Here is a 110,786-nt window from a genome sequence, read left to right as displayed (position 1 = left end):
TCGGTCAGCGCGTTCGACTCCCACGGCGTGGAGCAGTGGCGCTGGCGCAACCAGCACCCGATGGCCGCCTCGGTCCTGGCCACCGCCGGTGACCTCGTGTTCGCCGGCACCCCCACCGGTGAATTCCTCGCGCTGCACGCCCGCACCGGCGAGGAGCTGTGGAAGTTCCAGTGCGGCAGCGGCCACCACGGCAGCCCCATGACCTACAGCGTGGACGGCAAGCAGTACATCGCCGTACCCGTCGGCTGGGGCGGCTGGCTGGAAGGCATCATCCCCGGCATGCTCGGCGCAGGCCACGGCAGCGCACTGATCGTCTTCGCCCTACCAGACTGACCGGAGGGCAGGAGTGACGACCGCACCGCGACCGGCGGTGCGGTGGGGTGAAGCAGGAAACCTCCGGTCGGGGGCGCGCGCACGACGCCCGCACACCCCGACCGGAGGTCTTCTTCCTCACCCGCGCCTAGTTCATCAGGTGAGAAGCGGGCTGGCGGGCGGAACACTGAGTCCGTCCGCCGAAACCCGTTGGTACATCGCGGGAACACCGTTGATCGGGCAGGTCCGGGCACCGCGTCCCGGACGGAGTCGGACGAGCGAGTGGCTTCCGGAACACTGCAACGGGAGGATGCCTTGGGTGAGACGAGACGTGTTGTCGGGATCAAAGGGGACCGGCAGGTCCTGTTCGACATCGCCGAGGTGATCGTGGCCGAATCCGTCGGGAGGGCCGTCTGGCTGAGAACCGATCTCGGACGTTTCCGGTGCGCGACGGACGGCATCGACAACATCGACGACAAGTACGCGGCCTGCGGATTCGTGCGAGTTCACCGGAGCTACCTGGTGAACCTCAACCGCGTCCGCGAAGTGACGCGCAAGGACGGTGGCGAACTCGAACTCACCGTCGAGAACTACGGATGGGTCGTGCCGGTCTCGCGCCGGCGCGCGAAGTTCGTCACCGAAGCCCTCGGACTCTAGGAGCTGTTAGGAATTTCGTTTCTTGGCGGTGCCAGCGGCAGAAACCCCTGAAAGGGGAAAGCGCAGCGGCTCCGTCGCGTTCTCCAACAGCACCTAGTCCCAGGGGAACTCGATCCCTCATCGCTGCACCCGTTCTGCGGCCACGGCTATCTGCGTCCACAGTGGTTGCTGCGGAGCGGGTGCACTCACCTGCGCACTGCGCGCAAAAGCGTTGAAAACGAGCCGTTTTTGTCGACGGGTGAAGAATACGCGTACCAGCTGGATCATGCAATGGAATCGATCTGATCGCGCCGTCCGGAAGGTGTTGACAACCGTTCGTGCCGCGCGGACGCCGCTTCGTGCTCGGTGCGTTGACCGGGACTTCGGGGCCGTGCAGCCTTGCGATTCGGGCACATCTCACGACGGCACCGGATGCCGGTCGACACGGTTTTTCGCGCGATGCGCTAGGAGGCGAAGCGGAACATGGCTACCTTGAACGAGATCGCTCGCAGGATGGTCTCCGATAGGCGAGGAGTGCTCGCCGCGGACGAGAGCATCGCCACGATGTCCTCCCGGCTGGAGGGCGTCGGTGTGGCTCCGACCGACGAGAACCGCCGGACCTACCGCGAACTGATCGTCACCACCCCCGATCTGGCCGATTCGATCAGCGGGATCATCCTGGCCGACGACACCCTGCGGCAGAAGCTGTCGGACGGGAGCACCTTCCCCGCGGCTCTCGCGAACATGGGCATCCTGGCCGGAATCAAGGTCGACACCGGGGCCAAGCCGCTCGCCGGGGCCGACGGCGAGAAGGTCACCGAAGGACTCGACGGCCTGCGCGACCGGGTCGCCGAATACGTGGGCCTCGGAGCGACCTTCGCCAAGTGGCGCGCGGTGATCACCATCGGCGACGGACGTCCTTCCGAGCGCTTGATCCGCGCGAACGTGCACGGGCTCGCGCGCTACGCCGGGCTCTGCCAGGAAGGGGGACTGGTGCCGATCGTGGAGCCGGAGGTGCTGATGGACGGCGACCACACCCTCGCCCGGTGCCAGCAGGTGACGCGGGTGGTGCTCCGGGCGCTGTTCGACGAGCTCGCCCTGATGCAGGTGCGGCTCGACGGCATGGTCCTCAAGCCCAACATGGTCGTCGCGGGCAAGGACTGCCCGAAGCAGCCCGGCGTCGAGGAGGTCGCGCAGACCACAGTGGACACGCTGCGCGATGTCGTCCCGCCGGAGGTGCCGGGGATCGCGTTCCTCTCCGGCGGGCAGAGCCCGGAGCTGGCGACCCGCCACCTCGGCGCCATGCAGAACTGCGGTCCGCTGCCCTGGGAGCTGACCTACTCGTTCGGGCGCGCGCTGGTCGCCCCCGCGCTGGAGGCCTGGCGCGGTGACGCGAGCCGGTGGCAGGCCGCGCAGCGGGCGCTGTCGGTGCGAGCCGTCGCGAACGCCGCGGCCCGCTGACCCGCCCGAGGGCCGGCCCGGCGAAATCCGGGCCGGTCGGCGGCCATCGCCTGCGACGTCGCGATGGTGGAGTGCGCCGGGTCACATTTCCTTGAAGCAGAGGTGTTCGCTGGAACACGATCCTCTCGTAACAATCAGGAACCCTGATGAACCGGGAGGAAGGGTCTTCGCCGGTCGGTGGACCGGCGGTTCGGCAGAGGTGGGCCGACGTCGAGGTGTTCGCCGAGACGCAGCGGGTCACCGTCCGGTCCGAAGCCGCCCACCACCCGATCTGATTCCAGCGAGGAGCACCATGTCTTCTGAAACACCTTGGGGGAACACCGTTCTCGTCGAGTTCGACGAGGGTGTCGCGTGGGTGACGCTCAACCGCCCCGAGAAGCGCAACGCGATGAACCCGACGCTCAACGACGAGATGGTCCGCACCCTCGACGCCCTCGAAGGCGACCCGCGCTGCGAGGTCCTGGTCCTCACCGGCGCTGGTGATTCCTGGTCGGCGGGCATGGACCTCAAGGAGTACTTCCGCGAGGTCGACGAGTCCGGTGACCCGGGGTTGCAGATCCGGGTGCGCCGGGCGAGCGCGGAGTGGCAGTGGAAGCGGCTGGCCAACTGGTCCAAGCCGACCATCGCGATGATCAACGGCTGGTGCTTCGGTGGTGCCTTCACCCCGCTGGTGGCCTGCGACCTCGCCATCTCCGACGAGCAGGCCCAGTACGGCCTCTCGGAGATCAACTGGGGGATCCCGCCCGGCGGCGTGGTCACCCGGGCGCTGGCCGCGACCGTCAGCCAGCGCGACGCGCTGTACTTCATCATGACCGGCGAGACCTTCGACGGCCGCCGCGCCGCCGAGATGCGCCTGGTCAACGAGGCGGTTCCGGCCGACCGGCTGCGCGAGCGCACCCGCGAGCTCGCGCTCAAGCTCGCCTCGATGAACCCGGTGGTGCTGCGCACGGCCAAGGTCGGCTACAAGGTCTCGCGCGACATGCCGTGGGAGCACGCCGAGGACTACCTCTACGCCAAGCTGGAGCAGTCCCAGTTCCTCGACGAGGCCAACGGCCGGGCGAAGGGGATGACCCAGTTCCTCGACGAGAAGTCCTACCGCCCAGGACTTTCCGCCTACTCCGACGACTGAGCTGCCCGCGGGAGGCTGCGCGATGCGTGACGAGGGACTGGGGTCCTGGCCGGTGCGGCGAGCCCGGATGACCCCGCACCGGGTGGCCCTGATCCACGGCGAGCGCCAGGACACCCACGCCGAGCTGGCACGCCGCACCGCCGCGCTGGCGCGAGGTCTGCGCGACCTCGGCGTGCGGCGCGGTGACCGGGTCGGCTACCTCGGCCCGAACCACCCCGCCCACCTGGAGACGCTGTTCGCCACGGCTTCCCTCGGGGCGGTGTTCGTCCCGGTCAACACCAGGCTGGCGGTGCCCGAGCTCGCGCACGTGCTGACCGACGCGGGGGTGTCGGTGCTGGTCCACGCCGCGTCGGCGGGGGCGTCCGTCGACGCGGCGGCGACACCGGTGCTGCGGGAACGCCTCGTGATCGACGAAGACTCCTACGAGAGGCTGACGGGTGGCGGGGGCGAGCCCCTCGACGAACCCGTCGCCCTCGACGACCCGTGCCTGATCATGTACACCTCGGGCAGCACCGGGCGTCCGAAGGGCGCCGTGCTCAGCCACGGGAACCTGACCTGGAACTGCGTCAACGTGCTGGTCGAATCCGACCTGTCCGGCTCCGAGGTCGCCCTCGTGGCCGCGCCGCTGTTCCACACCGCGGCGCTCGGGATGACCTGCCTGCCAACGCTGCTCAAGGGCGGCACCGCAGTGCTCATGAGCTCGTTCGATCCGGCCGAGGCGCTGGAGTTGATCGCGCGGCACCGGGTCTCGCTGCTGTTCGGCGTGCCCGCGATGTACGACGCGATCAGCGCCCGGCCGGAGTGGGTGAGCGCGGACCTCTCCAGCGTGCGCACCCTGCTGTGCGGCGGATCGCCGGTTCCGGACGCCACGATCCGCCGCTACCTGGACCGCGGCCTGGCGTTCGTCCAGGGCTACGGGATGACCGAGACCTCGCCGGGCGCCCTTGTCCTCGATCCCGGGGCAGCGCGCGAGAAGGCGGGTTCGGCGGGCGTGCCGTCGTTCTTCACCGACGTCCGCGTCGTCGACCGCGCCGGTCAGCCGGTCGCGGCGGGCGAGCCGGGGGAGGTCGTGGTGCGCGGCCCGAACGTCATGCTCGGCTACTGGAACCGGCCCGAGGCCACCGAGGAGGCGCTGGCGGACGGCTGGATGCACTCCGGCGACGTGGCCACCGTCGACGACGAGGGCTACTTCACCGTCGTCGACCGGATCCGCGACATGATCATCTCGGGCGGGGAGAACATCTACCCGGCCGAGGTGGAGGCCGCGCTCCACGAGCACCCGGCGGTCGAGCTGTGCACCGTCGTCGGCGTGCCCGACCCGAAGTGGGGCGAAGTCCCACGGGCCGTGGTGGTGCTGCGGGCGGGAGCGCAGGCCACCGGCGAGGAGATCCACGAGCACCTGCGGGGCCACCTCGCCGGCTACAAGGTGCCCAAGCAGGTGGAGTTCTGGGACGACCTGCCGCGCACGGGTTCCGGGAAGATCCAGAAGGCCGAGGTGCGGGCGCGGTTGGCATGACACCCGAGCGAGACACCGCGAAGGTGCGCGATGATGTGTCGGTGACCAGCCACGACAACGCCGAACCGCGCACCCTCTACCTCGTCAAGCGCCTGGAGCTGGCGATCCGGGCGCGGATGGACGAGGCGCTGCGCCCGCACGGTCTGACCACCTTGCAGTTCACGGCGCTGACCGCGCTGCGGCAGCGCGACGGCCTCAGCTCCGCCCAGCTCGCCCGCCGCTCGTTCGTCACACCGCAGACCATGAACGAGATGGTGCGCTGGCTGGAGGATCGCGGGCACATCGAGCGTCACCGCGACCCCGACAACCGGCGGGTGCTGCTGATCTCCCTCACCGAATCCGGTCGCGAGGTCCTGCAGCGCTGCGACTCCCTGATCGAGGCGATCGAGGACGAGGTGCTCGGCGCGATCCCCGAAGCCCACCAAAGCTCGTTCCGGCAGAGCCTCATCGCCGGCTACACGGCGCTGAGCGGTCACGAGGAGACCACCTGAGCCGGTGGGTCAGTACCGCCTGTCGATGACCGAGTTGTTGGAGGCGTACCAGCGGATGAAGCCGTGCTGGAAGTTGTTCTGCCTGCCCCCGGAGACCGAGAACTCGCCGCTCGTCGGGTAACCGAGGTACGAACGCTCCCAGCCCAGCGCCACCCACCGCTCGCGGATCCGGCCGTACACCTCGTGCGCACCGGTCGGCGGTGACCAGTAGATCGAGGCGGCCTTGCTGAAGTGGTTGTAGCGCCCCACCCGGTCCGGCGTGATCGATTCGTCCGTGGTGGGGTAGCCGGCAGGCCCCGTCTCCCAGCCGATCCGGCTCCACTTGTCGCGGATAGCGCCCCAGATCCCGTGCGCTCCCGTCTGCGGCGTCCAGTAGATCGAGGACGCCTTGCTGAAGTGGTTGTAGCGGCCGATCCGGTCGGGCGTGGTGGTCTCGTCGGTGGTGGGGTAACCGAGCGGGCCGGCTTCCCAGCCGAGCCTGCTCCACTGCTCGCGGATCGCACCCCACACCGAGTGCGACCCGGTCTGCGGCGACCAGTAGATCGACGCGCCCAGCGCGAAGTGGTTGTAGCGGCCGACCTGGTCCGGCGTGGCCGTCTCGTCGGTGGTCGGTGCCCCGAACGCGGCGTGCCCGCCGCGTTCCAGGTACTTGGCGAGGTTGCCGCCGTGCACCTCGTGCACCCCGGTTCCCGCGCTCCAGTACAGCCTGCCGTTCTGGTAGGTCCGGTAGTGCACCGGGCCTTCGGTGATCTCCGGTCCCGTCGGCGCGCCCAGCAGCGTGCGCAGCCCGGGATCGGAGTCGTACCGCTGGTCGATCGCGGACCGGTACTCGGCGTTGAAGGTCTCGTCGGCAGGCCCCATCGTGATGAGCCGGGACCGCGCGGTCGGCCCGTCGGTCCACCTCGTGAAGGCCGACCCGCCATCGGTGGCCGTCTCAGCGGCCAGCACGTCGAGCTTGGCGCCCTCGGTGACCATCGCTGAGCTGGCCCCGCCTTCGGTGGGGATCTGCAGCACCGCCGGGATGTTGCTGGTCAGGGTCAGCAGGTGTTCGCGGGGCAGCGCGGTGTAGGTCTTCGACGCCGACACGCCCTCGGAATCGGTCGCGGTGGCGGTGAACGTCATCCGCGCGTCCGGGTGCGCGGTGAACGCGGTGTCGAAGAGCGGGCCCTGCGCGCCGGGCCCCGGATGATCGTGGCAGGTCGTCTCCTCGGCGCAGTGCACGACCGAACTCGTCCACGTCACCTCCAGCGGGCCGTTCTCGGCATCGGTGGCGTCGGCCGAGAGGTTGATCGGATCGTCCACCGCGAAGTCCGCTTGCGCGGGCGGCGTCAGCGTCAGCTCCGGCGAGTGGTTGGAGGGGGCCACCACGATGTCGACCTGGTCGGAGGCGTCCAGCGGGTCCCGCACCGTCAGCTTCGCGGTGAACCGGTCGGTTCCCGGCGCGTAGGTGTGCGTGGCGCGCACCCCGGTCGCGGTGGTGCCGTCGCCGAAGTCCCACTCGTAGCGCAGGGCGTCACCGTCGAAGTCCATCGAGCCCGAACCGTCGAAGGTGACCGTGCGGGTGGCCGGATCGGTCGTGGTGGTGGCGGCCGCGACCGGCGGGTTGTTGGCCGCGGAGTAGCTGAGCCTGCGCAGCGATCCGCTGTAGATGTCGGCGTAGACGACGTCGCCGTTGGGCGCCGTCTCGAACTTCACCGGACCGCCGATGTCGGTTCCCAGCGGCGGGCTCTGCGGTCGCTGCACCAGCGCGCCCTGGGCGTCGAGCCGCAGCGTCCAGAGCTTGCGCTGGCTGTAGTCGCCGAAGAAGTACGCGCCCCGGTAGGACTCCGGGTAGCTCTCGCCCTGGTAGATGATGCCGCCGGTGACGCTGTTGCCCTCGTCCACGCCGCTGCCGTGGTGGTACTCCCACACCGGGGGAGTGTTGGCGACGTTGGCGCACTCCGGCCGGTCGGCGTACCCGGGAGCCGGGTGGGTGCCCTCCCAGCACGGCCACTTGTAGTTCTGGCCGGGACGCACGAAGTCGACCTCCTCCCACGTCCCGTAGCCGACGTCGCCGACGATCGGCGTCCCGGTGGACGGGTCGATCGAGAGCCGGAAGGGGCTGCGGAAACCGCTGGCGTAGACGCGACTTCGCCACGACGACGGGTTCGACGAATCGTAGAAGGGGTTGCTCGCCACGCCGCTGCCGTCCGGCGTGATGTGCACGATCTTGCCCGCCGGGGAGTCCAGGTTGAAGGTCTGGAACGCGGCGGGGTCGGTGAACCGGTAGCTCGCCAGGTCACCGATGGACACCCACAGCGTGCCGTCCGGCGCGGCGACGATCCCGGTGACGGCGTGCACGTCGGAGAAGCTCTTGGTCTCGAAGATCACCTGCTCGTCGACGATCCTGGTCGGTTCCGGGCTTCCTTCCACCGTCCAGCGGGAGAGCCGCAGGAGGTAGCCGTCGGCGGCGTCCGGCACGGCGCGGGCGAGGTAGATCTGCCGGGACGTCTCGTAGTCGTGCGCTGCCGCGACGCCGACCAGCCCGAGGTCCTGCGCGGTGTCCACCGGCAGCGTCGCCAGCGTGTTGACCTTCCCGCCGGTGGACACCCAGGCGACCTTGCCCTGCTTGCCGGTGCTGAGCGCGCTGTTGTCCGGCAGGTAGGTGAAGTCGGTCAGGTCGAACGCGGCTTGCCCGCTCGGCTGGTCGCGGAACACGAATCCCGGCGGCAGCACGGGAGCGGCGGCGGCCTCGGGAGGCGCTGTCGCCGTCATCAGCCCGGCGGCCATCGCGAGCACGCAGAGCACAGCGCTCGCGGCCGATCGAGTTCCGTTGATCATGAACGCCCACCCCAGTACGAATACCCACCCCAGCACGGCAGAGAAAACCGCCTCACCATCGCCCCGCTCACGCGGTCGAACCAGGGACCATGGACCCTGGACCCGCGGGAGGTGTCGTCACGGCGCGTTGCGAAACCACTGTTCGCTGTGAGGACCAGCACGTCAACAGGGGTTGGAGCGGGCGTTGATCTCCCGGAGATCGTAGGCTGGTCGGTCTGCTGCGCGTGCGTCATCCGGAGTACGCGCTCTGACGACAGGAGACAGACGCCGTGGGTTCAGGTCCTGTTCGCAGTTGCCCAGCCGTGCCGCCGGTCGAACGGCGGTCTCGGTGACGCTGACGACGGCGCGCGAATCCCTCGGCGACATCCCCGGCTCCTCCGCCAGTGCCGTGTACTGGTCGGGCTTCGCGCCTGACCAGCGCACCCTGGTCGACGTCCTCGCCGCCACCGCCGCGCGGTACCCCGACGCGCCCGCGATCGACGACGGCACGACCGCGCTGACCTACCGCCGCCTGACCGGCCAGGTCGACGCCGTGCGCCGACGCCTCGCGGAATCAGGCATCGGCGCAGGTGACCGGGTCGGGATCCGCATCGCGTCGGGAGCCGCGGAGCTCTACGTCTCGATCCTGGGCGTGCTCGCCGCCGGGGCCGCCTACGTGCCCGTCGACGCCGACGACCCCGAAGACCGGGTCGAGCTGGTCTTCACCGAAGCCGACGTGTCCGCGGTGCTGAGCACCGGTGGCGAGCTGCTGCTGCGCCGCACGCCCGGCGGCAAGACCGGCGACCCAACCCCGTCCGACGACGCGTGGATCATCTTCACCTCCGGCTCGACCGGCAAGCCCAAGGGCGTCGCGGTCAGCCACGCCTCCGCGGCCGCGTTCGTCGACGCCGAGGCCTGCCTGTTCCTCACCGAGGAACCCATCGGCCCCGGCGACCGGGTGCTGGCGGGGCTGTCGGTGGCCTTCGACGCCTCGTGCGAGGAGATGTGGCTGGCGTGGCGGCACGGCGGATGCCTGGTGCCCGCGCCGCGCGCCCTCGTGCGCACCGGCGTCGACCTCGGCCCCTGGCTGGTCGCGCAGCGCATCACCGTCGTGTCCACCGTGCCCACCCTGGCCGCGCTGTGGCCGGTCGAGGCGCTGGAGGAGATCCGGCTGCTCATCCTCGGCGGCGAGGCGTGCTCGCAGGAGCTCGCCGAACGGCTCGACGTCGAGGGCCGCGAGGTCTGGAACACCTACGGGCCCACCGAGGCGACCGTGGTGGCCTCGGCGGCCAGGCTCAGCGGCGACGACGAGGTCCGGATCGGACTGCCGCTGGCCGGCTGGAACCTCGCGGTCGTCGACGACGCGGGCGGCCCGGTCGCGATGGGCGACACCGGTGAGCTCGTGATCGGCGGCGCGGGCCTCGCCCGCTACCTCGACGCCGACAAGGACGCCGAGAAGTTCGCGCCGCTGCCGTCGCTGGGCTGGTCGCGCGCCTACCGCAGCGGCGACGTGGTGCGGGCCGAACCCGAGGGCCTGGTGTTCGTGGGCCGCGCCGACGAGCAGGTCAAGCTGGGCGGCCGCCGCATCGAGCTCGGCGAGGTCGACGCGGCGCTGGCCGCGCTGCCCGACGTGGCAGGAGCCGCGGCGGCCGTGCAGACCACCGCGGCGGGGAACCAGGTGCTGGTCGGCTACGTCGTGCCGAGCACCGAGAACTTCGACCACGACAGCTCCGTGCGGCAGCTGCAGGAACGCCTGCCCGCCGCGCTGGTGCCGCTGCTGGCGATCATCGACGACCTGCCCACCCGCACCTCCGGCAAGGTCGACCGCGCGGCCCTTCCCTGGCCGCTGCCCACCGCAGGCCCCGGGGAGACCTCGGAACTGTCGGGCACCGAGTCGTGGCTCGCGGAGGGCTGGGCGGAAATCCTCGGCGTCGAGGTCTCCGACCCGGGCGCGGACTTCTTCGCGCACGGCGGTGGCAGCCTCACCGCCGCCCAGCTCATCGCCCGCATCCGGCTGCGCCATCCCCAGGTCTCCGTCGCCGACATCTACCAGGAGCCCACGCTCGGCGGACTCGCCGCGCACCTCGACGCGCTCGACGCCGACACCGGCAACTCCCAGCGCGAGGTCGCGCCGACGCCGCGCCGGACCGGCCTGCTGCAACTGCTCATCATGATCCCGATGCTCTCGCTGGTGGGACTGCGGTGGCTGACCGCGCTCGCGGCGATCGGCAACGTGCTGACCTGGGCCGGCTCGGTGGACTTCCTGCCGACGGTGCCCTGGTGGGGGATCGCGGTGGCCTGGCTGGTGCTGTTCACGCCGCCCGGTCGCATCACCCTCTCCGCGCTCGGGGCCCGCTTCCTGCTCGACGGCGTGCGGCCGGGTACCTACCCGCGCGGCGGGAGCGTCCACTTGAGACTGTGGGCCGCCCAGCAGCTCGCCGAGTTCTCCGGCGCCACGGGCGTTTCCGGTGCGTCCTGGACGTCGTTCTACGCGCGGGCGCTGGGCGCCCAGGTCGCCGACGACGTCGACCTGCACTCGCCGCCGCCGATCACCGGCATGCTCAAGATCGGCAGGGGAGCGGCCGTCGAACCCGAGGTGGACCTCTCCGGTCACTGGGTCGACGGCGACCGGGTGCACATCGGCAAGATCCGAATCGGTGCGGGCGCGCGCGTCGGCGCGCGCAGCACGCTGCTGCCCGGTGCCCGCATCGGCAAGCGCGCCGAGATCGCCGCGGGCTCCACGGTGCACGGCTCGGTTCCGGCGGGGCAGCGGTGGTCGGGTTCACCGGCGAGCAAGGTGAGCAAGTCCGCGTTGACCTGGCCGTCCAGCCGCCCGCCGCGCTCGCGCCGCTGGGTCGCGATGTACGGGTTGGCCTCGATGCTGCTCGGGCTGGTCCCGGCGGTGGCCGCGGTGCCCGGCGTCCTGCTGTTCGCCGGCGCGATCTCCGGCTCGCCCGACCTGGGCTCGGCGCTGCTGCGCAGCGCGCCCGTGGTGCCGTTGGCGAGCGCGACCTACTTCCTCGGCTACGCGCTGCTGGTGGTGATCCTCGTCCGCGCGCTGAGCATCGGCATGCACGAGGGGTTCCACCCGGTCCACGGCCGCGTGGCCTGGCAGGTGTGGGCCACCGAGCGGCTGATGGACATGGCGCGCGTCGGACTGTTCCCGCTGTACGCGAGCCTGATCACCCCGGTGTGGCTGCGGCTGCTGGGCGCCAAGGTCGGCCGCGACGTGGAAGCCTCCACCGTGCTCGCGCTGCCGAAGATGACCAACGTCGCCGACGGCGCGTTCCTCGCCGACGACACGATGGTCGCCACCTACGACCTCGGTGGCGGTTGGCTGCACGTGGCTCCGGCGCGCATCGGAAAGCAGGCCTTCCTGGGCAACTCGGGGATGACCGCGGCGGGCCGCCGGGTGCCCAAGCGCGGTCTGGTCGGCGTGCTGTCGTCGACTCCGCGCAAGGCCAAGAAGGGCTCGTCGTACCTGGGAATGCCGCCGATGCCGTTGCGCAGGTCGGTCGATCGGGGCGACCGCAGCCGCACCTTCGCGCCGCCGCTGCGGCTCAAGCTCGCCCGCGCCTCCGTCGAGCTGTTCCGGTTCGTGCCGGTGGTGCTCAGCATCGGGTTGTCGGTGCTGGTGCTGGCGGCGCTGGCGCAGCTGCACGCCGTCGTGGGACTGCTGGGCGCGGCGCTGCTGGCCGGGCCGGTGATGCTGGGCGCCGGACTGCTGGCCTGCGCAGTGGCCACCGCGGTGAAGTGGCTGCTCGTCGGCCGCTACCGGACCGGTGAACGCCCGCTGTGGTGCTCGTTCGTGTGGCGCACCGAACTGGCGGACATGTTCGTCGAGGTGCTGGCGGTGCCGTGGCTGATCGGTTCGGCCACCGGAACGCCGCTGCTGACGATGTGGCAGCGGAGCATGGGCGCGAAGATCGGGCGTGGCGTGTGGCTGGAGACCTACTGGCTGCCCGAAGCGGACCTGGTGCGGCTCGGGGCGGGCGCGACCGTCAACCGCGGCTGCGTGGTGCAGACGCACCTGTTCCACGACAGGGTCATGCGGCTCGACGAGGTGCGGTTGGATCCCGGCGCTACCCTGGGGCCGCACGGAATCGTGCTGCCCGGCGCGAGCATCGGCGCCGACACCACCATCGGACCGGGCTCGCTGGTCACTCGCGGCGACGAGGTGCCGGCGGGCACTCGCTGGCTCGGGAACCCGATCACGAACTGGCAGAGGGGACGCAACCGGTGAGTTCTGGGCCGAGCACGAGCGCACCGTCACCGGGTGCGGACCGGTCGGCCGACGCCTACCTGCCGGAGCACGGCAACGGCGGTTACCGGGTCGAGCACTACGACCTCGACCTGGACTACCAGGTGGGGCCCAACCGGCTCAGCGGTACCGCGCGGATCTCGGCCACCTCGACCCAGGCGCTGTCGCGGTTCAGCCTCGACCTCGCCGACCTGCGGGTCCGGCGGGTCCTCGTGAACGGCAAGCCCGCGAAGTTCACCCACAGCGGCGGGAAGCTGCGCATCAGGCCGCAGCGCCCCATCGACGAGAACGCCGAATTCCGTGTGGAAGTCCGGTATTCGGGCACGCCGCACCCGATCGCGGGCCGCTGGGGCGAGATCGGCTGGGAGGAGCTCACCGAGGGCTCGATGGTCGCCGCGCAGCCCATCGGGGCACCGTCGTGGTTCCCCTGCAACGACCACCCGTCCGACAAGGCCGCGTACCGGGTCTCCTTCACCGCGGCCTCGCCGTTCTCCGTGCAGGTGACGGGGAACCTAGTGTCGCAGCAGCGGCGCGGGAGCACCACGACCCACGTCTTCGAGCGGCCGGAACCGACCTCGACCTACCTGATGAGCGTCCAGGTCGGCCCCTACACAGACGTGGAGCTGGCCGAGGGTGAAGTCCCGCAGCGGGCGGCGATCCCCGCGCGGCTGAAGGAGGACTTCGCGGTCGACTTCGGCAGGCACGGTCGGATCATGGACTGCTTCCGCGAGCTGTTCGGCCCCTACCCGTTCGGTGAGTACGTCGTGGTGGTCACCGACGACGAGCTCGAAGACCCCGTCGAAGCGCAGGGCATGTCGATCTTCGGTGCCAACCACGTCGACGGGCAGCGCACCCACGAACGGCTCGTGGCGCACGAGCTCGCCCACCAGTGGTTCGGCAACAGCGTCACGATCGCCGACTGGCGGCACATCTGGCTCAACGAGGGCTTCGCGACCTACGCCGAATGGCTGTGGTCGGAACGCTCGGGCGGGCCGTCGGCGCAGCAGCACGCCGCGGACTGGCACGCCCAGGTCGCCGCGGATCTCCGCATCGCCGACCCGGGCGTGTCCAGCATGTTCGACCCGCAGGTCTACAAGCGCGGGGCCCTGACCTTGCACGCGCTCCGGCACGAGATCGGCGACGAGCCGTTCTTCGCGCTGCTGCGGCGCTGGGCGGCCGAGCGCCGGCACGGCACCGCGACCACCGAGGACTTCACGTCCCTGGCCGCCGAACACGCGAACCGCTGCCTGGAGCCGCTCTTCACCGCGTGGCTGGACCAGCCGGAACTACCGGCGCTGCCCCGCTGAGAGCCGTCACCTGGTGGCGAGTGCCGGGGCTTCGGTGAACAGCTGCGGCGCGATCACCACGCCCTGCGCGAAGTTCTCGTCGACCTGGGCCTTCTCGGTCGGGTTGGGCAGGTTGTTCTGGCAGTCGGTCCCGGCGCTGGCACCCGACATCAGGTCTTCGCAGACGCCGGTGCGGTCGTCGGGGAGCCCGAGGATGTGGCCGATCTCGTGGGTGGCGATGCGCGGGATGTGGTGTCCCTCGTTGACGGCTTCGCGCCCCATCCACACCGTGCCCACGCCGAGCGATTCGGTCTGGGCGCGCGGCCAGCCGTCGTCGGCGAGGACGGTCAGGTCGGCCTGGCCGTCGGTGGCCTTCTCCAGCTTGACGTTGGCGACCTGGCCGTTCCAGGTCTCGGCCGCCTCGTCGATGGCCGCCTGGAACTCCTCGGCCTGGCTGGCGTCGTAGGTGACGATGCGGGGCTCGGCGGCGGCGCCGGGGACCGCACCGGCCAGCGGCGCGCCTGCCACCAGCAGAAACGCCGTCGCGGCGCCGGCGATCGCGGTCGTCATCGAGAACCTGGACATGTCGACTCCTCCTGTGGGCGGTCGTTCACGTGGAAACGATCAACACGACCGGAGGCTAGGCAGGAGTCCGGGACCGATACGGACAGTGGCGGATAACCGCCATCACGTCACCAGGTGTGAATCCATCGCGGCAGCAACGAGTGGGGGAGCACGACCTCTCCCGTGGCGCACCCGTGCCGGTCGAGCAGCCAACCCATCCGCTTGCGGGTGCGCAGCGTGAGAACGGATTCCGACAGCCGCAGCGACGGCAGCTTCTCGTTGACCAGCCGCTCGATGCGCATGAGGTCGCCCGCCGACCTCGCCCACAGCAGGAACATCAGGTTCGACTGGCCGGCGGTGGACACCAGCAGCCGGAGCTCGGGCAGCGTCGACAGCGAGCGGACCGCGCGGTCCAGCTCGGTCATCGGCACCTGCGCGAACCACGTGCACACGATCGGCCAGCGGGTGCGCAGCCCCGCGACCTCGCACCGGAATGCCAGGGCATCGGTGGCCAGCAGGCGGGCGACCTGCCTGCGCACCGTCGCCGGGTCGCGGCCGAGCGCGCGGGCGATCTCGGCGGCGTTCTGCCTGCCGTCGTGCGCCAGGCGCTGCACCACCGGCCAGTAGGAGTCCGGGATGCGGCCAGGGGCCGGGCTCCTGGCGTGCCGGGCGGCCTCGCGCAGCGCGGCCTGCTGCTCGGGGTCGAGGGCGTCGAGCCGCCAGTCCGCGCCCTGCCGGTGCACTTTCGTGGCCACGTGCGTGTTCACCGCCCGCACTCCCGGGGTGGTGGGCAGGTCGTCGAGGGTGAACGCGGCCAGCGAGTCGTAGTCCGGGACGATCACCGTCAGCACCAGGTCGCGGCCGTCCGCGGTCTCCTCCACCGAGGCCGCTCGCGGATCGCGGGCGATCCGTTCGATGGCCTCCGTCCGCCGGGACGGCTCCACCCGCACGTCGACGAAGGCCACCACGTCGCGCGACTGCTCGCCGGAGTGCACCGTCAGCCACGCCAGACCCGCCGCCCGCAACCGCGCCCAGCGGGCGGCCAGCGCGGTCGGGGACGAGCCGAGCACACGGGCGGCTTCCGCCCAGCTGACCCGCGGCGCGATCTGCAGCGCGTGGATCAACGCCAGGTCCTCTTCCGCCAGTTCCGGCACGCTGGAATTCACGAATCACCTCGTCGGGAAGTTCGTCGTGCACGAATCCTGCGATTCTCCACGTCGGGACGAGTCGACATCGCACACTGACGCGCCCTGGAGTCGTTATGAAGCAGGTCACTTCCGGAGGTAGCAGTTGAGTGTGCACGAGGACGCGCTGGCGATGCGCGACGATCTGATCGCGCTGCGTCACGAGTTCCACCGCGAACCCGAGGTGGGGCTGCGGTTGCCCCGCACCCAGGAACGCGTGCTGGCGGCCCTGGAGGGCCTGCCGCTGGAGATCACCACCGGGCGGGACGTCAGCTCGGTGACCGCGGTGCTGCGCGGTGGTGGGGGTGGATCGACCGTGCTGCTGCGCGGTGACATGGACGGGCTGCCGGTGCGGGAGCGCACCGGGCTCGACTTCGCCTCGCAGACCGGTGACACCATGCACGCCTGCGGTCACGACCTGCACACCACGATGCTCATCGGCGCGGCCCGCCTGCTGTGCGCGCACCGCGACCGGCTGGGCGGGGACGTGGTGCTGATGTTCCAGCCGGGGGAGGAGGGCTACGACGGCGCGCGGATCATGGTCGAGGAGGGCGTGCTGGAGGCGTCCGGCCGCCGCGTGGACGCGGCCTACGGGCTGCACGTGTTCTCCTCGGACGCGCCGCAGGGCCGCTTCGTCACCAGGCCCGGCACGATGCTCTCGGCCTCGGACGAGCTGCACGTGTCGGTGCACGGATCCGGCGGGCACGGCTCCGCCCCGCACCGCACGCAGGACCCGGTCGCCGCGATCAGCGAGATGATCACCTCGCTGCAGACGATGGTGACCCGCCAGTTCGACATGTTCGACCCGGTGGTGCTCAGCGTTGGCACGCTGCGCGCGGGCAACGCCGTCAACGTCATCCCGGAGTCGGCGACCTTCGGCGCGACCGTGCGCACGTTCTCGCCGGAGTCGCGCGAGCGGATGCGGGAGCGTTCGGAGGCGGTGCTGCGCGCGGTGGCCGCCGCGCACCGGGTGGACGTCGAGATCGAGTACCGGCAGGGCTACCCGCCTACCCGGACCGACGTCGAGGAGACCGCGTTCGTCGACCGCACCATCCACGAGCTCTTCGGCGCCGAGCGGCACCAGACCCTGCCCAACCCGCTGTCGGGATCGGAGGACTTCTCGCGGGTGCTCGACGAGGTGCCCGGCGGGTTCGTCGGCCTCGGCGCGGTTCCCGACGGCATCGACCCCGACACCGCCGACTACAACCACTCACCGACCGCGCTGTTCGACGACGCGGTGCTCGCCGACGGCGCCACCCTCTACGCAGAACTCGCCCTGACCAGAACCCACGTGGAGAACTGATCATGACCGCATCCGTGCCAGCGCCGGTGCGCCGCAAGGCGGTGCTCGCGGCCTCCATCGGCAACTTCATCGAATGGTTCGAGTTCGGGCTCTACGGGTTCTTCGCCGCGGCGATCGCGGCGAACTTCTTCCCAGGCAGCCACAGCCTGATCTCCACCTTCGCCGCCTTCGGCGTGTCGTTCGTGCTGCGCCCGCTGGGCGCGCTGATCTTCGGCCACTTCGGCGACCGGATGGGCAGGCGCACCACGCTGTCGATCTCCATCATCGGGATGTCGGCGGCCACCTTCATCATCGGACTGCTGCCCAACTACGACGGCATCGGTCTGGCCGCGCCGATCCTGCTGGTGGCCGCCCGCGTCGTGCAGGGCTTCTCGGCCGGTGGCGAGTTCGGTGGCGCCACCGCGTTCATGGTCGAGTACGCGCCGTCGCACCGGCGCACGTTCTACGGCAGCTGGCAGATGTTCACCCAGTTCGCGGCAACGCTGGTGGCCACCGTGATCGGCGCGTTGCTGTCGATGGCGCTCACGCCCGAGGCGCTGACCGACTGGGGCTGGCGGGTGCCGTTCCTGGTGACGCTGCCGCTCGGCGCCATCGGCCTGTACCTGCGGCTGCGCCTGGACGAGACGCCGGAGTTCCAGGCCTCGTCCCCCGAGGACAGCAGCGCCCCGCTGATGATCACGCTGCGGGAGCACTGGCCGAACGTGCTCAAGGTGATCGGCCTGATCATCTCCGGCACCACCTGCACCTACATGGTCCAAGCGTTCTGGCCCGCGTTCCTGGTGAAGAACCTGAACGTCCCGCAGGCCGACATGTTCATCGCGATGATGGTGGGCATCTCCGCGCTGCTGCTGACCTGCCCGGCGTGGGCGCTGCTGGCCGACCGGATCGGGCGGCGCAAGCCGTTCCTGATCGCCACCCCGCTGGCGCTGATGGTGCTGGCCGTGCCGATGTACCAGCTCATCCTGTCCGGGTCGTTCTCCCTGATCGTCCTCGCCTACGTGCTGCTGGGACTGCTGATGGCGCCGAGCCTGTCGGCGATCTCCACGGCGATCGCCGAGGCGTTCCCGACCAAGGTCCGCTACAGCGGCCTGTCGCTGGCCTACAGCGCGGCGGTGTCGATCTTCGGCGGTTCGACGCCCCTGATCCTGTCGGCGCTGGTGGAGTCCACCGGGAACCCGATGTCACCGGCCTACTACCTGATCGCGGTGGCGGCGGTGTCGGTGCTGGCGGCGATCGCGCTGACCGACACCGCGACCAAGCCCGCCGCCGAGGTCGCCGAGGAGGTGCCGGTCCGATGACGCCGGGGTGCGGCTCGGAAACCGTGCTCTCCGAGCCGCACCCGCGCCGGCCGAAGTCCCCTCCCGCGGTCCGGCGCGGACGCTTGGCGGGGACGGGGCCCTGGATGGACGATCGAGGGCATGGCTGGTGAATTCAGACGGGACATGCACTACATCGCCACGCGGATCACCGCCGACGGGCGAGACGGTTACCCGGTCGAACCCGGTCGGTACCGCCTGGTGGTGGCCAGGGCATGTCCCTGGGCGAACCGGGCGGTCATCGTGCGGCGGCTGCTCGGCCTGGAACCGGTGCTGTCGATGGGCATCGCCGGGCCCACCCACGACGAGCGCAGCTGGCAGTTCGACCTCGACCCGGGCGGCCGGGACCCGGTCCTGGGCATCGAGCGGCTGCGGGAGGCGTTCCTGGCCCGCGACCCGGACTACGCGAAGGGCATCACGGTGCCCGCGATCGTCGACATCCCCACCGGCCAGGTGGTCACCAACGACTTCCCGCGGATCACCCTCGACTTCTCCACCGAGTGGCGCGAGCACCACCGGCTCGGAGCGCCCGAGCTGTACCCGCCGGACCTGCGCGCCGAGATCGACGACGTCGGCGACCTGGTGTTCAAGGTCAACAACGGGGTCTACAAGACCGGGTTCGCCCAGAGCCAGGAAGCGCACGACAAGGCCTTCCACGAGCTGTTCGAGGCGATGGACCTGCTCGCCGAGCGGCTTTCCGGGCAGCGCTACCTGGTCGGCGACACGATCACCGAGGCCGACGTGCACCTGTTCCCGACCCTGGTGCGCTTCGACGCCGTCTACCACGGGCACTTCAAGTGCAACCGGCACAAGATCACCGAGATGCCGGTGCTGCGGGACTACACGCGAGACCTGTTCCAGACACCGGGTTTCGGCGACACGATCCACTTCCCGCAGATCAAGGAGCACTACTACGTGGTGCACCGCAACGTGAACCCGACCGGCATCATCCCCGCCGGCCCCGACCTCACCGGCCTCCTGCGACCCCACGGACGCGAGAAGCTCGGCGGCCGCCCCTTCGGCAACGGCACCCCGCCGGGCCCACCCCCGCAGGAAGAGCGGGTCCCCAGCATCGCGTGACGGTCGCACCGCTCCCGCGATCCGCGGGCACGTGCGTCACGGGAGCGCGGAGCTCTCGTCCCTCCACACGCGGTTTCGACCACCCCGATTACGGCGGTTTTCCGGCTCCGGATTGCGGCAGTTTTCGGGTGTCCGATTACGGCGGTTTTCCGGCATCGGATTACGGCGGTTTTCCGGTGTGCGATTACGGCGGTTTTTCGGGGTTCGGGAACTGTTTCGTCGTTCTGCGGGACCGCGTTCGCCTCGGCGGGTGCTCGGCACCGAGTGAGGCGTTCGCCGTTCGGGACCGCTGCGAATCCCTCCGTGCCGGATCGGGATCCGTTCGTTCCCATCGCATCACCCCGGAGGCGACGGGTGGTCGCGGGCTGCCGCTCGGGAGGCCGGTCTTCCTGAAAACCCAAGCGCGGAGGCGGTTCTTGGACGCCTCCGCGCTGGATGCGTTCTCAGGAACGCAGTTCGGGGAACTGGTCGTCGCGCCATTCGTCGCGCGGGCCCGAGCCCTCCTCGCGGGCGCGCAGCTCGACGCGGCGGATCTTGCCGGAGATCGTCTTGGGCAGCTCGAAGAACTCCAGCCGACGAACTCGCAGGTAGGGCGCGAGGTGCTCGCGCGCGTACTTCAGGATCTCGAACGCGGTGCTCTTGTCCGGTTCGTACCCGGGAGCCAGCGCGACGTAGGCCTTGGGCACGGCGAGCCGCACCGGGTCGGGCGCGGGAACCACGGCGGCTTCCGCGACCGCGGGGTGCTCGATCAGGACCGATTCGAGCTCGAACGGGCTGATCTTGTAGTCGCTGGCCTTGAAGACGTCGTCGGTGCGCCCGACGTAGGTGATGTAGCCGTCGGCGTCGATCGTCGCCACGTCACCGGTGTGGTAGTAGCCGCCGCCCATCGCGGTGTCGTTGCGCTCGGCGTCGTCGCGGTAGCCGGTCATCAGCGGCAGCGGGTGCTGCGCGAGGTCGAGGCAGATCTCGCCCTCACCGGTGCCGTCGACCGGCCGCCCCGTCGCCGGGTCGACCAGCACCACCGGGACGCCGGGCAGCGCCCGGCCCATCGAGCCGGGGCGGATCTGCGACCCGGGCGTGTTGGCCACCTGCGCGGTGGTCTCGGTCTGCCCGAAGCCGTCGCGCAGCGTCAGGTCCCACGCGCGCTGGACCTGGTCGATGACCTCGGGGTTGAGCGGTTCGCCCGCGCCGATCACCTCGCGCAGCGACTCCGGGCGCTCGCCGAGCTCGGAGTTGATGAGCATCCGCCACACGGTCGGCGGCGCGCAGAACGTCGAGACGTCCAAGCTCCGCAACCGGTCGAGCAGCATCGCGGGGTCGAACCGGCCGTAGTTGCACACCAGGATGGTGGCCTCGGCGATCCAGGGCGCGAAGAACGACGACCACGCGTGCTTGGCCCAGCCGGGCGAGGAGATGTTGAGGTGCATGTCGCCGGGCCGCAGACCGAGGAAGTACATGGTGGTCAGGTGTCCGACGGGGTAGGAGATCTGGGTGTGCTCGACGAGCTTCGGTCGCGAGGTCGTGCCCGAGGTGAAGTAGTAGAGCAGCGGATCGCCGGGCGCGGTTCCGGGGTGGGGCAGCGGCGTGGCGGGCAACGTTCCCGCTTCGCGCAGGTCCGCCCACCCGTCGGCCGCGCCGACGCTGATCCGCCCGTAGTCACCGGGCACGTCGGTGAACTTGCCGGTGTCGGCGGCGTTGGCGATGACGTGCTCGGCCCCGCTGCGGGCGATCCGGTCGATCAGCTCGGCAGGACCGACGGCCGTGGTGGTCGGCACGATCACCGCGCCCAGCTTCATGATCGCCAGCATCGATTCCCACAGCTCGACCTGGTTGCCGAGCATGAGCACGACCGGGTCACCCCGGCGCACGCCCTGGTCGGACAACCAGCCGGCGAGGCGGTCGGAGGCCGCGGCCATCTCGTCGAAGCTGCGCCGCAGCTCGGACCCGTCCTCCTCGACGATCACCAGAGCCGGGCGGTCGTTGCCGCGCGCGATCGCGTCGAACCAGTCGGTCGCCCAGTTGAACCGCTCGCCCAGCTCGGGCCAGCGGAACTCGGTGACGGCGCGCGCGTGCTCGCCGCGCAGCGCCAAGAGCTGGTCACGGCTTTCTCGGTAGGCGCCGGTGACGTCCATGTGCCGCTTCCCCTTCGATCTGACGACGCTGTCGGGACGAGGGTGCACCGATCACCGGCGAATCGCATACCCACTCCCGGGGGTAGCGCCGAGAGGCGGGTGCGGGGTATCCACCGAGTTGACGTGGTGAGGGAGCGCACATGGACGAAGACGTCAGGGCTGCCGGTTGGATCGACCGGCTCCTCCCGGAACGGCTGAACTGGCTTTCCCGGTCGACGGGCATTCCCGTGGTGTTCGGCGGCAGCACGTCGACGACCCCGCAGCGACTGGTGATCGGCCGGATCAAGGGCACGTTCGGGTCGGGGCTGCGCGGGTTGGAGGTGCGTCCGGGCAGCGGTCTCGGCGGCAGGGTGCTGCGCGACCGCGCAGCGCACCGCGTCGACGACTACGCCCGCACCTCCGACATCACCCACGAGTACGACCCGATCGTCGTCAGGCAGGAACGCCTCACCTCGGTGTTCGCGCTGCCCATCACGGTCGGCGACGCGGTGTGCGGCGTCCTCTACGGCGCGGCCCGCGATCACCGCCCGGTGGGTGACCGCGCGCTGCGCACAGCGGAGGTCGTCACCGCGCAGCTGTCCAGGGACGTCGAAGACCGGCTGCGCCCGGACCCGGAGCTCCGCGAACCCGATCCCCTGGCGGAACTCGCCGCGGTCATCGAGGAGACCGGCGATGAGGCCATGCGCGCCCGCCTGCGCCGGATCCACCACCAGCTCAGCGGAAGCGCACCACCGGCCACGACGAGCGACGTGACCCTCGCGCCCCGCGAGATCGAAGCGCTCCGCCTCGTCGAGATCGGAGCGTCCAACGTGGAGATCGCGGCCCGGATGGGCCTGAGCCCCCAGACCGTCAAGACCTACCTCCGCAACGCCACCCGCAAGCTCGCGGTCCGCAACCGCACAGCAGCGGTCCACGAAGCCCGCCTCGCGGGGCTGTTGTAGAGCACCCCGCGTCAGCCCCCGTGGGAGTCGTCGGCCATGGGGACTTCGAGGACGAAGAACTGGAACGTGGGTGTTGTGGCGAGGCGGTGGAACTCGGCGGGGAAGAGGTCGCGGGCGGCTGGATCGGGTTGCGGTTCCCTGATGGTGGTGAGGCGGAATCCGGCCGCGGTGAAGGCGTCGATCATCGCGTGCAGCGGCCTGCGCCAGAACGTCATCGGGACGGTCTTCCCACCGAACTCCCAGTCGAAGCTGTAGCTCGTGGTCGCGAAGTAGTCGGGCCTGGGGTCGTGGATCGAGTACGCGACGAAGGGGTGGTCCACCGAGGCGATCAGCCAGCCACCGGGTTTGAGGACCCGCCGGAACTCGGCGAGCGCGGGTCCCCAGTCCTCGAGGTAGTGCAGCACGAGTGACGCGACCACCACGTCGAAGGCGGTGTCTGCGAGTGGCAAGGGCTCCCGCAGGTCGGCCAGGTGCAGGGCCGCTTCGTCACCGAGCTTCCGCCTCGCCAGGGCCAGCATCCCGGCGCTGGAGTCGACGCCGGTGACGAAAGCACCTCGCTCGCGCAGCGCGGCGGACAGGGCGCCCGCACCGCATCCCGCGTCGAGGACCTGGTGCCCGGTCACGTCCCCTGCGAGGGCGAGCATCGCCGGGCGCTCGTAATGGGCGTTGACGAGGTTGTTCTCGTTCGCCGCCGAGTACGCCTCGGCGAAGCTGTCGTAGTCGTTCACCTGTCCCCGGTCTGCGGGCGGGGTCTCCTCGGGAACACCGGGTTCGCGGTACATCACCGCAGATTAGCGGCCCCCGACGATGCCGGGCGCCACTTCGTCGAGGGCGATGAGCCGCTCCGCCCTCGAGCGTCGAGGGCGGAGCGGTGGGGTCGGGTCAGTGGATGGTGATGAGGCCGAGGGCGAAGCCCGCGGTGATGACCACCGCGCAGACCAGCAGTGCCCACTTGATCGCGAAGCGGTGGTGGTCGCCGAGGTCGACCTTGGCCAGTCCGATGAGGACGTACATCGCCGGGACCAGCGGGCTGAGCATGTGGATGGGCTGGCCGAGCAGCGATGCCCGCGCGATCTCCATCGCGCTGATCCCGTGCTGGGCGCCGGCTTCGGCGAGGATCGGCATGACGCCGAAGTAGAAGGCGTCGTTGCTCATGAAGAACGTGAACGGCACGCTCAGCACCGCGACGATGATGCTGAAGAACGGGAACAGGGCGTCGGGCAGCGCGGTGAGCAGGTACTGCGCCATCTGCTCGATCATGCCCGTGCCGGAGAGGACCCCGGTGAACACCGCCGCGGCGAACACCATGGCGACCACGGCGACGACGCTGTCGGCGTGCGAGGCGATGCGGTCGCGCTGCTGCTCCAGCCGCGGGTAGTTGACGAGCAGCGCCAGCGCGCAGCCGATCATGAACAGCACCGAGATCGGCAGCACACCGATGATCAGGGCGGTCAGCAGCGCGATCGTCAGACCGGCGTTGAACCAGTACAGCTTCGGGCGCAGCGATGCGCGGTCCGGGGCGAGCACGTCGAAGTCCGCCGAGCCGCCGTCGAAGGACGCCGCGTCACCCGACCCGCCTGCCGGGGGACCACCCGCGCCGACCAGCACCGGCGCGGAGGTGCGCAGCCTGGCGCGCTCCCGCAGGCCCAGGGCGTAGGCGAGGACGAAGACGGTGACCAGTCCGGCGGCCAGCGCCGGGATCATCGGCACGAACAGCTCCTGCGGGTCCAGGCGCAGCGCGCTCGCAGCGCGAGCGGCGGGACCGCCCCACGGCACGACGTTGAGGATCGCGTTGGTCAAGCAGGCCAGGCCCGTCATCAGCACCGGGCTGACGCCCAGCCTGCGGTAGATCGGCAGCAGCGCCGAGACCGTGATCATGAACGTCGTCGTGCCGTCGCCGTCCAACGACACCAGCGCCACCAGGGCGACCGTGCCCATGATCAGGCGCAGCGGGTCGTTGCGGGTCAGCCGGACCACGCCGCGCGCGATCGGGTCGAACAACCCGGCGTCGATCATGATCCCGAAGTAGAGGATCGCGAACAGCAGCATCGCCGCCGTCGGGGCGACCGACTTGATGCCGTCGGTGATCATGTCGCCGAGGTCCGGGGCGAAGCCGCCGATCACGGCGAAGAGTATCGGGACCGCGATCAGCGAGACCATCGGTGAGAGCCGCTTGCTCATCACCAAGTAGAGGAAAACCGTCACCATGCCCAAGCCGAGTAGCGCGATCAACGCGTCCTCCTCCCCGCGGACCTCCGGTGGTCCCACTTGCAGCGCCGTTGCGTTCCGGGGAACCGTAGGTGAGCTACGTCGCCCTGACGAGATTTGTCGATGTTGTCCGCATATCCCGCGTTGAGAACGTTCTGCGCGTTTTGCTCACGACGTATCGTCGGGACATGCCCCACCGCCCGATGCGGTTCGCGCGACAAGCACTGCTCATGCAGATCGGTCTGATCACCCTGGTCACCACGATCGGGTTCTTCCTCGTCGCGTCGCTGCTCGACCGCCACCTCGTCGACCAGTACGGTCAGCGCGCCCTCACCGCGGCCCAGGTGCTGGCCACCGACACAGACCTGGCGGGCGCGGTGGCGCGCGGCGACCAGCCCGAGGTGCGCGCGCAGGCCGACCGGGCGCGGGCGGCGTCCGGGGCGCTGTTCGTGGTCGTCACCGATCGCCACGGGATCCGGATGTCGCACCCCAACCCCGACGAGATCGGCGAGCCGGTCAGCACCGATCCGCGCCAGGTCCTCGCCGGCCACGAGATCGTGAACGTGCAGCGCGGCACCCTCGGGCTCTCCGCGCGCGGCAAGGTCCCGCTGCGCGCCCCCGACGGCAGCGTCATCGGCCAGGTCAGCGTCGGGTTCGACGCCGAGGACATCAACACCGCGCTGCTGCGGCTGATCGGCACCACCGCGGCGTTCACCGGCGGCGCCCTGCTGATCGGCATCGTCGGTGCCGCGTGGCTGACCCGCCTGCTCAAAAGGCGCACCCTCGGGCTCGAACCGGAGGAGCTCGCCGAGCTCGTCCGGCAGCGCGAAGCCGTGCTCTACGGGATCGGGGAGGGCGTGCTCGCCGTCGACGCCACCGGCGACGTCTCGGTCCGCAACAGCGAGGCCGAGAAGCTGCTCGGCGTGCCCCTCCAGGTCGGCACACCGACGACCGCATTGGACATCCCAGCGCGACTGAGGGACCTGCTGCTCAGCGGTCGCGAGGCCGACAACCTGATCGCGCTGTCCGGCGACCGGGTCCTGGTGGCCAACCACCGGCCCGTGCAGCGCGGAGGCGTCGAGCTCGGCAGCGTGCTCACCTTGCGCGACCGCACCGACCTCGAATCGCTGAACCGCGAGCTCGACAACGTGCGGAGCACGACCAACACGCTTCGCGCGCAGCGCCACGAGTTCACCAACCGCCTGCACACGCTGTCCGGGCTGCTGCAGACCGGACGGCAGGAGGAAGCCGTCGAGTACGTGCAGGCGCTCACCCACGGGCAGGTCACCGGCCTGGGGCCGGCCGCCGACGCGGTGCGCGACCCCTACCTGGTGTCGTTCCTGTCGGCGAAGAAGTCGGTGGCGCTGGAGAAGGGCGTCGAGCTGGAACTGGCCGAGACGAGCTGGGTCCCCTCGCCGCTGCGCGCGCCGGTGGAGGTGATGACCGTGGTCGGGAACCTGGTCGACAACGCCATCGACGCCGCGCGGGTGGGTGCCGCCCGCCCACGCGTGGAGGTGGACCTGCTGGCCGACGGCACCACCCTGCACGTGTCCGTTGTGGACAGCGGTGATGGAGTTCCGGAGGGGTTGCGCGAGGAGATCTTCGTCGAAGGCGTCTCCTCGAAGCAGTCCGGTGGCAACGGGATCGGGCTCGCGCTGTGCAGGCAGGCGGCGCGCAGCCTCGGCGGCGACGTGCGCGTGGCAGGCCCCGGCGAGGAGTCCGGCGCGCTGTTCGTGGCGGAGCTGCCGGGCGCGCTCGAAGACGGTTCCCCGGTGAGCGAGGAGGCGAAGTCGTGATCGGCGTGGTCGTGGTGGACGACGATTTCCGGGTGGCGCAGGTGCACGCCGAGTTCACCGATCGGGTCTCCGGGTTCCGCGTGCTGGGCATCGCCCACACGGCGGCGCGGGCGCGCGAGCTGATCGACGAGCAGAGCCCGGACCTGGTGCTGCTCGACAACTACCTGCCCGACCACGACGGGATCGCGCTGCTCGCCGAACTCGAGACCGACGCCATCATGCTCACCGCCGCCACCGATCCGGCGACCGTGCGCGCGGCCTTCGCCGCCGGAGCGCTGAACTACCTCGTCAAGCCGTTCACGGCCGAGCAGCTCGCCGACCGGCTCAACGCCTTCGCCCGCTACCACGCGCGGCTGCCGGTGACCGGTGGCGCCATCGACCAGGAGGAGATCGATCGCGCCCTCAAACTGTTGCGCGAGGGCGACCGCCCGGCGGCGCCGAAGGGCCGCTCGTCGCTGACCACGCAACTCGTGCTCGACGCGCTGCGCAACGACGGGCGGGCCCGCTCCGCCGCCGAGATCGCCGACGAACTGGGCATTTCCCGCGCGACAGCGCAGCGCTACCTGGCCTCCCTCACCCAGGAGGGCCAAGCGATCATGACCCTGCGCTACGGCGCGAGCGGCCGCCCGGAGCACCAGTACGAACCAATTCCTGGTGCCCGGTAGGGCTGTTCTGCTCGGCGGTGCGGGTGGCCCGCACCGCCGAGCAGCGCCCCCGCCGTTGGACCTGGCGCGTCACGAGGAGGTGTCGCCCGCTCGGCCGGGTTCCGGCGCGCTCGTGCGGGCCGCGACGACCTGGCCGATGAAAAGGTCGTACACCACGGCCCCGACCACGGCTCCGATGAGGGGGCCGACGATCGGGATCCAGAAGTAGAAGCTGAACCACTCGTAGGTCCCAGGCAGGGCGATCTCACCCCAGCCGGTGAGGAACGTCCACAATCGCGGGCCGAAGTCCCGCGCCGGGTTGATCGCGTAGCCCGCGTTGGGGCCGAACGTCAACCCGATGACGGTCACCACCATGCCGATCAGGAAGGGCCCGAGGTTGGCTGCCGGAGCGCTGTTGCGCGCATCGATCAACGCGAAGATGAGCAGGACCAGAACAGCCGTTCCCACGATCTGGTCCAGCAGCGGGCCCCACCACGAGCCGCCGAAGTACTCGGCCGGGAACGTCGCGAAGATCGCGTAGGTGTCCAGTGATTCGGAGCGCGGCACACCGGCTTTCGCGTTGAACGCGTCGATCGCCCAGCTGTACACCGAGTACACCACCGCAGCGGCGGCGAAGGCGCCCACGAGCTGGGCCAGCATGTAGGGCACGACCTTCACCCAGGGGAAGGCCCGCCGCACCGCGAACGCCAGCGTCACCGCCGGGTTGATGTGCGCGCCGGAAACCCCGCCTGCGACGTACACCCCGAACACCACGGCGAATCCCCAGCCGAAGGCGATGATCAGCCAGTTCGCGGCGCCGAAGGGATCAGATTGCCGTCCGGACCCCGGTAGTCCGGCAACGGCGACTGCGACGGACGCGCAGCCCAGCAGGATCAGCACGAAGGTTCCCAGGAACTCCGCCAGCAGTTCGCCGGTGAGTCCCTTGCCGTAACCCGGGCGGCGTTGTGTCTGCTCAGCCATCGGTTCTCCATCACGCGGGCGACGCGCGAGCGAACACCATCGGCGTCGCAACTTTGCCCGTCGGGACGGACCTCATCAAGGAGCGTAGGACTCATGCCTGCCGAACGCATCCCGTCGTCGTGGAGGAATTCGTCGTACAAGCGTTCAGCGACAGCGCGATTCCCGGATCCACAGTGGAAGAGCGGCCACGTGTCCGACGACGGAGTCCCCGATCGAAGACCCGGTCGGTCACCGGGTGTGTTGGGTCGCCTGGTGCAGGCGGTGCCGGTGAGGACGGAGAAGCCGCCGGAGTCCCCGCGGAAAACCGATGCTCACCAGTCGTGGACCGTGCCGTCCTGGAGGCGGTTGGTCGGCAGGTAAGCCGGTTCGTACGGGTACTTCTCGGCCAGCTGCTCGTCGAAGTTGATGCCGAGACCGGGTTCCTGGCTCGGGCGCAGGCCGCCGTCGGCGAACTCGACGGTCGGGCCGAACACCTCGTCGGTCCGCTCGTCGTGGAGCATGTACTCCTGGATCCCGAAGTTGTGCAACGCGATTCCCAGGTGCACGGCCGCCGACATGCCGACCGGCGAGACGTCGGTCGGACCGTGCATCCCGGACTTGATCTGGTACATCGCGGCGTAGTCCATGATCCGCCGCACGCCGGTGATGCCGCCTGCGTGGGTGACGGGGGAGCGGACGTAGTCGATGAGCTGCTCGCTGATGAGCGTCTGGTAGTCCCAGATCGTGTTGAACACCTCGCCGATCGCCAGCGGCGTGGTCGTGCGGCTGCGGACCAGCCGCAGCGCCTCCTGGTTCTCGGCCGGCGTCACGTCCTCCAGCCAGAACAGGTCGTACGGTTCGAGCGACCGCCCCAGCCGCGCGGCCTGGATGGGGGTGAGCCTGTGGTGCGCGTCGTGCAGCAGCGCCAGGTCGGGACCGAACTCGTTGCGCACCGCTTCGAAGACGCTCGGCACGTGACGCAGGTAGGCGCGGGTGTCCCAGGTCTCCTCGGCGGGCCGGGCCGACCTGCGCGCGGGCTCGTAGTCGTAGCGCCCTCCTCCGTCACCCGCCGCCGAGCTCGACGCCACCCCGTACACCGAAGGCAGCCCGGGAACGCCGGTCTGCACCCGCACCGCGGTGAAACCGAGGTCGAGGTGCGCCCGGATCGAGTCGAAGAGCTCGGGCAGCTCCCGTCCGCTGGCGTGGCCGTAGACCTGGCAGCGTTCGCGGCTCTCGCCGCCGAGCAGCTGGTACAGCGGCATGCCCGCGGCCTTGGCCTTGATGTCCCACAACGCCGTGTCGACCGCGGCGATGGCCGCCATCGTCACCGGGCCCCGGCGCCAGTAGCCGCCCCGGTACAGGTACTGCCAGGTGTCCTCGATGCGGTGGGCGTCGCGGCCGATCAGCAGCGGCGCGACGTGGTCCCGGAGGTAGGAGGCCACCGCCAGCTCCCGGCCGTTGAGCGTGGCATCGCCGAAACCGGTCACCCCGTCGGACGTCGTGATCTTCAAGGTGACGAAGTTTCGTCCGGGGCTGGTGACGATGACGTCGGCGCGGTCGATGCGCACAGCGGACTCCTCTTGGGGAACGGGACTTCGAGCGTGGACTGGTTCCCCAAGCTAAGGAGGCCCGGCTACCATGACAACTTGTTGCCGACAGTTGTCAGCCGGATCGCGGAGGTCGAGTGAAGCAGGCACGACCGACGATCTACGACGTGGCGCGCGAGTGCGGTCTCGCCGCGTCCACCGTCTCCCGGACCTTCAGCAACCCCGCACGGGTCAGCCCCGCCACGCGGGAGCTCGTCCAGGCCGCCGCCGACGCGATCGGCTACGAGCCGCGCCCGCTTGCCAGGGCGGAGGCGCCGGGACGCATCCGGGTGCTGACGCTGGTGGTCACCGACATCTCCAACCCGTACTACGCGACCGTGATCAAGGCGGCCCAGAGCCGGGCGATCGAGCGCAACTTCACGCTCGCGCTGACCGACAGCGACGAGTCGGCGCGGCTGGAGGCCAACAACCTGCGCCAGCTGCTGGCCACCACCAGCGGCGGAATCCTGGCCACCTCCCGGCTCTCCGACGAGGCCGTGCGGCAGATCGCCGACTACCGGCCGCTGGTGATGGTCAACCGCCAGGTCGAGGGCGTGCCGAGCCTGGTCGTGGACACGGCGGCCGGGATGCGCAAGGCCGTGCGCCACCTCGCCGTGCTCGGCCACCGCCGGCTCGCCTACCTGTCGGGGCCGCGCAACTCCTGGATCAACGGGCAGCGCTGGCAGGCGGTGCGCGACGAGGCGTCGCAGCTGGGCATCGAGGTGTCGTTCCTCGGCCCGTTCGTGCCCAACCGCAAGGGCGGCGAGGACGCCGCGGACGCGCTGGTGCTGGGGAAGGTGACGGCTGCGATCGGCTACAACGACCTCATCGCGATCGGCGCGCTGCAACGCCTGCGGGCCACCGGCGTCCGGGTGCCCGACGACCTGTCGCTGATCGGCTGCGACGACATCTTCGGCGCCGACCTCACGGTTCCCGGGCTGACGACCATCGCGGGTCCCGCCGACAAGCTCGGCTCCTTCGCGGTGGACGTGCTGCACGCGCGCCTGTCCGGACACGGCGACGGGCCCGGCTCGCTCACGCTCGACTCGCACATGGTCATCCGAGGATCCACGGGCCCGGCCGGGCGATAGGTTGGCAACTGCTGGCAACCGGTTGTCAGCGGGCCCGCCCGGAGCTGAAGCTCCGCTCATGGACGGTGTCACAGCATCAACCACGGCCCGCACGCCGCTGCGCCCGCACCCCGACCGCCTGCTCCCGGTGGACCCGGCGCAGCGGGCGATCGCCCGCCGGCTGTACGACAGCGTGCGGGACCTCCCGCTGATCAGCCCCCACGGCCACGTCGACCCCGCGCTGCTCGCCGCCGACGAGCCCTTCACCGATCCGGCGTCGCTGCTGGTGACACCGGATCACTACGTGACCCGCCTGCTGCACGCCCACGGCAAGTCGCTCAACGAGCTCGGCCTCGGCGATGGTGACGGGGCGCCCGCCGCGAAACCCCGCGAGGTCTGGCGGGCGTTCTGCTCGCACTGGCACCACTTCCTGGGAACGGCCTCGCGGCAGTGGATCGAAGCGGAACTGCACGACGTGCTCGGCGTGCGGACCCAGCCGTCCGAGGGCACCGCCGACGAGCTCTACGACGAGCTCGTCGACAAGCTCGCGCAACCGGAGCTGCGGCCGCGCGCGCTGTTCGAGTCCTTCAACATCGAGGTCCTGGCCACCACCGACGACCCGGCCGACGACCTGCGCCACCACCAGGCCCTGGCGGCCGATCCGGACTGGTCCGGCCGAGTCGTGCCGACCTTCCGCCCGGACCGCTACCTCGACGCCGCGGACCAGGACTGGCAGCGGTCGCTCGACCAGCTCGCGCAGGCCGGCGGCATCGACACCGACAGCTACCAGGGCCTGGTCCGGGCGCTGGAAGCGCGGCGCGACCACTTCCGCGTCCACGGCGCGACGGCCACCGACCACGGCGCCCCGAGCCCCGAGATGGCCTTCCTCCCCGCCGACGAGGCATCCCGGCTCTTCGACTCCGTCCGCCGCGGAACCGCCACGCCCGAGGACGCGCGGCTGCTGTCCCGGCAGCTGCTGGGGGAGTGCGCCCGGATGTCCAGTGAGGACGGTCTGGTGATGGCGCTGCACACCGGGAGCTGCCGCAACCACCACTCGCCGACGTTCTCGCGCTACGGCGCCGACACCGGTCACGACATCCCCGTGCGCGCGGAGTTCACCCGGGCGCTGCGGCCGATGCTGGAGCGCTTCGGCACGCACCCCCGCTTCCAGTCCGTGGTGTTCACCCTCGACGAGACGGTGTTCTCCCGGGAACTGGCGCCGCTGGCCGGCTTCTACCCGACGTTGTACCTGGGCGCTCCGTGGTGGTTCCTCGACGCGCCGCGCGCGATGCGCAGGTTCCGCGACGCGGTGACCGAGACCGCGGGATTCCACCGGACCGCGGGATTCGTCGACGACACGCGGGGTTTCTGCTCCATCCCGGCCCGCCACGACACCGCTCGGCGGGTCGACGCCGGTCATCTGGCGAGCCTGGTCGCCGAGCACGTCATGAGCGAGGAGGACGCGGCGGCCGTGCTGCACGACCTCAACGACGCCCTGCCGCGCAAGGCGTTCCGGCTGTGACCGCCGCGATCACGCGGGCCGCGGCGAAGCTCGCGCCCGCCGCGCCCGTGCGCGCCGTGCACCTGGGGCTGGGAAGCTTCCACCGCTCCCACCAGGCGTGGTACACCGCCGCCGCGCCGGACTGGGGGATCGCCGCCTACACGTTCCGCAACACCGAGCTGCCGCGCGCCCTGACCGCGCAGGAGGGCGTCTACACGCTGCGCGTGCCGGGCGGGACGGACGCGGTCGAGGCGATCGGCGCCATCAGCCGAGCGCACGCGGGAGCGGAGGTGGAGCCGTGGTTGCGCGACCTGGCCTCGCCCGAGGTCGAGGTGCTCACGCTGACCGTCACCGAGGCGGCCTACGCGCCACCGGAACCGGGACGCGACTCCGCTGCGGCCCGGCTGCTCGCCGGACTGCGCGGGCGGTACCGGGCCAACGGCGCGCCCATCACGCTGGTCCCCTGCGACAACCTCCCGGCCAACGGCGCGGTGCTGCGCTCGGTGATCCGCGCGGCGGTGGGCGACGACTCCCGGTTCGCCGGGTGGACCGAGGACCACGTCCGCATCGTCAGCACGGTCGTCGACCGGATCACGCCCGCACCGGTCAGCGGCGACGCGGAGGCCGCCGCGCGCCTGAGCGGGCTCCGCGACGAGGCGCCCGCGGTGGCCGAACCGTTCACCGAATGGCTGCTGTGCGGGAGCTTCGCCGCCGGACGCCCGCAGTGGGAACGGCGCGGAGCGCGGTTCGTCGACGACGTCGATGTCTACGCCGACCGGAAGCTGTGGTTCCTCAACGGCGCGCACACCCTGCTCGCCTACACCGGGCTGGCGCGCGGCCACCGCACCATCCGCGACGCCGTCAACGACGGTCGCCTCGCCGCGCTCGTGCAGGAGTGGTGGGACACCGCGGCCCGGCACATCGCCGTGGACCCGGCCGAGATCGCCGAATACCGGCGAAATCTGCTCATCCGCTTCGCCGCGCGGGGCATCCAGCACGAACTGGCCCAGATCGCCCGCGACGGATCGCAGAAGATCCCGGCCCGGCTGCTGCCGGTGCTCCGCGCCGAACGAGCCGCAGGGCGGCTGCCCGGACCGGTGGTGTTCGGGCTCGCCGCGTGGTTGCGTCACCTGCGGACCGGGCAGGCCCGCGATCCGCGCGCCGCGGAGCTGGCCGAGGCCGTGCGGTCGACCGATGCCGTCCGCCGGTCACTGCTCGCCCTGGACCCGGAGATCGCTGCGGACGACGAGCTGGTCTCCGCCGTCAGGAGCGAAGTGCGGTCCTCAGCGGGCCGCGGGTCGGTGCTGTCGACTCGCCGCTGACACCCGGGCCTGCTCCGCGCAGGCCCGGCCCTGACCCCGCGCCGGTGCGGCCTCATCACGGCTGCTCCGGGCGCGGAACCCGAAGAAGAAGGGAGCAACGATGCTTCGTCCTCTCACCAACGCCTTCCGCGACCGCCGCGCGCTCGATGGGTTGTGGCGCTTCGCGGTCGACGCCGAGGGGGTCGGGCGCGACCAGCAGTGGTGGTGCGGCGCGCTGCCCGGGAAAGCGGAGATGCCGGTTCCGGCCAGCTACAACGACGTCCCCGCCGACGCGGCGGTGCGCGACCACGTCGGCGAGGTCTGGTACCAGACCTCCGCGCACGTGCCCGCGACCTGGACCGGGCAGCGGATCGTGCTGCGCTTCGACGCCGCGGCGCACCGCGCCACGGTGTGGGTCGACGACCAGCAGGTCGTCTCGCACGTGGGCGGCTACACCCCGTTCGAAGCCGACGTCACGGATCTGGTGCGGCTGGGCGAGCCCAACCGCGTCACCGTCGTCGTCGACAACCGGCTGGACTGGGACTCCATCCCGCCCGGCTACGTCGAGGACACCCCCGACGGTCCGAGGCAGCGCTACCACCACGACTTCTTCAACTACGCCGGCCTGCACCGCACGGTGTCGCTGTACACGACCCCGGCCGCGCACATCACCGACGTGACGGTGACGACCGACCTCGACGGATCCGCCGGAACCGTCGACTACGCGGTGCGCGCCTCGGAGGGCGAGCGGGCGCGCGTCGCGCTGCACGACGCGGCGGGAACCGAGGTCGCGCGGGCCGAGGGCCTGTCAGGACGACTGCGGGTCGAGGACGTCCACCCGTGGCGGCCCGGCGAGGGCTACCTGCACGAGCTGCGCGTGGAGCTGCTCGGGGCCGCTGGGGAGGTCGTCGACCGGTACTCGCTGAACGTGGGCGTGCGCACCGTCGCCATCGACGGGACGGACTTCCTGATCAACGGAGAACCGTTCTACTTCACCGGTTTCGGCATGCACGAGGACCACGTGGTGCGGGGCAAGGGCCACGACGACGCGTCGATGGTGCACGACTTCGCCCTGCTGGAGTGGATCGGCGCGAACTCCTTGCGCACCTCGCACTACCCCTACGCGGAGGAGGTGCTCGACTACGCCGACCGGCACGGCGTCGTGGTGATCGACGAGACCGCGGCGGTGGGCCTCAACCTCGGCATCGGCGGCGGCATCCTCTCCTCCAGCATGCAGGAGACCTACTCGGACGAGACGGTCAGCGCCCGCACCCAGGAGGCGCACCGGCAGGCCATCCGCGAGCTGGTGGAACGGGACAAGAACCATCCCAGCGTCGTGCTGTGGAGCATCGCCAACGAACCGGAGTCGCACACCGACGCGGCGCGCGACTACTTCGAGCCGCTGTTCGCCGAAGCGCGCGCTCTCGACCCCTCCCGGCCGGTCGGTTTCGTCAACGTCATGTTCGCCCCTGCGGGGAAGTGCCAGGTCGCCGAGTTCTCCGACGTGGTGATGATCAACCGCTACTACGGCTGGTACGTCCAGGCCGGGGACCTCGCCGCCGCGGAGCGCGCGCTGGAGGCCGAGCTCAACGAGTGGGCCCGGTGCGAGGGCAAACCGATCATCATGACCGAGTACGGCGCGGACGCCCAGGCGGGCCTGCACTCCGCGGTGTCCCAGCCGTGGACCGAGGAGTACCAGGTCGAGCTGCTGGAGATGTACCACCGCGTGTTCGACCGGGTCGAAGCCGTTGTCGGAGAACAGGTCTGGAACTTCGCCGACTTCGCGACGAGCGCCGGCTTCGCGCGCGTGGACGGCAACAAGAAGGGCGTGTTCACCCGTGACCGACGCCCGAAGGCCGCCGCGTTCTCGCTGAAGCGCCGCTGGCACGCGGGCGAGTGACGGGGGAGGTGGTCTGATGAAGCTCCGAGCGCCCCAGCTCCTCGGCTACGCCGCCGGCGATGCCGCCAACAACCTGGCCTTCTCGATGGCCTCGATGTTCCTGCTGCTCTACTACACCGACGTGGCCGGAATCCCCGCCGCCGCAGCGGGAACCCTCTTCCTCATCGTGCGGGTGTGGGACGGCGTCGCCGATCTCGTGGCGGGCCGCCTGGTGGACAGGACGTCGAGCCGGTGGGGGAAGTTCCGCCCCTGGCTGCTGTTCGGGTCGCTTCCGCTGCTGCTGCTGAGCGTGGCCACGTTCTCGGTCCCGGACGGCAGCCTGACGGCGAAGCTGATCTACGCCTACCTCACCTACGCAGCGGTCGGAACGGTCTACAGCCTGGTCAACATCCCCTACGGGTCGCTGGCGGCGGCGATGACGCAAGAGCCGGTGGAGCGCGCGAAGCTCGCCAGCGCGCGGTCCATGGGTTCGGCGGCGACGATGCTCCTGCTGAGCCTCGTGGTCGCACCGCAGATCAAGAACGCGGAGAACCTGCAGGCGTCGTTGCAGCTGACCACGCTGGTGTTCGTGGTAGTCGGCTCGGCGCTGTACCTGTTCACCTTCTTCACCGCTCGCGAAACCGTCCAGCGCGACGAGCGAACCGTGGGGTTGAGGACGAGTCTGCGCACGTTGCGGCAGAACACACCGCTGCAACTGCTGTGCGCCAGCTCGTTGTTCTTCCTGACCGCGATGTTCTCGATCCAGACCATCGGCGTCTACTACGCGCGGGACGTCCTGGGCGACGCCAACTTCTACATCGTGCTCACGGCGCTGCAGACCGGACTGATGTTCCTGATCGCGCCGGTGGTCCCCTTCGTGGTGCGCACGGTCGGCAAGCGGGCGGGCTACGTGGCGGGTGGTGCGGTCACGGCCGTCGGATCTGCGGTGGCGATGTTCGCTCCCTCCTCGACGCCCCACCTCGCCTTCGGCGCGTTCGCGCTCATCGGGATCGGGCTGGGCCTGGTGAACACGCTGATGTGGTCGTTGGAGGCCGACACGGTCGAGTACGGCGAGTGGCGAACGGGGGCGCGCACGGAAGGCACCACCTACGCGGTGTTCTCGTTCGTCCGCAAGGTCGGCCAGGCGCTCGGCGGTGCCGCGGCGGCCTACACCATCGGGCTCGCCGGGTACGTCGGCGGCGCGGAGGTGCAGAGCGCCACCGCGCTCTGGGGAATCCGCGCCGCTGCGGGCATCGTCCCGATCGGTTGCGCGGCGGTCGGCATCGCGATCATGGCCTTCTACCCGCTCACCGAGAAGCGCTTCCGGGACGTGACCGCCGAGGTCGCCGAGCGTCGCGAGGGGGCGAAGGCGCACAGCCCCGCCTGACCCCGGTTCCGGCGAGGCCGCTTCCCCGGGGAGGAGCGGCCTCGCCGGAAACGTGCTGAGGCCGCGGAGACGACCGCTCACCGCGGGATCGGGCCCGCTTCGATGAGCTGGGCCAGGTCGAGGCCGGGGACGGCCTTGGAGAACAGCCAGCCCTGGTAGGCGTCGACCTCCATAGACCGCAGGATCTCGAACTGCTCGCGGGTTTCGACGCCTTCGGCCACCGTGACGCAGTCCAGCGCCGCCGCGAGGTCGGTGATCGTGCTGACCAGCATCCGGTCGACGCGGCTGGTGGTGATGTCCTGCACGAACGTCCGGTCGATCTTGATGGCCTGCGCCGGGAAGTCCCGGACGCGCGTGAGCGAGGAGTACCCGGTGCCGAAGTCGTCGATGGAGAAGCGCACGCCGAGGGTCCGGAGGTCGTTCATGCTGTCGTGCATCCGGGACGGCACGTCGACGATCGCGGTCTCGACCAGCTCGATGATGATGCGGTCCCACGCGATGCCCGTCTCGGAGACGAGCCGTTCCAGCAGCTGGTTGAAGGCCGGGTCGCCGGGCATCAGCTCGGCGACGTTCACCGCCACCGACACCGGCTTGCCGCCCGGCGGGACCGGCCAGGCCGCCGCGTCGCGCAGCGCCCTGCCCAGCACCCACGCGTCGAGGTCGGCCAGCATCCCCGCCCGCTCGGCGACCGGCAGGATGGTTCCCGGTGACAGCAGCCCGCGTTCGGGGTGCTCCCAGCGCAGCAGGGACTCGCAGGTGCGGATCGTGCCGTCGGCCGCCACCACCGGCTGGTAGTGCAGCGTCAGCGCGTCGTCGTCGATCGCGTCGCGGAGCTCGATCTCCAGCTGCTGGTGAACCGTGGTGTCGTCGCGGGTCAGCCTCGCGTAGCCGCGCAGGTCACCGTCCGGCGACCACAGCGCGGTGGTCACCACGTTCGCCCAGAACCAGCGGCCGTCCTCGCGCACGCGCCAGCCCTCGTCGACGTGGGAGCCCTGCTCGCGCGCCTGTTCGAGCAGCTTCTCGGGATGGCCGTCGGCGATCTGCTCGGGCGTGTAGAACTCCGCCACGCCGCCGGTCCGCTCGGCCGCGGCGGCGCCCAGGATCCGCTCGGCGCCGTGGTTCCAGCTGGTGACGGTTCCCGACGCGTCCAGCGTGCACACGGCGTAGTCGTCCGGCGACTGTCCGAATGGGCCGACGAATGCGCTCACGTCGGCCACGCGGTGACCTTCGGTCATGTGCATGCATCTCCACTCGGCAAGGGGGCGGGGGTGCGCCCCTCATGGGTCTCGGCGGCGGGGTTCCCGCCCCTGAGCGTTCGGTGGTGCGATGCCCCGCCGCGCCGCTGCGTCACGGCCCTGTGCCCGGGCTCTCAGATCATCAGCGCAGGTCTGAGCCCCAGGAGCGGGTGTTCGAAGCGTGCCTCGAACACCCGCTCCTCACCGCTCGGGCGCCGAGTTGAACCGCGGTGCTTCCTTGCCGAGGAAGGCGCGCACGCCTTCTGCCGCGTCGGGCGAGGCGAACGCCTGCTCGGACAGCGGCAAGGTCGACCGGATCGCCTCCCGATCGCCGTCCCGGCCGTTGTGCACCGCCTGCTTGACCAGCGCGAGCGCTGTGGCGGGGAGCTCGGTGAGGCGCGATGCCAGCTCGCGGGCGGTGGTGAGCGCCTCGCCGCGGGGGACGACGCGATTGACCAGGCCCCAGGACAGCGCCGTCTCCACCGGCAGCGGGTCGCCGAAGAACATCATCTCCACGGCGCGCGCCTCACCCAGCCGGCGCGTGACGCGAACGGGTCCGCCGGAAGCGGGGATCACGCCGAGCTTGATCTCGGGCAGCGCGACGTCGGTCCCGGCTTCGGCGATGATCAGGTCGCAGCACACCGCCAGCTCCAACCCGCCGCCGTAGGCCAGCCCGTTGAGCGCGGCGATGGTGGGCTTCGGGAACTCGTCGACGAGGCCGAACGTCTCGTTCTCGAACGACAGCTTCCGGTCCACCACGTCACCCTCGGCGATCAGCGACGGGAACTCCTTGATGTCCGAGCCCGCGCAGAAGGCCCTGTCACCAGCACCGGTCAGCACCAGCACGCGCGTCCCCGGGTCGTCGGCGAGCCGGCGCAGCACGGCGTTGAGCTGCCGGGTGAGTTCGAGCGTGGTGACGTTCATCGGCGGATCGTTCAACGTCACCACGGCGACGTGGTCCTCGACGGAGCAGGTCACGAGGTCGGTGCTCATCGGAGCGGAATCCTTCCCACGGGAGGTGGCGGAGCGGGCCCGCCCACTCTAGGGAAGCGAACGCCTCGGCTCGCATCCTCGCGGTGCCGCGGAGCGGTGCGCGGGTCCCCGGTGATCGTCGCAGTTCGGGGACATGCATCCTGGTGTTCGAGAAGAGCAGGCGCGGCAGTGGCGCCTGGTTACCGCAGGAGGACCGAGTGAGCACCGACAACGAGCGCCCGGAGATCGACCTCTCGCGCGACCCCAACCCCGGCGTCCCCGACCACGCCGCTCCCGAAGGGTCGGGACTCGACCCGCTCATCGACCTCTCCCGTGACCCGAACCCGGGCAAGGCGGACCACGCCAAGCCCGACGACGAGTGACCATCCACTGAGGACGTGGTTCCGGGAGGCCCTGGAGCCTCCCGGAACCGTTCGCTTCACGAGCCGATTCCCGCGACGCGACTCGGGTTGATCCACCCCTGACGTGAAGGGTTTTACGACGTCGTCGCGCCCTGAAGCGATACCCGTGACACGGCCGTGTGAATTGCACAGCGTACGAGCACGGACGGGTGATCTCCGGTGGCTGTGCGCGACAGGTGTAGTTAGAACGTTCGGCAGCCGATCATTTCACTCTTCAGGAGACCTAGGGAGTGTTTCGTGCCGAAGTCAAGACACCGGGCGCCCACCGCCTGTTTGCGCCAGTGGATCGTCTGGGGAGTGGCAGCGTTGCTGGTCGCCGCCGCGTTCGCCTTCATCTCACCGCTCGGCGGCGGAACTCTTCCCGTCGTGTGGACCTTCCTGCTCGTCCTGCTGTGCTTCGCGACCGGTTCGCTGGCCAACGCGATGTTCCTGTCCCGGCCGCTGCGGCAGGGAGCGCACATGGTCTTCCCCGCGGTCCGCGAGCCCGAGGCGATCGAGCAGGCTCCGGCCGAGCCCATGAAATCCCTGCCCGCCTCGATCGGCCCCCGCGCCCCGAGGTCCGAGGACGACGAGGCTCCCGCGTTCGCGGCCTTCAGCGAGACCGACGGCACTCTTGAGGTCACGGTGCTGATCTCCGGCAACGACGGGTCCGAGCAGACGGGCGGCGACCTCGCCGGTGCCGGTCTCGCCGACCTCAGCGAGGAGTACGTCGTCGAAGGCATCCCGGTCCAGAAGACCAGCGAGGACATCGTCGAGCCGGAAACCCCTGCCGAGGAGGAAGGTTCGGACCCCTACCCGGGCGCCGTGAAGGCGAAGCCGAACGGCAAGTCCCCGCGCAGCGGCTACCGGATCAAGGGCAACACCCGGTCCAAGCGCTACCACACGATGCAGTCCCCCTACTACGAGCGCACCAAGGCCAGCGTCTGGTTCCGCTCCGCAGCAGACGCCGAACGAGCCGGCTTCTCGGCCTGGAACGCGAGAACGAAGAACTCCCTCTGAAACACCGGGCGTGCAAAGGGAACCCATCGGTGGACGGAGGCGTTGCACCCGCATCGGGCGGCTCCCGTGGAGGACGCTCAGTGCTGGATCAGGCCGCCGACCGGAACGGGAGCGACATGGCCGGTTGCCGGAACGGTCTGCGCGAGAGCGAGTCCGACGTCGACCAGCGATGATCGGCGCAGGTGGGCGACGTCGGGAATCGGTGCTCGGCGGTCTCGCCGTTCGGCTCGGGCCGGAGTTCGCCGCCGGTGATGCGGACCCGGTAGAAGACACCGACGTTCTGGTGCGGGATCGGGCCGGGCGAGCGGCGCTCGGCCACGGGGACGATCCTCGAGTCCACCCCCAGCAGGCGCTCGACCACCGCGTCGCAGCCGGTTTCCTCGGCGACCTCCCGGATCACCGCGTCGAACGGATCCTCCCCGTGCTCGACCCGGCCTCCCGGAAGAGTCCAGTCGGCCTCGTGATCCGGTGACGCGCAGCGGGCGAGCAGCACCCGTGGCCCCTCGATGCACACCGCGTACGCCGCCAGCCGAAGACTCATCCCGGCACCGTATTCTCACGCCGCCAGGAGGCCGACTCCCAGGGTGACCACGCCTGCGCCGAGGGAGAGCGCGCCCAGCCAGACCAACCAGATCAGCCTGTTCGGTTGCGTCACCTCGCCGCGCCCCATCGACGAGAAGAAGAACCCGGCGGAGATGAGCGCGGCCGACGCGGGAACTCCGATCCGGGCAACCCACCCCCACGCGCCCTGCAAGCCGGCCAGATCGGTGAGCACCAGCGTCACCAGGCTCAACGTGACGAGCGCGCCGGCGTGTGCGTGACCGGCGCGCGCGAAACTCTTCTGGAACGCGGTCATCGGTACCTTGCCGCGGACCACCTGGGTCATGAACCACCCGCCGAACTCGATCCCCACGATTGTCAGCAGCACGGATCCGGCGATGTATCGCGACGCGTCAGTGAGTTCCAGACCTTGCACAACCGCTCCTCAGTGTTGGTGACAGCGTTGCGCGGCTGGGGGCCGCCCTCGCGCCGTCGTCTGGATGCCAGAGTTGTGTAACAGCATTATGTAACAACGTTTCGTCTGTCTGGTCAACGGGCGAAGGGGTTTCGGAACACGTGGGATTCGAATGAGGACACTGTTTCGGAACGGCGTTTTGGTAAGGTTCTGCTGATGGGACGGAAGAAGGTGCACGACGAGACGCTTCGCCTGCGGTTGCTCGATCGCGCAGGTGAGCTCTTGGCCGAAGGCGGGAGCGACGCCCTCAGCCTGCGTGATCTCGCCAGGTCCGCTGGTACCTCGACCAGTGCGGTGTACTCGCTGTTCGGTGGGAAGCCCGATCTGCTGCGCGCGCTGTACATCGAGGGGTTCCACCGCTTGAGCCGGCGACTGCGATCGGTCGATCCGGACCCCGACCCCGTCGAGGATCTGGTGCGGCTGGCGCACGCGTACCGCTCCAGCGCGCTAGCGGACCCGAACTACTACCGGGCCATCTTCGGTCGTGGTCACGATGATCAGGACGAGGAGCTCGCCACCGCGGGCGCCGGCGCCTTCGGGCCGCTGCTGGAGGCCGTGCAGCGCGGTATCAGGGCGGGCAAGCTCGTCGACGAGGATCCCGCCGCGGTCGCCTCGGCGTTGTGGGCACTGGTGCACGGCCTCGTCACCCTGGAGCTGAGCGACTTGCTCCGGCATGGGTCGGAAGGCTTCGATTACGCCGCACGAGCGGCACTGCGCGGATGGCGGACGGAAACCGCCACGCGGTGAGCTGAGACGGGTTGCGCTTCGCGTGCTGCGAACCGCCGACGAATCGCCAACAGCGGATTCGGTTTTCGCCAGGCACGGGTCGTCGAGTTCAGTCGTGGTCTGCGGTGCCTGTGAGGTGGTGGTCGGCGGCTTCCACGGCTTCGGCGAGCAGGCGGCGCACGTGTCCGCCCCTTGCTGCGTAGACCGCTCGGCGTCCGTCTCGCCTGAGGGAGACGAGGCCGGCGAGGCGCAGCTTCGCCAGGTGCTGCGAGACGGCGGGGCGGGCGGCGCCGATCTTGCTCGCCAGGCTGGTCACGTCGTGTTCGGCTCCGCACAGCAGCCACAGCACCCGCACGCGGGTCGGGTCGGACAACATCCTGAACGCCGTCGCGGCGGCCTCGACGTGGTCCGGATCGGGAAGTTCCCGCCACATCTCGGCAGCGGATTCCTCGCGTGCGTACATGAGCACGCATGCTGCCGCATGTCGGGTGGGCGGGGCAATTCGCGTGCCCTGCACCTGCGATCGCCGCGGAGCTCCTACCCCAGGGCGGCGGTTGTTCGGTGGTGGCGGAGGGCGTCGTGCTCGGCGTCGCCGTGCTGTCCGTGCGGGTGGGCGTGGATGAGCGCCCGCGACAGCCGGGGCAGCGCGTGGAGCAGGCGGTGCTCGGCGTCGTGGGCGATGGCGTGGGCCTGGGTCAGCGTGAGGTCGTGATCCACGTCGAGCTCGGCTTCGGCGGTGAGGGAGTGACCGACCCATCGCATGCGGACCCCGGTGACCGCCCGCACGCCGTCGGTGGCGGCGAGGGTCGACTCGGCCCGGTCGATGAGCTGCGGATCGATCGCGTCGAGGAGCCGGGCGAAGACCTCCTTGGCCGCGCCCCACAGGACGGACGTGATCGCCACCGTGATCGCCAGGCCGACCAGCGGATCGGCCCACTGCCAGCCCAGCCACGCGCCACCGGCGGACAGGAGGACGGCCAGGCTCGTGAACCCGTCGGTGCGCGCGTGCAGCCCGTCGGCGACCAGGGCGGCGGAGCCGATCCTGCGGCCCACGGTGATCCGGTAGCGGGCCACGATCTCGTTGCCGGCGAATCCGATCAGACCGGCCGCCGCGACCCAGCCGATGTTGCTCATCTCCCGGGGCTCGATCAAGCGGTGGACCGCCTCCCAGCCCGCGTACGCCGCCGAAGCCGCCATGATCACCAGGATGATGAGGCCTGCGACGTCCTCGGCGCGCCCGAGCCCGTAGGTGAACCGACGAGTCGCCGCCCGGCGTCCCAGCACGAACGCGACCGCCAGCGGGACCGCGGTCAGCGCATCCGCGAAGTTGTGCAGGGTGTCGCCCAGCAGCGCGACCGACCCGGTGAAGCTGAGGACGACCACCTGGAAGACGGCGGTGATCATCAAACCCGCGAAGGAGATCCACAGCGCCCGCATGCCCTGCCTGCTGGCCTCGAGGGTGTTGTCGACGATCTCGGTGCTGTCGTGGCTGTGCGGCGTGACCGCGTGCTTGAGCTGCGCCCACAGCCGCGACCCGCGCGTTCCCCCGTGCCCATGTCCGTGTCCGTGGCCGTGCCCGTGGTCGTGGTCGTGCCCGTGGTCGTGCGCGGGGGAGGGCTGACTCATCGCGACTCCTGCCTCGTGGTCGGTCGCTCCCACGATATGTGCTCACTTGCGCACGCGACAACGTTGCAGCTGCGCATCCGAGGCAACTGGGAACCAGGAGATGGCCGGATCGGGCTCCCAGCCCATGCGGCGCGCGGCGCACGAAAGTATCAGTGCGGGGCTGTTTATCTGCCTAGTTCGCCTCGTCGTGCCGACGTAGTTTGTGGACATCAGGCACCTCTGACGTGTGATTCTCCCTCGTCAGGTGCTGCCCAATCGGTGTCCACAAAGGAGTGACTCCCGCATGTTCGGCATGCCGCGGCGCCTGCTGTTCGGCTACCTCGCCCTCGCCGTGTTCATGACCGGTGATGGTTTCGAGCTCACGTTCTTGTCCCGCTTCCTCGTCGAGAGCGGTTTCTCGCCCACCCAGGCCGGGCTCGTCTTCACCGTGTACGGGCTGGTGGTCGCCTTCTCGGCGTGGACCACCGGCGTGCTGGCCGAGGTCGTCGGCGCCCGGCGCCTGATGGTGCTCGGCGGCGTCCTGTGGATGGTCCTACACGTCCTGTTCCTGACGGTGGGACTGCGCAGCGTGGTCGGCACGATCCTGATCTACAGCCTGCGCGGGGTGGCCTACCCGCTGTTCATGTACTCGTTCGTGGTGCTCATCGCGCAGTCGGTCCACCCCAGTCGCCTGGCCTCGGCGATGGGCTGGTTCTGGGCTTCGTTCTCGCTGGGCCTCGGCGTCATGGGCGCCTACGTGCCCAGCCTGCTGGTCCCCGTGATCGGCGAGTACGCCACGCTGTGGGCGTCGCTGATCTTCGTCGCGGCCGGAACGGCCCTGTGCGCCTTCCTCGTTCCGGGTGCCCCGCCGGAGGCCGACCGCTCGCGGGAGCTCGCCCGCGAGGGCAGGGCTCGGGAGCTGCTGCGCGGGGTGACGATCCTGGTCGAGAACCGGCAGATCGCGCTGTCCGTGGTCATCCGGGTGCTGTGCAACCTGACGCTCTACGCGTTCCCGATGATGATGCCGCTCTACCTGACCACCGACGACGTCGGCGGCGATGCGTGGTTCTCCCTGCCCGAGTGGATGACCCTGTGGGCGATCACGAACGCCATCACCATCGGATCCAACATCATGTGGGGCCGGCTCGGGGACCGCTACGGCTGGATGCGCCAGATGCGCTGGTACGGCTTCGGCGGCATGGCGATCGCGACGCTGGCCTTCGCCTACTTCCCGGTGTGGTTCGGACCGAGCTTCCCGCTGATGATCGTCCCCGCCGTGCTCTTCGCGCTGTCGGTCACCGCCTTCGTGCCGATGGGCGCGATCTTCCCGGCGCTCGCACCGGAGCACCGCGGGGCGGCGATCTCGGCCCACAACCTCGCCTCCGGGCTGACCACCTTCGCGGGTCCTGGCATCGCCACCGCGCTGCTGCCGGTGATCGGACCGATCGGCGTGTGCTGGGCCTTCGCGGGCCTGATGGTGCTGGGCACGATCACCACCTTCTTCATCCACCCGCCCCAGCCGGGCATCACCACCGAGGCCGGTCGGGTGCTCCCGCGCCGCGAGCGCCTGACCAACGCCGCCTGAGAGGACCTGCGACGATGAACCCCACGACCGCTCCCAGCCCGCAGGAGAAGACGATGGACGCCGTCGTCCTCGAACGCCCGCACGAGATCCAGATCCGCCCGGTCCCCGGCCCGGGCCGGGTCGGCCCCGGCGAAGTGCGCATCGGCGTGCACACCGTCGGCATCTGCGGCAGCGACGTCCACTACTACACCCACGGGCGGATCGGGCCCTACGTCGTCGAGGCGCCCATGGTGCTCGGTCACGAAGCCTCCGGCACCGTCCTGGAGGTCGGCGAGGGCGTCACCCACCTGGCCGTCGGCGACCGGGTGTGCATGGAACCGGGCATCCCCGACCCGCGTTCCCGCGCTTCGCGCCTGGGCATGTACAACGTCGACCCCGACGTGCGGTTCTGGGCCACCCCGCCGGTGCACGGCTGCCTGCGACCGGAGGTCGTCCATCCGGCCGACTTCACCTACAAGCTGCCCGACCGGCTGTCCCTGGAGGAAGGCGCGCTCATCGAGCCCTTCGCGGTGGCCGTCCACGCGGTGACCAAGGCGGGGATCTCACCCGGTGACGTGGTCGCCGTCGCGGGAGCCGGGACGATCGGGGTGCTCACCGCGATCGCGGCCGCGGCCAGCGGTGCGTCCCGCGTGCACATCTCCGACGTCGCGCCGGAGAAGTTGGCCAAGATCGAGGCGTACCCGACCATCCACCCCGTCGACGCCACCCGGCAGGACCTGGCCGACGTGGTGCGGGAGGCCACCGACGGCTGGGGCGCGGACGTGGTGTTCGAGGCCAGCGGCCACCCGAGGGCCTTCGGCTCGCTGTGGGAGACCCCCGCACCGGGCGGGACGATCGTGCTGGTGGGCATCCCCGTGGATCCGGTGCCCCTGGACGTCGCCGCCGCGCAAGCCCGAGAACTGCGCATCGAGACGGTGTTCCGCTACGCCAACGCCTACGCGCGAGCCATCGAACTGGCGGCTTCGCCGTCGGTGGACCTGGGCGATCTGATCAGCGCCACCTACCCGGTGGAGGAGGCCGTCGCCGCCTTCGAGCGCGGCGCCGAGGCGCGACCGGGCGACACCAAGATCCAGATCCGAGTGGCGGGAGCCTGACGGTGGGTGCCGCCGCGCGGAGCAGCACGGGCGAAACCGCTTCGCCCGTGCGGGAACTCGTGGTCCCGGACCCGTCGAGCTCCGTGCGGTGGCACCAGCACGACTGGCCGCACCCGCTGGCCCGCTGGCACCACCACCCCGAGGTGGAGGTCCACCTCGTCCGCGAGTCCTCCGGGACGATGATGATCGGTGACCACGTGGGTCCGTTCGGGCCCGGGAACCTGTGCCTCATCGGCTCCTTCCTGCCGCACAACTGGATCTCCCACCTCGAGGACGACGAACCGGTGCGCAACCGCGACGTGGTCCTGCAGCTCGACCAGGACCGGTTCTTCGCCGCTGCCGAGAAGCTGCCGGAGCTGGAGTCCCTGCGCCCGTTGCTGGACGATGCGGCTCGCGGCATCGAGTTCGGCGGCCGCTCGGCGGAGGACGGCGCGGCGGCCTTGGAGGCCGTGCAGGGCACCTTCGGCCTGCGGCGCCTGGCCGCGGTCACCGAGCTGCTGAGCGTGCTCGCCGAGTCGCCCGAGTCCGACCGCCACTACCTCGACAGCCACGGCGGCTCCTACCGCCTGGACGTCGAGGAGACCGAGCTGTTCAACCGGGCGCTGAACTACATCACCGACCACCTCGCGGACCGGATGCTGCTGCGGGACGTGGCCGACGAGGTGGCCTTGAGCCGGGACGCCTTCTCCCGGCTGTTCTCCAAGGCCACCGGCGTGGGCTTCAGCCGCACCGTGAGCCGCATGCGCGTCACGGAGGCGTCCCGCCTGCTGCGCACCACCCGGCTGCCCGTCGCGGAGATCTGCTACCGGGTGGGGTTCACCAACCTGTCGAACTTCAACCGCCAGTTCCGCGCCGCCACCGGCACGACCCCGTCCTGCTACCGCAGGCTCAACCAGCACTGACCGAGCGGACTTCGGGTGCCGGGGTCAGCTCTGGTCGGTGGAGAAGCAGCCTCCCCAGCCGTCCCGGTAGAAACCGCGGATGTGCCTCTCGACGTGCTCCTGCGCCGCGGCGCTGTCGCCGGCTTCCAGCGCTTCGCAGATCGAGCGGTGATCGTTCTTGAGTCCCTCGGCGATCGGGGCCCACGCGTCGCCCAGCTCCTGGAAGGCGTTCAGCAGCGGCCGGCGCATGGATTCGCGGATCGCGATCGTCATGTCGGCGACGAGGCGGTTGCCGCCCGCTTCGGCGATCGCGACGTGGAAATCGGCGTCCAGCTCGTTGAAGCGCTCGCGGTCGCAGTCCGGGTCGTCCATGGCCGCGAGCAGCTCGCGCATCTCCTCCAGGTCGGCCGGAGTGGCTTTCTCCGCGGCGTGCCGGGCGCTCTCGCGTTCCAACATGACCCGCGCGTCCACGACGTGCTGGATGGGGAAGTTGGCCAGCGCCACGTGCAGGCGCAGCAGCCGGTTCAGGGCGCTGCTGGGGGTGGCGGCGACGGTCGTTCCCGCGTCGGGGCCGGTGCCGACCGCCATGCGCAGCACGCCCTGCGCCTCCAGCGCGCGGAACGCTTCGCGGACCGCACCCCGGCTCACGCCGAGCATCTGAGCCAGGTCGCGTTCGGCGGGCAGCCGATCGCCCACCTTCAGCTGGCCGGTCACGATCTGCTCTTCGACCCGCTCGATCACGAGCTCGTAGGTTCGTGCGCGCGCCACCGGGCGCCACGATCCGCCAGCGTTCGGATCGTCGTCGCTCTCGATCCCGGCCATCGGTGCCCCCGAAACCTTTACATCCCCTTCTGGGGCTCTTAGGGTACAGCCACCTTATGGTCCGACCACATAAAGGTCGACATTGGCGGTCTTGACTCAGAGAGGTGTCGCGCCTGTGTACCAACCGGATCCAGCGCCGATCGGCGGAAGCCTGGTGCTCTCGGCCGTGCTCGCGGCCCTGCCCCTCGTCACCGTGTTCGTGCTGCTCGGCGCATTCCGCGTGAAGGCCCACTGGGCGGCCCTGTCCGGGCTCGCGGCGGCTCTGGCGGTGGCCGTGGCCGCCTACGGGATGCCGATCGGCATGGCGTTGTCCTCGGCCGGGCAAGGCATCGCGTTCGGCCTGCTGCCGATCATGTGGATCGTCTTCACCGCGATCTGGCTCTACCAGCTCACGGTGACCAGCGGGCGCTTCGAGGACCTGCGGACGTGCTTCGGCATGATCTCCCCCGATCCGCGGATCCAAGCCGTGGTCATCGCGTTCTGCTTCGGCGGCCTGCTCGAAGCGCTCGCCGGGTTCGGCGCGCCCGTGGCGATCACCGGCATGATGCTGGTCGCGATCGGCTTCCCACCGCTGCGCGCCGCGGTCACGGTCCTGCTCGCCAACACCGCGCCGGTCGCCTTCGGCGCCCTGGCCACCCCGATCATCACCGCCGGTGAGCTGACCGGGATCCCCTACGAGCACATCGGCGCCGTGGTCGGACGGCAGACCCCGGTGCTGGCGCTGGCCGTCCCGTTCCTGCTCGTCCTCATCGTCGACGGACGTCGCGGACTGCGGGAGACCTGGCAGGCAGCGGCCGCGACCGGCGTCGGATTCGCGGTCGCCCAGTTCGTCTGCGCGAACTACATCTCGGTGCAGCTGACCGACATCGTGTCCTCCCTCGTGGGCGCGGTGGCGCTGGTGGTCCTCCTCCGCTTCTGGCAGCCGCGCGGCGGCGAAGCGGCGCACCAGCGCCTCGGCCGCCCGGCACCGGCCGACGGCCCCAGCGATGGAGCCGCCGCCACGCGGACGATCGTGGGGGAGCGGCAGCGGCTCAGCGCAGGCCGGACCGCGATGGCCCTGCTGCCCTACGTCCTCGTCGTGGTCGTGTTCTCGGTGGTCAAGCTGTGGGAGCCGCTGGGCGACGCCCTGGACGCCACGACCGTGAAGATCCCGTGGCCCGGATTGCACGGCGCGCTGCTGACGGCGTCCGGAGAACCCTCCAGCACAACCGTTTTCAGCCTGAGCTGGCTGTCCTCTCCCGGAAGCCTGCTCCTGCTCTGCGGATTCGGCGTCGTGGCCGCCTACCGGATCCCGTTGCGCGCCGCGCTCTCCGACCTGGTCAGCACCGCGAGGTCGCTGCGGTGGTCGGCGCTCGCGGTCGTCTGCGTGCTCGCCCTGGCCTACGTCATGAACCAGTCCGGGCAGACCACGACGATCGGTACCGCCATCGCCGCCGCGGGCGCGGCGTTCGTCTTCCTGTCGCCGGTGCTGGGCTGGATCGGCGTCGCGGTGACGGGATCGGACACCAGCGCGAACGCCCTGTTCGCCGGGTTGCAGCAGGTGGCCGCGCAGAAGGTGGGCGTCGACCCGGCACTGCTGGTGGCCGCCAACACCTCCGGCGGCGTGATGGGCAAGATGGTCAGCCCGCAGAACCTGAGCATCGCGGCCAGCGCGGTCGGCCTGGTCAACCAGGAGGCGACGCTGCTGCGGGTGACGCTGAAGTGGAGCCTGGGACTGCTGCTGGCGCTCTGCGTCCTCGTCTTCCTGCAGGCCACCGTCCTCGCCTGGATGTTGCCGCAGTAGCGGACCCGGGCACCCACCGAACGAACGAGAGAGGAAAACCCGTGAGCGAGCGGCAGATCCCCCGCTGGTCAGAGCTGAAACCCCTCCTGCGGCCACGGCCCGTCGAGCTCGACGGCACCCGGCGCAGGCTCTCCCGGGCGCACACCATCGCCGATCTCCGGCAGCTGGCGCGTCGTCGCACGCCGAAGGCGCCGTTCGACTACACCGACGGCGCCGCCGAGGAGGAGATCAGCCTGCGGCGGGCGCGCCAGGCGTTCCGCCAGGTCGAGTTCCACCCCGCCGTGCTCCGCGACGTCTCGGCGGTGGACCCGTCCGCGGAGGTCCTCGGCGCGCGCTCGGCGTTGCCGTTCGCGTTCGCCCCGACCGGGTTCACGCGGATGATGCAGCACGAGGGCGAGCGGGCGGTGGCCCGCGTCGCCGAACGGGCCGGCATCCCGTTCTCGCTGTCGACCATGGGCACGACGTCGATCGAGGACGTCGCCCGCTCCGCGCCGAACGCGCGCAAGTGGTTCCAGCTCTACCTCTGGAAGGACCGCGAAGCCAGCGAGGACCTCGTCAACCGCGCGCTGGAGAGCGGTTACGACACGCTGATCCTCACGGTCGACACCCCGGTCGCGGGCGCCCGGCACCGGGACGCGCGGAACGGGTTGACGATCCCGCCGGCGCTGTCCGCGCGCACCTTCGTCGACGGCGTGCTGCACCCGGCCTGGAGCTTCAACCTGCTCACGACCGAACCGCTGTCGTTCGCCTCGCTGTCCTCCTGGGACGGCACCGTCGCCGAGCTGATCAACACCATGTTCGACCCCACGGTGACCTTCGCCGACCTGGAGTGGCTGCGGGAGCTCTGGCCGCACAAGCTCGTGGTCAAGGGCGTGCAGAGCACGACCGACGCCCGCGACGTCGTCGCCGCCGGTGCGGACGCGGTGGTGCTGTCCAACCACGGCGGTCGCCAGCTGGACCGCGCGCCCACCCCGTTGAAGCTGCTGCCGCGGGTGGTCGACGAACTCCAGGGCCGAGCCGAAATCCTGCTGGACACCGGCATCCTCAGCGGTGCCGACATCATCGCGGCCGTCGCCAACGGCGCGAACGGATGCCTGATCGGCAGGGCCTTCCTGTACGGCTTGATGGCCGGCGGCGAACGCGGGGTCGATCGGGCGGTGGAGATCCTGAGCGCCGAGATCACCCGAACCATGCAGTTGCTCGGCGTCAGCCGGCTCACCGACCTGACACCGGAGCACGTGACCCTGCCCGGATGACACTGGTGGCCTGAGCGCCGAGCACGCCCCTCGGTGCTCAGGCCCGGAGCCGGCGCTAGGAGCTTAAGAAGGCGGCGGAGCCGCTGTTTCAAGTGTGGGACTCAGCCGGCACCGCCGCGGGTTCTGCCACAAGCACCGCCAAGCAACGCGATTCCTCAACAGCTCCTAGTGTCCTGCCGGACGATCTCGCGCTCGACGTGGTCGTGCAGCACCTTCCGCATCCGCTCCACGGAACGGCCGGGCCTGGCGGTGAGGACCTGGATGCCCAAGCCGTCGATCAGCGCGGTCAGCGGCACGGTGAGGTCCTCGGGATCGGTGTCGGCGATGAACACGCCCTGCTGCTGGCCTTCCCGGATGGTGCGGGCGATCGTGTCGTGCCAGCGGGTGTAGGAATCCGAGTGCAGCACGCCCATCTCCGGGTTGCGCGCGCTCTCGTTCCACACCTGCAACCAGATCGACCACTCCAGCCGCAGCAGGCCGGGTTTGGGCAGCTGGAGCTCGACGAGCCGCAGCAGGCGTTCGTGCGCGTCGTCGATGCTGTGCAGTTCGGCGACCTGCCGGTCGAACGCCTGCCGCACCGAATGCCGCAGCGCTTCGGTGAGGAGGTCGTCCCTGCCGGGGAAGTGGTAGTGGATGGTCGCCGCGCTGACCCCGCACGCCTTCGCGACGTCGGAGATCCGCACCGCGTGGTAGCCGTGCTCGGCGATCAGGTGCCAGGCGGCGTCGAGGATCTGCTGATGGCGCCCGGCCTCCCGCGCGTCGGCGGTGCGGGCCAGGACGGCCGAGCGCTGCGGCGCGGCGGCAACCGTGTCGGCCTCGTCGCTGCCGTTGATCAGCCAGTTCACCGTGACGTTGCCGACCTCGGCGATGCGGGTGAGCTCGGCGGGGGTGAAGCGCCTGGTGCCGGCCAGCGACTTCGACAGCTTGGTGGCGTCCAGCCCGATCTGCTCGGCGAACGCGCGCTGGCTGCCCGGGTGCGCGCGCAGCACGTCCTTCACCCGGTCGCGCAGCGACGACTCCTTCTCCTCCACGACCCCGAACACTAACAGGCATTGCGACAATCGCAACGCGCGAGCTCATCGCAACGCTGCGAGCAGCTGGTAGCAGCGTTGCACACCTCCAAAAAATGCCGGTTGCGCTGTGGTTAAGGTGACCGGCACTTGACGGGACGAACAAAAGGGCTCAATGTTTACGCCGTTGCGCAACTGACTCATCAGTCGAATCGCAACGCCGATCCGCTCGGCGAGCGCCAGCTGCCCGGCGTGGAACACACGCATCGGCCACGGCTCGCTCCCGGCGGGCGTCCCGCGAGACACGGCACGACGAGGCGCGGTACGGCAAGCCCGGCCGGCAGGCGTCGGCCACGAGATGTGGAGGTGCTTCCGTCATCCCTGCGACAGGCGGAAAAGTTCGGATCGACAGACGGATCTTCTGGTTCTCGGTGCTGCTGGTGGCCGCGATCTGCGTCCCGGTCATGATCGCCCCGGAACGTGGTCAACAGGCTCTCGACAGCGCGCTCGGTCTGCTGACCGGGAAGTTCGGGTGGCTCTATCTCTGGTTCGCCGCCGCGGTCGCGGGCTTCCTCGGATGGCTGGCGTTCAGCCGCTACGGCCGGGTGAAGTTCGGCGGTCGCGACGACAGGCCAGAGTTCTCCACCTACAGCTGGCTGGCCATGATCTTCACCTCGGGCATCGGCGGTGGGATCATCTACTGGGGTGTCATCGAGTGGTCGTACTACTACGTCGAGCCACCGATGGGCATCCAGCCCCGCAGCACCGAGGCGGCCGACTGGGCCGCCACCTACCCGCTGTTCCACTGGGGATTCACCGCGTGGGGCCTGTTCTGCTTACCCGCCCTGGCGCTCGCCTACGTCTACCACGTGCGCAAGCAGCGGACCCTGCGGCTCAGCGACGCGTGCCGCGGAGTGATCGGGGACCGGGCCGACGGCTGGCTCGGTCGGATCATCGACGTGCTGTTCATCTTCGGCCTGATCGGAGCCGCGGGCACCTCGCTGGGGCTGGAGGTCCCGCTGGTGTCCGAGGGCATCGCCTCGATGACCCCGCTGGAGAAGGGCACGCCCCTGGACATCGGGATCGTCGTGGTCTGGACGGCGCTGTTCGGCGTGAGCGTGTTCCTGGGAATGCAGAAGGGGCTCAAGCGCCTCGCCGACATCAACGTGTGGCTGGCGCTCGGACTCGGACTGTTCATCCTGGTGCTGGGCCCGACGGTGTTCCTGATCGACACCTTCACCCAGAGCTTCGGCATCCTGCTGCAGAACTTCGTGGAGATGAGCTTCTACACCGACCCGGTGGGCGGTTCCGGGTTCGAGGAGACCTGGACCATCTTCTACTGGGGCTGGTGGATCGCCTACGCGCCATTCGTCGGCCTGTTCACCGCCAAGATCTCCAAGGGCCGCACGGTCCGCGGGCTGATCGGCGCGATGTGCCTCGCGGGCAGCGCCGGGTGCTGGCTGGCGTTCATGCTGCTGGGCAACACCTCGCTGTACTTCGAGCTCAACAAGATCGTGCCGGTGGCCGACATCGTGCAGCAGCAGGGCGACACGGCGGGCATCATCGCCACCCTGGCGCACCTGCCGCTCGGTTCGTTCGCGGTGGTGGCCTTCCTGCTGCTGATGGTGGTCTTCCTGGCCACGACGCTGGACTCCTCGGCCTACACCATGGCCGCGGTGGCGTCCAAGGACCTGCCGCAGGACGTGGAACCGGCGAGGTGGCACCGCGTCTTCTGGGCGATCGTGCTGGCGGGGGTGTCGATCGTGCTGATGTACACCGGAGGGCTCGAAGCCCTGCAGACCTTGTCCATCATCACCGCGTTCCCGCTGATCTTCGTGCTGGTGCTCGTCGCGGTGTCGCTGATCAGATGGCTGCGAGCCGACTTCGGCGAGCACGGGGCCGCTCCTTCGCTCGTGGCCGCGCCCGCCGAGCGCGAAGATCCGGAGAAGGACCCGGTAGCGGCGGCGAACTGACCACCCGGATCGGGACCGTCCTAATGAGCGACGGTCCCGATCCGCATCAGCCGGATCTGCGCTGGGCTCACCGGCTCCCGTCCTGGGCGAGGGCGGTCCCCGGCTCGCCGTCGGGGGCGGGGCTCGCCTCCCGGATCGGCTCTGGTGCTTCCGCTGAGCGCTCGGAGGAGGTGGGGTCGGCGAGGACCTGCCTGGCGCGGTTGATGTCGAGGTTCCGGTCCCACTTGGCGATCACCAGGGTGGCGACGGCGTTGCCGTAGAAGTTGACCAGGGCGCGGCATTCGGACATGAACTTGTCGATGCCGAAGATCAGCATGATGCCCGCTGCGGGCACGGTCCCGACGGTCGACAGCGTCGCGGTCAGGGCGATGAACCCGCCGCCCGCAACGCCTGCGGCGCCCTTGGAGGTGAGCAGCATGACCGCGAGCAGCCCGAGTTGCTGGGTGATGCTCAACGGGGTGTTGGTGGCCTGCGCGATGTAGAGGGTCGCCAGCGACAGGTAGATCGCGGCGCCGTCGAGGTTGAAGCTGTAGCCGGTCGGGACGACGAGGCCGACGGTGGTGCGGTCGGCGCCCATGAACGTCATCTTGCGCATCAGGCCCGGCAGGGCGGGTTCGGCGGTGGAGGTGCCCAGCACCAGGAAGAACTCGTCCTTGAGGTAGCGGAAGAGCTGGAAGATGTTGAGCCGGACGTAGGCGGCGAGGAACCCGCCGAGGACGACCACCACGAACAGGATCGAGGTGGTGTAGAACAGGGCGATCAGCGATCCGAGGCTGGTCAGCGTGGACAGTCCGAACTTGCCGATGGCGTAGGCCATCGCGCCGAAGGCGCCGAGCGGGGCGGCCTTCATCACGAAGCTCAGGACCTTGAACACGATGTCGGTGAGCCGCTTGACGCCGAGGATGACCGGTTCGCCGATCGGGCCGACCGCCTTGATCGCGATGCCGAAGAGCACCGCCAGGAAGATGATCTGCAGGATGTCGCCTTCGACGAAGGCGCCGAAGAAGCTGTCCGGGACGATGTGGGTGAGGAACTCCCACCAGTGCTGCGACTCGCCGGATTCGATGTACTCCTGGGCTTTGCCGCTGGTCTGGATCGTCGACGGGTCGGCGTTGACGCCTTCGCCGAGGCGGACGACGTTGATCGCGACCAACCCGAAGACCATCGCGATGATCGTGCCGACCTGGAAGTACGTCAGGGCTTTGAGACCGGTCAGACCGACCTTCTTCAGGTCGGCGACGCTCGCGATGCCGCCGATGATCGTGAGGAAGACGATCGGGCCGATCAGCATCTTCATGGCGTCGATGAAGGTCGTCCCGATGGGCTCCATCGCCTCACCGAGGTCGGGCCACCGCCAGCCGACGACGATGCCGATGACGATGGCGAGCAGGACCTGGACGTAGAGCTGCCGGTACCAGGGCTTGGCCCTCGGCTTCCCGTCGTCCGGAACCGGGTGCTGTGCGGTCTGCGTCATTGCGTCTCCTGCACGTCGATCGTCGAGGCCGGGGCCCTGCGGGTCGGACCGGGCCGGTGTGGCGGAGATTCGGCTCGGAGCCTCCTCGCCCAGGAAGGTGGCCATGACATTGACCGGATTCGCGGTGCGCCGTCCAACAGGGACTCGCTACCCGACGGATAGGTTTGACGAATGAATGCCCATTAAGCTGGGGCGATCGAAGGTCGCCGGCTCCCGAGGAAGTTTCGGATGGACGCACGTCAGCTCGAGTACTTCATGGCCATCGTCGACAACGACGGCTTCGGCCGTGCGGCGCAGAAGCTGCACATCGCGCAGCCGTCGCTGTCGCAAGCGGTCGCGGGCCTGGAACGCGAGCTCGGGGTGCGGCTGTTCCACCGGATCGGACGCGGCGCGGTGCTCAGCGATGCGGGCAAGGAGCTGATCGGACCGGCGCGCCAGGTCCTGCGCGACCTGCGCACGGCCAGAGCGACGATGGACTCGCTGAAGGGCGTGCAGCGCGGCCGCGTCGAGCTGGTGACGATGCCGTCACCCGGCATCGAGCCGCTCAGCACGCTGACCCGCCTGTTCACCCAGCAGCACCCGGGCGTGATCGTCGCAGCGGACGCCGCCTTCACACCGGAAGAAGTCGTGCAGAAGGTCCGGGACGGAGCCTGCGAACTCGGCCTGGTCGGAGCTCCCGGCAGCGTGCTGGCCCCGGGCGTCGACGTGCTGCCGCTGGAATCCCAGAACTTCGTCGTGGTCGGCGCGGACGACGCGGGCTTCCCGGACGAGGACCCCGTACCGCGAGCAGCGCTGGCGGGCGCGCGGCTGATCGCCTCGCCACCCGGCAGCCAGATGCGTCGCATCGTGGACGAGATGCTCGCCTCCGGTGAGGACCTGGAGATCGTGGCCGAGGTCGCGCACCGCACCTCCATCCTGCCGCTGGTGCTGCAGGGTGTCGGGCTCGCCGTGCTGCCCTCGGCCTGGGCACCCCTGGCCCGCCGGGCCGGGGCCCGCGTCGCGCGCATCGACCCACCGTCCCAGCTGCACGTCTCGCTGATCAGCCGGTCCGCACCGCTGACACCGGCCGCTCAGGCGTTCCTGACCGTGGCCCGCTCCCACACGCCGGTCGGCTACCTGGAGCAGACGACATAGCCAGCACCTATCAACCGGATCGGCAGCGCGTGTTGGACGTCCGGCGCCCGCCGGTCTTCACTCGGAGGCAAGACGAGTCGAACGCAGCAGGGAGTCACCCGATGTCAGCACAGCGCACGTTCACCATCGCCGCCATCCCCGCAGACGGTGTGGGAACCGAGGTGGTCGCCGCCGGCCGGGCCGTGCTCGACGCGCTGGCCGCGGCGTCCGGTGGCCGCTTCGCCTTCGACTGGACCGAGTTCCCCTGGGGCTGCGGGTACTACGAGAAGACCGGTCGCATGATGGACGAGGACGGCCTGGAAGCGCTCCAGGACTTCGACGCGCTGTACTTCGGTGCCGTCGGCTGGCCGTCGGTGCCCGACCACATCAGCCTGTGGGGCCTGCGGCTGCGGATCTGCCAGAGCTTCGACCAGTGGGCGAACGTCCGGCCGGTGCACTTCCACCCCGGCATCACCTCGCCGCTGCGCAAGGCCGACGACACCCCGCTGGACTGGGTCGTGGTCCGGGAGAACAGCGAAGGCGAGTACGCCGGTCTCGGTGGCCGCAACCTCGCGGGTCGCGGACCCGGCAACGAGGTGGCGTTGCAGACCGCGCTGTTCACCGAGAAGGGCTGCGAGCGCATCATGCGGTTCGCCTTCGACCTCGCGCGGGGGCGCGAGCGCAAGAAGGTGTCGTCGGTGACCAAGAGCAACGCCCAGCAGTACGGCATGGTGCTCTGGGACGAGGTGTTCGAGCGCGTGGCCGCCGACTACCCGGACGTGGAGACCGAGAGCGTGCTCGTCGACGCGATGTCGGCGAAGTTCGTCCTGCACCCCGAGGACCTGTCGGTGGTGGTGGCCTCCAACCTCAACGCCGACATCCTCTCCGACCTCGGCTCCGCCCTGGCCGGCAGTCTCGGGCTCGCCGCCAGCGCGAACCTCAACCCCGACCGCCGGTTCCCGTCGATGTTCGAGCCCGTCCACGGCTCCGCCCCCGACATCGCCGGTCAGGGACTGGCCAACCCGATCGGCGCGATCGGCAGCGCCGCGCTCATGCTGGACCACTTCGGCCTGACCGACGAGGCCACCCGCGTCCGCGAGGCCATCGAGGCCACCACCGCTTCGGGCCTGCTCACCCCCGACGTCGGCGGAACCGCCAAGACCGACGAGATCGTCGAAGCGATCCTCACCCACCTCTCCTGATTCGATGCCGCTGACACCCACCCCGAGATCGCGGAACGGGGTGGGCGGCCGGCGTTGCGAGCGCGCGCTCGATCAGCGGGTGTGTTGTGGACGTGCGGTGCGAGTGACTTATGGCCCTGGAGGTTCGGTCGGTTCGTGCGGAGCATCGGGCGGTGTTGAGCCCTGGACACGTGGCGCAGGTGTGCCGCGTCGTTCCACACCCGAGGAAGGAACTGCATGGGCACCATCACCACCAACGACGGCACCGAGATCTTCTTCAAGGACTGGGGTTCGGGCACGCCGATCGTGTTCAGCCACGGCTGGCCGCTCTCGGCCGACGACTGGGACGCCCAGATGCTGTACTTCCTGGAGCGCGGATATCGGGTGATCGCCCACGACCGGCGCGGGCACGGACGCTCCAGCCAGACCGGCGACGGCCACGACATGGACCACTACGCCGACGATCTCGCCGCGGTGACAGCCCATCTCGACTTGACCGGCGCGGTTCACGTGGGCCATTCGACCGGCGGCGGTGAAGTGATCCGGTACCTGGCCAGGCACGGCGAGGCGCGGGTGTCCAAGGCCGCCATCATCAACGCCGTTCCGCCGTTGATGGTCGCCACCGAAGCCAACCCCGGCGGTCTGCCCCGGCGAGTGTTCGACGACCTGCAGGCGCAGCTGGCGGCCAACCGCTCGCAGTTCTACCGCGACCTCCCGTCGGGTCCCTTCTACGGATTCAACCGGCCGGGCGTGGAACCAGCGGAAGCCCTCATCCAGAACTGGTGGCGGCAAGGCATGATGGGCGGCGCGAAGGCGCACTACGACGGCATCGTCGCCTTCTCCCAGACCGACTTCACCGATGATCTGACGAAGATCACCGTTCCGGTGCTGGTGATGCACACCGATGCCGATCAGATCGTGCCGTACGAGAACTCCGGGCCCCTGTCGGCGAAGCTGCTGAAGAACGCGACGCTGAAGACCTACCGAGGTCTGCCGCACGGCATGCCCACCACGCACGCGGAGACGATCAACGCCGACCTGCTGGAGTTCCTGACCGAGCGATCCTGAAACGGCTTGTCACCAGACGGTGTAGCCGCCGTCCACGACGAGATCGGTTCCGGTGCAGTAGCTGCTGGCGTCGGAGGCGAGGAAGACCACGGCCGGGGCGATCTCGCGGGGTTCGGCGACGCGGTTCATCGGGGTGCCGTCGATCCAGGCCCGACGCCACTCCTCGTTGCTCAGACCGCGTTTGGTCAGCTCGGTGCCCACGTAGCCGGGGGAGACGGAGTTGACCCGCACCCCGCGAGCAGCCCATTCCCCGGCCAAGGACTTGGTGAGGTGGATGACGCCCGCCTTCGCGGCGTTGTAGGCGGACTGGGGCTGCGGGCGGTTGGAGATGTGGCCGCTCATGCTGCCGGTGTTGATGATGCTCCCGGAGCCCTGCGCGAGCATCCGCTTTCCCGCGGCCCGGCAGCTGTAAAACACGCCGTCGAGGTTCACCGACATCACGCGGCGCCAGTCCGCGGGGTCGAGGTCTTCGCTGGGGTGGTTGTGCACGATGCCGGCGTTGTTCACCGCGACGTCGACGGAACCGCCCGCGGTCACCACGTGCTCGAACGCCGCCTCGACGCTGTCGGGATCGGTGACGTCCGCGGCCACGAACTCGACGCCGTGGCGCTCGGCCGATGCTCGACCGCTGTCGGGGTTGACGTCGCAGATGAACACCCGGGCACCGGCGTCGCGGAGGCCGAGCACGATGGCCTCGCCGATGCCCTGCGCGCCGCCGGTGACGATCGCGTTCCTGCCGTTGAGCGCGAACAGGTCGGTCATGTTCCCTCCCGGGAGTGGGTGGACGTTGACATCGCCGATCTCGTGCGGACCAGTGGGAAGCCGGTGATCACACAACCTCGGCGTTCGCCTGGTAGACGGGCTTGAGCCCGTCGTAGAGCCGGCGGTGGGCGGGGAAGATCCGGTCGTACTCCTGCGCAGGCCCCGGTTGGGGGACGAAGGTGCGCTCCACGCTCACCCCGGCCAGCGCCTGGTCGAAATCGCTCCACTGACCGGCACCGACTCCCGCTGCCAGCGCGGCACCGTAGGCGCCTCCTTCCGAGGATCCGGTCACCACGGCGATGTCCCGGTCGAGCACGTCGGCGAGCATCTGCAGCCACAACGGCTCGCTGGTCGCACCGCCGGAGGCGATGACGCGCTCGCAGCCGAGCCCGGCGTCGCGGCACACCTCCAGGATCTCCCGGAGGTTGAGCAGCACCCCTTCCATCACGCTGCGCGCCAGGTGGCCGACGTGGTGGATCGGCGTCAGCCCCACCCAGCTGCCGGTCGCCTCCGGGGCGACGTGCGGGGACCGCTCACCGAGCAGGTAGGGCAGGAAGCGGAGGCCGTCGGAACCGGGATCGACGGCCTTGGCGAGGCTGATGAGCCGGTCGAAGGAGATCGGAGTGGTGGTGGCGGGCGCGAGCGCGTCGCGCAACCACTGGAAGGCCCCACCGGCGCTGAGCGAAACACCCATGCAGTGCCAGCGTCCCGGCGCGTTGCCGCAGGACACCTGGACCCGGCCCCCGGGGTTGTCGGGGCAGGAGGACGCGCCGCCGGCGACGATTCCGGCGGTACCGATGGTGAACCCCACTGGGCCGGCGTCGACGAGGCCCATCGCGGTCGTCTGGATGACCGCGTCTCCGCCGCCGCCGAAGACCGGGGTGCCGGTGGGGACGTTCCACCGCTCGGCCAGTTCGGGTCGGACCTGCCCGGTCTGGTCGGTGGACTCGACGACGTCGGGCAGCAGCGAGCGGTCGATGTCGAGCAGCTGGAGCAGTTCGTCGGACCAGGCGCGGCGCGCCACGTCGAACAGGCCGGTGCCCGAGGCGTCGGAGACGTCGGTGGCGCACGTCCCGGTCATGCGCAGCCGGAGGTAGTCCTTGGGGTTGAGGACGCGTGCCGTGCGCGCGAAGAGCTCCGGCTCGTTCTCCCGGAACCAGACGATCTTGCCTCCGGTGAAACCGGGCAGCATCCGGTTCCTGGTCATCCGCAGGAGCTCGTCGAGCCCGCCTGCCCGTTCGGTGATCCAGTCGCACTGCGGTGCGGCCCGCTGGTCGTTCCACAGGATCGCGTGCCGCAGCGGTTCGCCCGCGGCGTCGAGGGCGGTGAGCCCGTGCATCTGGCCGCACAGGCCGATTCCCGACACCTCCCGCCCGCCCTCGGGCAGCAACGCGGTCAGCGCCGTGATCGCATCATCGGTGGCGCGCCACCACTCCGCCGGGTCCTGCTCGGCCCATCCCTGCCGGAGGTTGATCATGGCGTAGTCGCGGCTCTGCTTGGCGATCACTTCGCCGTCGCCGTTGACGGCGATGACCTTGCAGGTGGAGGTGCCGAGATCGATGCCGATGATCATGGTGCTACGTCCTTCCGCGCCTCATCGCGCGCCGTGGCGAAGCCGAATGTGCTTGAGCTGCAGATAGGATTCGAGGCCCTCGTGGCCGTGCTCGGAACCGAAACCGCTTTCCCGCCGGCCGCCGTAGGGCGCGTTCATGATTCCGGCGTCGACGTTGTTGACCGCCACGTTCCCGAAGTCGAGTTCGCGGGCAAGCGCGAACGTTTCGCGGGTGTCGTCGGTGTAGGCGTAGGCCGCCAGCCCGCCGGGTGCGGCGTTGGCCCGGTCGATGACGTCGTCGAGATCGGAAAACCTCGAGACTCCGACGAGCGGGCCGAAGGTCTCCTCGTGCATCACCAGCGCCTCGTCCGGTGCGTCGGCGACGACCGTGGGACGCAGGAACAGGCCGGGTTTGAGCTCCGCGACGGGCCCGCCGCCGGCGACGACCGAGGCGCCGCGCTCGCGAGCGTCCTCGATGTGGTCGAGGGTGCGGCGGTAGGTCTCCTCCATCGTCATCGAACCGACGTCCGCGGACGGAACCTCCATCCCGTCGGCCACTTCCAGCGCGTCGGCGGTGGCCGCCAGACCGGCCAGGAACTCGTCGTGGACGCCGTCCTGCACGTAGATCCGGTTGATCGCGATGCAGATCTGCCCGGCGTTGCGGAACGAACGGCGGGCGGCGCCGGTGATCGCGGCGCCGATGTCCGCCCGCTCGGTGACGATCATCGGGCAGCTGCCGCCGAGTTCGAGGGACAGAGCGGTGATCCCGTTGACCGAGCGGAAGATCGACTGGCCGGTGCGCATCGACCCGGTGAAGGCGATCTTGCGGATCGCCGGGTGCTCGACCAGGGCCTGCCCGGTTCCGCCGTCGCCGTAGACGAAATTGACCACGCCGCTGGGGAAAACGGCCGCGATGCACTCGGAGAGGACCTGCGCGCAGCCCGGGGTGTGCTCGGAGGGCTTGATGACGATGGTGCAGCCGGCCGCGGTCGCCCCCGCGAGCTTCCAACCGATCAGCTCGATCGGGTAGTTCCACGGGACGATGCCGGCGACCGGGCCGATGGGCTCCTTCTCGACGATGCTGGTGAAACCGGCGGCGTCGTTGGGGATGGTGCGCCCGAAAACCCGCTGCGCCTCTTCGGCGTAGTAGTGCAGCGCGGTGATGAACTTCCGGACTTCGCCACGTGCCTCGTCCAGCGGCTTTCCCTGTTCCCGCGTGATGGCCGCAGCCATGTCGTCCACGCGGTGCGCGCATTCCGCGGCGAGCTCGTGCAGGTACCGGGCGCGGTCGACCGGGAGGGTCCTGCGCCAAGTCCGGAAGGCGGTCGCGGCCGAGGTGACCGCTGCGTCGACGTCCGCAGGTGACGAACGAGGGGCGATCGCGGCCGGTTCGCCCGTCGCGGGGTTGTTCCGCTCGATCAGGCCCTCGGAGGTGTCGTGCCAGGTGCCGGTGTGGAAGTTCCGGCAGGTGATCACTTTCTGAGACATCCGGTTCTGCTTTCGTGGCGCTGACGCGAGATCCGGCGATCAGTGCCGTTGATGTTCAGCGGACGGGTTGCATCTCGGAGGCGAAGAACGCGGCGTGGCCGACCTGCGGGCTCGATACCGGTGAACAGGTGTTGTTCGTTGACTTCGTATGATGATCGGACGATAGTTCTCGCATGGCTTCGTCGCAACCCCCGATCCCAGCAGCGGTCAGCGCTGAGACCCGAGGAGCACCGCCGGAAAGGCCACCGCGCCTGCCCGACGTGGTGGCCGAACGCCTGCAGAAAGACCTGCTGGCGCAGGGATTGCGCCCGGGGGACCGGTTGCCCACCGAACCTCAGCTCGTCGAGCGCTACGGCGTCAGCCGGACGGTGATCCGGGAAGCGGGCCGCATCCTCGAACAACGCGGGCTGGTCGACATCCGTCCCGGCCGCGGGATGACGGTGTCCAAACCGGACGGTTCCGCCATCGTCCGGCACTACTCGCTGATGCTGGGGATGAACGCGACGACGTTCCAGCAGCTGATGGAGACCCGGCTGATCATCGAGGTCGAGGTGACCGCGCTGGCGGCGGCGCGCCGCACGGAGGAGGACCTGGACGAGCTGCGCGCGTCGGTGGGACGCGTGGAACGACACATGAGCGATTACCAGGTCTGCCTCGAGGAGGACGTGCGGTTCCACGAGATCGTCACCCGGGCCGGTGGGAACCCGTTCTTCTCCTGGTTCATGGACCCGGTGAACACCTGCCTGCGCGAGTCGTACAAGGACGCCGGGTCCTACCTCGCGAGCCTGCCGCAGACCCTGGCCGAGCACGGCGCGATCCTGGAGGCGATCGCAGCAGCCGATTCGGACGCGGCGCGCGAGGCCGCGCGTGCGCACCTGAACCGGGTCGCCTCTCAGCAGGACGAACTGGTTCCCGGGCGAGAACCGCGCTGACGACTCGCGGTCGGACTTGACCTCCAGCGCGCTCGAAGTTCGACACTCGACCGGTCCCGGCACCGCCCGATCGTCCAGCTCCGACCGATCGGCGATGCCGGGGTCTTCGCCGCGACCTGCCCCGGGGCACCGACGTCCTGGGGCAGGTCAACGCTGGAGATGCCGTCGGAAGGAAGGCCGATCGCAAACGTGGTGCTGGGGCGTGCGCGCAGTTGCTCAGCGCTCGCCCTGTCCCTTGGTGCGGGACTGATGGCCTTCCCCTACTCCTGGTTCCTCGACAGCGGCCGCACCGGGCTTATCCGAGCCGGGTTGATCATCGGCACCGGGTTCGCCGCGACCCTGATCTTCGCCGTTCGGCAGGTTAAAGAAAACCCCGAACACGAGCACGAGCACGACGAAGGAGACCGTCCGATGACCATCGACATCAGCGACACCGGCCAGGTCCGCACCATCTCCATCAACCGCCCGGCCAAGGCCAACGCCTTGCTGGCGACCGACGTCCCGGCGCTGGAGCGAGCGGTCGTCGAGGCTTCCGAGGACTGCCGCGTGCTCGTCTTCACGGGCACCGGCGGGCGGAACTTCTCGGCCGGAATGGATCTGGGCACCTTCCAGGGCGTTTCCGAGACCGAGGCGCGCGGCGTCATCGCCGGCATCGGCTCGATGATGCGCGCCGTCCGCCACGCACCGCAGATCTCCATCGTGGCGCTCGAAGGGGCCTGCATCGGAGCCGCCTTCGAACTGGCCCTCGCCGCCGACCTGCGGGTCGCCCACGCGGAGGCGCTGGTCGGGCTCCCGGAGGTCAAGCTCGGCATCCCGTCCGTCGTCGACGCCGCGCTGCTGCACCACTACGTCGGGCTCTCCACCGCCAAGGAGATGCTGCTGACGGGCGAGCCGCGGGCGGTGGGGGAGCTGGCGCACACCGGTTTGATCAACAAGACCGTCCCGCGGGAGAGCGTCGTGGCGGTGGCCGAGGAATGGGCGCACGAGCTGGCGGCCCTCCCGGCTCTGGCCATCCGCGAGCAGCGAGCGCTCATCGACGAGTGGCTCAACGTCTCCCTGCAGAGCGCGGTGGACCAGTCGATCAAGACCTTCGGCCGGATGTTCCGCTCCAGCGAGACCTCCGAGAACGTCATGCGCTACGCGGCGGGCAGGAACTGAACGCGCACGTCTGGTGCCACTCGCCCGGCACCAGACGTGCGGAACCGCAACACCGGTAACTCCGGTGCTCAGCAGCCCTGACCGGACGTGTGTTCGGTGATGTGGAACACAGTGAATCCGGGACGAAATGCCTGCTCGCCGGGTCCTCGCTGGTCTGCATGCTCGTAGTGGTTCCCGCGGAGGGACCGTTTACTAGAGCCGTTTCCACTGGTTGCGAGAGGGAAAGCTGATGGGTCAGATCGCAGAGGTCGCCGGACTGTTCGACCAGCGCACGGTGAACGATGTGCCGAAGCAGGAGCTTCCCGTCACCGGGCGGTTGGCCGAGCTGATCCCATCGCCGCGCGAGTCGGAGCAGAACATGCGGTTGGTGGTCGACCGAGGAGCCGACGAGGGAGCGGAGTTCGTGATTTCCGCACCGCTGACCGTGATCGGGCGGCACCGCGACTGCGACATCGTGATCGAGGACGTGACGGTGTCCCGGTACCACGCGGAGTTGGAGATCGAGGACGGCCGGTGCTTCCTCTTCGACGGCGGCTCCCTCAACGGGACCTACGTCAACAGGCGGCCCGTGGAGCGCATCGAGCTGGCTGATTCCGACGAGATCTGGATCGGCAAGGCGCGGTTCACCTTCCGCGTCGGCGCAGCGGCCGACGGCCGCAGTACCGCACAGCGGTGAGAACGGGCGCGCGTCCAGGCGGCGAGACCGCCGGGCGCGCGCCTCGCCGCACCCCCTGCGGCGCTTCGACTTCCCGCGCCGACGATCGGCTGCGGGCTTCCGGCGCGGGCAGAATGAGGAGGCGTTCGACTCGATCCTGCTGATTCCAGGACGTTTCGCGGCGTCAGAGCCCGACGAACATGTCCTGGTGCAGGGTTGCCACGTGCCGCTCGGCGACCTCGCCGGCGGAGGCGGCGTCGCGGTTGCGCAGGGCTGCGACGAGTTCGACGTGGTCGCGGTTGGACTCGCGCAGGTGCTGCATGGGGTAGGGCAGGTAGTAGCGGTAGAGCTCGCGGAGCAGCCGCGCGTACTCCTGCTGGGCCGAGCCGATCCCGGTCGCGGCGGCGACGGCGAGGTGGAATGTCTCGTCGAGCTTGTGGAAGTCGGCCCAGTCGGCGGCGTTGTCCATCCGCTCGGTGAGCTCGTGCAGGTGCTCGATCTGGCCCGGGGTGGCGTTGCGCGTCGCCAGGTGCGCGATACCGCATTCGAGGACCAGGCGGTGGTCGATGAGGTCGTGCACCTCCGCGCTCGCCGCGCGGTAGATCTCGGTCTCGCGGACCGTGCTGCGTGCGGGGGAGTCGACGACCCGTGTCCCGCCACCACGTCCGCGGCGGCGTTGCAGGATGCCTTCTTCGCACAGGGCGACCAGCGCGCGCCGCACGGTGATCTCGGATACCTCCAGGGCAGCGGCGAGCTGGGCGTTGCCCGGTAGCCACTCGCCCGGTTTGAGCAGCCCGAGGTCGACCGCGAGGGAGATCCGGGCGCGAACGGTGTCCATGGCCGAGAGCCTGCGGATGCCGGAGAGCGCGGACGCGGACAGGGGTGCTGCTGGTCGTTCCTCGTGCGCGTCGGCGTCGGCCCTGGTCATGGTGTCCACGGTAACGAGTGGCCCGATATCTGTTCAAGATGACCACTCTTGTTTAACTGCTCATCTTGCTCTATTTTGTTTCCATCGCTGGGTGATACCCGTACTGACCTGCGAAGGAAGAAGGCGAGCGAGATGTCCCGACTGCTGCCGCTGGCGCTGGCACAGATGTCGCCGCAAGCAGCGACGGCACCCGTGTCGGAGTTCGCCGGTGACGTCGAGCGACTGCTCGCCCGACACCCGCGGACGCGTCTGGTGGTGTACCCGGAGCTGCACCTGTGCGGCGTCGAAGGCACCGGTCCGGAGCGCGACGCGCGCTTGCGGGAGGCGGCCGAGCCGCTGGACGGTCCCCGCTCCCGGCAGCTGGGTGAGCTGGCAGGGGACCTGGGGATCTGGCTGGTGCCGGGCAGCGTGTGCGAGCGCGGGGAGAACGGCGAGCTGTTCAACACCGCCCTGTGCTACTCGCCGGCGGGGGAGCTGCACGCCTTCTACCGCAAGGTCTTCCCGTGGCGGCCGTACGAACCGTACGACCCCGGTGGCCGATTCGTCGTCGCCGACGTGCCCGGGTCGGGTCGGCTGGGGTTCTCGATCTGCTACGACTCCTGGTTCCCCGAGGTCGCCCGCCACCTGGCGTGGATGGGTGCCGAGGTGATCATCAACCCGGTGCAGACCACTACGAACGATCGCGAGCAGGAGATCGTTCTGGCACGGGCGCACGCGATCGCGAACCAGGTCTTCGTCGCCAGCGTCAACGCCGCCGGCCCGGTGGGTGTCGGCGGCAGTCTGATCGTCGACCCGGAAGGCCGCGTGCGGAAGCACGCGGCCGGGGGCGAAGCCCAGGTGCTGACCGACGTCCTCGACCTCGGCGAAGTCGCGCGGGTGCGCGAATCCGGCACCGCAGGTCTCAACCGCGTGTGGTCGCAGTTCACCGCCCACGACGCCCCCGTCGAGCTACCGCTCTACCAGGGGCGCATCGAACCAGCCAAGTGGCACCCGGAGACCCCGGACGCCGGCATCCGCATCCCCGGCCCCGAAGCGGCCGGCTGACCGCCGCAACGTCGCGGCGAGCACCGAGGAGCTCTTCATGCCCGAAGCAAGACCGTCGCTGCAGCGGACCCTCACGGTCAGATCCGTCGTCCTGTTCGGACTGGCCTACATGACGCCGCTGATCGCGCTGGGCACCTTCGGCGTCGTCGCCGAGGAAACCCGAGGGGCGGTCCCCACCGCCTACCTGGTGGCGATGGCCGCGATGCTGTTCACCGCCTACAGCTACGGGAAGATGGCCGCCGCCCATCCGGTCGCCGGCTCGGCCTACACCTACGTGCGGCGGGCGCTGGACTCGCGCGTGGGATTCCTCGTCGGCTGGGCGGTGCTGCTCGACTACTTCTTCCTGCCGATGGTGATCTGGCTGCTCGGCGGCACCTACCTGCAAGCCCAGTTCCCCGCGGTGCCCTTCTGGGTCTGGATCGTCTCGTTCATCGCGGCCACGACCTGCTTGAACGTGCTGGGGATCGCAGTCGCGGAGAAGGCGAACTTCCTGCTCATGGCCTTCCAGTTCTTGGTGATCGGGATCTTCGTCGTGCTCTGCCTGCGGCACGTCCTCGACGCCCGCGGTGCTGCGGGGTTGCTCGACACCTCGCCGTTCGTCAACCCCGCCACCACTGCCGCGGGCGTTTCCGCCGGAGCCGCGCTGGCCGCGTACTCCTTCCTCGGATTCGACGCCGTCACGACCCTGACCGAAGAATCCGTGAACCCGCGCAAGACGATTCCGCGCGCCATCCTGCTCATCGCGCTCATCGGAGGCGGCGTCTTCGTCCTCGTGACCGCCGCCGCTCAGCTCGTGCACCCCGGTAGCACCTTCGCGGACTCCGACTCGGCCGTGTTCGAGATCGCCGCGGTCATCGCTGGAGACCTCGGCACAGCACTGCTGCTGGCCGGGCTCGTCATCGCGCAGTTCGCCTCCGGCCTCGCAGCGCAGGCCAGCGCCGCTCGCCTGCTCTTCGCGATGGGCCGCGACACCGTCCTGCCCCGGAAGTTCTTCGGCGCCTTGCACTCGCGATTCCGCACTCCGGTGGCCAACATCGTCCTCACCGGTTGCGTCGGCCTCGTCGCCCTGGTGCTCGACGTCTCCACCTCGACCTCGTTCGTCAACTTCGGCGCCTTCACGGCCTTCACCGCGGTCAACATCAGCGTGATCGCCCTGTACATCCGCAACCGCGAGGAAGGCCGGAAACCGGCGTGGTGGTCCCTCGCCATTCCCGCGGCCGGAACCCTCATCGACCTCTGGCTGCTGATCAACCTGGAGCCCACGGCCCTGGTCCTCGGCGGCATCTGGCTGGCCGCAGGCATCGTCTACCTGGCCTGCCGCACCCGCCTGTTCCGCACCCCACCACCGGAGATGACCCCAGAACACGACGAGGAAGCCCTAGTCCCCACGCGCACGTAGGAAGCGGAAACCCGAACGGGGCGCCAGGCCCCGGGCCTGGCGCCCCGTCGACCAGGCGCCCACAAGCACTGAAACCCCACCAACCAACCAGAACGCCCGAGGCCCAACAGTTCCCGATTACCCCGGTATTCAGGTGCCTGATTACTGCAGTTTTCCGTCCGCCGCCCACGGCGGTGGTCGGGGGCCCGTGGGGTGTGGGTGCTTGGTACGGGGTTTGGTTTGTTTTCGGGGGAGGGGTTGTGGCCGCTATCTCGCGCTTTTCGCCTGTTTGGCTTCTCAGAGTCGTGCTGCGTTGAGTGAGGTGCTCAGCCGTTGGGCGGCTGCGCGCACGGCTTCGGCTCGGACGTCGCCGTCGGTGCCGGTGAAGTCCTCGCTGTGCCCGCCGAGGCTGATCGTGCCGACCAGGGAATCGCGCGAGCCGAGGATCGGGGCGGCGACGGCCGAGACCCCGTGCAGGTAGTCGTTGCGGCTGCGCGAAACCCCCTCGGCGCGCACCTGATCCAGATGGGCGGCGAATTCGCCCGGGTCGGAGTGGGTCATCTCGGTGAACGCGGGCAGCGGGTCTCGCAGGATCCGGCGTCGAAGCTCGGAGTCGAACGCGACCATCGCCACGGGCGCTGCCGCGGCGTGGTACGGAAGGACCGACCCGATCGAGACAGCGGCCAGGACCATCGGTTTGCCGCCCTCGACCCTGTCGATGCACACGGCTCCGGCGGCGGAGGGGACCATCAGGAACGCCGTGTCGCCGAAACCGGAAGCCAGTGCTTCGAGTTCTGGCCGGGCTTCGGTCCGCAGGTCGAACCCGGCGAGCGCGGCCGCGCCGATGGTGAACATCGGCATCCGGACCCGGTAGGCGCCGCTGTGATCCCTGTGCACCCAGCCGGCCTCGACGAGGGTGCTCATCAGCCGGTGGACGGTCGGTTTGTTGAACCCGCTGGTCGCCGTGAGTTCCGCGAGCGTGATCACGGGCCGTTCCGCGCTGAACTGCCCGAGCAGCTGACAGGCGCGCAGCACCGATCCGACGGTTTCCCGCCCGGAGCTGTCTTCGACAGCTTCTCGTGCCACCGCCACCTCCCCTTTCGTGTTTCGGGACAGCGCCAGGCTAACGGCCCGCTGACCGGAGCCGCTTGACATGGTCGTGTCCCTCGCGCACAGTTTCGGAACGCGTATCGCATCACGATACACAAGGGAGCTGTCAGTGGATCTGCGCGAGATGATCAGCGAAAGACTCGTCTACGCACCCGGCGTGTGGGATGGGCTGACCGCACGGCTGGCCGAGCAGGCGGGCTTCCCCGCGCTGTGCGCGTCCGGGTTCGCGGTTTCGGCGGCGTTGGGCTATCCGGATGCCGAGCTCTACACGATGTCGGAGAACCTGCAGGCGGTCCGGACGATCCGCGAGGCGAGCCGCCTGCCCGTCATCGCCGACATCGACACGGGCTACGGCAACGCCGTCAACGCCGCGCGAACAGCGCGCCGGTTCGCCGACGCCGGGGTCGCCGCGGTGTTCATGGAGGACCAGCGCTCGCCCAAGCGTTGCCCACTGATCCCCGGGGCCGAGCTCGAACTGCTCGACCTGGCGGAGGCCACGGGCAAGATCCGCGCTGTCCGCGACGCCGCGCAGGAGAGCGGGATGCTCGTGATCGCCCGAACCGATGCCAAGGGAGACGACGCGCTTCGCCGAGCCGAGGCCTACGTCGAGGCCGGAGCGGACCTGGTCATGCCGGTCACCAAGACCTTCACGACCGTCGAGGAGTGGCGGCGCTGCCACGAGATCACCGGAGCCCCGCTCATGGCGACCCTGACGGCCTCGGCCTGGACCGAACGGGAGTTCACCCCCGAGGTGATGGAGCAGATCGGCGTTCGCATCGCGCTGCTGCCCACTCAGGTGCTGATGGCGGTGACCGGCGCCGCGCAGGAGTGCCTGAACCGGCTCGCCGCGGGGGAACCGCCGGCCCAGGTCGGCGCGGGAGCCACGCCGCACCACGAATTCGTCGAGCTCATCGGCATGCCCGAGATCGAGCGGCAGCAGCACGCGTACCTGCCCACCACCGAGACGGTCTGAGGGAGGCGCTGTGGCGAGCACGATCACCGAGAAGATCCTGGCCAGAGCCGCGGGCGTCGACGTGGTCAAGGCGGGCGACAACCTACCCGTGCGCCCGGACTACATGATCGCCTACGACTTCCCCGGCTACACCGATGTGATGTTCCGGCAGATGCACGACGACTTCGGCATCCGCGCGCTGGCGGAGCCGGAGCGCTACGTGGTCTTCATCGACCACATGCTGACCAAGGGCACCGAGAAGGAGCAGGAGGTTCACCAGGTCACCCGCGACTGGTGCGCGTTCTACGGCATCGAGCTGCACGAGGCCCGCGGCATCGGCCACCAGGTGATGGCCGAGCTCGGCTACGCCCTGCCCGGCAACTTCCTGATCCACTTCGACGGCCACATCTCCGGAGCGGGCGCCTTCGGCGCACTGGGCTGGGGCGTGCCCGGGACCTGCTGGAGGCCTGGGTCTCCGGGCAGATCTACCTCGACGTCCCCCGGACCACGAGGTTCGAGCTGACCGGTGAGTTCGCCCCGGGCGTCGACAGCCGGGACCTGGTGCACCACATCATCGGCGAGTTCGGGGCCGACGGGTGCGCGCACCAGGTGATGGAGTTCGCCGGCCCCGGCGCGCGGGCGATGTCGATCGACCGCAGGCAGGGCCTGTGCGGAATGGCGATGTTCACCGGAGCGGTGTCGGCGGTGTTCGAGCCCGACGATGCCGCGCTCGCCTACGCGCGGCGGGTCGCCGCAACGGATTTCACGCCCCAGCTGCCGGATCCGGGTGCCGACTACGCCGCGGTGCACACCATCGACCTGTCCGCGCTGAGCCCGCAGGTCGTGCTGCCCGGATCAGCTCGCTCGGCCAACACCCGTGAGGTCGTCGAGTTGAACGGAACGCCGGTCACCAAGGCGTTCATCGGTTCCTGCGCCAGCGGGCGGATCGAGGACATCCGGGCCGCCGCTCTCATCCTCGACGGGAGGAAGGTCGCCCCGGGGGTCGAGCTCAACGTGGTCCCGACCTCGGACGCGGTGCACCGGCAGGCGGAGGACGAAGGGCTGCTCGACGTGCTGCGCGCGGCCGGCGCGCACATCGCCCGCTCCAGCTGCGACTTCTGCTTCGGCTACCAGAAACCGCTGCAACCGGACGAGAACTGCATCTCCACCGGCGTCCTCAACATCTCCGGCCGCATGGGCAGCACCGACGCGAACATCTACATGGGATCGGCGTACACCGTTGCGGCCAGCGCGGTGACCGGCACGATCGCCTCGGCCGGGGAGGTGACGCGATCATGAGCGCCGCCCGCGACTACCCGCCGCCACCGGACCTCATCCGCGGGCACGTGGCCTGGGTCTTCGGCGACGACTTCGACATCGACCTGGTGATCGGAGTCGAGAACATCAAGTCCTACGACGCGGATTTCCTGCGCGGCAAGGTCATGCAGGCCTACGACCCCACCTTCGCCGACCGCGTTCGGCCCGGCGACGTCATCGTCGGCGGCCGCAACTTCGGCTACGGCCACCCGCACTACCCGCCGATGGTGGCCCTCCGCGATCTGGGCATCGCCGCGGTGCTGGCCGAGTCCTTCTCCCCGGGGTTCTGGCGGGGGGAGACCCACAACGGCATGCCGCTGCTGACGGTGCCCGGCATCAGCGCCGCGGTCACCACCGGCGACGCCGTCCAGGTCGACTGGCGAGCGGCCGTGGTCGGCCTCGGCGACGGCACCGAGTTGCGCGGCGATCCGCCCAGCACCCGCGTGCGCCGCGTGATCGAAGCCGGCGGCTCGCTCAAGCTCCTGCTGGCCGAGCACGCCCGCAAACCCAGCCACCAGCACTGAATTCGCCCCACGTCCCCCCGACCCGGTCAACGACGATCAGGAGTCAGCACCATGTCTGAGACGGCCCCACCAGCCGCCGCCGTGCCCGCCACCACCGGAGCCTCGCCGGCGATGGCCCGACGCGCCGCTGCGGCGGGAGGTGTCGGCACGCTGATCGAGTACTACGACTTCAGCGTCTACGCCTTCCTCGCGGTCACCATCGGTCCCCTGTTCTTCCCCAGCGGCCAGCCGGCCGTATCACTGCTGCTCACGCTGGCGGTCTTCGGATCGGCCTACGTCATGAGACCCGTCGGAGGCTGGTTCTTCGGTCGGCTCGGCGACCGTCGCGGTCGTCGGCAGGCGCTCGTCGTGACGGTCGTGGCGATGGGAATCTGCTGCGGCTTGCTCGGTCTCCTGCCGACCTATTCCGCGGTCGGCGTCCTCGCCCCGGTGCTGCTGGTGCTGATCCGCCTGGCGCAGGGCTTCTCGGCCGGCGGCGAGATCGGCGGCGCGGCGACCTACGTCGCCGAGTCGGCGCCGGTCAAGCGCCGCGGGCTCTACGGCTCGGTCACGGCGCTCGGCTCGACCCTCGGGTTCGCGGTGTCCGCAGCCGTCGTCGGCTTGGTCAGCACCTTGACCACGGCTGAGCAGATGACGGCGTGGGGTTGGCGGATTCCGTTCCTGGTCTCCATCCCGCTGGCGATTCTCTGCTTGTGGGTGCGGGTCCGGTTGGAGGACACCGCCGAGTTCGCGGAGATGGCCGACAAGCGAGAGGTGGTGCGCAGTCCGCTGCTGCAGGTCGTCAAGCAGCACCCGGCCTCCATCCTGCGGGTCATCGGCATCGCGATCGCCATGAACGGCAGCGGCTACATCGGGCTGACCTACTTCAACGTCTACCTGATCAACGACCTCGGCTTCGACAAGCAATCCGTGTACTGGACCTCGGCCATCGGGATCGGGCTCGCCTGCGTCACCTACCCGATCGCGGGTGCGCTCTCGGACCGGTTCGGACGGCGGCCCGTGCTGATCACCGCCTACGTCGGGTACCTGGTCATCGCGTGGCCGTCCTTCGCGATCCTCGGCGCGACGTCGAGCATCCTCGTCGTCGGGCTCGTCTACGTCGTCTACATGTCGTTCAACGGGTTCGCGCAGGTCCCGGCCTTCCCCCAGTTCACCGAGCTGTTCCCGCGGCAGGTGCGGTACACCGGCGTGGCCCTCGGCTTCAACCTCGGCACGATCATCGCCGGCGGCACCGCTCCCTACATCGCCGCCCAGCTGGTGCAGAGCACGGGAAACCCGATGGCGCCCGCCTTCTGGGTCATGGGGGTGGCGGTCGTCGGTCTGATCACCGTGCTGACCCTGCGCGAGACCGGCAGGGATCGCTTGCCCGTCTGACCGTCCCCGTTCGAACGCACCGCAGGAGGTCGACCATGCCCGATTCGCGCTGCTCCGCACCGGTCGGCGACAGCTCCGAGTCGCCGAGATGACCGGCACCAGGGAGGTCGACTTCCTCTGCGTCGGCGGCGGGCTCGGTGGTCTCGCCGCCGCGCTGCGGGCCGCCGACCTCGGCAGCGAGGTCCTCGTGGCCGAGCGATCCGACGTGGTCGGCGGCGTCGCGGCGTACAGCGGCGGGTTCGTCTGGGTGGGCGGGGACCCGCTGGCGTCGGAACCGCGCGACACCCTGGACACCGTCGAGTCCTATTTGGACCACGTCCAGGGTGAACGACCGGTGGAGCGGGCCGCTCGGCGCGCGTACCTGCACGACGCGCGGGAGGCGACCACGTGGTTCGCCGCGGCCGGCGTTCCGCTCCGGGTGATTCCGGGCGCCGCGGACCTCTACCACCCGGCGCCCGGCTCGACGGCCGAAGGGCGGCTGCTCGAATGCGTCGTCGACGGCCGCGACCTGGGCGCGTGGCGCCCGCACCTGCGGCAGGGGCCCTACTACGAGATCGGTGTGAGCCGGACCGAGACGTATTCGGCTGCGCGGGAGGAGCCGAACGGCGACCGCCTGACGCACGGCATGGGCCTCGTCGGCGCCTTCGCGAGGGAGGCGCTCGTGCGTCGCGGCGTGGAGTGCCTGCTCGAGTCCAGGGTGCGCGAGCTCCTGGTCGAGGGCTCAGACGTCGTCGGCGCGGTGCTGGACGGGCCGACAGGCCGCACCCGGGTCAGGACCCGCCGCGGGGTGTTGATCGCCGCGGGCGGTTACGGCGGTTCACCGCACGCGGCGGAGCTGGAGGAGGTGCCCGCACTCGTCGAGAGCGCCCCGCCCGTCGTCGACGGCGACTCGATCGCGCTCGCGGAGCGAGCCGGTGCGGGCCTGGTTCGCGGCGCCGACCCGTTCTTCAGCGTCGGGTACGGATTCCCGGGGGAGGTCCACCCCGGGACGGACGTTCCCCTCGTGCGGCCGCTGCTGGCGCATCTCGGACTTCCGCATTCCATGATCGTCAACCGCGACGGGCGCCGGTTCGGCGACGAGAGCTACTACGGCGCGTTGATCAGCGCCCTGCGCCGCTTCGACCCCCGCCTGCGCCGGTGGTCGAACGTTCCGTGCTGGTTCGTCGTCGACGACGAGTTCCGCGCGCGCTACCGCCTGGGGCCGTACTCGGCGGGGGAGCGCTGGCCCGACTCGATCCTCCGGGCGGACAGCATCACCGAGTTGGCCGCGGCGGCGGGCATCGACCCCGAAGGCCTGCGCCGCACCGTCGCCGAGTTCAACAGCGCGGCGGACCGCGGCGAGGACCCCGAGTTCGGGCGGGGGACCCGGCCGTTCGTGCGACGGACCTACGGCGACGCCGAGCACGGGCCGAACCCGTGCCTCGGCGCCGTGCGAACCCCGCCGTTCTACGCCCTCGACCTGTCCCTGGTCGGGTTCGGCATGGGCACTCTCGGACTGTGGATCGACCGGGACGCCCGCGTGCTCCGGCGTGACGGATCCCCGGTCGGTGGCCTCTACGCGACGGGCAACGCCGCCGCGACCCGCGAGCTGCGCGGGTACGTGACGGGTCTCGCCAATGCCCGCAATTACACCTACGCCTACCGAGCGGCCGGACACGCATGCGGTCGCACCTGAAAACCCACCTCGGAGGAAGCGCGATGCTCGCGGAGCCGGTCTGTGCTCGCCGGTCGTCCGTGAGCGGATCCGCAGGCCGGACGCCTGAGAGCGCGGTGGCGCCCCTACAGTTGATGGATGACGTACGGACTCTTCGGCAAGTTCTCGGCCCAGCCTGGGAAGCGCGATGATCTGGTTGGCCACCTGCTGCAGGCGGCCGAGCTGCTCGAGCGCAACCCGGAGTGCCTCCAGTACATCGTCAGCACCTCGGACGAGCCGGAGGCGGTGTGGGTTTCGGAGGTCTGGACGGAGAAGTCCGCCCACGATGCGTCGCTTGAGCCCGAGGACATCCGGGCGATCATCCAGGAGGCGCGACCGTTGATCGCAGGGATGTCTGATCAGACCGAGCTGGCGGTCCAAGGGGGTAAGGGCCTGCGTGGCTGAACGCCGTCGGGCTGGCGGGTGCGTCAGGCGGGGTTGACGCGTAGCGAGGTCGCGCGGGAGATGAGCTCGTGGAGGAGTTCGTCGATGAGCGCGGGGTGTTCGAGCGGCACCATGTGGCCCGCGTTGGGGATCATCGCGAGCCGGGCGCCCGGTACTTCTCGGGCGATCGCGGTGCTGTGCTCCGCCGGGATGGTCACGTCGTGCTCGGCCCCGACCACGAGCGTGGCCACGTTGCCCAGCACGGGCAGTGCCGCGCGCTTGTCGAGCGTCAGGAAGTGGGGGATGAGCGCGACCAGCGCGTGGACGGGGTTCGACCGGGTCAGCTGGAGGACGAAGTCGACCACCGAGGGCGGTACCCGGGAGGCGAAGGAGAACCCTCGCGCCACCGCGAGGGCAGCGCTCCTGAGGGCCCGGCAGGAGACCGAGGTGAGCCGCAGCCGGTCGATGACGGCCAGCACGATGTTGGCCGCCTCGGGTGGCAGCACCGCCCGCCCGTTGACCGGCGCTGCCGCGGTCGTCACCAACCCGACCCCGACCACGCGGTCGCCGAAGAGCTCGGGGCGCTGCTCGGCGAGCGCCAGGACCGCCATGCCGCCCATCGAGTGCCCGACCAGCACGACCGGCCCCTCCGGAACGGCCTGGTCGAGCACCGCGGCCAAGTCGTCGCCGAGTTGGTCGAGGTTGAGTCCGCCCAGCTCGCCCACCGCGGACCGGCCGTGGCCCCGGTGGTCGTAGGAGACCACTCGGGCGTTGCGGCCGAGCGAAGTGCGCTGGAAGTGCCAGAAGTTGTTGTCCGCCAGGTATCCGTGGCAGAGCACCACGGTCACCGGCGCACCCGGATCGCCGTCGACGTCGACGTGCAGCGGGACCCCGTCGGGGGCCGTCACGGGGACGGCACCGGCGGGCGAAGCCGCCACGTCGACGTCGGCGAGGGCCTCTCGCGCGTCCGCGGCCGGGGCCGGCGCGGAAGCGCCTCCGGTGGTCCGGAGGGCGAGGCCGGACAGCGAACCGCGCACGCGTCGCAGCGTCATCCGGATCCGCGCGCCGACCGGCGCCTGCGCGGCCCAGGGCGGGCTGATCACCACTGGCGCACGCTCGCCGAGTCGGGGGCGGCGGCGTGCAGCTCGTCCGATCCGCGGGTGGTGCTGCCAACGCGGCAGGTCAGGTTGACGTCGAATGCGGGCCAGGGGGAGGGGTGGCCCCCGTTGTGGAGTTCGCTCACGTGTGCCTTCCGTGTCGGGGGCAGATCCGGCCACAACCGCCGCGCAGGGCGACTGCCGACTGGACGATGCGCCGTGACCAAACCGTGATTCTCTTCCCTCGAATGTAACCAACAGTGATGGCGAGTTCAAAAACTTCTCGCTCGTTGGAATTAACACCCTCTTCAGTTTCGGAGCCGAGTGACTCCGCTGAGTGACGAAAGCCCTGTTGTTGGTACACGCGATGAGGTCAGTGCGGAGTGAAACCAATCCGGTCTGGACCACCCCGGCCTGTCGGAACGGCGTGAGGCTGCCGGTCGGTCGGCCCCCGGATGGAGCGCCGGCCTAGGCGCCGGCTCGGGGCGGCACCGGAATCTCGAAGTGGATGGTCGGGCTGTACCGGCTGTCGCCCTGCGCGTCGTGGACCTCCTTGGCCACGCTGCGCCAGAAAAAGCAGTTCCCGGCCTGGACGAATTGTCCGAGGCCGGGAACTACGTGAACCGGGGTCAGCCGAGCGCTATGATCGCGGGCACGGTCAGCACGGCCGCGTAGTAGCCCATGAACTGCACGCCCGAGTGCACCCCGAACATCCGGTTCATCAGGCCGCCGATGAGGCCGACCGTCAGCGTCACCAGCACGGCGAGCAGTCCGCCCTCGTAGAGGCAGATCACCAGGATCAGACCTGCGAACGCCCCGATGATCGCCTCGTGCGAGACGTTCTTCAGCACCCACGAGGCCGCCCGGTGGGCGTTGGTCATCGCGAACGGGTAGGCGATCAGGCAGGCGATCGTCACCGCCAGCAGGCCGAAGACCAGGAACTCCCAGGTTGCGAGCAGGTCGTGCAGGTTGTGGGTCTGCCCCGTCCCGGTGTCGACGGTGTAGACGGGCGGTGCGTTGAACAGCGGGGCCGCCGGGCCCGCTGCCATCGGCGAGAGCGGCAGGCCGAGCGCGATCAGCGGGATCATCGTCTCGGCGATGTAGGTCGACTCCGTGGTGCCGTTCCGCACCGCCATCTTCGTGGTGAGCTTGTGGTAACCGTTCTTGATCCGGGCACCGACCACCTCACCCATGAGCACCGTCATCGCCACCGGCGAGAAGACGAAGGTCGCGCTCGAGATGACCGCGGCCCCGGAGGTGTAGGCCGTTTGCTTGCGGTCGAGCACCTTCAACGGGTTCGGCATCCGACCGCTCCACGTCCGCACGTCCGGTGCCAGCGCGAACTCGGTCGGCCCGTCCCGGTGCAGGGCCTTGCGGCCGGTGGGGGAGAGCGCCAGGAACAGGTCCGCCACCAGCGGACCGGTCGCGATGCCGAGGAAGAAGCTGATGCTGAGCGAGTGACCGAGCTGGGTGGTCACGAACTGGTTGATCCCGACGATCAGCAGCACGAACGGGAACAGCGCACCCACCGCCGCCCAGCGCCCCTTCGAGGTGAGCGCGATCAGGATCGCGGCACCGGCGAAGATCCAGGGCGCGAGCTCGCCGATCTCGTCGGCGACCGGGGAGAGGATCCAGGCGAAGAGCACCGCCAGCGGCACGGAGATGAACGCAGCGATCACGCCGCCCGAGATGGCCTTGCGCAGCGCGATGTGCGGCACCCCGAGCTCGCGGAGCTGCTGCGCGTCGCCCAGCAGCGGCACGGTCATCGTGTCGCCGGGGATGCCGAGCAGCGTCGTGGGGATGGCGTGGGTGATGTGCTTGGCGACCACCGCGGCCAGGAAGAAGCTGAACACCCCGGCCGGCGGGACCCCGAGCAGCACCACCAGCAGCGTCAGCGGTGCCACCACCGCGGTTTCGTCCGTGCCCGACACCAGGCCGATGGCGGCGAAGACGATCGCACCGACGAGGCCCATGCTCAGGGCCCACAGGAACGCTTCGATCACGGGTGGACCTCCTGTCTCCGCTGGGCTTCCTCGTGGGCCTCGACGAGCACGTCGTACAAGCCGAGCAGGCGCAGCTCCTCCCGCACCTCGGCGGAGAGCTCGGCGGGGTCGGTCCACTCGCCTCCGTCGGCGGCGATGATCTCGAGCGCCTCGCGCCTGCTCTCGGTGATCGTCGAGTTCTCCCGGACGATCCGCTTCGGCTTGAACAACCGGGCCGCGATCACCGCGGCGACGAGGCAGGCCACCAGGCCGAGCAGCAGCGCGTAGGACTCCGCCAGGGTTGTGTCGGCCACGGTCGAGGTGAAGAAGGCCCTGCCGAGCAGGAAGGTCGGGGCCGCGATCCCGGCGCCCAGCGCGATGGACATGCCCATGTGCCTGGTGTCGACGGTGTCACCCCAGACCTCGATGAGTCGTGACATCAGTGTTGCTCCGTTCGATCAAAGTGGCTGAGCGCGTTGGCGACTCGCGAGGCGACGGGCTTGCCGAGATGCCCGGCGAGCCACGTGCTGGTCGCGGTCAGCGCCTCCAGGTCGACACCGGTCTCCACGCCCAGCCCGGTGAGCATCCAGACGAGGTCCTCGGTGGCCAGGTTTCCCGTGGCGCTAAGCGCGAACGGGCAACCGCCGACCCCACCGGCCGACGCGTCGAACTCGGTGACGCCTTCGAGCAGCGCCGCGTACACGTTGGCCAGCGCCTGCTCGTACGTGTCGTGGGCGTGCAACGCGATCCGCTCCAGCTCGATGCCGGCGTCGACGAGCGCCCGGATGACGGACCGCACGTGCCCGGGGGTGGCCACGCCGATGGTGTCGCCGAGCGAGATCGACGACACGCCGGTCTCCATCAGCGCGACGGAGGCCGACACGACTTCGGCGACCGGGACCGGCCCCTCCCACGGGTCGCCGAAGACCATCGAGAGGTAGCCGCGCACAGCGACTCCGGCGGCGAGGGCCTCACGGGTCACCGCCGCTTGGGCGGCGGCCACCTCGTCCCGCGCGGCGCCCATGTTGGCCCGGGAGAACGACTCGGTGACGCTGGCGAAGACCGCGATCTCCCGGACCCCGGCGGCCAGCGCGTCGTCGAGACCGCGGGCGTTGGGCACCAGAACCGGGTGCCGGACACCGGAGTCGAGGTCCACGCGCTCCACAAGCTCTCGGGCGTCGGCGAGCTGCGGGATCCGCCTGGGCGAGACGAAGCTGGTGAGTTCGACGCTCGTCAACCCGGCGGCCACGAGCCTGCGCACGAGCTCCGCCTTCACCTCCACGGGCACGACCGCCTTCTCGGCCTGCAGCCCGTCCCTCGGACCGACCTCGTAGATCCGCGCTCGGGACGGGAGAGCGGGATCGGCGACGGCGGTCGGCAGTCCCAGTGCGCGGGGCGACGTCATCGTCCGCTCCGCAGCTCGGCGAGCACGGCCTCGGCCTGGGCGTGCCCGAAGTTCCGCTTCTCGATCAGCTGGGCGACCACCAGGGCGATCTCGTCGGGACCCGCACCGGCCGCGATGGCGATGTTCTTGGCGTGCAGGGACATGTGGCCGCGCTGGACGCCTTCGCTGGCGAGCACCCGCAGCGCCGCGATGTTCTGGGCCAGTCCGACGGCGGTGATCAGCTCAGCGAGCTCGGCGGCCGAGGACACCCCGGTGAGAGCGATCGCGGCGCGGGCGCCGGGATGGGTCTTCGTGGCGCCGCCGACGAGACCGACGGGCATCGGCAGTTCCAGCGTGGCGACGAGGTTGCCGTCGGCGTTCTTCTCGAAGGTCGACAGCGAGGTGTAGCGGCCCTCGGCTCCGACCGCGTGGGAGTGGGCGCCGGCCTCGACGGCGCGGGTGTCGTTGCCGGTGGCCAGCACGACCGCGGAGATGCCGTTCATGATGCCCTTGTTGTGGGTCGCGGCGCGGTACGGATCGCCCGCGGCGAGCTTGTAGGCGTGCACCACGTCGTCGACGACCAGCGGACCGCCGAGCGCCTCGGCGTCGAGGACGGCGCGCGCTCGGGCCAGCCGCATGTCGGCCTTGTTGGTGAGGATCCGGAGGACGACCCGCCCGCGGGCGACCTCGGCGACCCGGTCGGCGACCGCCTCGGCCATGGTGTTGACCGCGTTGGCCCCCATCGCGTCGCGGACGTCGACGACCAGGTGGGCGACGACGTACGTCTCGTCCTCGAACGTCACCGTGCGCACCACGAGGTCGCGCACTCCACCGCCCACCTCCGCGAGCTTCGGGTCCTGGGCGGCGGCGAGCTCCATCAGCTCGGTGCGGGCCTCGAGCAGGCGCAGCCGAGCGGCGTGCGGGTCGACGAGGTCGACGAGCTGGATCTGGGCCTGCATGATCGAACCCGTGCTGGAGGTGTGGAAACCCCCGAGGGTGCGCGCGATCCGGGCGCCGTTGCTGGCGGCCGCGATCACGGAGGCCTCCTCGGTGACCATGGGCACGAGCACGTCCTCGCCGTTCACGGTGAAGTTGGTGGCCACGCCGATGGGCAGCGCGAAGGTGCCGAGCACGTTCTCGCTCAGGTGGCTCGCGGCCTCGACGTCGAAGCCGTCCGGGTCGAACGCCGCGAGATCGGCGATGTCGATCCCCGCCGACTCGACGACGCTCTTGCGCCGCTCGCCGATGCTCAGGTTGCGGAAGCCCGGAATTCTGCTGACCACGAGTAGTTCCTCCTTGAACCGGTGACGAAACAAGGGAACCCCAGTGGTGACCGGGCGCACATGTCCGAACTGGCCAGGATGACGCGGTTCACATGTCGGTTTCGGACATGCGATGCAGCTGCACGGCGATGCCGAGCCGGAACTGCTGCTCCGGCCGTCGCCACTCCGGGCCGAGCAGCTCGGTGATCCGCTCCAGTCGCTGCTTGACCGTGTTGGCGTGCACGAAGAGGATTTCCGCGGACCGGGCGATGCTCGCGTTCTGCGCCAAGTAGGCGTCCAGGGTCGCGACCAGGTCGCTCCGGTGGTCGGCGTCCCATTCGAGCAGCGGCGCGAGCAGCCCTCGGGCGAAGGAGCGGGCACGGTGCCCGTTGGCTCCGAAAAGAGCGAGGTACGGCGCGTAATCGCGCGCCACGACGCCCGCATCGGCCACCCCGACGCCGGGCAGCATCCTGGACAGCGCCGTGACGTCGACGACCTCGCCGGGGATCTGCTCCGCGGGATGTGTTCCGCCGACGATCACGAGGCCCCGGTCCCCGGCCTCGGCGAGCCTGCCGTGCACGCGACCCGCGAGGTCGTGCGGATCCAGCTCCCCCGGCACCAGGGCGATGACGCCGGCGTCGTGCTGGGCGACCAACCAGCGCGGGTCCCGCCCGGTCAGGGTCCGAGCGAGGCTCCACCGCTGCTGTTCCCAACCGACCGCGAGCACCGGTGTCCAGAGCCCGGCCAGGTCGACTCCGCGTTGCTGGGCACGTCGTCGCAGCGAGGTCCAGTCGTCGCGTCCCGAGACCAGGTCGGCGACGAGTTCGCCGCGGACCCGCTCCTCGGCATCGGCGACGGCGTCGTTCTGCATGGTGACCAGCGCGTGGCTCTGGGCACCGCGTTCGATGGTCCGCCGCTGCACCTCGTCGAGAGGGTCACCGCCGACGAGCAGCACGCCGAGCATCGTGCGACCGGCCATCGCCGCGACCAGTCCCAGGACCTCGCCGTCACCGACGTCGACCCAGCGGGCGGTCCCCCGACCGACCTCCACGGCCGCCAGCACCCCGGGCGAGAGCCGACCACCGGTCCACCAGGCGGCGGCTTCCTCGTCGCTGGTGGCCAGGGCACCCAGATCCCGGTCGGCGACCGCCACCGGTCGCTCCAACGCGTCGGCCAGAACGCGCGCGATCGCGTCCGACCCCTCGCCCGCGAGCACCAAGCGCGTCAACTGCTCGTGCAAGCTGGCCGAGGCTTCCATCGCCGCGGCCCGGCGCTCGGCCTCGGCGCTGGCCGCTTCCGCCCGGGAAGCGGCTTCGCGCTCGGCCGCCAGCAGCCGTGCGGTCTGCAGGATCACCGCGCCCTGGTTGGCGAACGCGGTGAGCAACGCGATCTGCTCGGTGCCGAACCCGTGCGTGGAGCGATCAGCCGCGAAGAGCACCCCGAGCACCCGCTCGGAGGCGATCAGCGGTACCCCGAGGATCGAACGCATCCGCTCGGCCTGGACCGCCGCGGTCACCTCGCTGTCGTGCGGGAAGGAGCCGACGTCGTACGCCGCGGTCCACTGCGCCGCGCGAGTCCGCACCACCTGGCTGGCGAGGCCGACCCCGGCCGGCACCCGCAGTTCCCGCATGTTGGCCGACAACGCCCCCCTGTTCGCCCGGACGAACAGCTCGTCGGTCTCCTCGTCGTACTCCGAGAGGTAGGTGAGGTCGGTGCCCATCAACTCGTGAGCGCGGTCCACGAGCTTCTGCAGCAGGGGTTGCAGGTCGCGCACCTCGGCGAGCTCCCGCAGGCTCGACATCAACACCGACAGCTCCCGGTCCCTCGCCCTGAGGCGATCCAGCCGAGCTCGGGCGTCCACCAGGACGCTGGTGGTCTCCGCATCGAGACCCTGCGCCGCGCTCCGGAGCTCGCCCTCGGTCACCGGGTGGTCGGCGATGATCATCTCGGTCAACGCCCGCAGGTCGGTGCTCACACGACCACCCGGATCCAGGCGAAACCACAGCCGAATTGCATGGTGGAAAGGCTAGCCCTGCGGGGCGAGATCGGTGCGGTCGCGGCAACGTGAAGACCATCCGACGCGACTGCGTGCCCAAACCGGCCCGCATCGGCAAGAGCGCGCTGCGCGGCCCCGTCGCCGGGGTGACCCACGGGACCGCGCAACGCCGTTCGGTCAGGCGTTGTCGTCGCTGGTGTTGATCTCACCGTTGACACCGCGCGGGAAGAACCCGCCGGAGGTGGCCTGCTGGTTGGTCAGGTACACCACGTTGAGGACCTGACCCGCACTCCGGCTGTAGATCACGCCGAATTCGTCGGTGGGCACGATGTTGGCGTCCCCGTCGCCGTTGACGATGCCCTGGTCCACATCGCTGGTGCCGTCGAGGCTGTCCCGGGCGTCGGAAAGCTTGACGGTGGCTTCCTTGAGGTCGCGTCCGATCAGGCCGGTGCCGAGCAGCCCGGTTTCCTTCTCGAACAGGGCGGTGCGGATGTTCGCGGCGTGGTACGCCTCGGCGGCCAAGATGCCCGCAGCGGCTTCCAGGTAGGTCGTGTTCTGGATCAAGGGCGCGGCGCCCTTGTAAGCGGTGACGCCGACGTCTTCGAACAGGAACGCCGCCAGCAGGAAGTTCTCCTCGCTGGCGTAGGGATCGAAGGTGTCACCGGGCTTGACGAGCCCGGCTGCCTGCGCGGCGGCGGTGAAGCTGTCCTGCAGGTCGATCTCGGGCTGGCCGACCGCAGCCGATCCCAGCGCGGTGCGCAGGAACTCGACGTGCTGTCGTTCGTCGGAGGCGATCTCCTGCGCGTATTGGCGGACCTTCTTGCTGCCGAAGCGCACCGCGCGGCCGCCGCGGACCGGTCCGGGGTTGCCGGTGCCCTTGGTCAACGAATCCGGCAGACCGCGGCCGTGAACGGCGTAGGAGTAGAACTGGGCCTCGAGGTATTCCAGGTTGAGCGCGAAGTTGAGCACGGCACCGTCGCTGGGCGCCCCTGACTCCTCCGCCGTCGCGACGCCCGTTGCCGCCGCGGGGAGGGCGGTGGCGCCGAGCACGCCAAGACCACCGATTCCCGCGCTGCGCAGGAATCGGCGACGGTCGGTCGAGGTGTTCGTGCTGTGGTTGATGATCCTGGTGACGTAGCTCTTTCCGAACATGCAGTTCCTCCTGGTGCCACGGGATGCGTTCGGGGCTTCTCGACCCACGTGGTGATCCACGCCGATCCGCAGAGGGTTCGTAGCGGAGGACCGCGAGGATTGCTCGGCGCTCAGCGGCGGCACCGGTTCGAGCCGCAGCGGCGTGGTTCTCGTCAGGAGTCGTCGGCGAGGTCGCGGCGGAGGTGGATCAATGCGTCGCGCAGTCGCGTTTTCACCGTCGCCCACGGCACGCCCAGCAGCTCCGCCGCCTCGCTGGAGGTGTGGCCGCGGTAGTAGACGAGTTCGATCGCCTGCTGCTGCAGTTCGCTCAGGGCGTCGAGGTGCAGGCGGACCTGCTGGTGCTCCCAGGCGGCGTGGAACTCCTCCACCACGTTGTCGTAGGGCCTGCCGAAAACCTCGTTGAGGTAGCGGGCTTCGCGCCGCCTGGCGGCTTCGGTGGAACGGACCCGGTCGATGGCACGGCGCCTGGCCAGCGTCAGCACCCAGGTCAGGACGCTGCCCCGCTCAGGCCGGTACCGGGTGGCGGTGCGCCAGACCTCGATGAACACCTCCTGCGCGACCTCTTCGGCCTGCGCCGGATCTTGGACCGTCCACTCGATCACCCCGACCACGTAGTCCCAGAGCAGCCGGTGCAGCTGCGTCATGGCATCGGCGTCACCAGCAGCGATCTTGTCGAAGAGGACGGTGCTGTCGACTCGGCACGACCACGAGGACATCGCTCGTCGATCGCCACGCCGGTTCGGCGGGTCCGCTGATGGCGTCACCGCCGACATCGCGGCCAGCCCCCGAAGAGAGCTGACCGCGTGGAGTCGCACCAGTCCGTCCTGTGGCTCATGACCGGTTTTCGTCGCCGAGTCCCTCGTGGACTGGTCTCCGCCACAACATTTTCGTCCGCGGTGGACGGTCGTCATCCGGCTGGACGGGTTCTCGCCGAGAAGAGAAACCGGTGGGAGGTTCTGCGGTCGGGCGCAGAACCTCCCACCGGGGAACTCCTCAACCGAGGAGGGAGGGGTGGATCAGAAGTCCAGGCCTCCGGCCAGGTCGCCGGCCGTGCCCTCGACCGGGCTCTCGGCGCCGGTCACCGGCGCCATCAGCGAGCCCTGCGGGGCCAGCTCGGTCATGCCCTCGACCGGCAGCGCGTTGGTGACGCCGCCGACCTCGGGCATCACGCCGCCGAGGTCCTGCAGGCCACCGGTGATGTCGCCGGCTCCGGCGATGTCGCCGAGACCGCCCATGACGTCGCCACCTTCGACACCGCCCACGGTGTCGGTCACGCCACCGACGACGTCGGTCACGCCGTTGCCGACCACGTTGCCCGCGTTGACGTCACCGTTGTTGGTGATGCCCGAGATGTCGCCGGCGTTGATGTCGCCGACCAGGCCGTCGAGCTGGAACTCGTTGCCCGCACCGACCGGGTTGTTCGAGCCGGTGGTGTCCTCGGAGGTCTCGGTGGTGTTGGTGGTTTCCTCCGTGTTGCCGTCCTCGGACGAGCGCATCATCTGGTCGACGTCGCCCAGGGAGGAGAAGATGTCGGGGGTAGGCATGCTTTCGTGCTCCATCTCGTTGTCACCGTCCACGAAGGACGGCAGGGGGTAGGTCAGCGCCACGTGCTGGTTGCCGCCGAGACGTGCCAAGCCCGACTGCGCGGCCCGGACGAACTCCTCGACGATCTCGACCGGTGCGTGGTCGAGCACCAGTGACGCGGCCTGCACCACTTCGGTGTTGCTCATCTCCCCGAGGTCGGCCTGCTCCAACGAGCCGCGCGGATCGGCCTCGAAGGCCGATCGCGCTCCCGGGTCGGTGACGAGGCGGGACAAGAACTCATACATCGTGAGCATGGGTGTTCCCTTCCCGACCCAGCAGGCGCGGATTCCCGGAGAGACGGAGGGGAGACATCTCGACGCTGCTCGACGAATCCCCGCTGAAAACTCACGCACCGAGCTTCAGCGGCGTGCATCCCGCACATCCGAACCCGCGCTGCGATGTCGTCGTGATGTCCCCTCCGCCTCGAAAACACTAGATCGAAGGGCTCCGCGCACAAAGGGAAAACAGCCCCCTAATCTGTGAACTTCTATTAGGGGAACCGTGTGGGGTTGTCGTTTTCAGCGCAGTAACAGCAGGTCAAACGCATGCGGTCGCGATTTTTGCGTACTGGGGAAGCTGAGATCGGTGATTCACGACACGACCATGAGTGGAAGCTCGAATTGAGCTTGATAACAACCTGAAGAAAAATGCCGAACCGACCAATCCGCATTCGGTTCCGCTACGAAATAATGGGCCCCGAGTTGGGATGGTCGGCGATTGAGTCCGCGCACGAAACGAGAAATCGTCCGGGTGGCGACCATCCCCGTCGATCACCTGTCCTGTCTACCGGCTGGTAACAATGTCCGGCTTCTTCGCCGAACGGGACTCCTGCCGGAGAGGCCGCCGGGGGTCTGCCCGTGCACGGCTCGTCGATTCAGCGAGACCTCGCCCGACTGGTGGGGCGTCGGCTGATTTCCTCGGGGCGTGGCCGCTGTCTCGGCCCCTCGTCGAGGCAGCGGCCACGCCCACGCCCCCGATTTCTGAGAAGCACAGCGCCATGCTTCAGTTCCCTGATCCTGGCATATACCGCCCATCGGGTGACGCTCGTCACACCGGAGTGGTCCGAAGGGGCCGTCGGGTTCAGGGTGCCGCGGGGCGAGGAGGACGAAAAGCCCCGAATGCGAGGGCTACTCGCCTCGGCGTCGCCGCGTTCGGCGCACAGCGGAGGCTCCCGATGTCAGGACGGCTGGCAGTGGGGGCACCAGACAGTGCTGCGTCCTCCGACCTTGTTCCGCCGCAGAGGTGTCGAGCACCGCGGGCACCGGCCGCCGGGCTCATCCCGGTGTCCGGTCAGCCAGGATGGCCGGTCTGGGACGTGCCCGACGCGGGAGGAGCTGCGCAGCACCGAGCCCAGCCGTGCGTGCAGCCTCGCCCACTGCGCGGTGTCCAATTCGGCGGTGCTCGCGGTCGGAGCCAGCCGCGCGCGCCACAGGATCTCGTCGACGCAGAGGTTACCCAGGCCCGCCACGACCGTCTGGTCCATCAGCGCGGGCTTGATCCGGCGCGCGGTGCGCGTCAACTGCGAGCGAAGGTCGCGGCGGCCCACACCGGCGGCGTCGGGACCCAGGTCGCCGAGCAGTTCGGCCAACTCGGACCGCTCGGTCGCGAGCCACAGCCCGGTGAGCTTGCGCATGTCCCGGTACCGCAGCGAACCTTCCCGGAACTCGAAGACGACGCGGTCGTGCCGGTGGTCGGCTTCCTCGCCCGGGGTCCAGACGAAAGCGCCGGTCATGCCGAAGTGCGCCAGCAGCTGCGGGTAACCGGAACGGTTGCGGGTCGGAACGCGAAGCCACTTGCCGCACCTGCTCGGCTCCGCGAACACCTGGCCCTCCAGGGCACGTGCGAAGTCGGTCGGCGAGGTGTGCACGACGCCCGTGTCGAGCACGCGCACCGACCGCGCTCTCAAGCCCGTGACGTGGTCGGCGACCACGCGGCGAAATCCTTCGACGTCCGGAAGTTCTGGCATGTCGTGCACCTACGGGTGGTCGTCGCCTGGCGTGTGCGGATCCGTCCCCAGCCCGCAGGTGGCCAAGCGCTCGACGAGGGTGTCATCCTCGGGGTCGAGGGGCATCGGCTGCTCGAAGTGGCCGGTGCGGTCTCCGGTTGCCAGCACGCCCAACCAGCCCGCGGCTTCGTCCGGATCGGGGAGCAGCGCAGCGGCATCGGCCTCCTGCCCGACGCGGTAGTAGCGGCCGCCCTCCGCGCTGAAGCTCCAACCGAGGTACGGCGTCCACTCGACGGATATCTCCGGCGCACCGCTGACGGCGATCTCAACGGTCATCCGTTGCCGGTCAAGGTGAGCCGCGTCCAACTCGATCTCCATGGCCCGGGCGGCCTGCCGCACGTCGTCCAAGTAGCCGGCCATAGCGTCCAACGCACCGAGCTGCCCACCCGTGCGATCGCGCACGCGAGCGTCCAACCGGTCCCGATTCATCACCGCACTCCGCAACCTGGTCATGCGGGCATCACCCACCCGACAGCTCCCGGTGTTCCCGCCAACCGAGTCGCACAAACTCGATCAACGCCAAGCGACGGCTTCGCAGGTCTGTGGCGACGGATCACGGCGTTCACTCGGACCTCTCCGGATCTGCGGCGGGTCTTTCCAGGAGCGCGTCCGGTTCTAGTACACTCGCGCGTGTACAGGCATGGTCGGATGCGCTGACTCAGGCATCCGTTTCCGTACCTGGCTTCGGGCCGTGTTCAGACGGTTCAGAGGGGCGGAAACAAGTGGCCGTGGATCGAGGCCGTCTCGCGGATGGTCTTTTCGCCATTGTCGGGGATACCCCCGACCTCGATGTGCTGCCGGAACGGTTGTGCGTTGCGTGTCTGGCCGCCCTGCCGGTGGACGGAGTCGGGTTGTCGCTGATGGGTGGGAACTACCTCGGGGAGCGTGCCCTGCTGGGAGCGACCGACTCGACCGGTGCCCGACTCGAAGAGCTTCAGTTCGACCTCGGCGAGGGGCCGTGCGCGTCCGCGTTCGCCGACGGACAACCGGTTCTGGTCCCCGATCTCGGTGACGGTGACGCGAAGGCGCGGTGGCCGATGTTTATCCACGAGGCGGAGACGACTCGGGCGCGAGCCCTGTTCGCCTTCCCGCTGCAGATCGGCGCGATCAGCATCGGCGCGATGGACTGCTACCGGACTGAGCCCGGCCCGTTGCACGAGGTGACCGAAGCGCTCGTCGTTGCCGAGGCGGTGACGCTGGCGCTGTTGCACGCGCAAGCGCACGGGGGAGGGCGCGGGCTTGCGGACATGGCTGTCGGGCACCACGCGGCCGTGCACCAGGCCACCGGCATGGTCTCCGCACAACTGGAGATCAGCATTGAGGAGGCGTTCGTGCGGCTGCGCGCGTACGCCTATCGGCACGATCGGACGCTGGACGAGGTCGGCGCAGACGTCGTCGCGCGCAGGCTGCGTTTCACCGACGTGCCGCGGTAAGAGCTGTGCTCACCACGTTCGCATCGCATCAAGGAGAGTGGCCATGATTACCCGCCCCCCGCGGCGCGAGCAGGCGTTGACCGAGGCGCTCGTGGAGATGGCTGACGCGTTGGTGGCCGACTACGACGTCGTCGATCTCACCCACAGGCTGGCTTCGCACTGCGTGGATCTGCTGCCCGTGGCGGCATCAGGACTGCTGCTCATCGATGAGCACGGAGATCTGCGTCTGCTGGCCTCGTCCAACGAACAGGCGCGGCTGCTCGAGCTGTTCGAACTCCAAACCGATCAACGTGGGCCGTGTCTGGAAGCGTTCCACACCGGTCATCCCGTTCTCGTCGATGACCTGGAGAGCGACGGCGGGCGCTGGCCGGCGTTCGCCTTCGAGGCGCGGCGACAAGGAGTCCGGGCGGTCCACGCGCTGCCGTTGCGGATGAGGTCCGAGACCGTCGGAGCGCTGAGCCTTTTCAGCAACGAAGTCACATCGCTGTCCGAGGACGACCGGAAGCTGGGCCAGGCGCTGGCGGATGTGGCCACCATCGGCATCCTGCAGCAGCGCGCGCTGGCGCGCAGCGAGACGGTCATCGAACAGCTTCAAGGGGCCCTCAACAGCCGAGTGATGATCGAGCAGGCCAAGGGCGTGCTGGCGGAGCGAGGTGGCATCGATGTCGATGCGGCGTTCGTCCTGCTGCGCGACTACGCCCGGGATCACCGGATGAGGCTCAGCGATCTCGCGCGCAGCGTCGGGGTCGACCGGTCCGTGGCGGCCGATGTCCTGGCACGCAGGTCTGGCTGAACGGGCATCCGTTCGCTGATGATCTCCGGCACGGCCGACCTCGCCGGGCATCGAGTTACCGAATCACCGCATCCGCGTGAACCAGCAGGTCGTGCTCAGCGCAGCTTCACCGCGGTCGCGCGCAGCCGCAGTTCCGCAGTGATGGTTCGCGGGGCAGACCCGAGGCCTGGGTCCCCTCGACCCGGTCGTCTCGGGTCTGCCCCGCCCCCCAGTGGCGGCGGCGCACCGCCCCGGCTAGTGGGGCGCGCTCTCGCATGCGAGAGCGCGCCAACGAGACGCGATCAAGACGGCACTCCGTAAGAGCTCCAAAGCTCCAGAGCGCCGGTGCGGTGGACCAAAGCCGTCGCAAGCGCAAAGAACCCCCGCCTTCGAGACGAAGAGCGGGGGCTGGGCTCTGCTGTGCTGACGTTATGGCCAGGCGGAGAAGCGCGCAAGGTATCGAAAGGCGTACCAGGGCTGGTACTTCTCCCCGCCGATGCCCGCCGCCGAGTTCCGCACCCTGCTCCCGGGACACCCTGTGCCGCAGTAGCCGCGGAAGTTCACGGCACTTCTCGTCGGGGCGCCGGGACTAACGGAGGTGGGTCCCACTTCGTGGTCGTCGGTCGGTAGAGCCTGAGCATCAGCCGGAACGGGCCCGCCGGCACGGGGAGCCAGTTCGCCGCCGCATCCGGTCGCGCGGCGCTGATCTGGATCGTCAGCGATCCGTCCAGGTCAAAGGTGGGTCGCGGCGGAGCAGCGACGGGAAGTCGCTGCAGATCGATCGAGTCCTGCAGCCGGTGGACGTCGGCGAGAGCCTCGTCCGATGCCTCCGGTTCGACCAAGATCCGCCCCACGACCATGACGTAGCGCCACGGGGTGCGCAGCCGGACCTCGCCGTCGGTGACTTCGAGCTGTTCCGGTCCGGCTGCGATCGAGACCGCGGGCAAGCGTTCGCCCGGGGCCGGTGCGCTGATCGTGATTGGGGTGCTGGTGTCGGGTAGGGCGAGTTGGAAGCTCGCGTATCGGGTTCCGAAGTCCGGGAACTTCAGGCTGAAGTCGTTGTGGCGGACGTCCAGCCAGGCGACCGAGTAGAGGGTGTCGACGTTGGGGGCGACGCCGACGGTCAGCGTCGGGTCGGAGAGCCGGCGCTGGTGTCCGAAGGTGTTCAGCGGGGCACCCGCGGAGTTGAGCGGTCGCTCCGCGGTCGGGTCCAGCGGCTGGGTGAAGTTGAGGCGCACCCGCTGGGCGAAGACGAGGGGGTAGGCCCACACCTGGACCGCCCGCGCGGCCTCCTCCAGGTCCATCGTTCGATCCTCGGCCACGCCGCCTCCCTACTGATCTGAACTCGGTTCAATTAGCATAGCCGAACCGCGCGCCCTCGGGGTGCGATATCCGCAACATGACGCGCACGTGAGGATGGGTGGGAGACATGGGTCCGCTCGGCTATGACACGAACGATCTGCCCCAGGTCGGGAGATCCGCGAGTGACGACGTGCTCCCGGCCGAGCAGGGGAGCCGCGCGTCCTGGATCGAGGCGCTGGGCATGCAGGCCACGATCTACGCCACGCCTGCCGTGCTGCAGTACGCGCAGATGTCGGAGCAGGTGCTGCACCCCGGCGCGCCGGGGCGGATGGCCTCGTTCCTCCACGAGCGCAGCCCGGCGGGCCCCGAATTCCACGCCTTCCGGGCGCCCAATGTGGACACCCTCTACTCCAACGCCTGGGTGCACGTGGGTGCGGAGCCGGTCGAGCTTCGACTCCCGGCTTTCGGAAAGCGCTACTTCACCGTCCAGGTGGTCGACGCCTACAGCAACTCCATCAACATCAGCGCCCGGACCTTCGGCGCGGCCGCGGCCCGTTACTGGTTGGTCCCGCCCGACTGGTCGGGGGAAGCGCCCGATGATGTCACCGTCGTGCGGGTGGCGACCGCCATCATCTGGCTGCTGCTGCGAATCCAGGTGCTGGACGGCGACCTCGACGTGGTCCACGAGCTCCAGGACCAGGTCACCTTGGCGGGTGGGGCACCCGGCGGCGACCTCGGTCCCGTCGTGGGCGCCGATGAGGTGGAGGAGGACTGGCGCGCCTTCTACCGGGCGTTCGACGCGGTGCTGCGCCTCAACGCCTTCCCCCGTGACGAATGGGTCCACGTGCGGCAATTCCGGGCTCTGGGGTTGCTCGGGCCGACGCCCTGGGATCCGGCCGCGCTCGACCCGGCAACGGCGGGCGCGCTGGAGCGCTCCTTCGCCACCGCGCAGACCCTGCTGCGCTCCTCGCGCCCCCAGCTGGGCGTTGCCACCGGGACCGGCTGGACGCGCGTCCTCGACAAGGGGGCGCACGGGCACAACTTCCTCGCTCGGGCGGTGATGAACCACGTCGGTCTCGGCGCGAACGTCGCAGAGGAGAACACGTCGTTCAACACGCACGTGGACTCCACCGGGCAGAAGCTGGCCGGGCGCGATGGTCCGCACGTCCTCGAATTCGCCGCGCAGCCACCGCACACCGCGTTCTGGAGCGTGACCCTCTACCACGCCGAGACGGGTCGGCTCCACGCCAACCCCGTGCACCGCCACGCCCTGGGCAGTGCCGCGCTCGTCGGTGATGGGGGACCGGCGCGGTTGGTGCTCAGCCACGCCGATCCCGGTGCCGCGAACTGGCTTCCGTGCCCGGAGGGCGAGTTCTACCTGATCCTGCGCATCTACTCGCCCGGGCAGGAAGTCGTCGCGGGGTCCTGGCTGCCCGCTCCGGTGCGTCGCGGAGCGGGCGCCGCGGACGACCTATGACCGAACCGGCGGGGAGTCCGGCTCGTCGGCAGCCGGGCTCTCCTCCTCGGACATGTCCTCCCGCGAGGTCTCGCGCATCGTCGCGACGACGATGAGACCCGTCAGCGCGGCGAACACCGCGTAGAACGCCGGAGCGATCGTGAGGCCGGTGACCTGGACCAGCCCGGTGGCGATCAGGGACACGAGTCCCGTTCCGATGACGCCGCCCACGTTGAAGCCGAGCGAGATCCCGGTGTAGCGAACCCTGGTCGGGAACAGCTCGCTGTACTGGGTGTAGACCACGCCCTGCTGGATGCTGAAGGGGATGTTGAGCACCAGCGCGGCAACGATGGCCAGGACGAGCGAACCCTGCTGCATCATCCAGAAGCACGGGACCGCGAGCAGGACGAACCCCAGCATCGCGCCTGCGAGGACGCGGCGTCGACCGAGGCGGTCGCTCAGGGCACCTGCCCACGGGATGACGGCCAGCGGCATGAGCACGATCAGCACGATCAGCCACAGCGACCCGGTCAGCGGGTAGTCCAGCACCGCCGAGAGGTGGACGAGCAGGTAGACCGAGGCGATCCCGCCGGTGGTCATGGTCGAGTAGGCGATGCCGATGACCCGCAGGACGGAGGCCTTGTGCGTCCGAAGCACCTCGGTCACGGGCGCCTTGGGCGGCGCCGATCTCTTGGCCATCTGCACGAACAGCGGGGAGTCCTCGACCCGCATCCGGTAAGCGACCGCCCCCACCAGCAGGGGCGCGGCGATGAGGAACGGCACGCGCCAGCCCCAGCTGCTCATCTGCTGCGTGGACGTGAGGGCGCTCAGGATCGCGACGGTCCCGGCGGCGCCGGCGATGCCGAGCGAGATCCCGATCGAGGTCGCGGACCCGAACAGGCCGCGCCGCCGGGACGGGGCAGATTCGGTGGACAGCGAGGCCGCCCCGCCGATCTCACCTCCCGCCGCAAGGCCCTGAACGATGCGCAGGAGGGTCAGGAGGATGGGTGCCCCGATGCCGATGGAGGCGTAGGTCGGCAGCAGTCCGGTCAGCATCGTGGCCGTCCCCATCACCGCGACGGTGGCCATGAGCACGGCCTTGCGGCCGCGCCGGTCGCCGATGCGACCGAAGATCAAGCCGCCGAGGGGTCTCGCCAGAGATCCGGTGGCGACCACCCCCAGCGTCCCGAGCAGACCGACGAGGCTGTCGCCCGCGGGGAAGAAGAGCGGTGCCAGGACGACGGCGAGGTAGCCGTAGATGGCGAAGTCGTAGTACTCGATGGCGGTTCCGGCTGATGCTGCCACGCTGGCACGGCGGGCCAAGCGTTCGCGATCACGCATTGCTTGTGTCGACATCGGCGCTCCTTTGCGCTCGGCAACGACCGTCGCAGTCCTTCGGCCGCAGTGTCGACACCGTAGATATGAATTGACATCAGTTCAACTGCTTCTTCGGGCGGAGGGTGGTGCCGAAAGCCGAAGGGGGGCGCCCGCGTGCGAGCTCTCACGCGAACTCAGATCCGGACGAGGGTCTTGCCCGTTGTGCGCCCGGCCATCATGTCGGCCAGGGCGGTGGGTGCGGACTCCAGTCCTTCGTAGATGGTCTCCCGGTGGACGAGGCATCCCTCGGCGAGCCAGCCGCCGAGCCGCCGCTGCATCTCGTCGAGCAGCGGAACGTGCGCGCTGCCGCGGAATCCGCGCAGCGTGAGGTTCTTCGAGGTGACGAGGAACAGGTTGCGCGGCCCGGCTGCCGCACCGTCGTACTCGGAGATCGACCCGCACAGCGCGATCCGGCCGCGGTCGTTCAACGCGTCGAGCGCGGCTTCGAGGTGAGTGCCGCCGACGGAGTCGAAGCAGAGGTCCAGCCCCTCGGGCGCGGCCTGCTGCAGCGACTCCTTCAACGGTCGCGAACGCCAGTTGAAGGCGGTGTCCACGCCGATCTCGTCGAGCAGCCAGGCCACCTTCTCGTCGCTTCCGGCGCTGGCCACGACCCGGAGGCCGCTGAGCTTCGCGATCTGGCAGACCAGGTTCCCGACGGCGCCGGCAGCGGCCGACACCCAGATCGTGCCGGTGCCGGCCAGCGCGTCGATCACGTGCAGGCCCGCGTAGGCGGTCAGGCCCATCGCGCCGAGCGGGCCCAGGTACGCCTGGGCCGGAATCCCGTCGACGTCGAGCCGGCGCAGGTTCGCGATGCCGTTCATCGCGACCTCGCCGGAATCGACCACCGCACGGCTGCGCCAGCCGTAGGAGTGCCACACCGTGCTGCCGACGGGGAAGCCTTCGGCCTGCGACTCCTCGACGACGCCGACGGCGAAGACGCCGTCCATCGCCTCGCCGGGAGGGAAGGCGGGGAAATAGCCCTGCGGTGCGTCGGCGCGCAGGCGCAGCCGCAGCCCGGGATCCACCGATGTCCACGTGTTGCGCACCAGCACCTGCCCCGGGCCGGGGTCAGGCAGGTCGACGGTCGTGAGTTCGAAGTGGTGTCGGCCGACCTCGCCGACCGGCAGCTCGAGAACCTGCACTTGAACGCTTTCCACGAGATCTCCTCGAGGTTGTGGGTTTTCAGGGCTTCGGGCTGTTCCGGGGGAGGACCACGGCGCGGCCCAGGACCCGGCCGTGCCGGAGGTCGTCGAGCGCCCGGTCCGCGTCGTCGAGCGGGTAGGTCGTGGTCTCGGCGCGGAGGCCGTGCTCGCGCGCGAGCGCGACGACCTCGACGAGCTCGTCGCGGGCTCCCCAGAACGGGAGGTGCACCCGCGCTCCCGGGGGCAGCGCGGCGCCCTTCGCGACGGGCAGCGTGCCGCCTGCGCTGCCGATGACGACGATCTCGCCGCTCCGCCGCAGCGATCGCGCGGCCAGCGCCATCGTCGCGTCGCTGCCGACGAAGTCCAGCACGACGTCCGCGCGCCGCGCGTGCAGCGCGCCGTGCACCTCGTCCGGTGCGCAGGCGGTCGATGCGCCGCAGGTGAGCGCGAGATCGCGGGCGTCGGCGCGGACGTCCACGGCGATGACGTGGGCGTCCGAGGTGGCGGCGAGAACGCTGATCGCGAGGTGGCCCAGGCCGCCGACGCCGATCACGAGCGCGATCGCGTCCGGTTCGGCGAGCGCCTCCCGGCAGCCGCTGATCGCGTGGTACGACGTCAGCCCCGCGTCGGCCAGCGTCGCCGCGAGAGCCGGATCGAGACCGTCGGCGGGAACGAGGCGCCCGGCCTCGACGACCACCTCATCGGCGAGCCCGCCGTTGACGCCCAGGCCGATGCCCGCCGCGTTCGGATCGGGGCGGTCGCAGTAGTTCGGTCTTCCCGCCGCGCACCGCGGGCACTGCCCGCACCCCCACGGGCTGTGGACGATCACCTGGTCACCGACGTGGACACCGGTCGCACCCGGCCCGAGTTCGGCGACCCGGCCGCAGATCTCGTGGCCGAGCGTGTACGGCGCCGGCCAGGCCGTGGCAGGTCCGTTGCCGGCCGCGTCGATGACGTGCAGGTCCGACTGGCAGATGCCGGCGGCCAGGACCTCCAGCCGAACCTGGCCGGCCGTGGGCACGGGCGAGGCGATCTCGGTCAGCCCGCTGCTGCCATCGGCGAACATCCGGTACGCGCGCATGCTGCTCCTCATCGGTTCAGGCCTGGACTCTGAATTGAAGTGAGTTCAGTATGGGTGAATCCAAGTCTCTGTCACAACGTGTGAATTGGGGATGTTGTGAACGGCTCCGTGAACCACCCCGCCAACAGGCCCTTCCGGATCGGCCCGTTCGAACTCCGCAACCGGCTGGTCGTTTCCGCTCACGGACTCGCGACCGTCACCGAAGGCGTTCCCGACGAGCAGGACGCGCGCTACTGGTCCCGTCTGTCCCGCGGTGGGGCCGGGTTGATCATCACCGGCGGGACCCAGGTGTCGCCGGACTCCACCCTGCGCAACCGCATCCTCACCGAGGCGTACGCCGAGCGGGCCCTGCCGGGCCTGAGGCTGCGGGCCGAGAGCATCCGCTCCGGTGGTGCGGTGGCCGGGATCCAGCTCGGTCACCTCGGCAGGGAGACGCTGGGGGCGGGGACGTTCCTGCCGTTCGTCGCCCCGAGCCCGATCCGAGGCCCGCGCGAACCCGCCGCCGCTCGTGCGCTCGGCGCCGAGGATTTCGCTCGGATCGCCGACGATTTCCGGCTCAGCGCACGGCACTGCGCCGAGGCCGGGTTCCAGGTCATCGAGATCCACGCGGCGCACGGCTACCTGCTCGCGCAGTTCCTGTCGCCGGCCGCGAACACCCGCTCGGACCGGTACGGCGGCGGTGCGGCCGGACGGGCGCGTGCGCTCGCCGAGGTCGTGCAGGCGGTGCGCGAAGGGGCGGGTGACGATGCGGTCATCGGAGTCCGGGTGTCCACCGAAGGCAGCGGCCCCGCGCATCTGACCACTGAGCATCTCGTCGAGTCGCTGCCGTGCGTCGCGGCCGAGGCTCCCTTCGACTACCTCAACTTCACCTGGGGTGATCGCGGGCGGTACGTGCCGGACATGGCCACCGACCGGCCTCCGCTGCTGGGCCGGTCGGCCGAGCTGCGCGCTGCCCTGGACGTCCCGCTCGTGCTGTGCTCGGCGTTCCGCGATGCGGAGGGCATCGCTGAGGCGTTGACCAGCGGCGCCGCCGACCTGGTGGGGTCGGCGCGGGCGCACATCGCCGACCCGGACTTCGCCCGCAAGGTGCTCGGGGGTCGCGCCGAGGAGATCCGGCCGTGCACGGCGTGCCTGCAGGACTGCCGCACCTACGAACCCACGGGCCTGTGCGTCGTCAACCCCGACCTCGCACCCGCGGGCGAGGCGCGCAGGCCGGCGCGGCCACTGGTGCTGGCCCCACCGCGAAGGCGGCGGCGGGAGGGCGGCCTGCTCGTCGTTGGTGCCGGACCCGCGGGGCTGGAGTGCGCTGTCGCCGCCGCCGAGCGCGGCGTGCGCGTGACGCTGGTGGAGGAGGAGCGCGACATCGGTGGTCAGCTGCGTCTGGCCGCGGCGGTGCCGAACCGCTCCGGCTGGGCCGATCTGATCACCTACTTCCGACGGCGGATCGACGCGCTGGACATCGATCTGCGCCTGGGAGCTCCGGTTTCCGACGCGGACGTCGCGGCTGCCGGTGAGGTCGTGTGGGCGATCGGTGCGAACGAGGCGGCACCTCCGATTCCGGGTGCGATGCGTTCCTGGGACATCACGCGCGAGCTGTTCGCCGGCGCGGAAACGGTGGTCATCGCCGACGACGGGTTCGGTTGGTGGCAGGGGATCGGTGTCATCGAGACCGCGCTGGCATCCGATGTGGCCCGGGTGGTCTACGTGACTCCGGGGGCGGGGTTCGCCGCGTCGATCCCCGCGGAGTCGCGCACCCAGTTCCTCGAACGCCATCAGGGAGCGCCGTTGCGGGTTCGCGTCCTGCATCGGCTGGTGGCTGCGAAACCGGTGGCGCAGCTGGAGAACGTCTTCGACGGGAGCCGGGAGGACGTGGACGCCGATGTCGTGGTGCAGGTCGGTGAACGTCTGGCCCGGCCGTTGACGGGGGCGAACGGCGCGTGCGCGAGCGCGATCGGGGACTGCGTCGCGCCCCGCCAGGTCGGCCATGCCATCGCCGAGGGACGGGCCGCAGGCCTCGCTGTCGAGCTCGACGGTTCCTCCTGAGCGACACCGGGAGCGCTCGAAGTATTGACAGGGACGAGTCCGCGACCCAGTATTGAATTGAAGTCAGTTCAAGGAGGAAACATGGCAGTCGAGGACGACATCCAGTTCGAGAAGGACGGCAACGTCGCGCGCGTCTGGCTGAACCGCCCGCACAAGCGCAACTGCATCACGGTGCCGATGCTCAACCGGCTCGACGAGATCATCACCGAGATCGACAACGACCCCGAGCTGCGCGTCCTGGTCTTCCGCGGACGTGAGAACACCTTCTCGTCCGGCTTCGACCTGGACAGCCTGCAGTCGGACTTCATCGGTTCGAGCACCGCGATGGACGTTGCCGTGGTGTCCGCCAAGGTCTGCGACCGGCTCTACAACATGTCGACTCCGTCGGTGGCGGTCATCGAGGGCTACGCCACCGCGGGCGGGTTCGAGGTCATGATCTCCTGCGACTTCGCGATCGCCGACGAGGACGCGAAGATCGGTGACTTCCACATCCGCCGTGCCCTGTTCGGTGGCGCCGGTCCGATCTACCGCCTGCCGCGCATGCTGGGCATCCGCAAGACCAAGGAACTCATGCTCACCGGCAAGCTGCTCAGCGGCAAGGAAGCCGACGACTTCGACCTCGTCAACGCCAGCGCCCCGGCCGACGAGCTCGACGAGACCGTCGAGGAGTTCATCAGCCACCTCACGGACAAGAGCCCGTTCCAGATGAAGCTCACCAAGATGGCGGTGGACCGGGGCCTGGACGCCGACATCGCCTCGCTGATGGTGCTGGAGCACCTCGCGGTGGGCGTCACGCTCAACTCCCAGGACGCGGCCGAAGGTGTCTCGGCGTTCCTGGAGAAGCGCGATCCGAAGTGGACCGGTCGCTGAGCCGGTGGTCCGTTGCGTGGTGATCGAGCAGTGGTGGCCTTGCTGGCGAAGGAGCTTGCGATGACGAAGTCGGCCGTCGTGGACGCCGATCCCGAGCTCGGTGCGCGGGTGCGTGCCGAGCTCGGCGGGTCAGGCCCGTTGCGGACGCTGGACGGTGGCCGCAGCGGACTGACCTACGTGGTCACCGACGCCGTCGGGAACGACCACGTCGTCAAGGCGGTGCCGCCGGGGCGGCGCGCGGTGGGACGCAACGACGTCCTGCGGCAGTCGCACGTGCTGTCGGCGCTGGCCGGGGCCGGCATCGGGTCCGGGCTGCCGCTGCCTGCCGTCACCGCCCGGAGCGAGGTGGAACCGGCTTGGTTCGCCATGGAGCGCGCTCGGGGGACGGCGGAGGAACCGGTGCTCGAAGACCATCCGCTCCCACCGGGGATCGCCCGGGAGCGGATGGTCGCGGCGGCACGCATCCTCGGCGAGCTCCACGCCGTTCCTCTCGCGCAGATCGAAGCCGGGCTGCGCTCGGCGGGCGGCGATGTCCCGGAACCGCTCCGCCCCGCGGACGAGCTCGCGCGCTGGACCAGGACGATGCACGCCGTTCCCGAGGAGCTCCGCTCCGGTTCGGACGCGCTGCTGTCCGCGCTGGAGGCCGCGGTGCCCGACGCGGTGGACCCGGTGCTGGTGCACGGCGACTTCCGGCTCGGAAACCTGCTCTGCGCGGGTGCCGAGCCGACCGCGCTGGTCGACTGGGAGATCTGGAGCATCGGTGATCCGCGGGTCGACCTCGGCTGGTTCGGCGTGTTCACCGACGGCGCGTTGTTCCCCGGTGTCGGCCGAGTCGTGCCGGAGCTGCCGTCCGAAGCCGAGCTGCTCGCGGCCTGCGGGAACCCGGAGCCACCGGACTACGCGTGGTTCCGCGCGCTCGGGCGGATGAAGATGGCCGCGATCATGGGGCACAACCTGAAGCGGCATCGCGAGGGCGTGCACCACGACCCCGTTCAGGAGCAGCTGCCGGCCACCATCGACGCGCTGATCGTTTCCGGGCGTTCGATCCTCGAGGAGTGGTCGCGATGACGGTGCCGACTCCCGGGGAGCTGTTCGGGATGCAGGGCAGGACCGCGCTGGTCACCGGCGCGTCGTCGGGCCTGGGTGCGCGGTTCGCGACCGTGCTGGCCGTAGCGGGCGCGACCGTGTGGATCACGGCCCGGCGCAAGGAGAAGCTCGACGCGCTGGCGGCGACGAACCCGGCGCTGCGCGTCCTGCCGGCCGACCTCTCGGACGAGGCGGCCAGGGAAGCTCTGATCGCCGCGATCACCGCCGAGAGCGGAGCGGTCGATGTGCTGGTGAACAACGCCGGCACGGAAAGCGGCGCGAAGCCGTCGGACGAGACGCCGTCCGCATTCGCGGGCGTGCTCGGCACCAACCTGGTCGCGCCGTTCCACCTGGCGCAGCTCGCGGCTCGCGCGGCCGACGGGGGGTCGCTGTCGGTGATCAACGTCAGCTCGATCCTCGGGCTGGTCTCCGCGGCACCGCTGGGCGGTGCGAGCTACGCCTCGGCCAAGGCCGGACTGATCGGCCTCACCCGGGAACTCGCCGGGCACTGGGGCGGGCGCGGCGTGCGCGTCAACGCGCTGGCGCCGGGGTGGTTCCACACGGAGATGAACGACGAACTGTTCGCCGACGACCGGTCGGTGCGCTGGATCGAGCGCAACACCATGCTCCGCCGGGCCGGAGAAGGCTCCGAGCTGGACGGCGCGCTGCTCTTCCTCGCATCAGCGGCGTCGAGCTACTGCACCGGTCAGGTGCTGGCGGTCGATGGAGGGTGGACGGCCCGATGACGAGCATCGATGATTTCGTCGCCGAAGCGCGGAAATGGCTTGCGCAGAACGCGACTCCACGGCAGGACGCCGATGCGTCCCGCGCGTCGGTGTCGGTGTTCCACAACCTGCCGGCTGACGAGGAACGCGCGCTGCTCGACCGCGTCTGCGCATGGCAGCGCCGCAAGTTCGACTCCGGATACGGCGCGCTGACCTGGCCCGAATCCGACGGAGGCGGCGGGCTGACACCCGCGCACGAGGAGGCGTTCGCGGAGCTGGAGCGTGCGTTCGACACGCCGGGCCAGCACGAGCTGGCGTCGGTCAGCGCGCATCTGATCGCACCGACGATCGACCTGTTCGGCACCCCCGAGCAGCGCAGGCGCCTCGTCCGGCCGCTGCTGCGCGGCGACGAGCTCGCCTGCCAGCTGTTCTCCGAACCGTCCGCGGGATCCGACCTCGCCGGGCTCGCCACCCGGGCCGAGCGGCGAGGAGCGGAGTGGGTGGTCAACGGGCAGAAGGTCTGGAGCTCCGGTGCCCAGTTCGCCGGATGGGGCGAGCTCATCGCTCGCACCGACCCGGACGTCCCGAAGCACCGCGGCCTCACGGCGTTCCTGCTGCCGATGGACACCCCGGGCGTCGAGGTGCGGCCGCTGCGGCAGATGTCGGGAGGATCGTCGTTCTGCGAGGTCTTCCTCGACGACGTCCGCATCCCGGACGAGTGGCGCCTCGGTGAGGTCGGTGCGGGCTGGAAGGTCACCCTCGCCACCCTGGGGTTCGAGCGCAGCCACTCCGGTGCGAACACCGAACTCGGCGGCGGCTATCGGCACCTGGTGGCGACCGCGCGCAGGCTGGGCAGGCTCGGCGACCCCGACGTCCGGCGCGGCCTGGCCGAGGTGTGGGTGCAGGAGAAGCTCGGTGAACTGGCGGCCACCCGGGACCGCGAGGCCCGGCTCGACGGCGGCGAACCGTCGGCCATCGGCTCGCTGCGCAAGCTCGCGTGGGCGCAGAAGCTCAAGCAGGTCAGCGAAGTCGCGGCCACCGTGCTCGGAAACCGGCTGATCGCCGACACCGGTGACGACGCGTACCAGTGGACCGAGCACGTGCTCGGCGCACCCGGGTACCGGATCGCGGGCGGGTCGGACGAGATCCAGCGCAACATCATCGCCGAACGCATTCTCGGCCTGCCCACCGAACCGCGCGGGGACAAGAACGTCCCGTGGCGCGACATCCCGCGGTAGCGGCAGGACGGACACGAGACGGGAGTGGCAATGCAGCCAGACAGCTCAGGACCGGCGCGCACCGTGGCGGAGGCCGCCGCCGCGGCGCGGCCGCAGCAGAACCCGCTCCGAGGGCGCACCGCGCTGGTGACCGGTGGTTCGCGCGGGCTCGGCCGGGAGATCTCGATCGCCTTCGCCGCCGCCGGTGCGGATGTGGCCGTGGTGTCCCGGAAGAAGGACGCCTGCGAGCAGCTCGCGGGTGAACTCGCCGAGGCCACGGGACGCCGGGTGACCGCGCACGGGGCTCACGTCGGTGATTGGGAACGACTCCCCGCCTTGCTCGACGAGGTGGAGCAGTCCCTCGGGCCGGTCGACGTCGTCGTGAACAACGCGGGCATCGCTCCGGTCTACCCGAGCCTGGCCGAGGTGTCGGAGCAGCTGTTCGACAAGGTGATCGGAGTCAACCTCAAGGGGCCGTTCCGCCTGATGGCCCTCGCGGGCGAGCGGATGGCTTCCCGCGAGGGCGGCGCCATCCTCAACATCTCCTCGATGGCCTCGGTTCGACCGACTCGCGGCGACCTGCCGTACGCGGCGGCGAAGTCGGCGTTGAACACGCTCACCGCGGGCTTCGCGCAGGAGTACGGGCCGCTGGTGCGGGTGAACACGATCCTCGCGGGACCGTTCTTCACCGACATCAGTTCGGCGTGGGACATGGACGCCTTCGAGGAGATGGCCGAGACCTGGCCCTCGAAGCGCGGAGGTGATCCCTCGGAGATCGTCGGAGCTGCGCTGCACCTGTGCGGACCGACGTCCAGCTACACGACCGGATCGCTGCTGGCCGTCGACGGGGGGAGGCTGGCCGCGCCATGACAGGAGTCGCCATGAGGTTGGTGGACGACGCGCTCGTCACCGACACGCCTGACGGACCCGCGTTGCTGGGCAGCCGGTGCGCCGACTGCGCCGCCTGCACGTTCCCGCGGCAGGCCGGGTGCCCGCGCTGCACCGGAGATTCCATGGTGGACACTCCGCTGGCGCGCAACGGCACGCTCTGGACGTTCACGGTCCAGGGCTTCCGCCCGAAGGAGCCGTACGCGGGACCGGAGGAGTTCGAACCGTTCGGGTTGGGCTACGTCGAGCTGCCGGGACAGCTCCTGGTGGAAACCCGGTTGACGGAATCGGATCCGGAGGCGCTGGAGATCGGGATGCCGATGCACCTGGAGCTGGTGCCGTTCCGGACGGCTGACGACGGCGCGACGGTGCACACCTTCGCGTTCGCCCCGGACCGGGAGGTGGGGACATGACGGGCGGAGTGGCGATCGTCGGGATCGGGATTCACCGGTTCGGACGGACCAAGGGCGTCTCCGGCCGCGCTCAGGCGGTGCACGCCGCGCGGGAGGCGTTGCGGGACGCGGGCCTGTCCTTCTCGGACATGCAGTTCGGGTTCGGCGGCTCGCACTCGGCCGGGGACGCCGACACGCTGGTCTCGGAGTTGGGGCTGACCGGGTTGCCGTTCATCAACGTGGCCAACGGTTGTGCCACCGGTGGTTCGGCGCTGATCTCGGCCGACGCCGCGATCCGCTCCGGGCAGCACGACCTCGGCATCGTGATCGGCTTCGACAAGCACCCCAGGGGCGCGTTCAACGTCGACCCGGCCGAGCACGGCATCGGCTCGTGGTACGGCGAAACCGGGATGATGGTCACCACCCAGTTCTTCGGCATGAAGATCCAGCGGTACCTGCACGACCACGACATCAGCCCCGACGTCCTCGCGTTGATCGCGGAGAAGTCGTTCCGCAACGGAGCGCTGAACCCGAACGCGTGGCGGCGAGCCGAGCTCACCGCGGGCGACATCGCCGCAGCGCCGATGATCTCGCACCCGCTGACCCAGTACATGTACTGCTCGCCGGGTGAGGGCGCGGTCGCCCTGGTGCTGTGCCGCGCGGAGGAGGCGAGCCGGTACACCGACAAGCCGATCTTCCTGCGCGGAGCGGCGTTCCGCAGCCGGCGCTACGGATCGTTCGAGGTGTACGCGCCCTGGATCGCCGTGGAGCGCGCGGAGTCGCCGACGGTGGAGGCGTCGCGGGCGGCGTTCGAGGCCGCCGAGATCGCTCCGTCCGAAGTGGACGTGGCGCAGATCCAGGACACCGAGTCCGGTGCGGAGCTGATGCACATGGCCGAGACCGGGCTGTGCGAGCACGGCGAGCAGGAGCGGCTGATCAAGGCCGGGGACAACGCGATCCACGGGCGGCTGCCGATCAACACCGACGGCGGGTGCATCGCCAACGGTGAGCCGGTCGGCGCCTCCGGGCTGCGCCAGATCTACGAGAACGCGCTCCAGCTGCGCGGAGACGCCGGCGCCCACCAGGTGCCGTCTCCACCGCGGGTGGGGTTCACGCATGTCTACGGTGCGCCGGGGATCAGCGCGTGCACGGTTCTGACCCGTTGAGAGGACGATGGGCATGGCTTGGGATTTCGAGACCGACCCCGATGTGCAGCGGGAGCTGGACTGGGTCGAGGAGTTCGTCCGCGACGAGGTCGAACCGGTGGACCAGGTGGTCGAGCACGCCTGGAACACCCGCGACCCGCGGCGCAACGCGCTGATCAGGCCGCTGCAGGAGCGGGTGCGGGACCGCGAGCTGTGGGCCTGCCACCTGGGACCGGAGCTGGGTGGTAAGGGGTACGGGCAGCTGCGGTTGGCGCTGCTGAACGAGAAGCTGGGTCGCACGCACTCCGGGCCGGTCGTGTTCGGTTGCCAGGCACCGGATTCGGGGAACGCGGAGATCCTCGCCCATTACGGCAGCGATTTCCTGAAGAAGACCTACCTGGATCCCTTGATCGAGGGCTCCATCGTGTCCTCGTTCTCGATGACGGAGCCGCACGGTGGGTCCGACCCGACGGGCTTCCGCACCACCGCGGTGCTCGATGGGGACAGCTGGGTCATCAACGGGGAGAAGTGGTTCTCCTCGCACGCGTTGTTCGCCGAGTTCCTGATCGTGCTGGCGGTGACCGAGCCGGACGCCCCGCCGCACGAGCGGATGTCGATGTTCGTGGTGCCCGCGGACGCACCGGGGGTCGAGCGGGTGCGGGACGTGTCGGTGTGGGGGCACGAGGAGGCCGTGGGAACCCACCAGTACCTGCGCTACACCGATGTTCGGGTGCCGGCGGAGAACCTGCTGGGGCGGCGCGGCGAAGGTTTCACCGTCGCGCAGACCCGGCTCGGGGGTGGCCGCATCCACCACGCGATGCGCACCGTCGGGTTGGTCCAGCGCGCGTTCGAGCTGATGAAGCGCCGCGCGGTGTCGCGCACCACGAAGGGCGCGCGGTTGGCGGACAAGCAGCTGGTGCAGGAGATGATCGCCGACTCCTGGATCCAGATCGAGCAGTTCCGGCTGCTGGTGCTGCGGACCGCGTGGAAGATCGACGAGCACAACGACTACCGCGCGGTGCGCGCCGACATCGCCGCGGTGAAGGCGGCGATGCCGAAGGTGCTGATGGACGTCTCGTCCCGAGCCATCCAGATCCACGGCTCGCTGGGCATCTCCAAGGAGCTGCCGTTCGGCAAGTGGGTGATGGAGTCGTTCCACATGGGCCTCGCCGACGGTGCCACCGAGGTCCACAAGACCAACCTCGCCAAGGCGCTGCTGCGCAGCACGACGCCGGATGACGGGCTCTTCCCGCCCTACACCGGGCCCGAACTCACCCGGGAGGCGCTCGGTCGGTACGCGGAGCTGCTCGCGGACGCGGACGAGGCCGAACCGGTGGCGGGTGGTGCGGCGTGACCGGTCGAAGGCTGACGCACGACGCGGACGTCGAGGAGTTCCGCGGTGCCGTCCGGGACTTCCTGCGCGAGCACGCGGACACCACGGCGGTGTTCGGCGCGATGCGCGAGGAGCGTGCCTGGGATCCCGCGGTGTGGAGCCGGCTCGCCGGCGAGCTCGGCGTGGTCGGGCTGGACGTGCCCGAGACCTACGGCGGCGCGGGCGCCGGGTTCCGGCCGGTCGCGGTCGTGGCCGAGGAGCTGGGCCGATCCCTGGTCCGGCTGCCGTGGTTGGCCACCGCCGTGCTCGGCGTCGGCGTGCTCCTGCGCGCCGAGGGTGCGGAGGCCGAGGACCGCAGGAGGCAGCTGCTGCCCGCGCTGGCGGGCGGTGAGCGCACCGCCACGCTGGCCTGGGCCGAAACCCCGGACCGCTGGGACGAGAACAGCATCCAGGCGCGCGCCGCGCACGACGGCGACACCTGGCGCCTCACCGGCCGCAAGCTCCTGGTCGTCGAAGGCGCCACGACGGATCTGCTGTTCGTCGCGGCCCGGGCGGAAGACGGGCTGGCGCTGTTCGTCGTCGAAGGGGACGCGCCGGGTGTGGTCCGCACCGCCGACCGCGCGATGGACCCGAACCGCCAACTGGCCACCGTCGCCTTCGACGGAGCGCCGGCACGGCTGGTCAGCGATCCGGGCACGGGCGAGCGGGTGCTCGCGCGGGTGCGCGACCGCGCGGTGACGGCGCTGGCCTGCGAGCAGACCGGCGGCGCGGCGGCGTCGCTCGACATGGCCGTCGAGCACGTCAGCAACCGCGTGCAGTTCGGACGTCCGATCGGGATGCTGCAGGCGATCAAGCACCGCTGCGCCGACATGGCCGTGGAGCTCGAGTCCGCGCGGTCGGCGTCGCTGTGGGCCGCCTGCGCGATCGCGGAGGACTCGTCGGAGGCCGGCATCGCCGCCGCCACCGCCGCGCTGGCCTGCAGCCGGTCCTACGAGTACGTCGCCGCCGAGACCATCCAGGTGCACGGCGGCATCGGGTTCACCTGGGAGCACCCGGCGCACCTGCACTTCCGCCGGGCGGCCACGAGCGCGGTGCTCTTCGGTGACCGTCACGCCCACCAGGAGAGCCTGCTGACCGGTCTGCGCGTCGACGCCGAGTGACCGGTGACCGGTGGAACCCGGTGACCGGCGGAATGCGGGAGGACCGCGTGCCTGCCGCCGATATGGAGGATCAACGGTGACCTCAACCATCAGCGAAACCACACCCCGGGAACAGCTGCTCGTCGGCAAGCGCGCCAGCATCGCGGCCGCTGCCGGCACGGCGGTGGAGTACTACGACTTCGCGATCTACGGCTACCTCGCGGTGGTCATCGCGCCGGTGTTCTTCCCGTCCAGCAGCGGGGCCGCGAGCCTGCTGTCCACGTTGGCGCTCATCGGAGGCGGGTTCTTCGCCCGCCCGATCGGCGGTTTCGTCTTCAGCCGCCTCGGTGACCGGCTCGGCCGAAGACGCGTCCTGCTCATCACCGTGACGATCATGGGAGTGGCGACCTTCGGCGCGGGTCTGCTTCCCCCGTTCGCGAGCATCGGTGTCGCCGCGCCGCTGCTGTTGGCCGTGCTGCGCGTGGCGCAGGGCATCTCGGCCGGTGGTGAGGTCGGCGGGGCGACCGCGCTGGCCAACGAATCGGCACCGCCGAAGCGGCGCGGGTTCTTCGGGTCGGCGACGTCGATCGGTTGCGCGGTCGGGATGTCGACCGCGTCGATCGTCGTCGGAGTCCTGAGCGTGCTGCTGACCGATGCGCAGATGTCGGCGTGGGGCTGGCGGGTCCCGTTCCTGCTCGCCGGGCCGCTGCTGATCGGGTGCCTGCTCTACCGGATCCGGGTGGAGGATTCCCCGCTGTTCAAGGAGATGCTGGCGACCTCCGAGCCCGTGAAGGCACCGGTCATGGAGGTCATGAAGAACCACCGCCGCGCCCTGCTGCTGACGATCGGCATCGGCTTCGCCCAGCTGACGGCCGGCAGCCTCGCCTCGATCTACATCGTGGTGCACCTGACGAAGGTGCTGGATTACGAGCTCTCCGGGTCGATGTGGGTCACCGCGATCGTGTCGCTGATGCCGCTGCTCCTCATCCCGCTGGCCGGACGTCTCAGCGACCGGTACGGCAGGCGCGCGGTGCTGCTGTCCGGTTTCGGCGGGTTCGTCGTCCTCGCCGTGCCGTGCTTCGCGCTGATGGAGCTGGGCAGCTACCCGCTCGCACTCGCCGCGGGCCTGGTCCTCAACGTCCCGTTCGCGGCCGTGCAGGGGGTCGTGTACACGCAGTTCTCCGAGTGGTTCCCCACCCGGGTTCGGCACAGCGGCGTGTCGCTCGGGTTCAACATCGCGGGCGTGATCGGTTCGGGCCCGGTGTCGTTCGTCGCGACGTGGCTGGTGGTCTCCACCCACATGACGATGAGCCCGGCGTTCTACATGGTCGGCAGTGCTGCGGTGGGCCTGGTGATCGCCTGGTTCATCCGGGAGACCTCGCACGACGATCTTCGCGGAGGTGTGGTGAGCGATGTTTGATCTGCTGGTGCTCGGCGGTGGTATCGCCGGGATGACGGCTGCGGCCGCGACGGTCCGCGGCGGCGGTTCGGCGATGGTGGTGGAGAAGGGACCCTCGCTCGGCGGATCGGGCCAGTACGCCGGATACATCTGGACCGCGCCCGACCACGAGGTGATGGACCGGGTGAACCCCGGCGGTGACCTCGGGCTGAAACGGGCGCTGGTGGACGATTTCGCCGACGCCGTGGAGTGGATCGGTTCGCTGGGCGTCCGCTGCGGCGAGCAGGTGCCGGTGATCGGCTACGGGCGCGGGCACCGGTTCGACACGGCGCAGTACGTCGACGGCTGCAGGCACGTGGTGGCGGAGAACGGCGAGATCGTCACCGGGGCAGCGGCCCAGCGTCTGCTCCTCGACGACGGCGCGGTGCGCGGCGCGGAGATAGGTCTGGCCGACGGGGCGGTGCGAACGGTGGAGGCGAAGGCGACGCTGCTGGCCACCGGCGGCTTCCAAGCGGACCCCGAGCTGCGCGCACGCTACCTGCACGAGCAGGCGCGAGACGTCGAGCTGCGTTCGAACCCGTTCAGCGATGGGGACGGACTGCGGCTGGCCGCCGAGGCCGGTGCGGCGATCGGATCGGAGGGCGCCGGGTTCTACGGGCACCTGATCCCGTCCGGTGTCTCGTTGGAACCGGAGCTGTTCGTGGACATCACGCTCTACTACAGCGAGCACGCCGCCCTGTTCAACCTGGCGGGGGAGCGGTTCGTGGACGAGACGGCGGCGGACCACCTCACGGCCATGGCGCTGCTCGAACAACCCGAGGCGCGGGGCCTGCTGGTCACCGACGCCCGCGGCTACCGGGAGCGGATCACCGGTGCGTACGTCGAGGGTGGCGACAGCCTCGACAGGTTCGCGCTCGCGCGGTCCCGGGGCGCGCGGTGCGTGGTCGCCGACAGCGTCTCCGACTTCGCCGAGATGCCCGCCGAGTGGGGCTACGACGGCCCCAAGATCGCCAAGGAGCTGGGTCGCCTCGCCAAGGGCGACTCAGCGCTGCCCGCGCGGGAGTCCGACCCGCGGCCGCTGGACGAACCGCCGTACTACGTCGTGGAGGCGCGGCCGGCGGTGACGTTCCCGTTCACCGGTGTCCGGATCGACCCGCAGGCGCGGGTCCTGGCGGAGGACGGTGCGCCGATCCCGGGCCTGCTCGCGGCGGGAGCCGACGTCGGCGGCCTGTACGAGCGCGCCTACGCCGGGGGACTGGCGCCGGCGATCGTGTTCGGGCGGCGCGCCGCCGCCGGAGCCCTCGTGAACTGATATC

At 70.1% G+C, this 110,786-nt stretch carries 95 protein-coding genes and 1 pseudogene; 58 read left to right on the top strand and 38 right to left on the bottom strand.

Annotated features, from left to right (window positions below; translation table 11 throughout):
* The 7 genes from AB0J78_RS21605 to AB0J78_RS21575 all read left to right on the top strand — a co-directional run.
* A partial coding sequence (locus AB0J78_RS21605; RefSeq protein ID WP_363791701.1) for a PQQ-binding-like beta-propeller repeat protein occupies positions 1-333 on the top strand: 333 nt, incomplete at its 5' end.
* Positions 334-627: 294 nt separating this feature from the next.
* Positions 628-969, top strand: coding sequence for a LytTR family DNA-binding domain-containing protein (locus AB0J78_RS21600; RefSeq protein WP_363791699.1), 342 nt, complete (start codon positions 628-630; stop codon positions 967-969).
* Positions 970-1,431: 462 nt separating this feature from the next.
* The gene (locus AB0J78_RS21595) at positions 1,432-2,409 is read left to right on the top strand and encodes a class I fructose-bisphosphate aldolase (RefSeq protein WP_363791697.1); all 978 of its coding nucleotides are present in this window, start codon (positions 1,432-1,434) and stop codon (positions 2,407-2,409) included.
* Between the two features lie 146 nt (positions 2,410-2,555).
* On the top strand, positions 2,556-2,684 hold the full coding sequence (locus AB0J78_RS21590) for a hypothetical protein (protein WP_363791695.1): 129 nt from the start codon (positions 2,556-2,558) through the stop codon (positions 2,682-2,684).
* A 17-nt stretch (positions 2,685-2,701) separates the two neighbouring features.
* On the top strand, positions 2,702-3,538 hold the full coding sequence (locus tag AB0J78_RS21585) for a p-hydroxycinnamoyl CoA hydratase/lyase (RefSeq protein WP_363791693.1): 837 nt from the start codon (positions 2,702-2,704) through the stop codon (positions 3,536-3,538).
* 22 nt (positions 3,539-3,560) lie between these two features.
* Positions 3,561-5,054: a long-chain fatty acid--CoA ligase gene (locus tag AB0J78_RS21580; protein ID WP_363791691.1), complete on the top strand. Its 1,494-nt coding sequence runs from the start codon at positions 3,561-3,563 to the stop codon at positions 5,052-5,054.
* Positions 5,051-5,545 (top strand): MarR family transcriptional regulator, encoded by a 495-nt coding sequence (locus AB0J78_RS21575; RefSeq protein WP_363791689.1) that lies wholly within the window; start codon positions 5,051-5,053, stop codon positions 5,543-5,545. Before AB0J78_RS21580 ends, AB0J78_RS21575 begins: the two co-directional genes overlap by 4 nt.
* Positions 5,546-5,554: 9 nt before the next feature.
* Here AB0J78_RS21575 and AB0J78_RS21570 read toward each other — a convergent pair whose 3' ends face one another.
* The gene (locus AB0J78_RS21570) at positions 5,555-8,365 is read right to left on the bottom strand and encodes a PQQ-dependent sugar dehydrogenase (RefSeq protein WP_363791687.1); all 2,811 of its coding nucleotides are present in this window, start codon (positions 8,363-8,365) and stop codon (positions 5,555-5,557) included.
* 328 nt (positions 8,366-8,693) lie between these two features.
* Here AB0J78_RS21570 and AB0J78_RS21565 point away from each other — a divergent pair, with 328 nt between their 5' ends.
* Positions 8,694-12,587, top strand: coding sequence for a Pls/PosA family non-ribosomal peptide synthetase (locus tag AB0J78_RS21565; RefSeq protein ID WP_363791685.1), 3,894 nt, complete (start codon positions 8,694-8,696; stop codon positions 12,585-12,587).
* A complete protein-coding gene (locus AB0J78_RS21560; RefSeq protein ID WP_363791683.1) occupies positions 12,584-13,912 on the top strand; it encodes a M1 family metallopeptidase in 1,329 nt (442 codons plus the stop codon). Before AB0J78_RS21565 ends, AB0J78_RS21560 begins: the two co-directional genes overlap by 4 nt.
* A gap of 6 nt (positions 13,913-13,918) precedes the next feature.
* On the opposite strand, the gene AB0J78_RS21555 is transcribed toward AB0J78_RS21560, so the two are convergent.
* Together AB0J78_RS21555 and AB0J78_RS21550 are read right to left on the bottom strand one after the other, a co-directional pair.
* Positions 13,919-14,476, bottom strand: a complete 558-nt coding sequence (locus tag AB0J78_RS21555) for a snapalysin family zinc-dependent metalloprotease (RefSeq protein ID WP_363791681.1) — start codon at positions 14,474-14,476, stop codon at positions 13,919-13,921.
* Between the two features lie 107 nt (positions 14,477-14,583).
* Positions 14,584-15,621 (bottom strand): Lrp/AsnC family transcriptional regulator, encoded by a 1,038-nt coding sequence (locus AB0J78_RS21550; protein WP_363791679.1) that lies wholly within the window; start codon positions 15,619-15,621, stop codon positions 14,584-14,586.
* A 124-nt stretch (positions 15,622-15,745) separates the two neighbouring features.
* On the opposite strand from AB0J78_RS21550, the gene AB0J78_RS21545 reads away from it, so the two are divergent.
* The 3 genes from AB0J78_RS21545 (at position 15,746) to AB0J78_RS21535 (ending at position 19,338) form a co-directional block, all read left to right on the top strand.
* Positions 15,746-16,942, top strand: a complete 1,197-nt coding sequence (locus tag AB0J78_RS21545) for a M20 family metallopeptidase (protein WP_363791677.1) — start codon at positions 15,746-15,748, stop codon at positions 16,940-16,942.
* A gap of 2 nt (positions 16,943-16,944) precedes the next feature.
* Entirely contained in the window at positions 16,945-18,240 is a 1,296-nt protein-coding gene (locus AB0J78_RS21540) for an MFS transporter (protein WP_363791675.1), read from the top strand.
* 120 nt (positions 18,241-18,360) lie between these two features.
* Positions 18,361-19,338, top strand: a complete 978-nt coding sequence (locus tag AB0J78_RS21535) for a glutathione S-transferase C-terminal domain-containing protein (protein WP_363791673.1) — start codon at positions 18,361-18,363, stop codon at positions 19,336-19,338.
* Positions 19,339-19,781: 443 nt separating this feature from the next.
* Here the strand turns inward: AB0J78_RS21535 and AB0J78_RS21530 are convergent, their stop codons facing one another.
* Positions 19,782-21,470 (bottom strand): AMP-binding protein, encoded by a 1,689-nt coding sequence (locus AB0J78_RS21530; protein WP_363791670.1) that lies wholly within the window; start codon positions 21,468-21,470, stop codon positions 19,782-19,784.
* Between the two features lie 140 nt (positions 21,471-21,610).
* On the opposite strand from AB0J78_RS21530, the gene AB0J78_RS21525 reads away from it, so the two are divergent.
* Complete coding sequence (locus AB0J78_RS21525; protein ID WP_363791667.1) at positions 21,611-22,411, top strand: LuxR C-terminal-related transcriptional regulator; 801 nt, start codon at positions 21,611-21,613, stop codon at positions 22,409-22,411.
* A gap of 11 nt (positions 22,412-22,422) precedes the next feature.
* On the opposite strand, the gene AB0J78_RS21520 is transcribed toward AB0J78_RS21525, so the two are convergent.
* The gene (locus AB0J78_RS21520; protein WP_363791665.1) at positions 22,423-23,193 is read right to left on the bottom strand and encodes a methyltransferase domain-containing protein; all 771 of its coding nucleotides are present in this window, start codon (positions 23,191-23,193) and stop codon (positions 22,423-22,425) included.
* Positions 23,194-23,293: 100 nt separating this feature from the next.
* On the bottom strand, positions 23,294-24,643 hold the full coding sequence (locus tag AB0J78_RS21515; protein ID WP_363791663.1) for a citrate:proton symporter: 1,350 nt from the start codon (positions 24,641-24,643) through the stop codon (positions 23,294-23,296).
* Positions 24,644-24,807: 164 nt separating this feature from the next.
* Between AB0J78_RS21515 and AB0J78_RS21510 the strand changes: the two genes are divergently transcribed.
* On the top strand, positions 24,808-26,415 hold the full coding sequence (locus AB0J78_RS21510) for a sensor histidine kinase (RefSeq protein WP_363791661.1): 1,608 nt from the start codon (positions 24,808-24,810) through the stop codon (positions 26,413-26,415).
* A complete protein-coding gene (locus AB0J78_RS21505) occupies positions 26,412-27,080 on the top strand; it encodes a response regulator (protein ID WP_363791659.1) in 669 nt (222 codons plus the stop codon). Before AB0J78_RS21510 ends, AB0J78_RS21505 begins: the two co-directional genes overlap by 4 nt.
* Before the next feature lie 69 nt (positions 27,081-27,149).
* Here the strand turns inward: AB0J78_RS21505 and AB0J78_RS21500 are convergent, their stop codons facing one another.
* Both AB0J78_RS21500 and manD read right to left on the bottom strand, forming a co-directional pair.
* Positions 27,150-28,040, bottom strand: a complete 891-nt coding sequence (locus AB0J78_RS21500; protein ID WP_363791657.1) for an MIP/aquaporin family protein — start codon at positions 28,038-28,040, stop codon at positions 27,150-27,152.
* Between the two features lie 311 nt (positions 28,041-28,351).
* Positions 28,352-29,587, bottom strand: coding sequence for a D-mannonate dehydratase ManD (manD, locus tag AB0J78_RS21495; protein WP_363791655.1), 1,236 nt, complete (start codon positions 29,585-29,587; stop codon positions 28,352-28,354).
* Between the two features lie 116 nt (positions 29,588-29,703).
* Between manD and AB0J78_RS21490 the strand changes: the two genes are divergently transcribed.
* The 5 genes from AB0J78_RS21490 to uidB all read left to right on the top strand — a co-directional run bounded on the left by AB0J78_RS21490 (position 29,704) and on the right by uidB (position 36,743).
* A complete protein-coding gene (locus AB0J78_RS21490) occupies positions 29,704-30,696 on the top strand; it encodes a LacI family DNA-binding transcriptional regulator (RefSeq protein WP_363791653.1) in 993 nt (330 codons plus the stop codon).
* Between the two features lie 58 nt (positions 30,697-30,754).
* Entirely contained in the window at positions 30,755-32,197 is a 1,443-nt protein-coding gene (uxaC, locus tag AB0J78_RS21485; protein WP_363791651.1) for a glucuronate isomerase, read from the top strand.
* Positions 32,194-33,498, top strand: a complete 1,305-nt coding sequence (locus tag AB0J78_RS21480) for a mannitol dehydrogenase family protein (protein ID WP_363791649.1) — start codon at positions 32,194-32,196, stop codon at positions 33,496-33,498. The genes uxaC and AB0J78_RS21480 overlap by 4 nt, the downstream gene beginning before the upstream one ends.
* A gap of 100 nt (positions 33,499-33,598) precedes the next feature.
* Positions 33,599-35,377, top strand: coding sequence for a beta-glucuronidase (gene uidA / locus AB0J78_RS21475; RefSeq protein WP_363791648.1), 1,779 nt, complete (start codon positions 33,599-33,601; stop codon positions 35,375-35,377).
* Between the two features lie 16 nt (positions 35,378-35,393).
* On the top strand, positions 35,394-36,743 hold the full coding sequence (gene uidB, locus AB0J78_RS21470; RefSeq protein WP_363791646.1) for a glucuronide transporter: 1,350 nt from the start codon (positions 35,394-35,396) through the stop codon (positions 36,741-36,743).
* Between the two features lie 77 nt (positions 36,744-36,820).
* Here the strand turns inward: uidB and AB0J78_RS21465 are convergent, their stop codons facing one another.
* Both AB0J78_RS21465 and AB0J78_RS21460 read right to left on the bottom strand, forming a co-directional pair.
* Entirely contained in the window at positions 36,821-37,978 is a 1,158-nt protein-coding gene (locus AB0J78_RS21465; protein WP_363791644.1) for an EAL domain-containing protein, read from the bottom strand.
* A 201-nt stretch (positions 37,979-38,179) separates the two neighbouring features.
* On the bottom strand, positions 38,180-38,971 hold the full coding sequence (locus AB0J78_RS21460; protein ID WP_363791642.1) for an enoyl-CoA hydratase-related protein: 792 nt from the start codon (positions 38,969-38,971) through the stop codon (positions 38,180-38,182).
* A gap of 197 nt (positions 38,972-39,168) precedes the next feature.
* Here AB0J78_RS21460 and AB0J78_RS21455 point away from each other — a divergent pair, with 197 nt between their 5' ends.
* Both AB0J78_RS21455 and AB0J78_RS21450 read left to right on the top strand, forming a co-directional pair.
* Positions 39,169-39,333: a hypothetical protein gene (locus AB0J78_RS21455; RefSeq protein WP_165939883.1), complete on the top strand. Its 165-nt coding sequence runs from the start codon at positions 39,169-39,171 to the stop codon at positions 39,331-39,333.
* Between the two features lie 336 nt (positions 39,334-39,669).
* Positions 39,670-40,371: a hypothetical protein gene (locus AB0J78_RS21450; protein WP_363791640.1), complete on the top strand. Its 702-nt coding sequence runs from the start codon at positions 39,670-39,672 to the stop codon at positions 40,369-40,371.
* Positions 40,372-40,459: 88 nt separating this feature from the next.
* On the opposite strand, the gene AB0J78_RS21445 is transcribed toward AB0J78_RS21450, so the two are convergent.
* Together AB0J78_RS21445 and AB0J78_RS21440 are read right to left on the bottom strand one after the other, a co-directional pair.
* Positions 40,460-40,912 (bottom strand): NUDIX domain-containing protein, encoded by a 453-nt coding sequence (locus AB0J78_RS21445; RefSeq protein ID WP_363791638.1) that lies wholly within the window; start codon positions 40,910-40,912, stop codon positions 40,460-40,462.
* Between the two features lie 15 nt (positions 40,913-40,927).
* Positions 40,928-41,299 carry a hypothetical protein gene (locus AB0J78_RS21440; RefSeq protein ID WP_363791636.1) on the bottom strand — a complete coding sequence of 124 codons (372 nt, stop codon included), beginning with the start codon at positions 41,297-41,299 and terminating at the stop codon, positions 40,928-40,930.
* 243 nt (positions 41,300-41,542) lie between these two features.
* Between AB0J78_RS21440 and AB0J78_RS21435 the strand changes: the two genes are divergently transcribed.
* Positions 41,543-42,133: a TetR/AcrR family transcriptional regulator gene (locus AB0J78_RS21435; protein WP_363791634.1), complete on the top strand. Its 591-nt coding sequence runs from the start codon at positions 41,543-41,545 to the stop codon at positions 42,131-42,133.
* A gap of 88 nt (positions 42,134-42,221) precedes the next feature.
* Here the strand turns inward: AB0J78_RS21435 and AB0J78_RS21430 are convergent, their stop codons facing one another.
* A complete protein-coding gene (locus AB0J78_RS21430) occupies positions 42,222-42,575 on the bottom strand; it encodes a metalloregulator ArsR/SmtB family transcription factor (protein WP_363791632.1) in 354 nt (117 codons plus the stop codon).
* 74 nt (positions 42,576-42,649) lie between these two features.
* The gene (locus tag AB0J78_RS21425; RefSeq protein ID WP_363791630.1) at positions 42,650-43,738 is read right to left on the bottom strand and encodes a cation diffusion facilitator family transporter; all 1,089 of its coding nucleotides are present in this window, start codon (positions 43,736-43,738) and stop codon (positions 42,650-42,652) included.
* 283 nt (positions 43,739-44,021) lie between these two features.
* On the opposite strand from AB0J78_RS21425, the gene AB0J78_RS21420 reads away from it, so the two are divergent.
* From AB0J78_RS21420 to AB0J78_RS21410, 3 genes are read left to right on the top strand one after another with little or no spacing between them, the layout of a single operon-like run.
* Positions 44,022-45,302: an MFS transporter gene (locus AB0J78_RS21420; protein WP_363791628.1), complete on the top strand. Its 1,281-nt coding sequence runs from the start codon at positions 44,022-44,024 to the stop codon at positions 45,300-45,302.
* 14 nt (positions 45,303-45,316) lie between these two features.
* Entirely contained in the window at positions 45,317-46,396 is a 1,080-nt protein-coding gene (locus AB0J78_RS21415; RefSeq protein ID WP_363791626.1) for an NAD(P)-dependent alcohol dehydrogenase, read from the top strand.
* 2 nt (positions 46,397-46,398) lie between these two features.
* Positions 46,399-47,298 (top strand): AraC family transcriptional regulator, encoded by a 900-nt coding sequence (locus AB0J78_RS21410; RefSeq protein WP_363791624.1) that lies wholly within the window; start codon positions 46,399-46,401, stop codon positions 47,296-47,298.
* A gap of 24 nt (positions 47,299-47,322) precedes the next feature.
* Here the strand turns inward: AB0J78_RS21410 and AB0J78_RS21405 are convergent, their stop codons facing one another.
* Entirely contained in the window at positions 47,323-48,045 is a 723-nt protein-coding gene (locus AB0J78_RS21405; protein WP_363791622.1) for a FadR/GntR family transcriptional regulator, read from the bottom strand.
* Between the two features lie 169 nt (positions 48,046-48,214).
* Between AB0J78_RS21405 and AB0J78_RS21400 the strand changes: the two genes are divergently transcribed.
* Both AB0J78_RS21400 and AB0J78_RS21395 read left to right on the top strand, forming a co-directional pair.
* Positions 48,215-49,882 (top strand): L-lactate permease, encoded by a 1,668-nt coding sequence (locus AB0J78_RS21400; RefSeq protein WP_363791620.1) that lies wholly within the window; start codon positions 48,215-48,217, stop codon positions 49,880-49,882.
* A gap of 41 nt (positions 49,883-49,923) precedes the next feature.
* Positions 49,924-51,138: an alpha-hydroxy acid oxidase gene (locus AB0J78_RS21395; RefSeq protein WP_363791618.1), complete on the top strand. Its 1,215-nt coding sequence runs from the start codon at positions 49,924-49,926 to the stop codon at positions 51,136-51,138.
* Positions 51,139-51,293: 155 nt separating this feature from the next.
* Here AB0J78_RS21395 and AB0J78_RS21390 read toward each other — a convergent pair whose 3' ends face one another.
* Positions 51,294-52,169, bottom strand: coding sequence for a TetR/AcrR family transcriptional regulator (locus AB0J78_RS21390; RefSeq protein WP_363791616.1), 876 nt, complete (start codon positions 52,167-52,169; stop codon positions 51,294-51,296).
* A gap of 356 nt (positions 52,170-52,525) precedes the next feature.
* On the opposite strand from AB0J78_RS21390, the gene AB0J78_RS21385 reads away from it, so the two are divergent.
* The gene (locus AB0J78_RS21385; protein ID WP_363791713.1) at positions 52,526-54,121 is read left to right on the top strand and encodes a BCCT family transporter; all 1,596 of its coding nucleotides are present in this window, start codon (positions 52,526-52,528) and stop codon (positions 54,119-54,121) included.
* Between the two features lie 67 nt (positions 54,122-54,188).
* Here AB0J78_RS21385 and dctA read toward each other — a convergent pair whose 3' ends face one another.
* Positions 54,189-55,595, bottom strand: coding sequence for a C4-dicarboxylate transporter DctA (gene dctA / locus AB0J78_RS21380; RefSeq protein WP_363791614.1), 1,407 nt, complete (start codon positions 55,593-55,595; stop codon positions 54,189-54,191).
* 228 nt (positions 55,596-55,823) lie between these two features.
* Between dctA and AB0J78_RS21375 the strand changes: the two genes are divergently transcribed.
* The 3 genes from AB0J78_RS21375 (at position 55,824) to AB0J78_RS21365 (ending at position 58,957) form a co-directional block, all read left to right on the top strand.
* A complete protein-coding gene (locus AB0J78_RS21375) occupies positions 55,824-56,729 on the top strand; it encodes a LysR family transcriptional regulator (protein WP_363791612.1) in 906 nt (301 codons plus the stop codon).
* Between the two features lie 101 nt (positions 56,730-56,830).
* Positions 56,831-57,910, top strand: coding sequence for a tartrate dehydrogenase (locus AB0J78_RS21370; protein ID WP_363791610.1), 1,080 nt, complete (start codon positions 56,831-56,833; stop codon positions 57,908-57,910).
* Positions 57,911-58,126: 216 nt separating this feature from the next.
* Positions 58,127-58,957 (top strand): alpha/beta hydrolase, encoded by an 831-nt coding sequence (locus AB0J78_RS21365; RefSeq protein ID WP_363791608.1) that lies wholly within the window; start codon positions 58,127-58,129, stop codon positions 58,955-58,957.
* 9 nt (positions 58,958-58,966) lie between these two features.
* Here the strand turns inward: AB0J78_RS21365 and AB0J78_RS21360 are convergent, their stop codons facing one another.
* The 3 genes from AB0J78_RS21360 to AB0J78_RS21350 all read right to left on the bottom strand — a co-directional run bounded on the left by AB0J78_RS21360 (position 58,967) and on the right by AB0J78_RS21350 (position 62,759).
* Entirely contained in the window at positions 58,967-59,719 is a 753-nt protein-coding gene (locus AB0J78_RS21360; protein WP_363791605.1) for an SDR family oxidoreductase, read from the bottom strand.
* A gap of 67 nt (positions 59,720-59,786) precedes the next feature.
* The gene (xylB, locus tag AB0J78_RS21355; protein WP_363791603.1) at positions 59,787-61,292 is read right to left on the bottom strand and encodes a xylulokinase; all 1,506 of its coding nucleotides are present in this window, start codon (positions 61,290-61,292) and stop codon (positions 59,787-59,789) included.
* A 21-nt stretch (positions 61,293-61,313) separates the two neighbouring features.
* On the bottom strand, positions 61,314-62,759 hold the full coding sequence (locus AB0J78_RS21350) for an aldehyde dehydrogenase family protein (RefSeq protein ID WP_363791601.1): 1,446 nt from the start codon (positions 62,757-62,759) through the stop codon (positions 61,314-61,316).
* A 173-nt stretch (positions 62,760-62,932) separates the two neighbouring features.
* On the opposite strand from AB0J78_RS21350, the gene AB0J78_RS21345 reads away from it, so the two are divergent.
* The 3 genes from AB0J78_RS21345 to AB0J78_RS21335 all read left to right on the top strand — a co-directional run bounded on the left by AB0J78_RS21345 (position 62,933) and on the right by AB0J78_RS21335 (position 65,525).
* Complete coding sequence (locus tag AB0J78_RS21345; protein ID WP_363791599.1) at positions 62,933-63,691, top strand: FadR/GntR family transcriptional regulator; 759 nt, start codon at positions 62,933-62,935, stop codon at positions 63,689-63,691.
* A gap of 249 nt (positions 63,692-63,940) precedes the next feature.
* Positions 63,941-64,849: an enoyl-CoA hydratase/isomerase family protein gene (locus tag AB0J78_RS21340; protein ID WP_363791597.1), complete on the top strand. Its 909-nt coding sequence runs from the start codon at positions 63,941-63,943 to the stop codon at positions 64,847-64,849.
* A gap of 229 nt (positions 64,850-65,078) precedes the next feature.
* Positions 65,079-65,525: an FHA domain-containing protein gene (locus AB0J78_RS21335; RefSeq protein WP_363791595.1), complete on the top strand. Its 447-nt coding sequence runs from the start codon at positions 65,079-65,081 to the stop codon at positions 65,523-65,525.
* A gap of 163 nt (positions 65,526-65,688) precedes the next feature.
* Here the strand turns inward: AB0J78_RS21335 and AB0J78_RS21330 are convergent, their stop codons facing one another.
* Entirely contained in the window at positions 65,689-66,432 is a 744-nt protein-coding gene (locus AB0J78_RS21330; RefSeq protein ID WP_363791593.1) for a GntR family transcriptional regulator, read from the bottom strand.
* Between the two features lie 132 nt (positions 66,433-66,564).
* Between AB0J78_RS21330 and AB0J78_RS21325 the strand changes: the two genes are divergently transcribed.
* Both AB0J78_RS21325 and AB0J78_RS21320 read left to right on the top strand, forming a co-directional pair.
* Positions 66,565-67,476 carry a carbon-nitrogen hydrolase family protein gene (locus AB0J78_RS21325; protein ID WP_363791591.1) on the top strand — a complete coding sequence of 304 codons (912 nt, stop codon included), beginning with the start codon at positions 66,565-66,567 and terminating at the stop codon, positions 67,474-67,476.
* Between the two features lie 37 nt (positions 67,477-67,513).
* Positions 67,514-68,875, top strand: coding sequence for an APC family permease (locus AB0J78_RS21320; RefSeq protein ID WP_363791589.1), 1,362 nt, complete (start codon positions 67,514-67,516; stop codon positions 68,873-68,875).
* A gap of 276 nt (positions 68,876-69,151) precedes the next feature.
* Here AB0J78_RS21320 and AB0J78_RS21315 read toward each other — a convergent pair whose 3' ends face one another.
* Positions 69,152-69,940 carry an IclR family transcriptional regulator gene (locus tag AB0J78_RS21315; RefSeq protein WP_363791587.1) on the bottom strand — a complete coding sequence of 263 codons (789 nt, stop codon included), beginning with the start codon at positions 69,938-69,940 and terminating at the stop codon, positions 69,152-69,154.
* Between the two features lie 133 nt (positions 69,941-70,073).
* Between AB0J78_RS21315 and AB0J78_RS21310 the strand changes: the two genes are divergently transcribed.
* From AB0J78_RS21310 to AB0J78_RS21285, 6 genes and pseudogenes are all read left to right on the top strand, one after another.
* Positions 70,074-70,937: an isocitrate lyase/PEP mutase family protein gene (locus tag AB0J78_RS21310; RefSeq protein ID WP_363791585.1), complete on the top strand. Its 864-nt coding sequence runs from the start codon at positions 70,074-70,076 to the stop codon at positions 70,935-70,937.
* 103 nt (positions 70,938-71,040) lie between these two features.
* Positions 71,041-72,215: pseudogene (locus tag AB0J78_RS21305) on the top strand (aconitase family protein).
* The gene (locus AB0J78_RS21300; RefSeq protein WP_363791583.1) at positions 72,212-72,757 is read left to right on the top strand and encodes a 3-isopropylmalate dehydratase; all 546 of its coding nucleotides are present in this window, start codon (positions 72,212-72,214) and stop codon (positions 72,755-72,757) included. Before AB0J78_RS21305 ends, AB0J78_RS21300 begins: the two are co-directional and overlap by 4 nt.
* Before the next feature lie 51 nt (positions 72,758-72,808).
* Positions 72,809-74,131 (top strand): MFS transporter, encoded by a 1,323-nt coding sequence (locus AB0J78_RS21295; protein WP_363791581.1) that lies wholly within the window; start codon positions 72,809-72,811, stop codon positions 74,129-74,131.
* 88 nt (positions 74,132-74,219) lie between these two features.
* Entirely contained in the window at positions 74,220-75,806 is a 1,587-nt protein-coding gene (locus tag AB0J78_RS21290) for an FAD-dependent oxidoreductase (RefSeq protein ID WP_363791579.1), read from the top strand.
* A gap of 117 nt (positions 75,807-75,923) precedes the next feature.
* Positions 75,924-76,229 carry a putative quinol monooxygenase gene (locus tag AB0J78_RS21285; RefSeq protein WP_363791577.1) on the top strand — a complete coding sequence of 102 codons (306 nt, stop codon included), beginning with the start codon at positions 75,924-75,926 and terminating at the stop codon, positions 76,227-76,229.
* Positions 76,230-76,252: 23 nt separating this feature from the next.
* Here AB0J78_RS21285 and AB0J78_RS21280 read toward each other — a convergent pair whose 3' ends face one another.
* The 12 genes from AB0J78_RS21280 to AB0J78_RS21225 form a co-directional block, all read right to left on the bottom strand.
* On the bottom strand, positions 76,253-77,314 hold the full coding sequence (locus AB0J78_RS21280) for an alpha/beta hydrolase (RefSeq protein ID WP_363791575.1): 1,062 nt from the start codon (positions 77,312-77,314) through the stop codon (positions 76,253-76,255).
* Positions 77,308-77,451: a hypothetical protein gene (locus AB0J78_RS21275; RefSeq protein WP_363791573.1), complete on the bottom strand. Its 144-nt coding sequence runs from the start codon at positions 77,449-77,451 to the stop codon at positions 77,308-77,310. The genes AB0J78_RS21280 and AB0J78_RS21275 overlap by 7 nt, the downstream gene beginning before the upstream one ends.
* Before the next feature lie 483 nt (positions 77,452-77,934).
* Positions 77,935-79,308: a tripartite tricarboxylate transporter permease gene (locus AB0J78_RS21270; protein WP_363791571.1), complete on the bottom strand. Its 1,374-nt coding sequence runs from the start codon at positions 79,306-79,308 to the stop codon at positions 77,935-77,937.
* Complete coding sequence (locus tag AB0J78_RS21265) at positions 79,305-79,727, bottom strand: hypothetical protein (protein WP_363791569.1); 423 nt, start codon at positions 79,725-79,727, stop codon at positions 79,305-79,307. Before AB0J78_RS21265 ends, AB0J78_RS21270 begins: the two co-directional genes overlap by 4 nt.
* On the bottom strand, positions 79,727-80,692 hold the full coding sequence (locus AB0J78_RS21260) for a hydroxymethylglutaryl-CoA lyase (protein ID WP_363791568.1): 966 nt from the start codon (positions 80,690-80,692) through the stop codon (positions 79,727-79,729). Before AB0J78_RS21260 ends, AB0J78_RS21265 begins: the two co-directional genes overlap by 1 nt.
* Positions 80,689-81,954 (bottom strand): hydroxymethylglutaryl-CoA reductase, degradative, encoded by a 1,266-nt coding sequence (locus tag AB0J78_RS21255; RefSeq protein ID WP_363791566.1) that lies wholly within the window; start codon positions 81,952-81,954, stop codon positions 80,689-80,691. Before AB0J78_RS21255 ends, AB0J78_RS21260 begins: the two co-directional genes overlap by 4 nt.
* Before the next feature lie 88 nt (positions 81,955-82,042).
* Complete coding sequence (locus tag AB0J78_RS21250) at positions 82,043-83,908, bottom strand: helix-turn-helix domain-containing protein (protein WP_363791564.1); 1,866 nt, start codon at positions 83,906-83,908, stop codon at positions 82,043-82,045.
* A 198-nt stretch (positions 83,909-84,106) separates the two neighbouring features.
* The gene (locus AB0J78_RS21245) at positions 84,107-85,081 is read right to left on the bottom strand and encodes a ferritin-like domain-containing protein (protein ID WP_363791562.1); all 975 of its coding nucleotides are present in this window, start codon (positions 85,079-85,081) and stop codon (positions 84,107-84,109) included.
* 152 nt (positions 85,082-85,233) lie between these two features.
* Entirely contained in the window at positions 85,234-85,896 is a 663-nt protein-coding gene (locus tag AB0J78_RS21240) for a sigma-70 family RNA polymerase sigma factor (RefSeq protein ID WP_363791560.1), read from the bottom strand.
* A 201-nt stretch (positions 85,897-86,097) separates the two neighbouring features.
* A complete protein-coding gene (locus tag AB0J78_RS21235) occupies positions 86,098-86,919 on the bottom strand; it encodes an IniB N-terminal domain-containing protein (protein ID WP_363791558.1) in 822 nt (273 codons plus the stop codon).
* Positions 86,920-87,842: 923 nt separating this feature from the next.
* A complete protein-coding gene (locus tag AB0J78_RS21230; protein WP_363791556.1) occupies positions 87,843-88,631 on the bottom strand; it encodes a DNA-formamidopyrimidine glycosylase family protein in 789 nt (262 codons plus the stop codon).
* 9 nt (positions 88,632-88,640) lie between these two features.
* Positions 88,641-89,030 carry a hypothetical protein gene (locus tag AB0J78_RS21225; protein WP_363791554.1) on the bottom strand — a complete coding sequence of 130 codons (390 nt, stop codon included), beginning with the start codon at positions 89,028-89,030 and terminating at the stop codon, positions 88,641-88,643.
* Positions 89,031-89,212: 182 nt separating this feature from the next.
* On the opposite strand from AB0J78_RS21225, the gene AB0J78_RS21220 reads away from it, so the two are divergent.
* Together AB0J78_RS21220 and AB0J78_RS21215 are read left to right on the top strand one after the other, a co-directional pair.
* Positions 89,213-90,103 (top strand): GAF and ANTAR domain-containing protein, encoded by an 891-nt coding sequence (locus AB0J78_RS21220; RefSeq protein WP_363791553.1) that lies wholly within the window; start codon positions 89,213-89,215, stop codon positions 90,101-90,103.
* A 76-nt stretch (positions 90,104-90,179) separates the two neighbouring features.
* Complete coding sequence (locus AB0J78_RS21215; protein WP_363791551.1) at positions 90,180-90,896, top strand: GAF and ANTAR domain-containing protein; 717 nt, start codon at positions 90,180-90,182, stop codon at positions 90,894-90,896.
* A 539-nt stretch (positions 90,897-91,435) separates the two neighbouring features.
* Here AB0J78_RS21215 and AB0J78_RS21210 read toward each other — a convergent pair.
* On the bottom strand, positions 91,436-92,197 hold the full coding sequence (locus AB0J78_RS21210) for a DUF1254 domain-containing protein (RefSeq protein ID WP_363791549.1): 762 nt from the start codon (positions 92,195-92,197) through the stop codon (positions 91,436-91,438).
* Positions 92,198-92,304: 107 nt separating this feature from the next.
* Here AB0J78_RS21210 and AB0J78_RS21205 point away from each other — a divergent pair, with 107 nt between their 5' ends.
* On the top strand, positions 92,305-93,654 hold the full coding sequence (locus AB0J78_RS21205) for a DUF1254 domain-containing protein (RefSeq protein WP_363791712.1): 1,350 nt from the start codon (positions 92,305-92,307) through the stop codon (positions 93,652-93,654).
* Here AB0J78_RS21205 and AB0J78_RS21200 read toward each other — a convergent pair.
* From AB0J78_RS21200 to AB0J78_RS21190, 3 genes are all read right to left on the bottom strand, one after another.
* The gene (locus AB0J78_RS21200; protein WP_363791547.1) at positions 93,649-94,989 is read right to left on the bottom strand and encodes an MFS transporter; all 1,341 of its coding nucleotides are present in this window, start codon (positions 94,987-94,989) and stop codon (positions 93,649-93,651) included. The genes AB0J78_RS21205 and AB0J78_RS21200 overlap by 6 nt on opposite strands.
* A 155-nt stretch (positions 94,990-95,144) precedes the next feature.
* On the bottom strand, positions 95,145-96,167 hold the full coding sequence (locus AB0J78_RS21195) for an NADP-dependent oxidoreductase (RefSeq protein ID WP_363791545.1): 1,023 nt from the start codon (positions 96,165-96,167) through the stop codon (positions 95,145-95,147).
* A gap of 25 nt (positions 96,168-96,192) precedes the next feature.
* Entirely contained in the window at positions 96,193-97,233 is a 1,041-nt protein-coding gene (locus tag AB0J78_RS21190) for an alcohol dehydrogenase catalytic domain-containing protein (protein ID WP_363791543.1), read from the bottom strand.
* A 96-nt stretch (positions 97,234-97,329) separates the two neighbouring features.
* Here AB0J78_RS21190 and AB0J78_RS21185 point away from each other — a divergent pair, with 96 nt between their 5' ends.
* From AB0J78_RS21185 to AB0J78_RS21130, 12 genes are all read left to right on the top strand, one after another.
* Positions 97,330-99,276 (top strand): FAD-dependent oxidoreductase, encoded by a 1,947-nt coding sequence (locus AB0J78_RS21185; protein ID WP_363791541.1) that lies wholly within the window; start codon positions 97,330-97,332, stop codon positions 99,274-99,276.
* An 81-nt stretch (positions 99,277-99,357) separates the two neighbouring features.
* Positions 99,358-100,146: an enoyl-CoA hydratase/isomerase family protein gene (locus tag AB0J78_RS21180; protein ID WP_363791539.1), complete on the top strand. Its 789-nt coding sequence runs from the start codon at positions 99,358-99,360 to the stop codon at positions 100,144-100,146.
* Positions 100,147-100,206: 60 nt separating this feature from the next.
* Positions 100,207-101,214: a phosphotransferase family protein gene (locus tag AB0J78_RS21175; protein ID WP_363791537.1), complete on the top strand. Its 1,008-nt coding sequence runs from the start codon at positions 100,207-100,209 to the stop codon at positions 101,212-101,214.
* Positions 101,211-101,978 carry an SDR family oxidoreductase gene (locus AB0J78_RS21170; RefSeq protein WP_363791535.1) on the top strand — a complete coding sequence of 256 codons (768 nt, stop codon included), beginning with the start codon at positions 101,211-101,213 and terminating at the stop codon, positions 101,976-101,978. Before AB0J78_RS21175 ends, AB0J78_RS21170 begins: the two co-directional genes overlap by 4 nt.
* Entirely contained in the window at positions 101,975-103,195 is a 1,221-nt protein-coding gene (locus AB0J78_RS21165) for an acyl-CoA dehydrogenase family protein (protein ID WP_363791533.1), read from the top strand. Before AB0J78_RS21170 ends, AB0J78_RS21165 begins: the two co-directional genes overlap by 4 nt.
* Before the next feature lie 30 nt (positions 103,196-103,225).
* A complete protein-coding gene (locus AB0J78_RS21160) occupies positions 103,226-104,044 on the top strand; it encodes an SDR family oxidoreductase (RefSeq protein ID WP_363791531.1) in 819 nt (272 codons plus the stop codon).
* Positions 104,045-104,055: 11 nt separating this feature from the next.
* The gene (locus AB0J78_RS21155; RefSeq protein WP_363791529.1) at positions 104,056-104,475 is read left to right on the top strand and encodes an OB-fold domain-containing protein; all 420 of its coding nucleotides are present in this window, start codon (positions 104,056-104,058) and stop codon (positions 104,473-104,475) included.
* Entirely contained in the window at positions 104,472-105,620 is a 1,149-nt protein-coding gene (locus AB0J78_RS21150) for a thiolase family protein (protein ID WP_363791527.1), read from the top strand. The genes AB0J78_RS21155 and AB0J78_RS21150 overlap by 4 nt, the downstream gene beginning before the upstream one ends.
* A 13-nt stretch (positions 105,621-105,633) precedes the next feature.
* Positions 105,634-106,953 (top strand): acyl-CoA dehydrogenase family protein, encoded by a 1,320-nt coding sequence (locus AB0J78_RS21145; protein ID WP_363791525.1) that lies wholly within the window; start codon positions 105,634-105,636, stop codon positions 106,951-106,953.
* Complete coding sequence (locus AB0J78_RS21140) at positions 106,950-108,092, top strand: acyl-CoA dehydrogenase family protein (RefSeq protein ID WP_363791523.1); 1,143 nt, start codon at positions 106,950-106,952, stop codon at positions 108,090-108,092. Before AB0J78_RS21145 ends, AB0J78_RS21140 begins: the two co-directional genes overlap by 4 nt.
* Positions 108,093-108,168: 76 nt before the next feature.
* Complete coding sequence (locus AB0J78_RS21135) at positions 108,169-109,491, top strand: MFS transporter (RefSeq protein ID WP_363791521.1); 1,323 nt, start codon at positions 108,169-108,171, stop codon at positions 109,489-109,491.
* Positions 109,484-110,782 carry an FAD-binding protein gene (locus AB0J78_RS21130; RefSeq protein ID WP_363791519.1) on the top strand — a complete coding sequence of 433 codons (1,299 nt, stop codon included), beginning with the start codon at positions 109,484-109,486 and terminating at the stop codon, positions 110,780-110,782. The genes AB0J78_RS21135 and AB0J78_RS21130 overlap by 8 nt, the downstream gene beginning before the upstream one ends.
* The last annotated feature ends 4 nt before the right edge of the window (positions 110,783-110,786 follow it).

Source organism: Saccharopolyspora sp. NPDC049426, assembly GCF_040676935.1.
Taxonomy (GTDB): domain Bacteria; phylum Actinomycetota; class Actinomycetes; order Mycobacteriales; family Pseudonocardiaceae; genus Saccharopolyspora.
The sequence above is the reverse complement of the archived record's forward strand: the minus strand, read 5'-3'. Positions and strand labels throughout refer to the sequence as shown.

Bases quoted from the DNA above. Each gene is read 5' to 3' on its own strand.
- AB0J78_RS21300 (WP_363791583.1), top strand. From the start codon at position 72,212: ATGAGCGCCGCCCGCGACTACCCGCCGCCACCGGACCTCATCCGCGGG.
- AB0J78_RS21365 (WP_363791608.1), top strand. From the start codon at position 58,127: ATGGGCACCATCACCACCAACGACGGCACCGAGATCTTCTTCAAGGAC.
- dctA (WP_363791614.1), bottom strand. From the start codon at position 55,595: ATGACGCAGACCGCACAGCACCCGGTTCCGGACGACGGGAAGCCGAGG.
- AB0J78_RS21335 (WP_363791595.1), top strand. From the start codon at position 65,079: ATGGGTCAGATCGCAGAGGTCGCCGGACTGTTCGACCAGCGCACGGTG.
- AB0J78_RS21580 (WP_363791691.1), top strand. From the start codon at position 3,561: ATGCGTGACGAGGGACTGGGGTCCTGGCCGGTGCGGCGAGCCCGGATG.
- AB0J78_RS21150 (WP_363791527.1), top strand. From the start codon at position 104,472: ATGACGGGCGGAGTGGCGATCGTCGGGATCGGGATTCACCGGTTCGGA.
- AB0J78_RS21520 (WP_363791665.1), bottom strand. From the start codon at position 23,193: ATGTACCGCGAACCCGGTGTTCCCGAGGAGACCCCGCCCGCAGACCGG.
- AB0J78_RS21570 (WP_363791687.1), bottom strand. From the start codon at position 8,365: ATGATCAACGGAACTCGATCGGCCGCGAGCGCTGTGCTCTGCGTGCTC.
- AB0J78_RS21295 (WP_363791581.1), top strand. From the start codon at position 72,809: ATGTCTGAGACGGCCCCACCAGCCGCCGCCGTGCCCGCCACCACCGGA.
- AB0J78_RS21290 (WP_363791579.1), top strand. From the start codon at position 74,220: ATGACCGGCACCAGGGAGGTCGACTTCCTCTGCGTCGGCGGCGGGCTC.
- AB0J78_RS21415 (WP_363791626.1), top strand. From the start codon at position 45,317: ATGAACCCCACGACCGCTCCCAGCCCGCAGGAGAAGACGATGGACGCC.
- AB0J78_RS21170 (WP_363791535.1), top strand. From the start codon at position 101,211: ATGACGGTGCCGACTCCCGGGGAGCTGTTCGGGATGCAGGGCAGGACC.
- AB0J78_RS21330 (WP_363791593.1), bottom strand. From the start codon at position 66,432: ATGACCAGGGCCGACGCCGACGCGCACGAGGAACGACCAGCAGCACCC.
- uidA (WP_363791648.1), top strand. From the start codon at position 33,599: ATGCTTCGTCCTCTCACCAACGCCTTCCGCGACCGCCGCGCGCTCGAT.
- AB0J78_RS21590 (WP_363791695.1), top strand. From the start codon at position 2,556: ATGAACCGGGAGGAAGGGTCTTCGCCGGTCGGTGGACCGGCGGTTCGG.
- AB0J78_RS21425 (WP_363791630.1), bottom strand. From the start codon at position 43,738: ATGAGTCAGCCCTCCCCCGCGCACGACCACGGGCACGACCACGACCAC.
- AB0J78_RS21535 (WP_363791673.1), top strand. From the start codon at position 18,361: ATGGCTGGTGAATTCAGACGGGACATGCACTACATCGCCACGCGGATC.
- AB0J78_RS21585 (WP_363791693.1), top strand. From the start codon at position 2,702: ATGTCTTCTGAAACACCTTGGGGGAACACCGTTCTCGTCGAGTTCGAC.
- AB0J78_RS21285 (WP_363791577.1), top strand. From the start codon at position 75,924: ATGACGTACGGACTCTTCGGCAAGTTCTCGGCCCAGCCTGGGAAGCGC.
- AB0J78_RS21200 (WP_363791547.1), bottom strand. From the start codon at position 94,989: ATGTCGACACAAGCAATGCGTGATCGCGAACGCTTGGCCCGCCGTGCC.
- AB0J78_RS21230 (WP_363791556.1), bottom strand. From the start codon at position 88,631: ATGCCAGAACTTCCGGACGTCGAAGGATTTCGCCGCGTGGTCGCCGAC.
- AB0J78_RS21360 (WP_363791605.1), bottom strand. From the start codon at position 59,719: ATGACCGACCTGTTCGCGCTCAACGGCAGGAACGCGATCGTCACCGGC.
- AB0J78_RS21350 (WP_363791601.1), bottom strand. From the start codon at position 62,759: ATGTCTCAGAAAGTGATCACCTGCCGGAACTTCCACACCGGCACCTGG.
- uxaC (WP_363791651.1), top strand. From the start codon at position 30,755: ATGGACGGTGTCACAGCATCAACCACGGCCCGCACGCCGCTGCGCCCG.
- AB0J78_RS21265 (WP_363791569.1), bottom strand. From the start codon at position 79,727: ATGTCACGACTCATCGAGGTCTGGGGTGACACCGTCGACACCAGGCAC.
- AB0J78_RS21180 (WP_363791539.1), top strand. From the start codon at position 99,358: ATGGCAGTCGAGGACGACATCCAGTTCGAGAAGGACGGCAACGTCGCG.
- AB0J78_RS21165 (WP_363791533.1), top strand. From the start codon at position 101,975: ATGACGAGCATCGATGATTTCGTCGCCGAAGCGCGGAAATGGCTTGCG.
- xylB (WP_363791603.1), bottom strand. From the start codon at position 61,292: ATGATCATCGGCATCGATCTCGGCACCTCCACCTGCAAGGTCATCGCC.
- AB0J78_RS21175 (WP_363791537.1), top strand. From the start codon at position 100,207: ATGACGAAGTCGGCCGTCGTGGACGCCGATCCCGAGCTCGGTGCGCGG.
- AB0J78_RS21245 (WP_363791562.1), bottom strand. From the start codon at position 85,081: ATGTTCGGAAAGAGCTACGTCACCAGGATCATCAACCACAGCACGAAC.
- AB0J78_RS21190 (WP_363791543.1), bottom strand. From the start codon at position 97,233: ATGCGCGCGTACCGGATGTTCGCCGATGGCAGCAGCGGGCTGACCGAG.
- AB0J78_RS21320 (WP_363791589.1), top strand. From the start codon at position 67,514: ATGCCCGAAGCAAGACCGTCGCTGCAGCGGACCCTCACGGTCAGATCC.
- AB0J78_RS21445 (WP_363791638.1), bottom strand. From the start codon at position 40,912: ATGAGTCTTCGGCTGGCGGCGTACGCGGTGTGCATCGAGGGGCCACGG.
- AB0J78_RS21325 (WP_363791591.1), top strand. From the start codon at position 66,565: ATGTCCCGACTGCTGCCGCTGGCGCTGGCACAGATGTCGCCGCAAGCA.
- AB0J78_RS21155 (WP_363791529.1), top strand. From the start codon at position 104,056: ATGAGGTTGGTGGACGACGCGCTCGTCACCGACACGCCTGACGGACCC.
- AB0J78_RS21595 (WP_363791697.1), top strand. From the start codon at position 1,432: ATGGCTACCTTGAACGAGATCGCTCGCAGGATGGTCTCCGATAGGCGA.
- AB0J78_RS21525 (WP_363791667.1), top strand. From the start codon at position 21,611: ATGGACGAAGACGTCAGGGCTGCCGGTTGGATCGACCGGCTCCTCCCG.
- AB0J78_RS21130 (WP_363791519.1), top strand. From the start codon at position 109,484: ATGTTTGATCTGCTGGTGCTCGGCGGTGGTATCGCCGGGATGACGGCT.
- AB0J78_RS21340 (WP_363791597.1), top strand. From the start codon at position 63,941: ATGGCCTTCCCCTACTCCTGGTTCCTCGACAGCGGCCGCACCGGGCTT.
- AB0J78_RS21430 (WP_363791632.1), bottom strand. From the start codon at position 42,575: ATGTACGCACGCGAGGAATCCGCTGCCGAGATGTGGCGGGAACTTCCC.
- AB0J78_RS21160 (WP_363791531.1), top strand. From the start codon at position 103,226: ATGCAGCCAGACAGCTCAGGACCGGCGCGCACCGTGGCGGAGGCCGCC.
- AB0J78_RS21260 (WP_363791568.1), bottom strand. From the start codon at position 80,692: ATGACGTCGCCCCGCGCACTGGGACTGCCGACCGCCGTCGCCGATCCC.
- AB0J78_RS21225 (WP_363791554.1), bottom strand. From the start codon at position 89,030: ATGGCCGGCTACTTGGACGACGTGCGGCAGGCCGCCCGGGCCATGGAG.
- AB0J78_RS21465 (WP_363791644.1), bottom strand. From the start codon at position 37,978: ATGACCGAAGGTCACCGCGTGGCCGACGTGAGCGCATTCGTCGGCCCA.
- AB0J78_RS21575 (WP_363791689.1), top strand. From the start codon at position 5,051: ATGACACCCGAGCGAGACACCGCGAAGGTGCGCGATGATGTGTCGGTG.
- AB0J78_RS21145 (WP_363791525.1), top strand. From the start codon at position 105,634: ATGGCTTGGGATTTCGAGACCGACCCCGATGTGCAGCGGGAGCTGGAC.
- AB0J78_RS21375 (WP_363791612.1), top strand. From the start codon at position 55,824: ATGGACGCACGTCAGCTCGAGTACTTCATGGCCATCGTCGACAACGAC.
- AB0J78_RS21540 (WP_363791675.1), top strand. From the start codon at position 16,945: ATGACCGCATCCGTGCCAGCGCCGGTGCGCCGCAAGGCGGTGCTCGCG.
- AB0J78_RS21235 (WP_363791558.1), bottom strand. From the start codon at position 86,919: ATGCTCACGATGTATGAGTTCTTGTCCCGCCTCGTCACCGACCCGGGA.
- AB0J78_RS21460 (WP_363791642.1), bottom strand. From the start codon at position 38,971: ATGAGCACCGACCTCGTGACCTGCTCCGTCGAGGACCACGTCGCCGTG.
- AB0J78_RS21510 (WP_363791661.1), top strand. From the start codon at position 24,808: ATGCCCCACCGCCCGATGCGGTTCGCGCGACAAGCACTGCTCATGCAG.
- AB0J78_RS21530 (WP_363791670.1), bottom strand. From the start codon at position 21,470: ATGGACGTCACCGGCGCCTACCGAGAAAGCCGTGACCAGCTCTTGGCG.
- AB0J78_RS21555 (WP_363791681.1), bottom strand. From the start codon at position 14,476: ATGTCCAGGTTCTCGATGACGACCGCGATCGCCGGCGCCGCGACGGCG.
- AB0J78_RS21370 (WP_363791610.1), top strand. From the start codon at position 56,831: ATGTCAGCACAGCGCACGTTCACCATCGCCGCCATCCCCGCAGACGGT.
- AB0J78_RS21435 (WP_363791634.1), top strand. From the start codon at position 41,543: ATGGGACGGAAGAAGGTGCACGACGAGACGCTTCGCCTGCGGTTGCTC.
- AB0J78_RS21345 (WP_363791599.1), top strand. From the start codon at position 62,933: ATGGCTTCGTCGCAACCCCCGATCCCAGCAGCGGTCAGCGCTGAGACC.
- AB0J78_RS21205 (WP_363791712.1), top strand. From the start codon at position 92,305: ATGGGTCCGCTCGGCTATGACACGAACGATCTGCCCCAGGTCGGGAGA.
- AB0J78_RS21500 (WP_363791657.1), bottom strand. From the start codon at position 28,040: ATGGCTGAGCAGACACAACGCCGCCCGGGTTACGGCAAGGGACTCACC.
- AB0J78_RS21420 (WP_363791628.1), top strand. From the start codon at position 44,022: ATGTTCGGCATGCCGCGGCGCCTGCTGTTCGGCTACCTCGCCCTCGCC.
- uidB (WP_363791646.1), top strand. From the start codon at position 35,394: ATGAAGCTCCGAGCGCCCCAGCTCCTCGGCTACGCCGCCGGCGATGCC.